The 94980-nt window shown below is 38.4% G+C and carries 83 protein-coding genes, 8 tRNA genes and 1 pseudogene; 58 read left to right on the forward strand and 34 right to left on the reverse strand.

From position 1 onward, the window contains the following. Positions 1-105: pseudogene (locus ACFI4Z_RS15195) on the forward strand (signal peptidase I); the annotation flags it as partial. Positions 106-222: 117 nt separating this feature from the next. On the opposite strand, the gene ACFI4Z_RS15200 reads toward ACFI4Z_RS15195, so the two are convergent. Next, complete coding sequence (locus tag ACFI4Z_RS15200) at positions 223-393, reverse strand: DUF6435 family protein (protein WP_135475185.1); 171 nt, start codon at positions 391-393, stop codon at positions 223-225. Positions 394-565: 172 nt separating this feature from the next. Then, a complete protein-coding gene (gene metG / locus ACFI4Z_RS15205) occupies positions 566-2587 on the reverse strand; it encodes a methionine--tRNA ligase (RefSeq protein WP_462671320.1) in 2022 nt (673 codons plus the stop codon). A 176-nt stretch (positions 2588-2763) separates the two neighbouring features. Between metG and apbC the strand changes: the two genes are divergently transcribed. The 3 genes from apbC (at position 2764) to ACFI4Z_RS15220 (ending at position 7054) form a co-directional block, all read left to right on the forward strand. After that, on the forward strand, positions 2764-3843 hold the full coding sequence (gene apbC / locus ACFI4Z_RS15210) for an iron-sulfur cluster carrier protein ApbC (RefSeq protein WP_462671321.1): 1080 nt from the start codon (positions 2764-2766) through the stop codon (positions 3841-3843). Between the two features lie 3 nt (positions 3844-3846). Continuing rightward, positions 3847-4437, forward strand: coding sequence for a dCTP deaminase (dcd, locus tag ACFI4Z_RS15215; protein ID WP_462671322.1), 591 nt, complete (start codon positions 3847-3849; stop codon positions 4435-4437). A 151-nt stretch (positions 4438-4588) separates the two neighbouring features. After that, the gene (locus ACFI4Z_RS15220) at positions 4589-7054 is read left to right on the forward strand and encodes an EAL domain-containing protein (RefSeq protein WP_462671323.1); all 2466 of its coding nucleotides are present in this window, start codon (positions 4589-4591) and stop codon (positions 7052-7054) included. 191 nt (positions 7055-7245) lie between these two features. On the opposite strand, the gene ACFI4Z_RS15225 is transcribed toward ACFI4Z_RS15220, so the two are convergent. Then, positions 7246-8022 carry a CLCA_X family protein gene (locus ACFI4Z_RS15225; protein WP_462671388.1) on the reverse strand — a complete coding sequence of 259 codons (777 nt, stop codon included), beginning with the start codon at positions 8020-8022 and terminating at the stop codon, positions 7246-7248. Beyond that, positions 8016-8621, reverse strand: a complete 606-nt coding sequence (locus ACFI4Z_RS15230; protein WP_462671324.1) for a tRNA-uridine aminocarboxypropyltransferase — start codon at positions 8619-8621, stop codon at positions 8016-8018. The genes ACFI4Z_RS15225 and ACFI4Z_RS15230 overlap by 7 nt, the downstream gene beginning before the upstream one ends. A 152-nt stretch (positions 8622-8773) precedes the next feature. Here ACFI4Z_RS15230 and ACFI4Z_RS15235 point away from each other — a divergent pair, with 152 nt between their 5' ends. Together ACFI4Z_RS15235 and ACFI4Z_RS15240 are read left to right on the forward strand one after the other, a co-directional pair. Further along, a complete protein-coding gene (locus ACFI4Z_RS15235) occupies positions 8774-9118 on the forward strand; it encodes an Hpt domain-containing protein (protein ID WP_099295647.1) in 345 nt (114 codons plus the stop codon). 108 nt (positions 9119-9226) lie between these two features. Next, entirely contained in the window at positions 9227-10444 is a 1218-nt protein-coding gene (locus ACFI4Z_RS15240; protein WP_462671325.1) for a pyridoxal phosphate-dependent aminotransferase, read from the forward strand. A 61-nt stretch (positions 10445-10505) separates the two neighbouring features. On the opposite strand, the gene ACFI4Z_RS15245 is transcribed toward ACFI4Z_RS15240, so the two are convergent. The 4 genes from ACFI4Z_RS15245 to ACFI4Z_RS15260 are packed head-to-tail and all read right to left on the reverse strand — an operon-like array spanning position 10506 to position 13434. After that, positions 10506-10973, reverse strand: a complete 468-nt coding sequence (locus ACFI4Z_RS15245; RefSeq protein ID WP_462671326.1) for an outer membrane lipoprotein — start codon at positions 10971-10973, stop codon at positions 10506-10508. A gap of 17 nt (positions 10974-10990) precedes the next feature. Next, entirely contained in the window at positions 10991-11620 is a 630-nt protein-coding gene (lpoB, locus tag ACFI4Z_RS15250) for a penicillin-binding protein activator LpoB (protein WP_099295644.1), read from the reverse strand. Between the two features lie 9 nt (positions 11621-11629). Then, the gene (locus ACFI4Z_RS15255; RefSeq protein ID WP_462671327.1) at positions 11630-12052 is read right to left on the reverse strand and encodes a YcfL family protein; all 423 of its coding nucleotides are present in this window, start codon (positions 12050-12052) and stop codon (positions 11630-11632) included. Positions 12053-12060: 8 nt separating this feature from the next. Continuing rightward, the gene (locus tag ACFI4Z_RS15260; RefSeq protein ID WP_462671328.1) at positions 12061-13434 is read right to left on the reverse strand and encodes a COG3014 family protein; all 1374 of its coding nucleotides are present in this window, start codon (positions 13432-13434) and stop codon (positions 12061-12063) included. Between the two features lie 218 nt (positions 13435-13652). Between ACFI4Z_RS15260 and ACFI4Z_RS15265 the strand changes: the two genes are divergently transcribed. After that, the gene (locus ACFI4Z_RS15265; protein ID WP_462671329.1) at positions 13653-14522 is read left to right on the forward strand and encodes a DMT family transporter; all 870 of its coding nucleotides are present in this window, start codon (positions 13653-13655) and stop codon (positions 14520-14522) included. On the opposite strand, the gene ACFI4Z_RS15270 is transcribed toward ACFI4Z_RS15265, so the two are convergent. From ACFI4Z_RS15270 to ACFI4Z_RS15300, 7 genes are all read right to left on the reverse strand, one after another. After that, the gene (locus tag ACFI4Z_RS15270; protein WP_462671389.1) at positions 14497-15189 is read right to left on the reverse strand and encodes a M15 family metallopeptidase; all 693 of its coding nucleotides are present in this window, start codon (positions 15187-15189) and stop codon (positions 14497-14499) included. The genes ACFI4Z_RS15265 and ACFI4Z_RS15270 overlap by 26 nt on opposite strands. Positions 15190-15194: 5 nt before the next feature. Continuing rightward, positions 15195-16325: a succinyl-diaminopimelate desuccinylase gene (dapE, locus tag ACFI4Z_RS15275; protein ID WP_462671330.1), complete on the reverse strand. Its 1131-nt coding sequence runs from the start codon at positions 16323-16325 to the stop codon at positions 15195-15197. Then, positions 16322-16669: an ArsC family reductase gene (locus tag ACFI4Z_RS15280; RefSeq protein ID WP_462671331.1), complete on the reverse strand. Its 348-nt coding sequence runs from the start codon at positions 16667-16669 to the stop codon at positions 16322-16324. The genes dapE and ACFI4Z_RS15280 overlap by 4 nt, the downstream gene beginning before the upstream one ends. A gap of 1 nt (position 16670) precedes the next feature. Next, a complete protein-coding gene (locus ACFI4Z_RS15285; protein ID WP_462671332.1) occupies positions 16671-17168 on the reverse strand; it encodes a PTS glucose transporter subunit IIA in 498 nt (165 codons plus the stop codon). Positions 17169-17170: 2 nt separating this feature from the next. Next, positions 17171-17563 carry an ACT domain-containing protein gene (locus ACFI4Z_RS15290; RefSeq protein ID WP_462671333.1) on the reverse strand — a complete coding sequence of 131 codons (393 nt, stop codon included), beginning with the start codon at positions 17561-17563 and terminating at the stop codon, positions 17171-17173. 219 nt (positions 17564-17782) lie between these two features. Next, positions 17783-19936, reverse strand: coding sequence for a phosphate acetyltransferase (pta, locus tag ACFI4Z_RS15295; protein ID WP_462671334.1), 2154 nt, complete (start codon positions 19934-19936; stop codon positions 17783-17785). 1 nt (position 19937) lies between these two features. Beyond that, complete coding sequence (locus ACFI4Z_RS15300; RefSeq protein ID WP_462671335.1) at positions 19938-21152, reverse strand: acetate kinase; 1215 nt, start codon at positions 21150-21152, stop codon at positions 19938-19940. 309 nt (positions 21153-21461) lie between these two features. On the opposite strand from ACFI4Z_RS15300, the gene yfbV reads away from it, so the two are divergent. Then, a complete protein-coding gene (gene yfbV / locus ACFI4Z_RS15305) occupies positions 21462-21908 on the forward strand; it encodes a terminus macrodomain insulation protein YfbV (RefSeq protein ID WP_099296012.1) in 447 nt (148 codons plus the stop codon). On the opposite strand, the gene rlmA is transcribed toward yfbV, so the two are convergent. Genes rlmA through xthA form a run of 3 tightly spaced genes read right to left on the reverse strand, consistent with a single transcriptional unit; the run spans position 21905 to position 24189 of the window. Beyond that, positions 21905-22705 carry a 23S rRNA (guanine(745)-N(1))-methyltransferase gene (gene rlmA / locus ACFI4Z_RS15310; protein WP_462671336.1) on the reverse strand — a complete coding sequence of 267 codons (801 nt, stop codon included), beginning with the start codon at positions 22703-22705 and terminating at the stop codon, positions 21905-21907. The two genes, yfbV and rlmA, sit on opposite strands and share 4 nt — an antisense overlap. After that, on the reverse strand, positions 22702-23379 hold the full coding sequence (locus ACFI4Z_RS15315; RefSeq protein WP_462671337.1) for an energy-coupling factor ABC transporter permease: 678 nt from the start codon (positions 23377-23379) through the stop codon (positions 22702-22704). The genes rlmA and ACFI4Z_RS15315 overlap by 4 nt, the downstream gene beginning before the upstream one ends. 3 nt (positions 23380-23382) lie before the next feature. After that, a complete protein-coding gene (gene xthA / locus ACFI4Z_RS15320; RefSeq protein WP_462671338.1) occupies positions 23383-24189 on the reverse strand; it encodes an exodeoxyribonuclease III in 807 nt (268 codons plus the stop codon). A 236-nt stretch (positions 24190-24425) separates the two neighbouring features. Between xthA and ACFI4Z_RS15325 the strand changes: the two genes are divergently transcribed. The 4 genes from ACFI4Z_RS15325 (at position 24426) to rluB (ending at position 27183) form a co-directional block, all read left to right on the forward strand. Further along, complete coding sequence (locus tag ACFI4Z_RS15325) at positions 24426-24857, forward strand: exonuclease III (protein WP_099296009.1); 432 nt, start codon at positions 24426-24428, stop codon at positions 24855-24857. A gap of 198 nt (positions 24858-25055) precedes the next feature. After that, entirely contained in the window at positions 25056-25577 is a 522-nt protein-coding gene (locus tag ACFI4Z_RS15330; RefSeq protein ID WP_462671339.1) for an EF-hand domain-containing protein, read from the forward strand. Positions 25578-25726: 149 nt separating this feature from the next. Next, on the forward strand, positions 25727-26317 hold the full coding sequence (gene scpB / locus ACFI4Z_RS15335; protein WP_099296007.1) for an SMC-Scp complex subunit ScpB: 591 nt from the start codon (positions 25727-25729) through the stop codon (positions 26315-26317). Next, on the forward strand, positions 26314-27183 hold the full coding sequence (gene rluB, locus ACFI4Z_RS15340; RefSeq protein WP_087534338.1) for a 23S rRNA pseudouridine(2605) synthase RluB: 870 nt from the start codon (positions 26314-26316) through the stop codon (positions 27181-27183). The genes scpB and rluB overlap by 4 nt, the downstream gene beginning before the upstream one ends. Before the next feature lie 50 nt (positions 27184-27233). Here rluB and ACFI4Z_RS15345 read toward each other — a convergent pair whose 3' ends face one another. Then, positions 27234-27986: a YciK family oxidoreductase gene (locus tag ACFI4Z_RS15345; protein WP_462671340.1), complete on the reverse strand. Its 753-nt coding sequence runs from the start codon at positions 27984-27986 to the stop codon at positions 27234-27236. Positions 27987-28239: 253 nt separating this feature from the next. On the opposite strand from ACFI4Z_RS15345, the gene ACFI4Z_RS15350 reads away from it, so the two are divergent. Both ACFI4Z_RS15350 and sohB read left to right on the forward strand, forming a co-directional pair. Continuing rightward, positions 28240-30696: a VolA/Pla-1 family phospholipase gene (locus tag ACFI4Z_RS15350; protein ID WP_462671341.1), complete on the forward strand. Its 2457-nt coding sequence runs from the start codon at positions 28240-28242 to the stop codon at positions 30694-30696. Between the two features lie 118 nt (positions 30697-30814). Then, on the forward strand, positions 30815-31831 hold the full coding sequence (gene sohB, locus ACFI4Z_RS15355; RefSeq protein ID WP_462671342.1) for a protease SohB: 1017 nt from the start codon (positions 30815-30817) through the stop codon (positions 31829-31831). 59 nt (positions 31832-31890) lie between these two features. Here the strand turns inward: sohB and ACFI4Z_RS15360 are convergent, their stop codons facing one another. Then, positions 31891-33225 (reverse strand): dicarboxylate/amino acid:cation symporter, encoded by a 1335-nt coding sequence (locus tag ACFI4Z_RS15360; protein WP_462671343.1) that lies wholly within the window; start codon positions 33223-33225, stop codon positions 31891-31893. Positions 33226-33431: 206 nt separating this feature from the next. On the opposite strand from ACFI4Z_RS15360, the gene ACFI4Z_RS15365 reads away from it, so the two are divergent. Both ACFI4Z_RS15365 and topA read left to right on the forward strand, forming a co-directional pair. Then, positions 33432-37169, forward strand: a complete 3738-nt coding sequence (locus ACFI4Z_RS15365) for an Ig-like domain-containing protein (RefSeq protein ID WP_462671344.1) — start codon at positions 33432-33434, stop codon at positions 37167-37169. A 258-nt stretch (positions 37170-37427) separates the two neighbouring features. Beyond that, on the forward strand, positions 37428-40148 hold the full coding sequence (gene topA / locus ACFI4Z_RS15370; protein WP_462671345.1) for a type I DNA topoisomerase: 2721 nt from the start codon (positions 37428-37430) through the stop codon (positions 40146-40148). 107 nt (positions 40149-40255) lie between these two features. Here the strand turns inward: topA and ACFI4Z_RS15375 are convergent, their stop codons facing one another. Beyond that, complete coding sequence (locus ACFI4Z_RS15375) at positions 40256-40498, reverse strand: hypothetical protein (protein WP_462671346.1); 243 nt, start codon at positions 40496-40498, stop codon at positions 40256-40258. 189 nt (positions 40499-40687) lie between these two features. On the opposite strand from ACFI4Z_RS15375, the gene ACFI4Z_RS15380 reads away from it, so the two are divergent. Next, positions 40688-41242, forward strand: coding sequence for a TIGR00645 family protein (locus ACFI4Z_RS15380; protein ID WP_462671390.1), 555 nt, complete (start codon positions 40688-40690; stop codon positions 41240-41242). A gap of 49 nt (positions 41243-41291) precedes the next feature. Here ACFI4Z_RS15380 and ACFI4Z_RS15385 read toward each other — a convergent pair whose 3' ends face one another. Both ACFI4Z_RS15385 and ACFI4Z_RS15390 read right to left on the reverse strand, forming a co-directional pair. Continuing rightward, complete coding sequence (locus tag ACFI4Z_RS15385) at positions 41292-42488, reverse strand: ABC transporter permease (protein WP_462671347.1); 1197 nt, start codon at positions 42486-42488, stop codon at positions 41292-41294. Then, positions 42478-43422 carry an ABC transporter ATP-binding protein gene (locus ACFI4Z_RS15390; protein WP_462671348.1) on the reverse strand — a complete coding sequence of 315 codons (945 nt, stop codon included), beginning with the start codon at positions 43420-43422 and terminating at the stop codon, positions 42478-42480. The genes ACFI4Z_RS15385 and ACFI4Z_RS15390 overlap by 11 nt, the downstream gene beginning before the upstream one ends. 131 nt (positions 43423-43553) lie before the next feature. On the opposite strand from ACFI4Z_RS15390, the gene ACFI4Z_RS15395 reads away from it, so the two are divergent. Both ACFI4Z_RS15395 and ccoG read left to right on the forward strand, forming a co-directional pair. Next, entirely contained in the window at positions 43554-44966 is a 1413-nt protein-coding gene (locus tag ACFI4Z_RS15395; RefSeq protein ID WP_462671349.1) for a sigma-54 interaction domain-containing protein, read from the forward strand. A 167-nt stretch (positions 44967-45133) separates the two neighbouring features. Continuing rightward, positions 45134-46516, forward strand: coding sequence for a cytochrome c oxidase accessory protein CcoG (ccoG, locus tag ACFI4Z_RS15400; protein ID WP_462671350.1), 1383 nt, complete (start codon positions 45134-45136; stop codon positions 46514-46516). 10 nt (positions 46517-46526) lie between these two features. Here the strand turns inward: ccoG and ACFI4Z_RS15405 are convergent, their stop codons facing one another. From ACFI4Z_RS15405 to ACFI4Z_RS15415, 3 genes are all read right to left on the reverse strand, one after another. Then, on the reverse strand, positions 46527-46937 hold the full coding sequence (locus ACFI4Z_RS15405) for a hypothetical protein (protein WP_462671351.1): 411 nt from the start codon (positions 46935-46937) through the stop codon (positions 46527-46529). 207 nt (positions 46938-47144) lie between these two features. Continuing rightward, complete coding sequence (locus tag ACFI4Z_RS15410; RefSeq protein ID WP_462671352.1) at positions 47145-48059, reverse strand: M14 family metallopeptidase; 915 nt, start codon at positions 48057-48059, stop codon at positions 47145-47147. A gap of 59 nt (positions 48060-48118) precedes the next feature. After that, positions 48119-48694, reverse strand: a complete 576-nt coding sequence (locus ACFI4Z_RS15415) for a hypothetical protein (protein ID WP_462671353.1) — start codon at positions 48692-48694, stop codon at positions 48119-48121. Between the two features lie 304 nt (positions 48695-48998). Between ACFI4Z_RS15415 and ACFI4Z_RS15420 the strand changes: the two genes are divergently transcribed. The 4 genes from ACFI4Z_RS15420 to ACFI4Z_RS15435 all read left to right on the forward strand — a co-directional run bounded on the left by ACFI4Z_RS15420 (position 48999) and on the right by ACFI4Z_RS15435 (position 55363). Then, a complete protein-coding gene (locus ACFI4Z_RS15420; protein ID WP_462671354.1) occupies positions 48999-49544 on the forward strand; it encodes a methyltransferase in 546 nt (181 codons plus the stop codon). A gap of 225 nt (positions 49545-49769) precedes the next feature. Next, entirely contained in the window at positions 49770-51422 is a 1653-nt protein-coding gene (locus ACFI4Z_RS15425; protein ID WP_462671355.1) for a sensor domain-containing diguanylate cyclase, read from the forward strand. A 542-nt stretch (positions 51423-51964) separates the two neighbouring features. After that, positions 51965-53221: a tyrosine-type recombinase/integrase gene (locus ACFI4Z_RS15430; RefSeq protein WP_462671356.1), complete on the forward strand. Its 1257-nt coding sequence runs from the start codon at positions 51965-51967 to the stop codon at positions 53219-53221. A 144-nt stretch (positions 53222-53365) separates the two neighbouring features. After that, positions 53366-55363 (forward strand): Shedu immune nuclease family protein, encoded by a 1998-nt coding sequence (locus ACFI4Z_RS15435; protein ID WP_462671357.1) that lies wholly within the window; start codon positions 53366-53368, stop codon positions 55361-55363. Between the two features lie 62 nt (positions 55364-55425). On the opposite strand, the gene ACFI4Z_RS15440 is transcribed toward ACFI4Z_RS15435, so the two are convergent. From ACFI4Z_RS15440 to ACFI4Z_RS15465, 6 genes are all read right to left on the reverse strand, one after another. After that, entirely contained in the window at positions 55426-56616 is a 1191-nt protein-coding gene (locus ACFI4Z_RS15440) for a hypothetical protein (protein WP_462671358.1), read from the reverse strand. Beyond that, on the reverse strand, positions 56603-58291 hold the full coding sequence (locus ACFI4Z_RS15445; RefSeq protein WP_462671359.1) for an AAA family ATPase: 1689 nt from the start codon (positions 58289-58291) through the stop codon (positions 56603-56605). The genes ACFI4Z_RS15440 and ACFI4Z_RS15445 overlap by 14 nt, the downstream gene beginning before the upstream one ends. A 149-nt stretch (positions 58292-58440) precedes the next feature. After that, positions 58441-59322: a site-specific integrase gene (locus tag ACFI4Z_RS15450; RefSeq protein ID WP_462671360.1), complete on the reverse strand. Its 882-nt coding sequence runs from the start codon at positions 59320-59322 to the stop codon at positions 58441-58443. Next, entirely contained in the window at positions 59315-59536 is a 222-nt protein-coding gene (locus ACFI4Z_RS15455; protein ID WP_008136222.1) for a hypothetical protein, read from the reverse strand. The genes ACFI4Z_RS15450 and ACFI4Z_RS15455 overlap by 8 nt, the downstream gene beginning before the upstream one ends. Before the next feature lie 457 nt (positions 59537-59993). Continuing rightward, entirely contained in the window at positions 59994-61859 is a 1866-nt protein-coding gene (locus ACFI4Z_RS15460; protein WP_462671361.1) for an endonuclease NucS domain-containing protein, read from the reverse strand. Between the two features lie 19 nt (positions 61860-61878). Beyond that, entirely contained in the window at positions 61879-62145 is a 267-nt protein-coding gene (locus ACFI4Z_RS15465; protein ID WP_462671362.1) for a helix-turn-helix domain-containing protein, read from the reverse strand. A 92-nt stretch (positions 62146-62237) separates the two neighbouring features. Between ACFI4Z_RS15465 and ACFI4Z_RS15470 the strand changes: the two genes are divergently transcribed. The 5 genes from ACFI4Z_RS15470 (at position 62238) to ACFI4Z_RS15490 (ending at position 65044) form a co-directional block, all read left to right on the forward strand. Continuing rightward, on the forward strand, positions 62238-62429 hold the full coding sequence (locus ACFI4Z_RS15470) for a hypothetical protein (protein ID WP_008137063.1): 192 nt from the start codon (positions 62238-62240) through the stop codon (positions 62427-62429). A gap of 88 nt (positions 62430-62517) precedes the next feature. Next, positions 62518-62886 (forward strand): hypothetical protein, encoded by a 369-nt coding sequence (locus tag ACFI4Z_RS15475; protein WP_462671363.1) that lies wholly within the window; start codon positions 62518-62520, stop codon positions 62884-62886. 31 nt (positions 62887-62917) lie between these two features. Beyond that, positions 62918-63397 carry a dual specificity protein phosphatase family protein gene (locus ACFI4Z_RS15480; protein WP_462671364.1) on the forward strand — a complete coding sequence of 160 codons (480 nt, stop codon included), beginning with the start codon at positions 62918-62920 and terminating at the stop codon, positions 63395-63397. A 287-nt stretch (positions 63398-63684) separates the two neighbouring features. Then, positions 63685-63903: a helix-turn-helix domain-containing protein gene (locus ACFI4Z_RS15485; RefSeq protein ID WP_008137059.1), complete on the forward strand. Its 219-nt coding sequence runs from the start codon at positions 63685-63687 to the stop codon at positions 63901-63903. 76 nt (positions 63904-63979) lie between these two features. After that, positions 63980-65044: a replication initiation protein gene (locus ACFI4Z_RS15490; RefSeq protein ID WP_462671365.1), complete on the forward strand. Its 1065-nt coding sequence runs from the start codon at positions 63980-63982 to the stop codon at positions 65042-65044. Positions 65045-65252: 208 nt separating this feature from the next. Here the strand turns inward: ACFI4Z_RS15490 and ACFI4Z_RS15495 are convergent. Then, a tRNA-Pro gene (locus ACFI4Z_RS15495) sits at positions 65253-65329 on the reverse strand. A 99-nt stretch (positions 65330-65428) separates the two neighbouring features. After that, positions 65429-66049 (reverse strand): arylesterase, encoded by a 621-nt coding sequence (locus ACFI4Z_RS15500; protein ID WP_462671366.1) that lies wholly within the window; start codon positions 66047-66049, stop codon positions 65429-65431. Here ACFI4Z_RS15500 and ACFI4Z_RS15505 point away from each other — a divergent pair, their 5' ends adjacent. The 30 genes from ACFI4Z_RS15505 (at position 66050) to ACFI4Z_RS15650 (ending at position 94753) form a co-directional block, all read left to right on the forward strand. Then, positions 66050-66763: an ABC transporter ATP-binding protein gene (locus tag ACFI4Z_RS15505; protein ID WP_462671367.1), complete on the forward strand. Its 714-nt coding sequence runs from the start codon at positions 66050-66052 to the stop codon at positions 66761-66763. Further along, complete coding sequence (locus ACFI4Z_RS15510; RefSeq protein ID WP_462671368.1) at positions 66753-69254, forward strand: ABC transporter permease; 2502 nt, start codon at positions 66753-66755, stop codon at positions 69252-69254. Before ACFI4Z_RS15505 ends, ACFI4Z_RS15510 begins: the two co-directional genes overlap by 11 nt. Positions 69255-69413: 159 nt before the next feature. Next, positions 69414-69938, forward strand: a complete 525-nt coding sequence (gene ruvC / locus ACFI4Z_RS15515; RefSeq protein WP_462671369.1) for a crossover junction endodeoxyribonuclease RuvC — start codon at positions 69414-69416, stop codon at positions 69936-69938. 1 nt (position 69939) lies between these two features. Continuing rightward, entirely contained in the window at positions 69940-70560 is a 621-nt protein-coding gene (gene ruvA, locus ACFI4Z_RS15520) for a Holliday junction branch migration protein RuvA (protein ID WP_099295976.1), read from the forward strand. A 7-nt stretch (positions 70561-70567) separates the two neighbouring features. Beyond that, entirely contained in the window at positions 70568-71575 is a 1008-nt protein-coding gene (ruvB, locus tag ACFI4Z_RS15525) for a Holliday junction branch migration DNA helicase RuvB (protein WP_394190621.1), read from the forward strand. A gap of 892 nt (positions 71576-72467) precedes the next feature. After that, complete coding sequence (gene tolQ, locus ACFI4Z_RS15530; protein WP_462671370.1) at positions 72468-73169, forward strand: protein TolQ; 702 nt, start codon at positions 72468-72470, stop codon at positions 73167-73169. Next, positions 73156-73590 carry a protein TolR gene (gene tolR, locus ACFI4Z_RS15535; RefSeq protein ID WP_462671371.1) on the forward strand — a complete coding sequence of 145 codons (435 nt, stop codon included), beginning with the start codon at positions 73156-73158 and terminating at the stop codon, positions 73588-73590. The genes tolQ and tolR overlap by 14 nt, the downstream gene beginning before the upstream one ends. Before the next feature lies 1 nt (position 73591). Beyond that, a complete protein-coding gene (tolA, locus tag ACFI4Z_RS15540; RefSeq protein ID WP_462671372.1) occupies positions 73592-74521 on the forward strand; it encodes a cell envelope integrity protein TolA in 930 nt (309 codons plus the stop codon). A 9-nt stretch (positions 74522-74530) separates the two neighbouring features. Continuing rightward, positions 74531-75889 carry a Tol-Pal system beta propeller repeat protein TolB gene (gene tolB / locus ACFI4Z_RS15545; RefSeq protein ID WP_462671373.1) on the forward strand — a complete coding sequence of 453 codons (1359 nt, stop codon included), beginning with the start codon at positions 74531-74533 and terminating at the stop codon, positions 75887-75889. 36 nt (positions 75890-75925) lie between these two features. Then, entirely contained in the window at positions 75926-76468 is a 543-nt protein-coding gene (gene pal / locus ACFI4Z_RS15550) for a peptidoglycan-associated lipoprotein Pal (RefSeq protein WP_462671374.1), read from the forward strand. A gap of 13 nt (positions 76469-76481) precedes the next feature. Further along, a complete protein-coding gene (gene ybgF, locus ACFI4Z_RS15555) occupies positions 76482-77234 on the forward strand; it encodes a tol-pal system protein YbgF (protein WP_462671375.1) in 753 nt (250 codons plus the stop codon). A 168-nt stretch (positions 77235-77402) separates the two neighbouring features. Continuing rightward, positions 77403-77478: transfer RNA gene (locus ACFI4Z_RS15560), tRNA-Lys, on the forward strand. 89 nt (positions 77479-77567) lie between these two features. Further along, a tRNA-Lys gene (locus ACFI4Z_RS15565) sits at positions 77568-77643 on the forward strand. Between the two features lie 76 nt (positions 77644-77719). Further along, positions 77720-77795, forward strand: a tRNA-Lys gene (locus tag ACFI4Z_RS15570). A 77-nt stretch (positions 77796-77872) separates the two neighbouring features. Then, positions 77873-77948, forward strand: a tRNA-Lys gene (locus ACFI4Z_RS15575). Between the two features lie 79 nt (positions 77949-78027). Beyond that, positions 78028-78103, forward strand: a tRNA-Lys gene (locus ACFI4Z_RS15580). A 71-nt stretch (positions 78104-78174) separates the two neighbouring features. After that, positions 78175-78250 (forward strand) — tRNA-Lys (locus tag ACFI4Z_RS15585). A gap of 121 nt (positions 78251-78371) precedes the next feature. Further along, positions 78372-79412, forward strand: a complete 1041-nt coding sequence (gene nadA, locus ACFI4Z_RS15590; protein ID WP_462671376.1) for a quinolinate synthase NadA — start codon at positions 78372-78374, stop codon at positions 79410-79412. A 152-nt stretch (positions 79413-79564) separates the two neighbouring features. Continuing rightward, positions 79565-79654 (forward strand) — tRNA-Ser (locus ACFI4Z_RS15595). A gap of 147 nt (positions 79655-79801) precedes the next feature. Further along, positions 79802-80938 (forward strand): CRISPR-associated ring nuclease Csm6, encoded by a 1137-nt coding sequence (gene csm6 / locus ACFI4Z_RS15600; protein WP_462671377.1) that lies wholly within the window; start codon positions 79802-79804, stop codon positions 80936-80938. A gap of 70 nt (positions 80939-81008) precedes the next feature. Beyond that, a complete protein-coding gene (locus tag ACFI4Z_RS15605; RefSeq protein WP_462671378.1) occupies positions 81009-84452 on the forward strand; it encodes a type I restriction endonuclease subunit R in 3444 nt (1147 codons plus the stop codon). Continuing rightward, the gene (rhuM, locus tag ACFI4Z_RS15610) at positions 84453-85304 is read left to right on the forward strand and encodes a RhuM family protein (RefSeq protein ID WP_462671379.1); all 852 of its coding nucleotides are present in this window, start codon (positions 84453-84455) and stop codon (positions 85302-85304) included. Next, positions 85285-85446 carry a hypothetical protein gene (locus ACFI4Z_RS15615; RefSeq protein ID WP_462671380.1) on the forward strand — a complete coding sequence of 54 codons (162 nt, stop codon included), beginning with the start codon at positions 85285-85287 and terminating at the stop codon, positions 85444-85446. The genes rhuM and ACFI4Z_RS15615 overlap by 20 nt, the downstream gene beginning before the upstream one ends. A gap of 104 nt (positions 85447-85550) precedes the next feature. Next, the gene (locus ACFI4Z_RS15620; RefSeq protein ID WP_462671381.1) at positions 85551-87131 is read left to right on the forward strand and encodes a type I restriction-modification system subunit M; all 1581 of its coding nucleotides are present in this window, start codon (positions 85551-85553) and stop codon (positions 87129-87131) included. Next, positions 87128-88297, forward strand: coding sequence for a restriction endonuclease subunit S (locus ACFI4Z_RS15625; RefSeq protein ID WP_462671382.1), 1170 nt, complete (start codon positions 87128-87130; stop codon positions 88295-88297). The genes ACFI4Z_RS15620 and ACFI4Z_RS15625 overlap by 4 nt, the downstream gene beginning before the upstream one ends. Before the next feature lie 121 nt (positions 88298-88418). After that, positions 88419-89090, forward strand: coding sequence for a hypothetical protein (locus ACFI4Z_RS15630; RefSeq protein ID WP_462671383.1), 672 nt, complete (start codon positions 88419-88421; stop codon positions 89088-89090). A gap of 116 nt (positions 89091-89206) precedes the next feature. Next, entirely contained in the window at positions 89207-91417 is a 2211-nt protein-coding gene (locus ACFI4Z_RS15635) for a hypothetical protein (RefSeq protein ID WP_462671384.1), read from the forward strand. A gap of 85 nt (positions 91418-91502) precedes the next feature. Further along, entirely contained in the window at positions 91503-93371 is a 1869-nt protein-coding gene (locus ACFI4Z_RS15640) for a dynamin family protein (RefSeq protein WP_462671385.1), read from the forward strand. Beyond that, entirely contained in the window at positions 93368-94036 is a 669-nt protein-coding gene (locus tag ACFI4Z_RS15645; protein ID WP_462671386.1) for a coiled-coil domain-containing protein, read from the forward strand. The genes ACFI4Z_RS15640 and ACFI4Z_RS15645 overlap by 4 nt, the downstream gene beginning before the upstream one ends. Before the next feature lie 24 nt (positions 94037-94060). Beyond that, positions 94061-94753, forward strand: coding sequence for an amino acid adenylation (locus ACFI4Z_RS15650; protein WP_462671387.1), 693 nt, complete (start codon positions 94061-94063; stop codon positions 94751-94753). Positions 94754-94980 lie beyond the last annotated feature (227 nt).

Genomic DNA, 94980 nt, shown 5'->3' on the forward strand with positions numbered 1-94980 from the left:
CCACATACAGAGTTATTAGGAAAAGCAACGAGAGTCATCATTTCGTTAGATTATGAAGATTATTATTTACCTCGGAAAAATAGATACCTTACTAAGCTATTGTGATCGGTGCTCGCCCCACCTGCTGAATTTGGATTGCTACGACGTTGTTCACCGGTAAAGACCATTAACGATGGGTAACGCGTTTATAATGCTTAAAGAGGTTATATTAGTTAATTTGGTTTATTTTTTTTCCAATACTTCTATTTCTTTTAAAATTTGCTCAGCTTCATGAGTGAGCATTGAGTAACTCTTAATATCACCATTTCGCTGAGCATGCATAGCTTGTTCTAGCTTTGCGCTGTAGTCTTTATTTAATTTCTTAAGAGGGTCTTTTTTGAAAAGCGAAAACATGCTTATTCCTTATGTTACGAAAAGTGTTAGAAAGTATGCATAAATTTTATATGCTAGTTTCTTATCTATACGTTTGGTAAATCTAATTCGATTAGTTTTTAATAAATGTAATTGCGTGCTGGGCATAAAAAAACCGCTGAGCGCAGCGGTTTTTGTTTTCGAATAAGGCTAATTACATAACACGCATACCTGGCTCTGAGCCATCGTCTGGGTTAAGAATATAGATTTCTTTACCACCAGGGCCTGCTGCTAACACCATACCTTCTGACATACCAAAACGCATTTTACGTGGCTTAAGGTTGGCTACCATCACGGTGAGTTTGCCTTCGATGTCTTCAGGTGCATAAGCTGACTTAATACCTGCGAAAACTTGGCGAGTTTCGCCACCTAAGTCGAGTGTTAGTTTTAATAGTTTATCAGCGCCTTTGACGTGTTCTGCTTTGGCAATTTTAGCTACGCGCAGATCTACTTTGGCAAAGTCATCGAATTCGATTTCGTCTGCAATTGGTTCTTTCGCCAGTGGGCTATTAGGGTCAATAGTAACCTTTGGCTCTAGGCTTTCTTTTGATTCTTCAACCATTTTATTTACTTTGTCCATCTCTACACGTTGCATCAGTGGCTTAAATTTATTTATAGGGTGGTTTACTAATGCGTTCTGAATGCCATCCCACGCTAATTCATCATTTAAAAATGCTGCTACATTTTCAGCCATTTCTGGTAACACAGGTTTTAAGTAAGTAATTAATACGCGGAACAAATTAAGACCAAGCGAGCAGACTTCATGCGCTTCTTGCTGTTTTGTTTCGTCTTTAATTAATACCCAAGGAGCAGCGCCATCAATAAATTGGTTGGCTTTATCGGCAAGGGCCATAATTTCACGAATTGCGCGGCTATATTCACGGTTTTCATAATGGGCAGTAATACTAGGCGCGGCTGCTTGGAACTCAGCTAAAAGTTCAGGCTGCATAATCGTGCTGCTTAACTTACCATCGAACTTTTTAGTAATAAAGCCGGCACATCGGCTTGCAATGTTTACGACTTTGCCTACTAGGTCTGAGTTTACACGTTGGGCAAAATCTTCAAGGTTTAAATCAAGATCAATAATACCGCTGTTTAATTTAGCCGCATAGTAATAACGAAGGTATTCAGGGTTTAGGTTATCTAAGTACGTACGCGCTTTAATAAACGTGCCTTTAGATTTAGACATTTTCTCGCCGTTTACCGTTACAAAACCGTGCGCAAATACATTGGTTGGCTTTCTAAAGTTTGCGCCTTCAAGCATAGCTGGCCAAAATAGGCTGTGGAAATAGATGATATCTTTACCAATGAAATGATAAAGCTCAGCATCTGAGCCTTCAGCCCAAAACGCATCAAAATCAATGCCTTTTGTATCGCATAGATTTTTAAAGCTGGCCATATAGCCAATTGGTGCGTCTAGCCATACATAAAAGTATTTACCCGGTGCGTTTGGTATTTCAAAACCAAAATAAGGAGCATCGCGGCTAATATCCCATTGTTGTAGGCCATCGGTAAACCATTCATCTAGCTTGTTAGCCATTTCTTGTTGAATAGTGCCTGAGTGTAGCCACTCTTTTAGCATGCCTTCAAACGCTGGTAAGTCAAAAAAGTAATGCTCTGAGTCTTTTAATATTGGCTCTGCACCAGACATCACTGAGCGCGGGTTAATAAGCTCTGTTGGGCTATACGTTGCACCACATGCGTCACAGCTGTCACCATTTTGGTCTTCTGATTTACATGTAGGGCACGTACCTGTAACGAAGCGGTCTGGTAAGAAAATACCTTTTTCAGGATCGAACAGCTGGGAAATAGTGTGCTTTTTTATGTGTCCAGCTGCATTTAAGCGGTTGTAGATTAATTCGCTGAACTCTTTATTTTCTTGGCTGTGGGTACTGTGGTAATTATCAAATTTGATATTGAAATCAGCAAAGTCACGTTGACGTTCAATACTGACGTTTTTTACCATTTCTTCAGGCGTGATCCCTTGCTTTTGCGCATTGAGCATAATTGGCGTGCCGTGAGCATCATCGGCGCAAACGTAATATGTTTCGTGGCCCTGTAGTTTTTGAAAACGTGACCAAATATCAGTTTGAATGTATTCCAATAAATGGCCAAGATGAGTTGGGCCATTGGCATAAGGTAATGCGCTGGTAATAAGGATCTTTCGCTGTGCCATAATCATTCCGAATTGACGGTTCCGGCTAAGGAACGGATGAAAATCATAATTTTATCAGCAAACCGGTAGCAAAGCTGTGACTGGTTGGCTGATTTTCATTAATTGACTGGTGTTAATGCCGTGAATGTTACATAATTCCGAGGCAATTTTCATCAAAGAAACGCTATTTTATTGCTATGTTTGGACTGTCGAAATTATTCTCTTCTAAATCGGTGCAAAAACAACCGATAATTGCCGCTTTAGCCGCTTATCGAAGTGCTGCATTTGCAGTAGGTATTGATGAGCTTTTTATTAAAACTATTCAATCTAACGATGATAAATCCCTTTTAATTGAGCTTACTCTGCCTTTTGCAGCATGCTCAGAAATGCCTGCTGTGGCTAAGTTTGTCAGTGAACAAATTAATAAGGTTGTCGACATTCGCGCCACAGTAAAGCTTCCTCCTGATTATAAATTTAAAAAAATAAAGCATATTGTTTTAATTGCATCCGGTAAAGGTGGAGTTGGTAAATCGACAACTGCGGTTAATTTAGCGGGCGCTTTAAAACAAGAGGGCGCAAAAGTAGGTATTCTAGACGCGGATATTTATGGTCCATCAATTCCTATGCTGCTAGGCCTCGTAGGGGCTAAACCCACGGCCAAAGATGACAAACAACTATACCCATTTGATGCAAATGGTTTAAAAGCACAGTCCATTGGATTTCTAGTGCCCAGTGATGATGCCACTGTTTGGCGTGGGCCTATGGCCTCTGGTGCATTAACGCAGTTGTTAAATGAAACCATTTGGGGTGAACTTGATTACTTAATTGTTGATATGCCTCCAGGTACTGGTGACATTCAATTAACTATGAGCCAAAAAGTACCTTCAAGCGGTACAGTTATCGTTACTACTCCACAGGATTTAGCACTTGCTGATGCGCAAAAAGGTATTGCTATGTTTAACAAGGTAAATGTGCCTGTGCTAGGTCTAATTGAGAATATGAGCCACTTTATTTGTACTCATTGTGGTGAGCCTAATCACGTATTTGGCAAAGACGGGGCTATTAAGCTCGCACAGCGTCATGGTGTGCCCGTACTTTCACACATTCCACTGGCGATAGATATTCGAGAATATTCAGAACAAGGCAAATTAATAGCCAATGACACCGAGGCGGCAATCAGCAGTACCTATGCCAGTGCAGCGCGCTTAATTGCAAGCCAACTTTATTATCAACAACCCCATCATAATCCGTTAGAGATTGTGATTACGGACGATTAAAAAATGAGATTATCAGATACCCATATTAAAGAATATATTGCTCAGCAACGTATTGTCATAGAGCCAAGCCCAAGCGATGAGATGATTTCTGGCGTGACAGTTGACTTGCGCTTAGGAAATAAATTTCGTGTTTTTCAGGATCACACCGCGGCCTATGTTGATTTAAGTGGCCCTAAAGATCAGCTTAATAAAGCGATGGAATCTATAATGAGTGACGAAATTGTGCTTGACCAAGAACAAGCATTCTTTTTACACCCAGGTGAGCTTGCTTTGGCTATCACTCACGAAAAAGTAACTTTACCTTCGGATGTAGTTGGGTGGCTTGACGGGCGTTCATCACTAGCGCGTTTAGGGTTGATGGTACATGTTACCGCACACCGTATAGACCCAGGTTGGTCGGGCAATATTGTCTTAGAGTTTTATAATTCGGGGAAACTGCCGCTTGCGCTTCGTCCAATGATGAAAATTGGTGCTATGAGTTTTGAAACGATGTCAGGGCCAGCAGCAAATCCATATAACATGCGAAAAGATGCTAAATATAAAGATCAAAATAGCGCTGTAGCAAGCCGTATTAGTGATGATAAGAACGAATAAGTAAACTTATATAATCATGCAATTAGGGCCTTAAACAGGCCCTTTTTACTTTTTAATGTAATCATTTTCGGGATTTACTGGCATTTATTTGTATACCTTCCATACTTTAATACGTTGATTTGTTTTATGCGTTCAAGTAAAGGGAGTTCAAGTGGGAAGTAGTGGTCCTTTATTTCGTGCTTTTTTGTTTGCACTGCTTTTTTGTAGTGTTGAACTTTATGCTGTATCAAATAAAGCAATAGTCCTACCTGTATCAGATTCTCAAAGTGTATCCGCGCAGCTTTATAAAGAAGCATTAAAAGAAAACAATTTAGCAGAAATTTCTTCATTAACATTAGATAGGGGACGTGGGTATTGGTTACTCTTTAATGTTAACTCAACTGTAAAATCCGAAAATCACATTCTTTATATTAAAAATACGCTCGTTGATGAGATTAAGTTTGAGTTACTAGACAGTGACTTTGATACTATACAATTTAAAAAACATGAACATGGTGCATATTTCGATTCAATTATTCCTCATTTAAGTATCAAAGCGAGGGCAGGCATCGCTTGGGCGGCTGTTTACTTAAGTAATAACGCAACGGTTACAATTGAGCCAACACTAATACCTGAAGATGAGTTTTATAATAGTGTTGAAGAGCATGTCATTACCACAGCTGTCATCTCGGTGATTTTAGTCATTGGGCTTGCAATTAGTGCCGCATTCTACTTCTTATCTAGGCAAGTAAAGTTTGTTTCTTTAATGGGTTATCTCATATGTATGTTTGTGGGTTTTTTATCTAGGAAAGGTGTTTTTTTATTATTTAGTGACCCACTTTTCAGTCAATACTCAAATGGGATGAGCGCGTGGTTTAATTTATTGGCCATATCGTTTGCATGTTTGTTTTTTATGCAATCACGTTATGAAAATAAACAGGTAGTAATTGCTAAAACTCCACTTACATCTGTGTTGTTTATTCTTTGCGGTACCACGCTCGTAGCTAGTATATTGATTGATACTTTTTCGATGTACTTTTTTGTGGTTAGTTATACGATTTTAATAATGCTGGTTGGGTATTTATTTTTGCAATGCAAAGAAACCAAGGCAAATTTTACGAAACTATCTATGCTTGCTTGGTGTACATTGTTAATACAATCTTTTGTTTGGTTAAGTACGGTCTATACAGCACGCAGTTTGCATATTTTAAATGATGCTTTAATTGTGTTCAATATAGGTGTTTTTTTGGCGACTTTGCTAATACAAGATAGATTAAGAGTCTTGCAATACGATGAAAGTTTAACCCATGATGATGAAACGGGCTTACCAAATAAACAAAAGCTACTTGATTGTTTGCAGCTCAAAGTAACTGAATCTGAAGCGCATTCGCTTGTTTTGTTTCGCCCTGTAGTTTTGTTGGATGCCCGCGCAAATTTTGGCTATGAATACGCTAATGTACAAATCAAACGCACCATGGCTAATTTCGCTCAGCAATTAAGCACTATGAATTCATTAAAAATAGAAGCAAATGAGCTGAAATGTCATTATATTTCGCGCCTTGATGATAGTACTTACGCTTATGTTGTTAATGGTCAACTCGAATTAAGTCAAATTGAGCAGTTTGTATGTGTTACAACCGCTGTTTTTAGTGAAGGGATAAGTCATAACAGCAGTCAGCTGGTCAATGGTGTTGATATCGGCGTTGCAAATTACCCACTTCATGCCTCAAATGCATCGCAATTAATCCAACGTAGCTTACAAGCTTTAAGTACAAAAGCGCTGCACGGCGAACGTTGGCATATGTTTGATGCTGAAAACTCAAATTTAGCCCAACACCGTCTTGAAGTTGCATCTTATTTAAAAGAAGCAATTGAGCATAATCAGCTTAGTTTATTTTTCCAACCTCAAATCTGTTTAGATACGGGGCATATTCACGGTGCAGAGGCTCTCTTACGCTGGCACCATCCGATTTTAGGGCAAGTACCACCTGACGAGTTTATACCAATAGCAGAGTCTACGGGGCTCATATTTGAACTTACAGAGTGGGTTGTTGAAAAATCACTACTGTATCAAAAAGAAATTATAGAAATTTATCCTGAGCATATAATTTCCATTAATATTTCAGCAAAAGATTTATTGCGAAAAGAATTACCCGTTTTATTTTTAACCTTGCTTAATGAATATCAGCTCAAGGCATCAAATGTTATGTTGGAATTAACGGAATCAGCCACATTGAGTGATGGGGTTAATATTAAAACAGCTTTAAATGACTATCGGTTGATTGGACTCAAGATTGCCATTGATGATTTTGGTACAGGTTATTCATCATTAGCTTATTTGAGCAAAATGGGGTTTGACGAAATTAAAATAGATAAACAATTTGTAATGAACTTAGAGTACTCAAAGAACGATCGCACAATTTGTCGTGCAACGTGTGATATAGCCAAAAGCTTAGGCTCGTTTGTTGTAGGTGAAGGGATTGAAGATATACAGAGCTTACAAATATTGAAAGGTTATGGTTGCGAAATTGGCCAAGGTTATTATTTTTCAAGGCCGCTGGCGTTTAAAGATTATCTAAATTGGTTAGAGCAGAACTTACAAACAACGATTGATATTGATGTTTATCACATGAACTAATTGAGTCTTATATATTCAGGCTACTTCAAAATGCAGAATTTAGCGTTTCACAAGCACTTAGTCTCATCGTTGTTATTTTTTAAAAGCAATATAGACTACTTTAACCATTATTACTTGCAATCAATGCCTTGCCTAAATCGCTTTTAGTTCCAACGACGCTCGCGCCTTGAGATGGCTTGAATAAATGTAATTTAATTAGATAAAAGCAGACCTAAATTATGGAAATAGTGCTCAAGCGCACCTCGACTAGTCTGAAGATGATCATCATCAGGGTAAATAAGTGTTGAGTGTTGTAAACCAGAGACTAAAAATGTGTTTTTAATGTGTTTGTGCTTGGCTATACAGGCCTCAAAACATCGTGCAGCAAGTTCTTCCGGCATGCTCATGTAAAATTGACCGTGTTGTTTATCTGCCAACATTGATTGCGCAACATAGTGGTTAGCATGCTGCCCATCACGTTTTAAAAACACACTTTTATAAAAACTATCTAATGCAAGATTTAGAGGGTGATTGCTATTAATTGAATGCTCAAGCCATAATTTCGAAGCAAAAAAATAAGCGCTATGGTCTGGGAACAAGTGCCTTGAGATATGATGGTCAAAAGCGTGAAACCATTCGTGCGCTAGCGCTCCGCCTCCAGCATTTTTCGCTAGAGCAAGTGTTTGTGTAGCGCTGTTGTAGTGAGCTTGCACATGTTGTTGGCCTCCATGTCCAAAAGCAAAGTTTAATTTTCCTCTGAGACCCAGTGCTATTGGGGGAAGTTGCAGTATTTGGGCAAGATCAGCCAACGCATCATAAATCAAATTAGCGCTGATGAAACGCTCTTCTTTAGTCACCCATTTACCTACTGTCATAGTTCTAAAGCCAAATGTTTCTTTTATATCTGTAAAATCAACTTGATCATCAAAACGGTAATTAGGGCCTTGTCGGTAGAAACCCCGCTTTAATCGATTGGTGTAGGTCATGATTTGTTATATCGCGCTTTCACATGAGCAGGCATAAACTGTGTTTGCTTATGATTTAAGGCATCTAATACGGTGTATAGCGGGGTGGGATCTTGTTGTTCAACCAACATAAGACTGAAGGCAACGGCCTCAAGCGTAGACAAACTGTCAATTCTTGGTGCTTTACGTATATGGTAGCGATTAGGTGGAATAGAGTTAAAACTTACACTAACAAAATCATTTAATTTGGGGGTAAGTTGCATAATTTTAAACGCTTTTTTCCAGGTGCCATCAAGAACAATTAAATGAGTTAACAGTGTTTTAAGCTCGTTGACTTTTTCATCTTTGGTATCTAATAAAATAGCATCGTCATTGGGGTACAGTAATGCGGTAGTTTTAGTTGGCAAGTCAGTTAAAAATTGAAAATCTTCTTGTGATTCACCCTGCATTATAGTGCATTGACTGAGACATAAATTAAGTAATTTTGCCGTGTTTTTTGTTACTTTAGCTTCACTTGGATGCTGCAAAACAATTATTTTCAGCTTATTGTTGACTGCTACTAAGTCATCACACAGACAAGTAACCGGGCTGAACTGACAATTAGGGCATAAAGCACGAGACATATAATAATCTATTCTGTTTACAATGGATTTTAAAGCAATACTATTATACGCTTAATATAACTATTAAGTGGATTTTTTTCTTAAGAAAGTTAAAGTAAAAGTATGTATACCCAAACCAACAAGAAAACTGGGATTACCAAAAAGGATATAAAATGAACGATGTTGTTATTGATGAAAGTGCGCTAGAGAGTATGGAGTCTTTATTAGGAGAACAGTTTAGCGATACTTTAACATTTTGTTGTGCTGAGTTTGAACGTTTAGCCAGTGAGTTCTTTTCTGCATTTGGTAATGACTTAGAAGCATCTATTCGTCACGCACACAGTTTAAAATCAAATGCATCGCAGTTTGGTGCGACAAGCCTGTCAGAAGTAGCAAGAGAAATTGAACATAGCTTGAACAATAACGAGCATGACAAAGCCGAAGCCGCTTCACGACTGCTTAATGAACAAGTATCTAAGACTCAACTAGAATTAACTGCTTGGTTGGCTGCAAGGTAATTTAAAGCTAATTAGTACGTGAATATATTTCAGTATTAAGCTTATGAAATACTCTAGTATTTTAACCCTTTACTAGGTTAATCTATCTTTTCACTAGTAGAGGTAGCAATGTCAGATATTAAAAAGAGTCACAAATTAGAGGGTGTCTGTTATGACATCCGAGGGCCTGTCTTAGTACAAGCCAAAAAAATGGAAGATGAAGGGCAAAAAGTTCTTAAATTAAATATTGGTAACCCTGCAGCATTTGGTTTTGATATGCCTGAAGATATGCACCGGGATATTATTCGTAATTTATATTCTGCCCAAGGCTATTGTGACTCAAAAGGCCTCTACTCAGCCCGAGTGGCAATATATCAACATTATCAACAACGTGGCTTGAGTAACCTAGATGTTGATAGCATCTATATTGGTAATGGGGTCAGTGAGCTTATTCAAATGACCACGCAAGCGCTGTTAAATAATGACGATGAAGTGCTAATTCCAGCTCCAGACTATCCACTGTGGACTGCATCAGTTAAGCTCGCGGGTGGTAATCCAGTTCACTATCTGTGTGACGAAGAACAAGATTGGTTTCCTGATATAGCTGACATACGCAATAAAATAACGTCTAAAACGAAGGCGTTAGTGCTTATAAACCCAAATAACCCTACCGGTGCCGTATACAGCGATGATTTGTTGCAGCAACTTATCGATATTGCAAGAGAGCATAAGTTACTGCTGCTGAGTGACGAGATTTATGAAAAAATCTTGTACGATGATGTGACTCATAGCTCTATAGGTGCGTTGTGTGATGACGTTCCGATCATCACGTTTAATGGTTTAGCAAAAACGTATCGTGCTGCTGGGCTACGCATGGGCTGGATGGTTTTAAGTGGCCGAACAGATTTACTTGATGATCTACAAAAAGGACTCGATATTTTAGCGTCAATGCGCTTGTGTGCTAATGTACCAGCGCAATATGCTATTCAGCAAGCATTGGGCGGTGTGCAATCAATAGATAACCTTATAAATCCAGGTGGTCGTTTGTACGAGCAGCGCGATATTGCGTGGCGCGGGTTAAATGCGATTGATGGTATCTCTTGCTCTAAACCAAAAGGTGCTTTATACGCATTCGCAAAAGTGGATACCGAGCGGTTTAATATTAAAAGTGATGAAAAAATGATTTTGGACTTGCTCAAAGCAGAAAAAATACTGCTTGTGCATGGCAGGGCATTTAATTGGCCAAACCCAGATCATTTTAGATTGGTTTTTTTGCCCAATAAAGACGATCTAACGACTGCAATGTCTAAAATGCAGCGGTTTTTTAATCATTACAGACAAATCTAATCGTGCATCTTTAAAAGCTGCGAGATGAATGTTGATTCATCTCGCAGCTATGTTTAAGCTTTTAGTAAGCTTTATCTACTCTTACAGAATTATCAGATAGGTATACTAGCCGTACTCGATCGCCTCTAGCAAATAACATGCGATTATCTTTATCTTGTACTACCATGAACTGCTTACCGCTTTCGACTTTTACCATCATCTCAACTAATTCATATTGGGTGTAATAGCTACTTTTTTGTTGGTTGTGAGCAATGTTACCACCAATAACGGAACCCAAAATTGTTGCAGCAGTTCGCCCACTACCACCACCAAATTGATTACCAATGACTCCTCCTAATAAGGCTCCGCCAAAGGTTTTCCAGCCATTGGTTTGATCTTTAACCAGCTCACGCTCAGTGATAGTGCGAACGGATTGTACTTTACCAAATAATACTTGTTGTACTGGCACTGCTTTGTTCCGTTCATATGCACCTAAAGCTTGGCTCGGTATTAACAGTAAGGCAAATAATAAGAAAATAAATTGCTTCATGCTATGCTCCCAGGCTGTTACCAGCCAAAGGTTGATTTTTCACGCGTTTTACGGATTTCTGTTTCATCAGCCCATTCTACAAGGCCACTTTTTAAATCCATTAACCGCATGGTAAATTTATAATATACATCGGCTTTATCAGCGTTTGATTTAACAATACTTGATAAATTGCCGTATAACATATATTGCGCTCCCACCTGCTGGCCAAAGGCCACAGCCGTTGCAGGGTTTACCAAGGCGTCTTCATTTTGGAATGTAAGCTGCTCACGCGCCGCTTCTACACGACTCATATCAACAAAGCGAAACTTTCCACTGCGTAATAGCTGAGTCGAAATTGAGTCAGTGATAGATTCAGTATCAATATGCTCACTGGTCTTATTTTTAATTCGTTCTACGAAAACGATAGGGCGAGTATTAGCGGTCATAGTTCCAATAACAGGAGAACTAAGTAAAGAGTCGGTCATCTGACTCGCTACTTTTTGAAGATCGGTAGAGCCAAAGTTGATATCTGTTGTTTCTACTGCTTGTGCGTCACCGTAACTAACGACCGCTTTATTAGCGCAGCCGCTTAAAACTAGCGCACTCAGACCAACCAGAGCAAGCCCTGTGAGTTTGGTGAATGAAGTCGTTCTATTTAATGTATTCATTTATATTCCTTAATCTTCAAATTCTTGAGCTTTTGTTGAAACTTCTCTAACTGCTAATGAAAACGTCACTGCATCTGATGTAGGTGCAAGAGCGGGTAATTGAATATTAGCAAAGCCAAACAAAGTAAGGGCCTGCCAAGGGGAGTGGTTTCCTTTGATTACAAACCCATCTTTGTCAAACCATGTGAATTTGTACTGCAAATATTGTGATTTTTTATACTGGCTTGAAAGCGTAACAACAATGTCTGTTAATTGGTTAGTTTGACGTGTCTTAACATTCGTTATGGCTAGTTTTTTTCCTAACTTAGGGTTGTTTACCTTTAGTTGTTGCTGGTAGTTGGCATGTTGTTCAACAGATATACCTGATGTAACAGGCCTGCTTGAACAGGCTGCGAGTAAACATACCGATAATAGGGGTATTAAAATTTTCATAGCAGCTCCTAAAGTTGCACTACATGAGAGTTAAAGTAGTTATTAATTGAGGTTAGATAGATCAAAGTTAACCCCTGCTTACTAACCGTAAAATTTATACTTGGTTGGTTATTTCCTATTTTTAGCGTGTGTTTACCCGGTGAAATATTTCGCCTTGCAATACTTATTTGATTAGGCAACGTAGACCAACTTCGGGTATCTGCTTGCTCTGACGCTAAGTTATATATATTTGCTAAAATATTTCCAACGTCACCACCGCTTCGAGCAAGTTCAGCTCGTACCTTCTCTTTGGCAATCAATCTAAGAACTTGACGTGTCATTCTTGCCGGGGCTTGTGATTCTAGCGTTTTTGCAGCTAACGCCTCAATTCGTACAAGCGGCTCAATTGGCATTGATTCGTTTGCAATATTGAGGTGGCTTATTGTCGGAATATACGCACCACCTTTATACACCGGTACCGCTAAACTATAAAATCGAGCATCACCTTTAGAGGTGTATACTGGTAATTGCAACACAAACTCATCTTTGTTCGGCACAAGTCCTTGCTCTATAAATACAATAACTTCGCTAGTTTCTTTTGGTTGCTCTAGCTTTCCAAATTGTTTAACGTACTTTGCAAAGTCCTGCTCAAATCCTTGTTTTTTAGCTAAACGCATAACATCTTTTTGCAGGTAAACATTATTTGGGTTTATTTCTAAGGCTTTTTTATAGTCAATATATGCATCATCAAACTGATTGTTACTTTGATAAAGCAGTGCAGATAAATAAAATGTATACGCATTTTGATAGCCGTTTTTTACATTTTGTGTGATCTCAGACATGCTCGGATAATGCTTTTGCGCTTCTTTAATTTCAGAGTCAATGTCTTGTTCATTCTCATTTAATGCATCTAGCTGAACTTTGTTCGCGCGACGTACTTCAACTAAAGCACTCTCTAGATCATTTTGATAAAGATAGTTAAGTGCTTTATAACTGTGCAGCATACTCATTTCATAAGGGGCTGGTATGTACGAAATAACAGAATCATTTGTTAGTAATGCATTGCTTTGTTCTAGGGAGCTTGAAACTTTTATTTTTGCCGCTTGACGAACTTTTTGCATTCGTAAGTAAATCGTTTCGTAGTTAGTTTGCGCGTGTGTATTTTGATTATTTAAGTCGTTAAGGCGTGCATTTTCTAACTGGTTTAATAAATAATTGCTATGCGATAGGCCATTATTAGGCATAAGCTGTTGTGCTTGGTTAACGTTATTTGCTTTTATTGCCTGGCGCACAGGCGTAACTTGTGTTGCGTAATCTGTAAATAAGTCAGTAAGACCTATTGTACTGCACCCACTTAATACACTCAGTAATAAAGTTAAACATAATACTACACTGCGACGCACTTTTTGCTCCTCAATTAATTAACTACACATTAGCATAAACTCATTAACCTACGATGATAAACAATGTAAAAAATCGTACAAACGAGGATTATGAAATTTATATTTGTATATAGAGGTCTTATTAAAACTGTGAGGGTTTTTAGTGTATTCTAAAAATACAGTTATAGTAATTTGTCGTCGCGATTTTTTGAGCCAACACTCTTATTATGGGAAATAAATTGAAAGTAACGTTTTACACACTCTTCGCACTGATTGCATTTGCTGCTAATTCTTTACTGTGCCGTTTAGCGCTTGTAAATGGTCATATAGATGCGTGGAATTTTACTGGCTTGCGCTTATTAAGTGGTGCAATGTGCTTAGGTTTTATTTTATTTATTACGACTAATAAAAAAGTTATCCCAAATAAAGGCGCTCATGACGAACGAGGGAGCTGGCGAAGTAGTTTAAGTTTGGTGGTGTATGCGCTTTGTTTTTCAATTGCTTATGTCGAGCTTGATACTGGGACTGGTGCATTAATTCTATTTTCTGCTGTACAGCTAACAATGATCAGTTGGGGAGTATTTTCAAAAGAGCGGCTGTCAAACGTGCAATGGTTAGCATTTCTCACTGCTTTAGCTGGTTTTGTATATTTAATGATGCCTTCAGCAAAAACACCTTCATTGATACCGGGTTTATTAATGATGCTCAGTGGTATTGCGTGGGGGGTATATAGTATTCGCGGTAAAGCATGCAGGGCGCCACTTAAAGCAACGGCCTATAACTTTGTAAGAAGCCTATTTATTGTTCCCTTGATTCTTTTTATTGGCATTAGTGCATTATCAAACAGCAGTTGGGAGGGAATTCTATTGGCAGTACTCTCTGGAGGTCTTGCATCAGGACTAGGTTACAGCCTGTGGTATGTTGCGTTACCATTATTAAAAAGCAGTCAAGCCGCTGTCGTTCAATTGTTAGTGCCAATTATTGCTGCTGTTGCCGGTGTCGTCTTTTTAAATGAAAACGTTACATTGCATTTTATAATTGCAAGCGCCGTAATTCTTGGCGCTGTACTGGTTTTTTTGAAGGCTAAATCGGTACCGGCGCAACATTAGTCACATAGCGACTAAATAGACTGGGCAAATGCTCTACTATAGTGTCTTTACCCAATATATCGCTGCACCTTATTTGGTTTTCAATTGCCTCTAAGGTAACGTGATTGCACATAATTTGAGATTGCTTTATGTGGCTAATGTGCCAAGGCTCTGGAGATACTCCACCAAGATCATGTTGGTAAGGACGATAAAAACCGTACTTAGTTAAGTTATTATCGAGCCACGTTGTCAGTCGAGCAAACGGACCTGTGTCGCAATACTCGTCTGGACTTAGTTGCAGTTCGTAATCTGTTGCTATAGCGGCTTCATCATATATGTCCAGGTCAGTTCCTAAGTGATGGCGACTGGCGCCAGGCAGAGCGCTGTAAAGTAAAATGGCGTGGCATTTATCAATGTCGGTTAATGTCGATAAATCAACAGCGACCTGTTCCTTATTATAAACAGGCCTTTGTCCAGAAAATTTAGCATTCCAAATAGCGCTTTGCCTATTAAAGCCTCTAAAGCTTGATGCAATTGCCAACGATAGCCCTGCTTTTTCAGCAGCCTGTTGTAATGATTTAAAATCATCAGCAATTTGTGCATGTACACGGTGAGGACCAATATTAACTAAGTGATCATCACTGTATCCAGTTGCACATGCAACTAACTGTGAGGGAGTAAGATCCATTTTTGTCATGTTAGGAGCTGTTCTAAAATTTGTTCGTAAACCTCACTTAATTCAATAAGGTCATCGGTACTAACACACTCATCTACTTTATGAATAGTTTCATTGCGCGGCCCAAGCTCTATTACTTTAGCGCCTGTTTGTGCAATAAAACGTCCATCTGAAGTGCCGCCTGATGTTTCGAGCACTGTATCACGGCCTGTGACGCTTTTAATTGCAGCTACAGTGGCCTCAATTAATGGGCCACCTTCAGTGATAAAGGGTTGTCCATTCACAATCCACTTTAACTCGTAATCAAAATCGTGTTGTTGCAGTATTTTATTTACTTGCTTTTGTAACTGTTGATGTGTGACTTCGGTACTGAAACGAAAGTTAAATTGAATTTCAAGCTCACCTGGAATCACATTACCGGCACCAGTTCCACCGTTAATGTTTGAGACTTGAAAGCTAGTTGCAGGAAAGAACTCGTTACCCGTATCCCATTGCGTTTGGCTCAATTGCGACAGTGCAGGGGCGGCTAAGTGAATTGGGTTCTTAGCTAGGTGGGGGTAGGCAACATGGCCTTGTATTCCTTTTACTGTTAAAAACCCGGTTAATGAACCGCGGCGTCCATTTTTAACTACATCGCCAAGTGCATCTCTAGATGAGGGCTCGCCCACAAGACACATATCAATCTTCTCGTTGCGTTCTTCTAATGTATCAATAACACGCGTTGTGCCATTAATGAATGGGCCTTCTTCGTCAGATGTTATAAGAAAAGAGATAGAGCCTTTGTGATTAGGATGCTTTGCAACAAAACGCTCAGTTGCAACAATCATAGCGGCTAAAGACCCTTTCATATCTGCAGCACCGCGACCGTGCAACATACCCTCTTCAATCAGGCCTGAAAACGGAGGATGTTGCCAGTTTTCTTCTGGACCAGTTGGCACGACATCAGTATGACCTGCAAAACAAAAATGTGGGGAAGTAGTGCCTTTTCGAGCCCAAGTATTCAGCGTGTCTGTAAAAAACATTGACTCGATGTTAAAGCCGATGGCTTCGAGGCGTTTATTCATCATTGCCTGACAATCAGCATCCTCAGGTGTCACTGAACGACGTTGTATTAATGCTTGTGCTAATTCAATAACAGGGTTCTTCATGCTGCAAAAATCTCATCATATTGTTGGGCTTTAAAGCCTAAATAATAAGAGCCTGCATGTATTAACACCGGGCGTTTGATCATCGCAGGGTGCTCTACTAATAAATCAAGTGCTTTATCTTTATCGAGTGTTTGCTTTTGCTCTTCAGATAGTTGACGATAAGTCGTGCCTCGTTTATTAAGAAGATCTTGCCAGTCAATGTGTTGTGAAAATGTGGTAACCATTTCTTTTGAAATGCCGTCTTTACGATAATCATGAAATGAAAATTCGATATTCTTATCAGTTAAATATTTTTTAGCTTTTTTAATTGTGTCGCAATTACTAATGCCGTAAAGGGTCGTCATATTATTTCTTCTTAGTTAACGTTAATAAAGTGTCTATCCCTGCGCTTACGTGGGACAAAGAGTAATAAATGGGTGTCAATTGGTGCCCATTCAGTAAAATAAGAGTTGCTAATAAAGGTGTATTTAGATTACGTAGATCAAAATAGGCAAGCCTTTGTCCTTTAAAAATTTTACTCCCATTTAATTGGGCTATATGGGTATGTAGCATATCGATTTGTTGTTCAATATGTAAGTTTATGAGTAGTTTAAGGCCGTTTTTTGCTTGCAGTATAAACTCAGTACCTGCATTTTTTACTTGTATTAAAATGCCATCGAAAGGTGCTAATACTTTGTGACTCGTTAATTCTACGATGATGCCAGGACCCAATGTGCCAAATTTGAAAAAGGGCTCGGGGTGATCACTCAGAGGTCTCACTTTACCAGTAAATGGGCTAGTAATGTGTAAACTAGCGCCATCAGTTTGTGCTTGAGGTGAAAAGGAAATATCAATATGTTTCATTATTAGATAGGCTCTTCGAGCACAGTGTATCCATCTTTTTTTAATGTTTTGATGGCATCATCAATACGCTGCTTTTTGACTAATACATAATCTGTGTCGTAGGTAGATAATGCAAAAATAGAAATACTGGCACTGGCTAATACCCCGGATATGTTTGCCATAATACCGGTAAGTGAAAAACCTAAGGGGCCGACTACTTCCAAAGCAAGCCAATTATGTTCGGCATCCAAACTATCAATATTAAAACTACTTGGGCAAACAATAGACAACTCGTCATAAGTTTTAGAGATGAAAAAAATACTTTGTTTAAATAAATCGCTTGGAATAGGGCTGTCAACATCAAGGCTATGTATACTAAATACAGTACTATGAAGTTGTAATGTTTGCTTTGACATTATAGACCCTTATTAAAGTTGGACTTTTGTTTACTGAATAGTATAGCTAAAAAGCACTGAATAAAAGTGTAATCTTGTCCACAGTTTCTGTGGATAACAATGGGGTTAGTTAGGTATAACCACTGTAAGTTATTAATTAATAGATTTATATTTCATTGGGTAGATAAACAACGAAGCAAGTGTAAAGTAAGCCAGAGGCTTACTTTACACACATACTAACTACTTGAGATTAGCAACTTGTTCGGCTTGGATTGCTGTCAGTGCAATGGTGTAGACGATATCATCCACCAATGCGCCTCGGCTTAAATCATTAACAGGCTTACGCATACCTTGTAACATGGGCCCTATACTTATTAAGTCTGCACTTCGTTGAACGGCTTTATAGGTTGTATTACCTGTGTTCAAGTCTGGGAAAATAAACACTGTAGCTTTACCTGCAACGGGGCTATTAGGTGCTTTTTTCATTGCTACATTTTCCATAATTGCTGCATCGTATTGAAGTGGGCCATCAATGATAAGATCAGGACGTTTTTGTTGTGCTAATTTGGTTGCCTCACGCACTTTTTCAACATCAGCTCCAGTACCTGAAGTGCCTGTACTGTAACTTATCATTGCAACACGCGGCTCAATACCAAATGCTGCTGCAGAGTCTGCTGATTGAATAGCAATATCCGCGAGTTGCTCTGCTGAAGGGTCTGGGTTAATAGCGCAATCACCGTACACAAGTACTTGATCTGGTAACAGCATGAAAAATACAGAAGACACTAATGAAGAGCCTGGTGCTGTTTTAATGAGTTGTAGTGGTGGCCTGATGGTATTTGCCGTGGTATTTACAGCACCAGAAACTAACCCATCAACAACACCTTGTTCGAGCATCATAGTACCAAGTACAACGTTATCTTGAAGTTGCTCTAGCGCAACAACCTCAGTTAACCCTTTGGTTTTTCTAATTTCAACCATGGGAGCAACATAGTCTTGAAGTACCTGTTGTGGTTCAACAATCGTTACGTTTTCATTTAGTTCAACACCTTGTTGCACTGCGATACGGAGTATTTCTTCTCTATCACCTAAAAGCACTGTTTTAGCGATACCACGCATGCCGCAAATAGCCGCTGCTTTGATAGTGCGGGGTTCATTACCTTCAGGTAAAACAACTGTTTTATTAGCGTGACGTGCTTTATCTGTGAGTAAATACCTAAAAGCAGGCGGGGACATTTTACGTGTTTTCCCCACACTTTTTGCTAGCGTATCTAACCAATCAGAGTCAATGAAGCTAGCATTATGATATTTCACTTTATCAATGCGTTGAATGTCATCACAGGGAACTTCCATATTGAAGTTATGCAGTAACAAAGAGGTGCGCCAGGTATCGGCTTCAGTGCACAAAATTGGCAAGCCTGTTGCCATTGCCTGTTCACATAAAGTCATTATCCGTGGCTCTGGTTTAAATCCGCCCGTTAGTAAAATAGCCCCAATTTTTGTGCCGTTCATTGCTGATAAACAAGCGGCAACAAGCACATCAGAACGATCACCAGGTGTGACAAGTAATGCACCAGGAGTGAAGTGGTTAAGTATATTAGATACTGTGCGTGCACAAAAAGTAACGCGGCGTAGTCGCCTATGGACCATGTCACCTTCGTTCAATACCTCTGCTTTTAAATACGCACTTAAATCTTTTACCCTAGGTGCAACCAACTCAAAATCCCACGGTATTGAGCCAAGTAACATAAACGGATGTTTTCTAAACAAAGGCAGCGACGCTAAACGGTTTACTTCGTTCTCTAAAGCATCTGGGTTATGGGAGTCAACTAAATCTGCGCGAGCTCGTCCTTCTTCATCAAGTGGGGCGTTTACTTTGTTAAATATACAACCTAAAACACGTGCATGACCAACACCACCATAATAACCTGCGGCTATTTCTAGTTTATCTTCAATTTGGTCGTTGCTGTCATTCCCAGGGGTAAGGATAAAGACTATTTCTGCCCCCAAGGTTTGTGCAATCTCACGATTAACTCGCCCAGCATAAGGTTGACGACGGGTTGGTACCATCCCTTCAATGATGGCTACTTCATCATTACTTATGGTGCTTTCAAACCGCTCAACAATTTCTTCTAACAGATCATCGCCTTTACCATCGCCAATCATTTGCTCTGCATAATCAAGTGCGAATGGGGTAGGCGGGTTGATTGGAGAGCCCTGAGTCACAATTTGTGTTGATTTTTCAGGACCTGTTTCTCCTGAGCGAGGTTGAGCAATAGGTTTAAAAAAATTAACTTTTACTGCTTTTTGCTCAAGCGCACGGACTAATCCTACAGACACAGATGTTAAACCAACACCTGTTGAGATAGGTACTAACATTATTCTACGCGCCATACTATTGCTCCTGTGCGATGTTTGCTGCATCTTGGGCTATTACCCACTCTTCATTAGTAGGCATAACAACGGCTGTTGTATTGGCATGTTCAGAACTGATGATACCTTGAGTACCAAAACGGGCATCTAAGTTTGCTTGTGTATCGCAATCAAGACCTAAAAAGCTGAGTTGCTTAATTACCTTGCTGCGGATTACATCTGAGTTTTCGCCAATTCCTCCGGTAAAGATTAGTGCGTCTAGTCTTTGTATAGGTACCATAAATGAAGCTATTTGTTTTGCAAGTCGATAGCAAAACATGTCTAGTGCAAGAATCGCTCTTTCATTCCCAGCAAGGGCTGCTTCTTCAATTGTACGGCAATCGTTGGAGAGCTCACTAATGCCCAATAGGCCACTTTCTTTATTAAGCAAATCATCTATTTGAGTAGCTGTGTAATCTAATTGTGATGTTAAAAAATTAAATAAGCCTGGGTCAATATCACCACTGCGAGTCCCCATCATCAAACCTTCCAGTGGAGTTAAACCCATGCTGGTGTCAACACTTTTACCATTTTTTATTGCACATACCGAACAGCCATTACCCAAGTGAGCACTAATAAAATTACTATGCTCTAACGGTTTTTTCAGTAATTTTGCAGTTTGACTTACAACATAATAATGGCTGGTGCCATGAAAGCCATAGCGTCTCACTCCGTAATCGGTATACAGCTTGTAAGGGAGAGCATATAAATACGCAACTTTTTCCATCGTTTGGTGGAACGCAGTATCAAACACGGCTATCTGTGGTAGCCCTTCAAAAGATGCCTGCGCAGCAGCTATACCTAATAAATTAGCGTGGCCATGCAATGGGGCCAGGGTAGCCGCCTTAGTAATACCCTCAATAACCGATTCATCAATAAGCACTGACTTGGTAAAGTGTTCTCCACCGTGTACAACGCGGTGTCCAACAGAAATGAGGTTATCTGCTAAGCTGTGATCGTTTATAAGTTTAACTAGCGTATCAATGGCATGAGCGTGGGCTTGGCCTTTTGTCAGTTCAACCACGTTTTTTTTGCCTTGGAACTTATATCTTATAGAGGGAGTATCAGAGCCTAAGCGCTCAGCGAGGCCTGAAATCACTTCGTTTGAAGAATGTGCATCTATAATTGCAAATTTAAGGCTTGAACTGCCACAATTAAGCACTAGTACATGGTGGAGAGAATCGGGTTGCAATGGCATAAATAGGTCTCATTTTGGCTATAACAGTAAGTGTGCATTAATCTAGCGCAGGTTATAAATACGACAGCGCATACCAAATAACTAAAGATAAATAGTAATTTGCCGATTACTAGCTATGATTAAACTAAAGTCTAGTTGATTTAATGCATATTATTTTAACGCATTCATATATAAAACGTTAGCCATAACATTGATTAAACTCAAGGTTATATAGGTTTTGTTAGCAATTAGATTTTACAAAGGAATGTCGTTTTGAGTATGGTACACTCGAAGAGAAAACCGTTAAACCAGCGACACCGAGGAGTCATGATGCAAAACAGTGTGATGTCACAAGTCCAAACAGGTCGAGAATACGCAAAAAAGTGGCCAATGCGAAAAGAGCTTGCGCCTTTATTTGCTGAGTTTAAGGTTATAAAAGCCACCGAGCATGCGATTACAGTTATGCCGATACTGGCAATGCTTACATTATTTATGCAAATTAATTATCTCGGTAGTGATTTTTTACCTCAAGCGATCGCAGTAGCGTTGTTCTTTTTATCATTGCCGTTACAAGGTCTTCTATGGTTAGGTAAGCGTGCAGAGACAACACTTGAGCCTGCCATGGAACATTGGTTCAAAGAGTTACACACTAAAATGGTGGCAAATGGTTACCAAGGATCTTTGGGGAAAAATAAACCACGTTATGCAGATCTGGCCCATTTACTTAATGATATGTTTGATAAAATGGACCGTGCTTTTACCAGAGAAAACCTTTAATCGACTTTTCTAAAATGACTTATATAAAACGATAAGGTGACAGTTTGCTCACCTTGTTTTTCTAATTCCTGCCAATGTTCAGGCCTAAACTTCCATGCAAACGGCGTCATAGTAATCAGGTTTTTAACGTCTTCAAAACCGAGTTTTACTTGCTGTTCAATCAAGTTTTGCTGGATTAATGTAAAGTTCTGCGGTGCAGAAATTGGTGTATGGGCGTTTACTTCTCGATAAATTTTTTGTTTTAGCTCTTTTAAGTGCCAAGGGCCAGGGCTTGCTACAATTAATGAACCATTTTTGCTTAATAAACGGGTAAGCTCTTTCTCAAATAAAGGGGCAAAAATACTAATAAGTACGTCACTTTGGTAATCAGAAAATGGAGCCTGGCTTATCGAAGCAACACTAAATTGGCAGTTTTCATAGCGTTTGGCGGCATATTTTATCGCAGACTTAGATATATCAACTCCATACATCTTACCTTGGCATTTGTTCGCAATTGCATGTGTGTAAAAGCCTTCTCCACATCCTAAATCAATTACATTTATTGGCGATAGTTCAGCAACCAGTGTCGCGATTGCTTGTTGCAAAAACTGATAGTGCCCGGTACTTAAAAATGCACGTCGAGCTTGCACCATATCAAGGTTATCGCCAGGTTGCTTTGAGTTTTTATTTTGCACAGGCAAAAGGTTTACATAGCCTTCTTTAGCATAATCGAAAGTATGGTTATTATCACATCGCAGTGATTTTTCAATTAACTGCAAAGGCGATTGGCACAATGGGCATTGATATGCGAGACTCATGAGTCTAGATAATCCTTGTCATAAAATGTTTTCACCCAGTGTGGGCGATAAGTAATAAGTATTGAAATTGCCATGCCATTTAGCATTGCTTCAGGAAACCAAATAATGGCGCACAAATATAAGTAATTTTCGCTTAATTCGTACCAATTATAGTTGCCTGAAAAATAATAAAAGGCACTTACTGTGACTATTTTAACGCAACTGACTATCCCTGCGCATAAAAAACTGCATATAAAGATATAAATAAAGAAATGACGAGGTAATAGGTTGTAACAAATGATAAATACACAATAGCTAAAGAGTATAGGGATAAATGCTGTTAATAGTAAATGTAAGGGTAACTGTGCCAAGCTAAGTTGACCAAAGACTAGAAGCAGCACACTTGCAAATATTGCACTTAAAATAGCAAAGCGCCAACCAAGTACTAAAGTGATAGCGGTGATACCTAATATGTGTAGTTCAAGGCCAGGTAAAATACCCGCTTTAATCTGCCACAAAACACAAAATACGATTGCACAGGAAAATACGCCAGTTTGACGTGCAGGTGTTTTAATAAGGCTTTTATAAAGTGCCTTATCAAAACTACACCAAACAATAACCCCAACCACAAGCCATAAAACTAACTGCGTATTCGTGCTAATAAGCGCTGTGAGTTCAGGGTTATTAAACATCATAAATTAACTAAAAGTTGACCAAATAGGTGCATGATCAGACGGTTTTTCTATGCCTCTTAATTCGTAGTCAATACCTGCATCAGTACAGCGCGCAGCTAATGCAGGGGTTGCAAGTACCACATCAATGCGTAAGCCTCGATTGTCATCGAACCCTTTAGAGCGGTAATCAAACCAAGAATATTGCTCACCTGTGTCAGGGTAAAGCTCACGGTAGGTATCTTTAAAGCCCCAATTCATTAATGTGGCTAGCCACTCACGTTCTATTGGTTGAAAAGAGCATTTGCCGGTTTTTAACCAACGTTTACGGTTTGGCTCGCCAATTCCAATGTCTAAATCGGTCGGAGAGATATTTATATCACCCATGACGATGACATCTTCCTCAGCGCTATGATTAGTATTAAGGTGATTCATAAGATCAGTGTAAAACTGGCGCTTATAAGGAAACTTAGTCTCGTGATTGATGTTGTCACCTTGAGGAAAGTATCCATTCATAACAGTTAGGTCGCGACCATTTTCTTGTGTGACGGTTACACTGATCATACGTTTTTGTGACTCTTCAGTGTCTGTAGCAAAACCTTTAAATACGGACTTAGGTTCATTTTTACACAGCATAGCCACACCGTAATGTGCTTTTTGACCATGGAAATAAACGTGATACCCCATTTTTTGAACATCTTCTAAAGGAAAAGCTTCATCATGCACTTTAATTTCTTGTAAGCCGATAATATCAGGTTGATGTTTATCAATGATTGCTTGTAGTTGATGCAAACGAGCACGAAGCCCGTTGATGTTAAAAGAAATGACTTTCATATGTTTGGCCTGAAAGAGTATGTGTTTTACTAAATTCTATCATCAAAATGAGCTTGATACATGTGCTTATTCATTACGTAAAGTTGGTTTAATGTTGTTCAAATGATGATTATTTATTAAACATTGTTAACCTTCCATTAAATAAAAAATTAAATGAATTATTCAATTGATTTGTGCTTTTCTGTATATATAATGCGCGAAACAAACCCGTTCAAACCATTTTATACAGGTCAGTCATGAAAAAACAACTTTTAGCTATTTTCGTTGCAACAGTATCATTCTCACAGGTTACTCAAGCAGCTGAATATTTTAGTGCAGATAAAAAAATTGAATCAAAGTTATGTTCAATCAGTGCAAATGAAGGTTTCTCTGCGGCCCGCAAAGTAGCTTCTAAGCACGGTATTTTTTTATCGCGCTATTCGCAAAGCATTTTGTGTAATGGTGAAGATATTCGTTCAATTGCTAAAAAAGTTGAGATGAAAAACCGCGACGTAAAAATGATTCAAGTATTTGCTGAAAATGACCAAACTGAAACGCAATTGTGTATTACAGCTGTTAAAAAAGGCCTTGAGCCAGTTAGGGCAAAAATCGGTAACTTAAACTCACTGCGTTGTAATGGTGAAGTGGTGACTGATTTTGTTAAGCGTTACCAAAACGCTGCTATCTAATAGCAAAATTTGATTAAGAAAGCGCTTATACAGCGCTTTTTTTGTGTGTGAAACTTTTACAGAAAAGCTGAAAAGTTTTTATGGTTTCTTCAGGTTTAAATTTCATTTTGTTTTATCTTGTTGATTTTTAAAAGTAAAGATTGTGGCTTGGTACTTGTATTAAATTAAGTGAATTTAATTTATTACAAGGAATCTCTTATGAAAAAGTTAACACTTGCATCTACTATTTTGGCTGCTCTTACCCTGAGTGCGTGTTCATCAAATGCATCAATGGACAAAATCAGTAGTGATTTTGGTAGTCTAGATAATGACAACGATGGATATATTTCAAAAGTAGAAGCCGACGATGATGATATTTGGTCACATTTCTCTAATATTGATACCAATATGGATGAGCAAATTAGTCGTGAGGAGTTCTCAACTTATACTCAGCTAAATACAGGTAAAGTAGCCACCGATAGTGAAGTGAGTGAATCAGCTTTCAAAGCAGAGATAGCAAAATTTGACCCAATTGAAAGTAATTTTTCATCATTAGATAACGACAGCAATGGCTTTATTTCTGTGGTTGAAGCAAATGACGATGACATCGCCAACCACTTTGGTTATATAGATGCAAATAAAGATAAGCGTGTGAGCAAAAGTGAGTTTATGAGCTACATTAGGGCACACGGTAGTGAAGTGGCTGAAGATGAAGCGCTTGAGATGTTGAAAAACAGTTAATTAAAATTTTTTTAATAAAACATAAAAATGCCAGCATAGTTGCTGGCATTTTTTTTGGGTTTTTAGATAATAATTTTTCCAACAATCGGTGTATTCTGTCATAATAAGTGGTTAATCAGTTCCGCGAACATTAATTAATGGTTTTATAGATGGCAACAAAACGAGTAAGTGATGAGCAGCTCATTGAGATCATTGAAGCAGCGATTTTTGTTGCGCCAAAACCATTAAATAAACGATACATTAAAGACACCGTATTAATTGATTTGAGTGTGTCTATGGCACGCGTAAATCAAGCAATAGAGCATATTCAAATACATTACCAAACACGTGGTATCCGTTTGGTTGAAGTCGCAAGTGGTTATCGTTTTCAAGCTTGTGAAAGTCTTGCACCTTGGTTAAGTAACTTATTCCAAGAGCGTGCTCCAAAATATTCACGTGCCTTATTAGAAACGCTGTCATTGATAGCTTATCGCCAGCCAATTACCCGTGGTGAGATAGAGCAAGTACGGGGTGTCGCTGTGGGTTCTGGTATAATGAAATCCCTGCTTGAAAGAGAGTGGGTACACGTCGTTGGTTATAAAGAAGTCCCAGGGAAACCAGCTCTTTATGCAACGACAAAACAATTTTTAGATTATTTTTCGTTAACTGGTCTTGATAACTTACCTGAACTGCCAAAGCAGCAAATAAGTAAGATTGATCAGTTATTGAGTGATCCTTCTGTGAGAGAACTATCCGAATGAGTATACAAGGTGAAAAGCTACAAAAAGTCCTCGCGAGAGCCGGTGTTGGTTCGCGTCGTGAAATGGAAAAGTACATTGACGCTAACCGTGTAAGTGTAAACGGTAAAGTGGCAAAGTTAGGCGATCGTGTTGAGGAAACAGATCAAATTCGTGTGGATGGTCACACTGTAAAAATAGAAGAGAAAGCAGAGCGTATTTGCCGCGTAATTATGTATAACAAACCTGAAGGGGAGTTGTGTACGCGTAAAGACCCAGAAGGTCGCCGTACTGTATTTGATCGCTTGCCGCGTATTGATGGTGAACGCTGGATAGCGGTTGGACGATTAGACATCAATACAGCTGGTTTAATGTTATTTACCAATGATGGCGAATTAGCTAACCGATTAATGCACCCAAGTTATGAAGTTGAACGTGAATATTCTGCCCGCGTATTTGGTGAAGTGACTAACGAGACTATTAAGAACCTCACTAAAGGTGTTGAGCTTGAAGATGGCATGGCTAAGTTTTTAAACATTAAACCACTGGGCGGTGAAGGTATTAACCGTTGGTATAATGTGACACTTACAGAGGGACGTAATCGTGAAGTGCGCCGTTTGTGGCAATCTCAAGAGGTTGAAGTGTCAAGATTGATACGTATTCGTTACGGTAAACTAGAGCTGGATAAACGCTTGCCACAGGGTGGCTGGAGTGAGTTAGATTTAGAGACCGTGAATTATTTGCGCAAGACAGTTAAGTTAGGCCGCGAGACACAAACTAAGCTCTCAGTTATGCCTGAAAAACGCAAAGATAAACGCGCGAAGATAAATCAGATTCGTAAGGCTGTTAAAAAACATAACAACCGAGTTAAGCAAACTAAACGTCGTTAATTGATTGCGTTTAAAGAAAGCCGCACATTGCGGCTTTTTTAGTTTTTACCTTATGCCGGTTTTTTTGTTTGGGCGTCTAATGACTGTCCATTTACCGCATTAGAATCGTCACTCATTAAATATAAGTATGTAGGCATTAAGTCTTCAGGTGTAGCAAGTTTATCTCTGTCCTCACCTGGGTAGGCCGTTGCACGCATTGAAGTACGAGTTGCGCCTGGGTTGATACAATTGATTCGGATATTTGTTTTACCGACTTCTGCAGCCCACGTTTGCATCATACCTTCTACTGCAAATTTCGAAATTGCATATGCACCCCAGAACTCTCTTCCTTCTCTTCCCACACCCGAAGAGGTAAATATAATTGAAGCACTGGGTGATTTGCGAAGAACAGGGAACATATATTTAGTAATCATTGCTTGTGCGGTTACATTCACTTTCATGATGTTATCAAATGTTGATGCACAAAAATGTTCAAGTGGACCAAGTGCCCCTATAATGCCTGCATTATTAAGCAGGCCATCTAATTTGCCAAATTGCTGCTCAATGGTTGCACCTAAATCACGGTAGTTTTGTTTTGTAGCGCCTTTTAAGTCCATAGGAACAATTGCAGGTTTTGGATAACCAAGTGCGACAATTTCATCGTATACACATTCAAGCTTTTGCGTGGTTTTTCCAAGAAGAATTACAGTTGCACCGTGTTTAGCATAAGTTATAGCTGCTACTCGGCCTATACCGTCGCCGGCACCAGTGATAAGAATTACTTTGTCTTGCAGTGCGTTATCTGCTGCATTATAAGTTTGCATAATAGGGTACCCAAAGAATCAATTTTTGTGATTTTAACATAGCAAAACACCAAGTTATCGAATTTATTGTAAAATTAGGTGGCGAAAGTCGAAACTTTACGTTAACTTTAACTGGTCTAATGTCTCATTAATAAACTTATTACAATATTTTAACCATTATATGACTGTAACTTTGGCATTATATTTGAAACATTAACTACACTAATACAACTGAACACACAATAAAAATAAGATTATGCGCGGAGCAAATCATATGAAAAAAATGCTACTCTCACTCTCAATTACCGCTGTACTTACTGGTTGTGGCGGCGGTGAAACGTTAGAAGATGTTAAAAACGACGCACCACCGATTATCCCTACTGCAACAGTAAGCTTTGATCCATCAAACGGCGTTATCTCTGTACCAAATGATTTATTAATGAGCGGTACTCAAGACGGTACTTTAAATATTCCTGGGGAGCTTGATGATGACGGTGTATCAATTCCTCGAGCTGAATATGCAGATCCGTCCTTTGCCTTAGGGGCTCTTGACGGATGGTCTAGCCAAGTACCGTACAAAATTGACTTAGTTATGCCATCGTTTATGAGTGACGATGTTCCAGATGGTGTTAGCTTAGATGCAGCGTCCGCTGGTGCACCGGGTTCAGTACGAATTTTTGAAGTTATTATGGGTGCCAGTTTAACAGATGCAGAATGTTCTCAAGCACCAGCAGGCGCTGCATGTAAACTTGTAGGTGAGCTTACTTTCGGCGAAGATTTCATTACCCAAGCAAGTGGTGATGGTGTTGCAGTAATCCCTCTTAAGCCTTTTAAGGCGGGTAGTTCATACATCAACGTTGTTACGACTAATTTAAAAGACTCACTCGGGCGTTCTATTGAGCCATCTTCAACGTATGGTCTAGTTAAACAAGAAGCTCCGCTTGTCACTGAGTCGCAGCTTGCATTACAAGGGGCCGTTAATAGCTATGAAAATGTAGTTGTTTCAGGTGGCAGTATTGCAAAGGATGAAATTATTTTCTCTGCTGCAATGACCATTCAGTCAGCAGGACCGGTCCTAAGCACAATTAAGTCATTACTAGCAGCTAGTTTATCTGAGCAAAGTTTACCGACTCCTGCAGTTCAAGTACCTGAACAGCCAATGCTTACTGTTACTCAAGTTTTTGCTTCTCAAAACATTACCGGTCTATCACCGGTATTTTCGGGTGTTCAGTATCAAAAAGGTAATGTGATGTTACCTATGTATTTGTCTACACCAACAGGTAAAGACATCTCAGACTTAGCTGCTACATATTGGCAAGGTATGTGTGATAACGCTGTAGCAGTGATGGGTTATAAAGCAGCTGCTGGCGAAGCATTCCCAAGTGACCCAATCTCGATAAATGATGCAACGTGCGCTGCGTTAAGTGAGGGACGTTTACGTGACTTAGGGCTAGACAGCACCAAACATTTAACAAAGTATAACTCTATTCCTAAAGTACAAAGCATGGCAAATGTACCAGTGCAAATCACTAAACCTATTTTGCCTGTTTTAAACGGCATACGTGCCCAAATAGGTATGGATGAGTTAATGATGCCTGAGGGTGGTTGGCCTGTTGTGATTATGCAACATGGTATTACATCGAAAAAAGAAGACATGCTTGCACTAACAGCTGCTTTGTCGATGCAAGGTTTTGCAACAGTTGCAATAGATCACCCAGTTCACGGTGAACGTGGGATTGATGTTGACGGTGACGGAACTGATGATTTTAATGCAAGTACAGGATCTGTTCTTGCGTATATGAACCTTCAATCACTGCTTGTTGCACGAGATAATTTAAGGCAGTCTTCAGCTGACCTATTGGGCTTACGTCTTGGTCTTAATTTCATTAATGATACATCTTTAAATACAATGGATGTTTCATTTATTGGTCACTCATTGGGCTCGGTTGTGGCACCGGCCTTTATTAGTCAAGCAAATAACCCGCTTGCAGAGCAAGTTGACCCGTTATTCAATGTAAAATCTGTTGCACTGGCGAGCGGTGGTGGTGGTTTAGCAAGCTTCTTGCTGGAATCAGCAAGCTTTGGGCCATTTGTACAAGGTTCTGTTTTAGCGTCTGCAGGTACAGCAGAGTCAGCTGAATTTATTAGCTATATGTCGAATGAAGCTGTTTCTAACTGTGGAGCGTTAGCTGCAAACCAACAAGACTTTATAAGTTGCGCGTACAATGAATATGTCACCTCATTGACAGTGGGTGGCGAGACTTCAAAACTTGCTAACATTCAAGGTGTAATGACCCAGTTTGCGTTTGCCTCTCAAACTGCATTAGACAGTGGTGATCCAACCAACTACGCAGCAGCCGTTAATGCCCTTGGCACGCCTGTATATATGAATGTGGTTGTAGGTGATGGCGAAGGTAATAAGAAAGACCAAGTAATACCGCCAACAACATCGATAAACCCGATTGCAGGTTCATTGCCTTTAGCTAAAATGATGGGCTTAATGACAGTGGCTCAGTCGCAAGCACCGACCGAAGACGGTATGAGTTATCTAGTACAGTTTACCAAAGGTCATCATGGCTCAGTCCTTACTCCAGCGCCTGCTGAAGGGTCAGGGGCTACAGTTGAAGGTAGCGCGGCTGCAAACACAGAGATGCAATTACAAATAGCAAGCTATTTAGCAACTCGTGGTAAAGCATTATTAATTACCAACACTGATGTTGTAACGAATTAAATCCAGTTTAATCCAATCCAACCAATAAAAAGCCACTGAAAAGTGGCTTTTTTGTGTTTGATTGGCATGTTAGTTTAAGTTCAGTTAAATTAGAGCAAATTTATTTTGGAGATGGGCGTTGGAATTTCTTTACGAGTACGGTTTATTTTTAGCAAAAACAGTTACCTTTGTAATTGCGATAGGTGTTATCGCAATTATTATTGTTGGTTCAGCAGTAAAACCTAAGGCAAAAAAAGGTGAAATAGATATTGAAGATGTGTCAGAACAACTTGATGATTTAAAATCAAGCTTTCTTGAAAACACACTCTCTAAGAAAGCGCTTAAAGCGCACCATAAAGCACAGAAGTCACAAGCTAAAGAGCAAAGTGATGATGCAGTAAAACCACGGTTATACGTAATTGATTTTAACGGTAGTATCGATGCGCATGAAGTTGATAGCTTAAGAGAAGAAGTCACTGCTATTATTTCAATTGCTGATCCTAAGCAAGATAAAGTGCTCGTTAGACTTGAAAGTGGTGGCGGTGTTGTACACGGCTATGGTTTAGCTGCATCACAATTACAGCGCTTAAAAAGCAAAGGTATCCACTTAACTGTTGCGATAGATAAAGTTGCTGCAAGTGGTGGATATATGATGGCTTGTGTTGCTGATGAAATAGTGGCAGCGCCATTTGCTATTGTGGGATCTATTGGTGTAATTGCGCAAATCCCTAATTTTCACAAAATACTGAAAAAGAATGACGTAGATTTTGAACAAATAACGGCTGGTGATTACAAGCGCACATTGACGTTATTTGGTGAAAACACCGATAAAGGACGTGCAAAGTTTAAAGAAGAAATAGAGCAAACTCATGGTTTATTTAAACAATTTGTAACTGCACAACGCCCTAGCTTAAACATTGACACTGTAGCTACAGGAGAGCATTGGTTCGCTACTCAAGCAATTGAAAAAGGACTTGTTGATAAAATAGAAACAAGTGACGACACGCTTTTAGGGCATCAGCAATTAAGTCAAATTTATAAAGTACAGTATAAAATCAAAAAGTCACTCAGTGACAAGTTCGCGGTGGGTTTGAGCAATACTATGAACAAAACAGGTGTTTCGTTACTTTCTCGGTTTAAAAGTATGAACCCTTAAATTCCTTTAGATAATAAAAAACCCGCATCACAGCGGGTTTTTTCATTATCTAAACTATATTATGAATCAGTAGGCTTTCGATAATCTTCTAACTCTTTTGCAGCATTAGGGTCATTAAATACCGTTTCATCTAATTGGCCTTCTGACTTTGCAACAACACAAGTGACCATACAATCACCGGTTACATTAACGGCTGTACGAGTCATATCGAGTAAACGGTCAACACCGATAATAATTGCAATGCCTTCAACAGGTAAACCTACTTGATTAAGCACCATTGCCAGCATGATCAAACCAACGCCTGGGACACCAGCAGTACCTACAGAAGCTAAGGTTGCCGTTAAAATAACCATCAAATAATCAGACAGGGTTAAATCAACACTAAATACTTGCGCTATAAACACAGTTGCAACACCCTGCATAATAGCTGTGCCGTCCATGTTTATGGTCGCGCCTAAAGGAACTGTAAATGAAGCAACAGAGTTATTAGCACCAAGCTTTTTAGTTGCAGTCTCTAATGTGATAGGCATAGTGGCACTGGAGCTTGAAGTACTAAAAGCGAATAAACACGCATGGCGCATTTTCTTTAAGAAAGTAAAAGGGTTCAAGCCTGTTAGTAGCTTAAATAAAATCGAATAATTAACTAACGCATGAATAAACAATGCAACAACGACAACACCAAAATATTTGGCCAAGCTAACAATAAGGCTTAATTCTATGGTTGTGAATAATTTTGCCATTAAACAAAACACACCATAAGGAGCGACATTCATCAATAACGTAACTAGCTTTAAAATAACGGCGTTTAAATCTTCAAACATCACAGCTACACGTTTACCGGTGTCTCCACTGAGTGCCATCGCTATACCGAAAAGTAAGGCAAAAACGATCACTTGAAGCATATTGCCACTAGCCATTGCATCAATTGGATTGGTAGGGAACATACCTATGATAACTTGAGCAAGTGTTGGTGCTTCTTTAGCGCTATAAGCAGCCTCGGATGGTAAGTTAATACCTTCGCCGGGATTAACTAATAGCGCAAGTGTCATAGCTACTGTGATTGCAATTGCAGTTGTAATTAAATATAAACCAATTGATTTCCCCCCTAAACGGCCCAATTTTTTTGGATCGCTCAAACTGCATGTTCCGCATACAAGGGAAACAAAAACTAAAGGCACTACCAACATTTTCAAACTGGCGATAAATATTTGTCCGCCAATATGAAATAAACCATCAACAAAAAAGCTTTTAATTGGCAAAGAGAATAATCCAAGTGAAATTAGATAATCGTCTTCGCCAGCTAAAATTGCTTGGAATATAAAGCCTACAGCCACACCTAAGGCCATACCAATCATTATACGTGTTGTTAAACTCATTGAACGGATTTTCGACATAGTTACAATCTATTTTTATAAATTTGCCATAGCCTACCAGTCTGCAGATTTTTATACAGAAAAAATTGATAAATATGTAAAAAAAAGTCTGATAAAAAAAACAACGAATAAAGTCTTAAAAAGTTGTGATTTTCGTGCCAGATTTAGGTTAATATTGGGTAAATATATTATTTCTATAATTAATAACAAACGCTAGGGAGAGGTCAATGCCTTTTATGCGATGGCTAAGTGTTGTGCTATTCAGTTTTTTACTTACTGCATGTGGCGGTGGTGGAACCATTGAAAAAGAGGGGGGGACGACACCGGTTTATACCCTTGCTGTAAAAGGGTTTTCCTCATCAACGGGTGAAGAGTCCAATGAAGTAACTCGTAACACTTCATTACAAATTTTAGCGCAACTAAGGAATAATAATAATCCTGTTGCAGGTGAGCGAATAAGTTTTAGCTTAGCTGATGGCGTGGGCATTTTAGATCCTATCTCTGGCACTGCGGTAACTGATAGTGATGGTATAGCACGAATTAATATTACAGCTGGTACGGTAGAAGGGGCGGGTGAAGTTTCTGCTTCAATAAGTATTGGTGGTTCTTCCTACTCTGATTCATTTGCATTTAGCTCGAGCGGTGACCAAAATCAAGCGACTGAAGAAACCTTCACCCTCACTTTACAAGGGTTTACAGAAGGTGGGTCACAGTTATCAAACAATGTATCTAGTGATGCCCCTCTTGATATTAGAGCAACGCTCAAACAAGGCGACACAGCGGTTACAGGCCAACGAATTACATTTTCTTTGATTGATGATATAGGTTCACTAACACCAAGCTCAGGTACAGCTTTAACAGGCAATGATGGCATTGCTCATATGCTGCTTACAGCAGGCTCAGTTGCGGGTGCTGGTGAAATAACAGCCCGTTTTACTTTCAATGGTATTGCTTATTCAAGTTCTTTTGCATTTACTTCAGCAGGAGATGCAACGGGTAACGGCACTATTTCTCTTGCTCTTAACATTGTGGACCAATCAGGCGCTGCCTTTACTGATCAAAATCCAGTAAGCAAAGATAACAAAGGGATAGTAACTGCCACATTAACGCAAAGCGGTGTTCCTTTAGTTGGGGAGCTAGTGCGGTTTGAGTCTAACTTTACGGGTAAAATTACACCAGAATTAGGCACGGCTCTAACAAATGAAAACGGTCAGGCAAAAGTAACCCTTAGCAGTGGTCTACTAAAAGGTGCAGGCCAAGTAGTTGCTTCTTACACATCAAAAGAAAATGTGGCTATAACACAAACAATCGGTTTTATATCAAGTGGTGATGATGCGTCAGTTGAAACAGCTGTAGCAAGTGTAGACGTGAAGCTGTTGCAAGGATGTAATGAAGGATGGGATAGTAACCGCAACACGGTTTCCCTTGAGTCTACTTATTTAACCTCTGGGTGTACTGAAGTAAACCAATTTTCTTCTGAAGAGCTTATCGACGTATTAGTCAAAGTAACTGACACCAGTTCAGGTGACGGTTTTGCAGGTATTATAAGTGAAACAACAACCGACTTAGGTAGTTTATTACCAGAATCAGGCAAAGCATTGACAGATAACTTTGGTTTTGCGCTATTAAAGCTCCAGCCTGGTGCAAATAGTGGGGCAGGTCAAATAACAGCTACATCTAAATCAGCATCGAATCAAAAAGCATTTGAAATTGCGACTGCTGATTTAACCGTTACCATTGATAATGGCCTTTACAATCAGCTAGATGCTGACGGTAACATCATCGAAGGTGAGTTTATTCCATTGGGTGCGGGCGCAACGACTGTTATTACAGTGAAGATATTTGATACTGCTGGTAATCTTGTTGTATCACCGCTTGATGTTGAATTTACTTCAGGCTGCGTACAAAACAATACCTCTATTATGGATACTACAACCACTAGTGTGAGTGGAGTCGCAACAGCAACTTATCGCACAGATGGTTGTAATGCAGCGCAAGGTGACACTGTTAGGGCAAGTGTGTTAACGGGTGGAACACCTGTTATAGCGACAGTTAATATTCCAGTATCAACAGCCCCTATTGAATCAATTGAATTTATAGACGCAAGCGAACCAGTCATTGCCCTAAAGGGAACTGGTGGGCAAGGGCGTTCGGAAACATCTCAAATCACATTCAAACTGAAAGACAAAATAGGAAAAGAAGTTCAAAGTAATAGAATGGACTTTCGCTTGAGCTCAACCAACGGGGGTATTAGTTTATCTCACTCAAGTGTTTTCACCGATGCTGAAGGGTTAGCCCGTGTTCAAGTAAACGCTGGTTTTGTCCCTATGGCTGTTCGGGTACAAGCTTGCTATATTCCCGAAGATCAAATACCTGCAGAACAAACAAATAACGTGACGTGTTGGCAAGACCTTTACCTTGAGTGTTTAAAAGATGAAGGTGAAAGAGCACCAAATACCACATGTCCAACTGGCGATTTATCACTCGTTGCACTTGATGAGCAAGTAACAACAGTATCGGACCTAGTGTCAATTAGCTCAGGTTTACCTGATGGTAATAGTTTTACTGCAGGCTCAGCTATTATTAATATTGAAGCGCTTGATTATATTGGCGATTTAAATGAGATTTCCGTTTATTTAGCCGATCACTTCAACAACCCAGTACCAGATGGTACCGCTGTGTATTTAACAACCGAAGGTGGCGCGGTAGGTACTATTGACGGGACAGCATTTAATCCACAACTTGAATGTAGAACAGTGGATGGGGAATGTAATGCTCAGTGGCGAAGCCAAAACCCTAAACCATTTACAGAGCCTAAATGGGGCAACCAAATTAGTTCAATAAACCCTAAGACCAACAGTATTAACTGTGATTTATACTTTAATAGCGCAGCACCTTGTATGGCAGGTATTCTAAATGCAGCGACATTCGAAAATGGAGTTCCATTGGGTGGGCGCGCAACAGTATTGGTAACCGCAAAGGGGCAAGAGTCGTTTATTGATATTAATGGTAATGGCCGTTTTGATACTAACGAATATTACAGCGGATATGACTTAGCTGAAGCGTTTGTAGATCACAATGAAAATGGTGTATATGACGGTTTAGCTGCAATTTATAACCCTATAACTGCAGAAGTTGAACAAGATGCCCGCTTTTGTCAGGAAGGGGATGCAAATGATCCATGTAGCCCAGAAAATACCAATGCAGGTCAATTCGAGGAAAATTTTGATATAGACCTCAATAGCATGCATACATTGGCTGACGGTAAATATAATGGCCTTCTGTGCACTGAAGCGGCCACATCGCCATCACCAGGTGATACGTTTGAATCATTGTGCACTAAAGATGTTGTTGATGTTCGTGAATCATTTGAAATTATTATGTCTGGCAGTCAAGTATATAGTCGGTTTGTGGTATCAAAAGTTGAATTGCAAAATCAATTTGCAACTCGTCTAGCTGAAATAGAGCTCGATGATGAGAATAATCCGATACTGGATGGCAATGGAAATACTATTTTAACTCCTAATGCGGTTCAATTAGGGGTGGATATTGAAAGTTGTAACTCTATTTATCGTATTGCAGGTGATGCCAGCACAGACCTTGTTGTCGCTTTAGAGCCAACAGCACAACTTGATTTTTGTGACTTAGGAACGATTGATTTAACACCAAGTGAAAATGAGAATCAGCTAGCAGCATTATCATTTGCTCTTTATTACTCAGACCGTTATAACAACCCAATCCCGTCAGGTACCGCGGTTGCTATCAGCACTGATAATGGCAAATACAGTGGTTCAACAGGCTTTGCAATGTTGGAAAGTGCAGCAACAACTGCGCATGGTATTGCGTTATCAATCAGCCGTGAAGCTGAGCCAAACAAGAGCACAAGTGGGTTTTTATCTATTGTGTTTACAACGCCAAAAGAAGTAGAAACGACTGCGCAATTAGCAATTAGAGATGCTGGTTAGGCGAATAGTAGCCTATCCTTTTGATAAAATGCCAACCTTTCGGTTGGCATTTTTGTTTCTATTCTATATATTCCTCTGCAAATACTAAAAAACATCCTTTTGTCTAAATTAAGCACAATAATTGTTTAATTAATCATTAAAAGTAGAAAAGTTTCTATTAAAAGCTTGTAACAATTGGTGTTTGTAGATATACCTATAAATATTCGCGCCCAAAATGGGCTAAACACATTTAAAATACTTGGTTAGAAATAGGCAACTATGGGCAAATCGCTAGTAATTGTAGAGTCTCCTGCTAAGGCTAAAACAATTAATAAATATTTAGGAAACGATTTTATCGTCAAGTCCTCTATTGGGCATGTACGAGATCTTCCTACCTCAGGTTCTGGCAAAACCAAAACAGCGCCGACTAAAACACCAGCTGAAGTGCGCAAAATGTCTCCTGAAGATAAAGCTGCTTATAAAAAGCAGCGTGATTACACTAACCTAGTTGCTCGGATGGGGATCGATCCTGAAAAAGGTTGGGAGCCCCATTATGAAGTGTTACCAGGTAAAGAAAAAGTAGTCCAAGAATTAAAAAAACTCGCTGAAAATGCTGACCAAATCTACCTTGCGACGGATTTGGATAGGGAAGGGGAAGCCATTGCATGGCACCTCGAACAGATTATTGGTGGCGAGCCAGAAAAATATAAGCGCGTTGTATTTAACGAAATCACTAAAAATGCGATTCAACAAGCGTTTGAAACACCCGGTGAACTAAACACTGATATGGTTTACGCACAACAAGCACGTCGTTTCTTAGACCGCGTTGTGGGCTTTATGGTATCACCACTATTATGGGCTAAAGTAGCTCGTGGCTTATCAGCAGGGCGCGTACAATCAGTTGCCGTACGTCTATTAGTTGAGCGTGAACGTGAAATAAAAGCATTTACTCCAGAAGAGTTCTGGGATATTCACGCAGATGTAAAAAATGCAGAGTCTAATTTACGTCTTGAAGTTGCCAAGCAGGGTGATAAACCATTTAAGCCTGTAAATGAAGCGCAAACGATGGCTGCGGTGGCATCATTAGAAAACGCTGAATATAAAGTTATTAGTGTTGATGAAAAACCGAGTAAAAGCAGACCAAGTGCGCCATTTATAACCTCTACAATGCAACAAGCAGCGAGTACACGCTTAGGCTATGGTGTTAAAAAGACCATGATGCTCGCTCAACGCTTGTATGAGGCCGGTTACATCACTTATATGCGTACTGACTCGACTAACTTGTCAAAAGACGCTGTAGGCATGTGCCGTGATTATGTGGTTGAACAATACGGTGCTAAATATTTACCAGAAAACCCTATAAACTACAGCTCAAAAGGCAACGCGCAAGAAGCGCATGAGGCTATTCGCCCATCTAGCGTAACAGTATTGTCTGGTCACCTTGAAGGTGTAGACCCTGATGCGAAAAAACTGTACGAACTAATTTGGCGCCAATTTGTGGCGTGCCAAATGGTGCCTGCAGAATACGATTTGACGACGCTTACTGTTGCAGCGAATGATTTCCATCTCAAGGCCAAAGGGCGAGTACTTCGCTTTGATGGTTGGACACGTGTGCAACCTGCAGTTCGTAAAAAGAATGAGGAAGATCAATCATTACCTGCGGTTAAAGAAGGTGAGATACTTACGTTAATTGAACTTGATCCTAAGCAACACTTTACGAAGCCGCCTGCGCGTTTCAGTGAAGCTAGCTTAGTTAAAGAGCTTGAAAAGCGTGGAATTGGCCGCCCATCTACTTACGCGTCTATCATTTCAACAATACAAGATCGCGGCTACGTTCGTGTTGAGAACCGCCGCTTCTTTGCTGAAAAAATGGGTGAAATAGTTACCGACCGTCTAGTTGAAAACTTTACCGATTTAATGAACTTCGATTTTACTGCAAAAATGGAAGGACGTTTAGATGATATCGCTGAAGGTGAGCGTGTTTGGACCCAAGTTTTAGATAAGTTTTACGCCGATTTTTCTACCCAACTATCTATCGCCAGCGGCGAAGAAGATGACGGTGGTATGCGTAAAAATGAAATGGTTGAAACAGACATTGATTGCCCAACATGTGCACGCAAAATGGGTATTCGCACAGCCTCTACAGGCGTGTTCTTAGGCTGTACAGGTTACAACCTGCCACCAAAAGAGCGCTGTACCACTACTATGAACCTAGTATCAGGTGATGAAGCGGTTGCTGCTGATGTAGAAGATGTTGAAACTGAAACGTTAATGCAGATGAAACGTTGCCCAATTTGTGAAACGGCAATGGATTCATACTTGATTGATGAAACGCGTAAATTACATGTCTGTGGTAATAATCCAGGTTGTAAAGGTTATGTAATTGAGCAAGGAACCTTCAAAATAAAAGGGTATGATGGGCCTATTATCGAGTGCGATAAATGTGGCTCTGATATGCAGCTTAAATCTGGCCGTTTTGGTAAATACTTTGGTTGTAGTAATGATGAGTGTAAAAACACACGTAAATTATTGCGTAACGGTGAGGCTGCGCCGCCAAAAGAAGACCCAGTTCAACTACCTGAGCTAGAATGTGAAAAATCAGATGCTCATTTTGTATTGCGCGATGGGGCAGCAGGTATTTTCTTAGCTGCAAATACATTCCCTAAATCACGTGAAACGCGAGCACCAAAGGTCGAAGAACTTCATCGTTTTCGTGATCGTATTTCACCTAAGTTCTACTACTTGGCCGATGCACCTGCAAAAGATCCTGACGGAAATCTAGCGATTGTTCGCTACAGCCGTAAGAATAAAGAGCAGTACGTAATGACAGAGGTTGAAGGTAAAGCAACGGGCTGGACTGCGCATTATAATGCTGGAAAGTGGGTTGAAGAGGCGAAGAAAAAGGCCGCACCTAAAAAGAAAGCAGCCGCTAAAAAGGCACCAGCCAAAAAAGCAGCGCCAAAAAAGGCCGCTACAAAAGCCAAAAAAGCTGCTGAGTAGTGATATATGAGCACGTAATGTGCTCTTTATTATTAAATGCGAGCAATAAAAAAACCGAGATTCACACCCTTGTGCAATCTCGGTTTTTTACAATCAAGCTAATTTAATTAAATTTTTACGTCAGTCACTTTTTTATAGCCTTCAGCTGTTAATTCATCATTAACGCACTTTAAAACGTATGGTTTAAGCTGTGCATCGCCGATGCCATCATCTTTAGCCCAATCTATACACATTTCTGTGAATTCTTGGATGATTTCTTCAGGCGCATCAACGGCGTCTTCTGCGACAGCAAATGCTGCAACAACGCTAAAAAGTGACGCAATAGTAAGGGTCAGCATTGTTTTGTTCATGTGTTCATTCCTAATAGTAGTTGTTAGCCAAAGAGAAATGCTCTGTGGGTGATTTAATTTTTAATCGAAACACCTTCAAAGGGAAACGAAATATTTTTATCGTTAAGATGAAATTTATACCGAAAAGAAAAACACTTCAGTGTTTGTATCAAATAACAAACTCAGTTAAAGTCAGCGTTTTATAAAATGATGAGCAAAATGGACAATCAACCCCCTTCAAAACCCAAACGACAAGCAGGCAAAGCAGAGCTCGTACTAGAAACATTTATATTTCGCGGCCGCTGGTTACTTGCTCCATTTTTTGTTGGGCTATTATTTGCCGTTATTTTATTGCTGATCAAATTCTTTAAACAGCTATACCTAATGGGAATTGCTACGTTTACAGCCACGAATGAAGAGCTGTTAGTAGGGATCTTAACGTTAGTGGATACGGCGCTACTCGGTGGGTTATTACTTATAATTATTTTTAGTGGTTATGAAAACTTTGTATCGAAACTTAATATCGATAATCATGAAGATAGACCCGCTTGGATGGGAAAGGTTGGTTTTTCAGGCCTGAAAATGAAACTTATAAGCGCTATTGTTGCTATATCTGCTGTAGAATTATTGAAAGTATTTATTAGCGCATCATCTTATTCGAGTGAAGAACTTATTTTGAAAGTCGCTATTCATATCACATTTGTCGTTTCTGGTGTGTTGTTTGCGCTCACAGATTATATTAATAGCAAAACAATTAACCACTGATTAAATTTTTCAGGTAGGCTAACGCCATAGCCTACCTCGACACTTCATACTACTTAAAAATAGCTAGCCACATCGCTTTAAGGCTTGGCTCCTTACCATACATATTCATCCCCATTTTAAATATGCGCGCTGCAAATATGCGTAAGTAATAAAAACAGCCAGCACTAAGTAGTAACGATAAAAGCGGCTGCCAAAAAGGTAAATCAACAAGAGACATCCTTACAGGCATTACTGCAAAGGCGGTGATAGGCAGGTAACTTAACACAATACTAATGAGGCCATTTGGCGTGTCCATAATGAAAAATGCAATGGCAATAGGCGCTATTGGCAACATCATTAATGCACTTTTACTACTGTGGTTTGGATCATCAATTCCTGCCGCAATGGCTGCCATAAAGGCTGCACAAATAGCGAGGCCGAATACCGCAAACGCGATAAACCACGGTAGCATTGACCAATTAACAAAACTTAAGCTCAGGGGTTGGTGTTTTATTATTACAGTAAAAAACAGCATGGAAAGCACAATTGATATAAGTGTGCCCAGCATTGTTTTTACTGCAAGTAATATCTGTCCCGCCAGTTTGCCATCAATCCAAGTTTGCGGTGTCATAGTAGCCATTAGTTGCTCTGTAACGCGGTTTTGCTTTTCGCCAGTAATACTGACAAACAGTTGACCAAATACGCCAAACATAGCAACAAACAATAAGATTAATACCCCAAAGGCTGTGTAAGTTTGTCCTTTGTCAGCCTGATTTTTTAATAGGTCATCAAGTACTTTATGTTCAATATTAATGTTCTTGGTCAAACTATCCTGTTGCTGTTGAGTCAAATTCAACGCGTTGAATCGTTGTTGTTGTAAAGCTGCGCTAATATTTGAGGTTAAAGACGTTTGCCATGCTTCTTTTTCGTTGGTTATTAATGTGAATGTGTTAGCAATGGCATCATATTTAATTGCTCCATCAAATTCACTTTGCTCTAAGTCTTTAGCGACTAAATTAATATCTTCAACGTATTTAAACTTGAATTTTGAGTTTAACTGGTTGAAAAGTTGTTGATCTGTATTAGTCGCTAGGGTGTAGTGCCTATTTAGGTCAGTTCCACTTGCAGCAAAAAAATAAATAATAGCTGCGATTAGCAACATAATGAGTTTAGAAATAATTTCTTGCTTTAATTTAAAAAAGTGCATGAACTCCCATTTAGCCACAGTCCAAACTTGCTGGGGTGTTGATACGTTTTTATTTTTCATAATTTTGCTCCTGGTGAGCGTGCGTATTATGTTCGGCAACGGCCTGAAGATAAATAGCATGTAATGATTGTGATTGATTTTTAAACTCAGTAATATCGCCCAACTTAAGCAGCTGTGGCAATACCTCATTCAGTGATTGTTGCTCAGTTAACGTAATAGTAAATCGCGTTGCAGAGAGCTGCTTGATTGAGCTGGTAAGAGTAAGTTCTTCAAGCTGTGTTTTATCGATATCTTTGCTAAAGCTTACATCAATCATATTGTTATTGTATTGAGCAAAGATCTCACTTAGCTTACCGTACAACACGCTTTGGCCTTTATTAAGTAGTAACACTCTGTCAGCTAGCTTTTCTACCATAGCCATTTGGTGGGCACTCAGTATCACAGTCATATCTTGTTGTTTGAGCTCAGCTAAAAACTCCACCACCAATTCTTGGTTAATGGGATCCAAGCCAGAAAAAGGCTCATCGAGTATTACCCATTTAGGTTCATGCAATACGGCTGTAATAAGCTGAACTTTTTGCTGGTTTCCTTTTGATAAAGACTTCAACGGATCGTTTAAACGATCGTATAGGCTAAATTTCTTTAACCAGTGTTGGCACCGCTGTTCAAATTCTTGGTCCGACACGCCATGTAATAGCGCAAAAAACTGTAAATTCTGTTTTAATGTTTTTTCAGGGTACAGCCCTCGCTCTTCAGGTAAGTAGCCTAATAATTGGGAAGGGATTGACGAATAATGTTGGTTTTCATCAACCAGCTTAATTTCACCAGCATCTGGATAAGTAAAACCAACCAACATTTTAACCAATGATGACTTACCAGCTCCATTTGGTCCAAGCAGAGCAAATACTTCCCCTCGCTGAACTTCAAAAGACAGGTTGTCTACTGCATTTATAGCAGAATAATGTTTTTCTAAGTGAGAAATGGTTAATGACATAGTAATCCTACTTTATTGTTTTCTTTATCATAATGGGTACGCCCAGTGAATAAAAATATATTTTGTAAGTAAAAGTGTAAATAAAGAGTAGAAATGCTAAGGTTTCGTGATATATCGCGAGAGGAGGTTTTATGATCAAACAATTTTTGAATGACCCAACTTTATTACTGAATGCTGTGGGGGAGGGGATCTACGGTTTTGATCTATCCGGGAACGCGGTTTTTATAAACCCAGCAGCAGAGCGCATGACTGGCTGGCAAGCAAGTGAGCTACTAGGAAAAAAAATTCATCAATACCATCACCATAGCCATGCAGATGGAACGCCTTATCCAGCAGATGAATGCCAAATTTATTGCACTATGTTTGATGGCGTACACAGGCACGTGAAAGATGAAGTGTTTTGGCGAAAAGACGGCACGCAATTTCCTGTTGAATACACATCAACACCAGTCTATAAAAACGGGCAGTTAATTGGTGCTGTCGCTATATTTCGCGATGTTTCAAAGCAGCATGAAACGGAGCAAGCATTACGCGATGCTCTTAAACAAGTAAGTGCCTTGAGTGAACAATTAAAAGACGAAAATACGTACCTTACAGCGCAGTTAAATGAGGATTGGCAGGATTCAGGTTTAGTAGGCAAAAGCCATGTATTTCAAGCAATGTTAGAGCAAATTAAATTAGTTAGCCCAACAGACAGCACAGTACTGATCCTCGGTGAAAATGGCACAGGTAAAGAGCTAGTAGCGCGTAATCTTCATCGTTTAAGTAACCGGTCTACACAGTCATTTATAAAAGTTAACTGCGCAGCGTTTACACCCAGTTTATTAGAGTCCGAATTATTTGGTCACGAAAAAGGAGCGTTTACAGGTGCAAATGAGCGTCGTAAAGGGCGCTTTGAGCTGGCGGATAATGGCACACTGTTTTTAGATGAAATCGCAGAGTTACCACTAGAGTCACAAAGTAAGTTATTACGCGTTTTGCAAGAACGTGAGTTTGAGCGCGTTGGTGGAAGTACCACGCTTACTGTAGATATTCGAATTATTGCAGCGACTAATCGTGATTTATGGCAAATGGTTGAACAAGGACGTTTTAGAATCGACCTTTATTACCGTTTAAATGTATTTCCAATTCGTGTGCCTGCATTAAAAGAGCGAAAGGAAGACATCCCACTTTTAAGTGTTAACCTTGTTCAACAACTAAATAAACGTCTAGGTAAACAATTAAAAGGTTTAAGTAATAAGGCCATAAATCAGCTTCAAGCATATGATTGGCCTGGAAATATTCGAGAGTTACAAAATGTATTAGAACGAGAAGCTATTTTATCTAAACATGCTGTCATTAATTTAACCCAGCCATTGGATAGGCTGACTAATCCAAATGCTAACCCATCACTTTCACTTAATAGTGTCGTTAAACAGCATATAGAAACAGTGCTTGAGATCTCAAATGGTAAAGTATCTGGATCAGAGGGAGCCGCGAGTATACTTGGCATGCCAGAAAGCACATTACGATCGAAAATGAAAAAGCTAAAAATAACAAAGTGACGATATATCACGAGTTACGCGATATATCACGAGTTACGCGATATATCACGAAATTGAAAGTTTGAAATAATCATAAAGCATTGTTTTTTATCATTAAAATCTAATTTTCAGCTTGGTCTGAAAGTTGCAAATACTTACTCAGAAACCGTCACAATGAAGTAAGTATTATGAAATTTGATATTAAAGAAGAAGACATGATTATTAAGCCCTATAAGAACGAGGGGCCAATTTATATTCGCGAGCAAAAAGGTTTTTTTCAGCGAATACGTCGTAATTTAGGGTGGCTACTCATGTTTATGTTTGTTGCTATTCCTTGGGTTCAGTACAACGGGCAACAAGCTGTTTTATTTGATGTTGGTACTCAGACATTCACGATTTTTAGTCTAACGCTTTTACCCCAAGACTTTGTGATTTTAGCATTACTATTTATGCTTGGGGCATTTGCGCTATTTTTTGTAACCAATTGGCTTGGCAGAGTATGGTGTGGGTATACTTGTCCACAAACAATCTGGATGCTTATGTTTTCCTGGGTTGAACAACGAATAGAGGGTACACGTAATCAGCGCATCAAGTTAGATAAATCACCTTGGTCAGTCGTTAAATGGCGTAAAAAAATGACCAAACACAGCGCATGGCTTGTTATTTCTTTATTTACCGCCACGTCGTTTATGGCTTATTTTATACCTGTTAAATCACTTTATAGCGATATGGTAATGTTTGATTGGTCAGGCATAACCAGCTTTTGGGTGTTCTTATTCGCTTTTTGCACTTACGGTAATGCAGGTTTTTTGCGTGAAAAAATGTGCACCGTTGCCTGCCCATACTCTCGTTTTCAGTCTGTTATGTTTGATAAAGATACACTCCTTGTCACCTACGACAGTGAACGCGGTGAAAATCGTGGACCACGAAAACGCAAAGCCGATCCCAAGTTGTTAGATTTAGGTGACTGTGTAGATTGCAACTTGTGTGTGGAAGTATGCCCTGCTGGAATCGATATTCGAAATGGACTGCAATATGAGTGTATAAACTGCGGCTTATGTATTGATGCATGCGATGACACCATGGACAAATTTGGCTATCAAAAAGGACTTATAAAGTACGCAAGTGAAAAACAAATGGCGGGGGGGACTACCAATCCATTTAGGCTAAAGCTTTTGGGCTACGGCGGGTTAACTGTTTTATTCTCTGTAATGATGGTGGTGTGGCTGGCACAAAGAACACCAATTGAAGTATCAGTCCTGCGTGATAGAAACGCACTTTACAGAGTTAATTACGAAGGGCTCGTAGAAAATCCATACACGCTAACCATTATAAATAAGACCCAAGAGCCATTGCATTATAGTGTGTCTCTAAACGGTTTTGACAAAGGAATATTGAAAAGTCCGCAGAATACTCGCGTCGAGCCCGGTGTCATGAAAAAAGTCCCAGTCACTATTGTTGCTGATGGATATGAAGTTGATAAAAAAGTCACCAAACTTGAATTTGTTGTGACAGCGCATGAGGATAAAACGATAACTCAAACACAACAAAGTTTATTTTATAGAAATTAAATTCTTTAACTTAGATTGTAGGCTCTGTTATTTTTTGTTCTATAAATGACTTAGCCTCTTCTAAGTTAGAAAAAAGCATATTACGAATATTAAAATCAAGCCCTGCATTTTTAAAAACGTGCTGCATTTGATTAATAATTAAAGACGAATCAAATATAAAAGCACTTGCTATACAACCATCTTTAATCATATTTTTCGTTAACACGACAAAGCTTGCTTCAGCCTCAGGTGTTGCAGCTTGTAGATTTTTTGAGTTGCTGATATATCCCCAAGGAGCACCAGCAAACGATTTGGCACGATGTAACATAGCGTTACTGAGTTGAACCACCAAACGCTCGTTTATGTAGCCAGTAAAACTTGCGATTAGAATGTTGCTCTCATGATGTAACTTTATATGACCATACTGGTTTTTGAATTCCAATTTTTATCCTTGCTAAAAATAAAGAGCGCGAATTTTATACAAAAATTGGTGTAAGTCTAGGCGTTTAAAGGGAATAATTATAATTTGCATATTCTATTTTAAATGCGGTGCAAAGTGGTTGTGTTGAGCCTTTTTTGCGACCAAATTAAATAATTTATTTGCAATGAGCTTGTATATAAACATATGTAATTTGGTCTTAAGTGTTAATTAGTTTGCGATAATGTAATCTAAAGCGCCTGTAATTGCAGCCACTTGAGCGAGTATGCATTCTTCATCGGTTGCCGTTGAACTATCTGGGTAAACTTCTGTTGTAGTAACATATTTTGCATCGGTAAAGCCCATGCACAAACCCAATTCTCGAGCGCTGTAATTAATCACACCAAACTGCTCTTGCGCAACACCAATTAGCTGGTTGTTTTCATCGCTAGGTGCAATATGCGTTACTTTAGACACAGTATTAATTATGGCTGTTTGAAAAGCATGTTCTGGTTTTACTGAATCTGCAACGAGGTAAAAACCATCAGGGATATTCCAGTTTTTATTAACACTACCTTGGCGCGCAGCCAGTGCAGGCCTAAATTCACTGTTGTCAGTATCTGTTGTTTCATGTAAGTCAATGTGCGCAATTGGCTGGATAGTGTTGTTGTGCATATACGCCATGATTGCTGCTGACTCAGGAGCAGGACTATCATTATAAAATGACCTGTTAGGATCCACTGCTTTTGGATTCCAGCGATTAATTGTTTCATATCCCCATGGACTAATACATGGCGCGATGATCAAGTTAAATTGTTCACTGTATGAGGTTGCATGTGTTTTAGCAAAACGCACCGCACCAAGAACACCACTTGTTTCATAGCCATGTACACCACCAGTTACCAATACGGTTGGCTTGTCAGCATGCCAATCTTTAGACTTGAGTAGAAAAAGGGGATATCGCTCAATATCATAATCAAGCGCACCATATTGCTCAACGTCAAAGTAAGGGGTTAATTCATCGATTAACGCAACAACATCTTGTTGGTAACTTCGCTTAATCGTTTGTTCGTTAAACCATTGTTGTTTATCTTCACTTGTCCAAGGTAAACCAGGTGTGCCGATATGGTAATTATTTTCGCTCATAAAACCTTCATTGTTCGCAATAAAGGAGATAGCTTATCTATGCGTTGACATCTGTGCAACTAACTAGGAGGGATCGCATTATATAAATTAGCATATTGACGTTTATGAACACTAAATAAATAGGCACGGAGTTGCTCTTTTCCCTCATGTATATCAATAATTTTAGCTGCAATACCGCCTTTGCATTGCCTAACTGGTTCTATACTCATGGTAATGTGTTTTTTATTGGGTAAATCAAATTGCATAATTTGATTTTCAGTAAAGACAACGTGTTCTCCTTGCGGTTTTAAAAAGATGCCTGTACTTGAAATCGACTCAATACAGTATCCCTCACTTTTTATATTCAAATTATCCCATCGCCAACTACGTTGGTTACCCTTTGTATCAATTACCTCAGGTGCACTAAGGGCGGGTGTAAACGTGCCTGACGAGTCAACCTCAAACTCCAGCGGGAACCAAAGTTGATAGTGTCCTACTTCAGCAAGTAACGTTAAATTTGCATTTTGAAACAAGCGAGCTATGTTAGCAGGAATATCACTTTGCACAGTCAATGTTTGGTCTTTTGGGAGACGAGGTGGAGTTGGTGCTTTAAATAAACTCGATAAAAATAGTAATTCATCGTTTGAAAAACCCATGAAGTACCTCCTGTACAAAGTATTTATTGTTTTAATGTTTATTTAATAACGGCAGGAGTGGTTGATTCTTGAGCGCATTAAAGAAATATAGTTCATGGATCAGCGCAAATGTTTTCTTACTGAGTTTGTTCATGCTTAATCGTATTAGCGAGTCGGTACACAATCCTGTTAGACTTAGGTTCGTATTACTAAGAGCAGGCAAACGTTGCTTATTACAAATTTGAACATAAGGCTACGCTAGCATTTGAAAAATCAGCGCTAAGGTAAATTATGAATATTCAGCTGTCATTAGGTATTAGTTAGCATGGACTTTATTGCTATCATGCTTTTTTTTATTATTCTTCTAATCGCTTTATCTATTGTTTGGAGTACCTTAAAAACGGGTATTTCGCCGATGATGAGCTCAAGTAGAGCGTGCCAAACTATGTTGGCTGAAATAAGTACAGATGAAAAAGGCACTTTAATCGATTTAGGGTCTGGTTGGGGAACGCTCGTAATAGCGGTTGCGAAAAAATATCCAAACAAACAGGTTGTTGGCTATGAGGTATCTTGGTTTCCATGGCTTGTTTCAATTATTTTTAAATATAGCATGGGTTTAAACAACCTTCGTTTATATCGTAAAGACTTCAAAAATGCAGAACTCAGTGGTGCTGCTACTTTAGTATGTTACCTTTTCCCTGGTGCAATGGTGGCACTTGAAGATAAGTTAAAACATGCCATGATTAAAAACATTACTATTGTGAGTAACACTTTCGCCTTGCCTTCCTATAAACCAGTTAAGGTTATTAAACTTAAAGACTTTTATCAAACGCCCATTTATGTGTACCACTGGCAACCTAAAAAACTTTGATTAACTAAAAAGTAATGCTAAAGGAATTTTTAGTAAAACTTTATAACTAACTCAACATTTATTATCGCACCATTTTAATGAAGATGTTTCAGAAGTGTTTTTATAGTTAGAGTCTGTTTATCTATCCTAATTAGCAATTATTCAAATATTAATCCGTATTATTCAAAGTGATTATTCTCTATTTTGAACTAGTATTAGAATAATGAATAAATTAGGGGGTAGGTTGTGAAGCTCAAGCATCTATTAATTGTTGTCTTTGTTATAATTTCGGGGCTTCCATTATTTATTGGGCTGCAATATCTCAATAGTCAGGCCGCTGATTATTCGCGAGCACAATTTGCTGAACATTTATCGGCTATGTCATTAATTGCCAAAAAAAGAACGATCACAGCAATAGATCGTTTAAAAGACAATACCGCATTAATCTCTAGTCGCACCCAAATGCGTCTATCATTATCAAATTGGAATTTGACTGCTGATAGTGCGCATCAAGAAAAAATAAATAATATTATCCATGATGCTAAGCATGGCTTGACTCACTTAAAAAGTATTAGTGTATTTGATAAAAATGGACAATTGGTCACCACCACCTCTTCGCAGACATTTAAGTCAAAAATTGACCTAGCAAAGGCAGAAAAGGCTTTTATAAAACTAGAGCCTGAATCGGACCAAGTTATAGCTATCATAAATAAACCATTACTATTACAGCATAAGACAATCGGTTATATCCAGATCAGATATTTCACTGATTTTATTACTGATTTAATAAGAGATCGCACTGGGTTGGGAGAAACCGGAGAGTGGCTATTTGCTGTTCGAAATGAAAACGGGGATGCGGTTTTCGCAGTACCTCTTAAATACGATCACAAAGCAGCATTTAAGCGTACAGTACCTAAAGATCGCTTAGATGTACCTATTACACAAGCCATGTTAGGAAATGAACTAATATTACACAATGCGCCAGATTATTTAGAACAACCTGTACTTGCGTCAACTCGTTATATTAGTGAAATGGACTGGGGTTTAGTCGCAAAAATAAATGAAAGTGAAGTAAACAACTTAGTTAAAAAGAATAATAAAATTATCTTTATTGCTGAAGTTGTTATTCTGGTTTTAGCTATTCTAATTGGTATTGGGCTAGCTTTTGTTATTGCTAGGCCCGTAGAAATGTTAAGCCGGCATACAGCTAGAGTTAAAAGTGGTAGATTTGATGAGCCGCCTATTGCTGGAGGTTGGACCGAAGTCAAAGATTTAACAAAGCATTTTGCTGAAATGATTTCTTCGTTGCGTGAATTTAACATTGATTTACAACGTAGGGTTGAAGAACGTACCTTGGCTCTTGATATTGCGAATAAAAAACTCGAAAAACAAGCAAGCGAAGACCCTCTCACAGGATTGTACAACCGACGAGCCTTTGATACTTACTATAAACATGAGTTTGATAGAGCTAAACGATATAGCAATAAGCTGGTTGTTGTAGTGTTGGATCTAGATCATTTTAAACAGATAAATGACTCGTATGGACATGCAGTAGGCGATATAGTTTTAAAAGATATAGCAGCATATTTAAAGTCCGCAATGCGAGATTCTGACTTAGTTGCAAGATTAGGTGGAGAGGAGTTTTGTTTAGTACTACCTGAAACTAATTTAGAGTCTGCTTCGCAACTTATAGAACGGGTTCGAAGTGAAATCGCGAAAATGAAATTTACTTCAGAAGATAAGCAGTTCAGTGTAACTTGTAGTTTTGGTTTAGCAGAGTTCATCGAAGGTATGTTAAATAAAGAAACTCTTGTTGAGCAGGCTGATGATGCTCTATACCAAGCTAAAAAAAGTGGCCGTAATTGCGCCATACAATTTTCAGTGAGTGCTAAGGAATAATAAAGTACATATCGGAAATAAATTGGAGATATAATTTAGTTTTGTAAAGCGAATGCAAGTAATAATATAAGCTAAAGCATAGACCAATGGCTCAAATATTAACTTCAGATATTAAAATTGTTCAATTATTACCTATGGCTGCATATCAATAAATTCAACAGATACGCGAATAATCAATAGACTTAGACAAAAATATACTTATTTAAAAGTTATCACTAAGTTTACGGGATTTTGATTATTTCTAAATTAATTTGGAATAGCGATCAATAGCTTTTTGTAATAAATGGAGGTTTGAAAGGATTAATTGGTCGGTATGGAGAGATTCGAACTCTCGACCCCTGCCACCCCATAAAAGTTACGATTAGATTCAAGTAGAAGTAAGTAGCTATAAGTAGAACTTATTTTTAATTTAACTATATGTTATGTATAGTTTAAATTTAATTTGTTAGTGTGGGTTAGCTCTAAGTAGAATTAAGTAGTTGAATACAGTTGATGCTACATATATGCTGCATGTACTTTATTTTTAATATTTGGTGCTACATATGTCTGTCGTGAAAATGTTATTAACTGATTCGTTATTAAGCTCAGTCCCTGAACCTATTAAACGGATAAATGACACAAAGTTAAGTGGATTTCATGCACGTGTAGGTAAAACACAAAGTGATAAAAAGTGTAAAATTGCACTTTACTTAAATTATCGTTTTGGTGGCATCAAAGGTAAACAGCGTAATTACCATTTGGGGTACTTTGGTGAGTGTGATTTAAAAGATGTTCGCAAGGAAGTTGAAAGCTTAAAAGGGCGAGTTGCTTTAGGTGAAGACGTATACGAAACAAAGCAGATATCACTAAAGCAGCAGTTTATCGAAGATACATCACCAACCGTTGATGAGCTTGCTAAAGAGTTTATTGAAAGAGACATTAAAGTTAATCGAAAGGACGTAGATCCTGTAATTAGAATGTTCAAAAAAGACATTTTGCCCTTTATAGGCAACTATAAGCTCAAAGAGATAACTCGGCGTGACATTCTTAATAAGGTACTTGATCCAATAAAAGATCGGGGCTCAAATACCCAAGCAAATAAAACACTCTCTATTTTAAAACAAATGTTCGACTTCGGTGTTGAGCGAGACCTTATGCAGGGCAATCCTGTTAGTACGGTTAAAAAGAAAAGCGTAGGCGGCCTTGAAAAGTCGAGAATCAGAGCGCTTGAGTTTGAAGAGGTTATACAAGTATTTGACCGCCTACCAAAGCTAGGTATTAGCCAGCAAGTTATTTATGCATTAAAGTGCATAACGTTAACCGGTTGCCGGCCAATAGAGGTTACAGGAGCACAGTGGCAAGAATTTGATTTTGATAAGATGATATGGACAATCCCAGCTGAGCGCGTAAAGCAAAACAAAGATGGCGAAAGAACTCATAAAGTACCGATTACTCAAAATATGGTTATTTTGCTTGATGAGCTACGTGCAGCATTCGGCTATCTCAATTCTAAATATGTATTCCCGAGTACAACAACTAATAAATCAGGCCCAGGTGAACAACCGATTGACAGGCACTCACTTTCACGCTCCATAAGTCGAAAGTTAGAGCAATTGGGAGTCCCTAAATTTGTGCCTCATGACTTACGGAGGACAGTCGCTACTCGCTTAGGTGATACTGATATTGGAACAGATCCAATAGTGATTGAAAAAATACTAAACCATCAACTGCAAGGAGTGCAGGGGGTATATAATATGCAGACGTATATGGACAAGCGTCGCAAAGCTTTGGAAGAGTGGGGAAGAAAACTCATAGTATAAATGCATTTATGCTTTCAAATTAAAAAATAGCCGTTTGTGCATAAATACTTTTTCTATCTCAGTTTCAATGAATTGATAGTTGATTTTGTGTATTATTAGACACTAGTAATTGTTGATTAGAACTTTTAATAGGGAAGATTTAAAGTGCAAATAGATGTTAAAGGTAAGGTACAAAATCTTACACTATCCCCAAATGATCGCCTTGTTCCTCTATTCGAGGCTATCGTTAACTCCATCCAAGCCACGAATGAAGGCGATAAGGCAGATTTAATTGTTAAAGCCTTTCGTCAAACAACCCAAGAAGTTTTGAATGGCGAAGACCTTGGATTTCAGCAGATAGAATCGTTTGATATTCTTGATAATGGGGCTGGGTTTAATGAGGACAATTATCTTTCATTTAAGACGGCTGAATCGACATACAAATCTAGCTTAGGTTGTAAAGGAGTTGGCCGTTTCACATGGCTCAAAGCCTTTGAATCAGTTGAAGTTGAGAGTACTTATGTAACAAATTCAGCAATAAAAAAACTGACTTTTAATTTTTCTGTTGATGATGTTGATTTTGAAAATGAAAAGTTAATCGATGCTGATGCATCAGATAAGTTAAGAACTAAGGTTTCCCTTCTAAGAATTCAAGAACCTTATAGAGGACGATTACCTAAAGATTTAAATAATTTAGCTTCAGAAATTATAGAACATTGTTTGATCTATTTTTTGGAAAAAAAAGTTAAGTCGTTTAAATTAATAGATGATTGCGGGGGGCAGATTGATTTACTTCTTCTTTTTGAGACTACATATTCTAAAGAGATAGAGCAGAATTTTTTTTCTATCGGTGCTAATGATTTCAAAGCTTATTTCTTTAAAAATATTAGAATAAATAAACAAAAAAATCATAAAGTTTTTTTATGTGCTGACTCACGTTCTGTAAGAGGTTATACATTAAAAGAATACGAAGAGAATATACCGCCCAGCTTTGAAGATATAGATGGTAATAAGTTTAATTTTTCTATTTATTTAACATCGGGCTACCTTGATCAATACGTTAATCAAGAACGAACAGGTTTTATGATCGCCGAAAAATCAGACATGTGTGATGATGAGGAGCTGCCTTCTATAAGTACAATTATCATTGAGTTGATGGTTTATGGAAGAACAGTATTTCAACCTTTCTTAGAGCCCATGTTTGTAAAACATCGGAAAATGATTGAACAATACGTTAATCATGGCGGTTATGAATACAGACATATAATTAAAAACCGCCCATCTTGGCTAAATAAAATCCCTTTTGACCTGTCCGATGAGAAGCTTGATCTTGAGTTGCACAAACTGAACCGAAACTATGAAATTGAGTTAAAAGAAAAAGCATTGAGCCTTAAAGATGAAATAAAGCAAAGTAAGATAAAAGACTATTCGGCCTATAAGGATTCTTTGAAAAAATATACTGCTGATTTAAACGAGATTGGTAAGTCAAACCTTGCTAAATATATCGTGCATCGCAAAGCAGTAATAGATGCGCTTGAATTTAGCTTAGAGTTTCAGGATGATGATAAATATGCTTTAGAGGATACTGTTCATGACATCATTATGGCTATTCGCTCTACTAGCGATGATGTACAAGAGCATAATTTATGGCTAATTGACGAGCGTATGGCTTATCATAAACACCTTGCATCGGATAAGTCTTTTAAATCAGTAACGGATATCGATTCTAAGGATCGACCAGACTTATTAGTTTTCAATAATCCTGTTGTCTATGGAGATGATAAACGTGAAACGTCTACTGCTATTATTGTAGAATTTAAACGGCCAATGCGTAACAACTATAAAGATTCTGATAATCCAATTGATCAAGTTACTGGTTATGTCCTTAAACTAAGAAAGCCTAATCAAATTAAAGATGATAAAGGTCGAGAAATTTATTTAGATAAGCAAATACCAATTTACTGTTATGTTATTTGTGATTTAACTTCTTCAATTCGCGATATTCTTGAGGTTAGAAATTTTAAGCCACTTTTGGATAATCAGGGCTATATTTTTTATAACGATAACCTTAATACTGTAATCGAAGTAATTTCGTTTGATAAGCTCTTAATCGATGCGAAGAAGAGAAATAAAATTTTATTCAAAAAACTGAATTTAGAATAATTTAGAGAGGTAGTTATAGCCATATAAGCTGTCATTACCTTTGTTCTCTTGTATTCATAACATCAATCCGCTATATAATAACTGCGACCAGTTAAAAAATTAAGGGCGTCTATTTTAAGCTTCTGATATTGTTCTTTAGTTGGAGATTTATCAAGGTCAACATCAAAACGTAGACGAATCAAATCCTTACTATTTAGTATTTCTTCAGCATTTTCATTACTCGTATTTAATAATAGTTGGTAGCGCTCATCTAGTTTTATAAACCAATCTTTTACGTTATTTTTATTATGATTCGCTCGAATTTTAAATAATTCTAAGTTTTTATCTAAATCATTATTAAGCTTATTAACCGTAATATCTAAGGCATCTTTACTCCGGCCTTCATCAAACATAAAGTTAAAATTAAAAAGTATCTCTTGAGTTATTCCACTTATATATGGATGAACGTAGCCCAACATTGAAGCGTCTCTTTTGTACCTTTGATTACAACGCCCACCTGCTGGAATTAAATTTGATAGTGTTAGCGCTAGAAATGGAAACTTCGATTTTGGAAAGAAATGGTCCAAATCTGGTCTTGTTTCTGCTCCTTTCTCATTTATCGTTTCTATATCCTCATTGTTGCAATATGGGCATATATCCAGATTCAAACCATTAGTAATTTCATGCCCAAAAAATTTTGATATAGCTTCATAATTAAAAACTTTCACAAATTCATTTACCCAATCAGGATATAGCGCCTTAATTTCATCGCTCAAAGTATGATTACCAATTTTCATTGAGTTTAATGATGTTAACTGCGCTTTAATATCTGAAGCTAATACTGCACTTTCCATTTTACGAATAATTAATGGTAGGTATATTGACTGTCGCTCATTTGATAGCAATCGAAGTTTGATAAGAACTTTTTTGTTGATAGCTTTTATTATTTCTTTTTCTGCTTTTTTACGAATTGGCATCGATGAAACTGACGGATCTAAATCAACATCTTTTAAGTAATACTCTAAACAGTATCTCTCTGAGAGTTCATGTAACTTGTCGTAAATGATAAATATTTTTTCATATAGTTCATTGGCATCACATAAGACCAAATCTTTGATAAATTGGTCAGTAAATAATGCTGATATGCGCTGCTTATCTATTTTTGATGCTTTCAAGGACATAGCAGAAAATGCAGGAATTAACCCTTCAGTAACTACTTTCTGTTCATAGCGTTTAAGAAAGTTTTCGCTAGGGTAATAATTAACTTTTATCATCGTGACCTAATATCATTTGTTGTATATTTTTGCTTTTTATTTTTTTGATGAGATTGATATCTTGTAAAGACAGCGCATTTTTATTAGAACGATTTAGTAATAGATTGATTGCTTTTTTAGAATGTTCACCGAAAGTGGAGTTTAGGTGCATTCCCTCTAAATAGAGATCAGTAATATTGGAGGCAAAACCATAGGACTCTACTACTTTAGTTTTGTTTTCTTTTCTTTCAAGAGAAACGATGTCTTCCGGTAGAAAGTCACTTATTATTATAGGTGAATGTGTACTTAAAATTAGTTGAACGGTATTATCTGGAAACTCAATTTTAATAAATTCAAGTAATTCAGAAAAAAAGCTTCTCTGCCAGTCTGGATGCAGATACAAATCCACTTCATCCATCACGATTAGATGATTAGACGTAGAGTGATTTTTTTGGTCATGTATATAATTGTATAGCTCAGAAAAAATATTTAGTTTTGCAAATTCACCAGTACTAAACCCATTCCAACCATAAAGAAAGTTATTTAAAAAAAGTGAAGGTAGTGTTGAAATACAATTAGTTAATTCAATTATAAGGTCTGTATTAAATGTTGATAGCTTGTTGTTTTCTTCTATATCAGTTTCAGTTATGTACATGGTAATGTAATGTGATATTTTTCCAAGAATGTTGAGTATTTCTTGATACTTTAAAAGTATTATAGGTGCATCTAATTTTACAATATCGTATGAGCTATCAATACTTGATATCCCGTGCTTACTTCTTACTTCTGATAGTATTTTAGCTATTTCCTCTCTAGTAAACTTATCATTTAATACACTAATCAGTAATTTAATAAAAAATTCATCTCTATAGGCCTTGCCAATAATGCTAAGTTTAGATAAATAATTGCAAATTGATAAAAGGTTGGCTCTTAGTAGTTGATAACCTACAGTTTGATACTCTGACAAATAAATATGACTTAAATTATTGTCTAGTTGATGCTTGAGTAACTGTAAATCTGTATTTGATGTGATATTTTTAGAGATAAAATCTTTATTATTTAGTAATGATTTTAAGTATGAAGTTGAAGATGCATTGAATTGAAAGGTAAATTTTACTTTTGTGCTTTTAGATTTGTTAAAAGATGTACTTAGCTTAAAATACTCAATTAAACGATTTGTCCGTTGAGTAATAACCTTTTTACTCCCTTTCACGTACTGGGATAGGGACATATCATAAATAAAAGGATTAGATTTCCTTCTCGCTGAAAAATCATTAGTTTCTACACCTGTCAAATTATTAGCTTTAATGAGCCTGATCTTATAACGCTTAACTAGCTTTGATAAGCTTTCTTCTACAACAAAATCTTTGTTACTTACAATTAAATTCTCATCAAGGTGAATGTTAATAGTACATATATGGTATTTTTCATTTGCATCATCAAACCATACAATAATTCCGCTAGATTCAGTTCCTTGATAAGCAACCTCTATAAAATCAAGAATAGTACTCTTACCGACACCATTTTTACCAATTATTGCACTGCAATCTAAGCCTTGGTAGTAATCAAGTTCACTTGGGGAGGACTGAAGAGTTAACTTTCCTTTGAAATAGTTACAATTGTGAGAACTATTGATCCGTATATCAATATTTTCTAGTGCTTTATGGTTTTCAATGTAGAGAAAAGCTAACTTCATTCAATTATCACTAAAAGGCTATTTTAAACAATATTTTAACTCTAACAAAATGTAGTTTGCTAGTGAAGAAGGTATAAATTAATTTTGTCTTTATTTAAATAAGTAACAAAGAAAATGCTTAGGGCGTTCGATGTTCTCTTATTCCTTAGTTACCTTAAATATACCTCAGTGATTTCTGGCCTAAAATGCCCCATCTCTTGTGAAACGGTCTCTAATGCTATTTGATATGGATATTGGTTAAGTATCAGTTCTAATAGTCTTTCTTGTGCGTAGCTATGCCTGAGTCCATGTGCGCCATTGGAAAATGAAAGCGTACGGTTTGATGCTTTATTAAATGAATCCGACCACTTTTTTCCACCTCCAATATCGTAGCGCTGCAAGTAGTTTATTTTTCTATCAACAACAGTGGTAGGTTGTTTAAATTTACGAAGTTCTAATTTAGCTGATAAATCGTGAGGTATTAGTACTTCGCGTGTTAAGCCTCCTTTGCCTGTCACGGTATATAGCACACCGTTTCTACCAGACCATTTTGAATCAAAAGCTGGTCGTTTATCTGCTTTGCGTTCTTCAACTTTGGCTATGGTCAACAATTCATGTGCACGAAGCCCCGCAGAGAGTGCTATTTGTGTTGATAATGAATATTTAGACGTTTGGTGCTTACTTATTATTTGTGCTTGCTCTGTGGTGTAGGAACGTGATTTAAGAATTTGCTGATTAATTGATTTAATAACAGGGAGTGTTTGCTTATCTTTAAGTTTGCCGTTTAGCCTCATCATTGCTTGTATAGCTTGGCGCTCCATATCCAGTGACTTTTGACCCACTATTTCTTTACGGTAATCTAAATAATTGAGTGCTTGATCGATGGTCATTGCCTGAATACCGTTTATGCCAATATCTTTAGCCCAAGAGGCAACGGTGTTAAGTGATTGCTCGTAGTTTCTGGCAGTTCCAAGAGACTTTATAAGCTTACTTTTTGTAAGCCCTTTTATGACATTGTGTGCTTGAGTTTTTGGTTTCGCAAATTTAGCCATGTTTTTTAATCCATCTTTGAATTGTTGACCAATGAGCATTGATACCTTTACGCTTTAGCCAGCGCTGAAGCTCGACAATGTTTGATCCTTGCTTGTAAATTTCTATTAGCTCGAATTTATGTTTATCAAGCTTAGATGTTTTTTTACGGCTTCCTGCGATTAACTTACTTTCAAATTTTAGTTTTTGGACTTCGATTAGGGCATCGAATTTCATGGTATGACTCCAGTCGTATTAAGGTTGTAAGATTGACTGGCAATAAAGCTCAGCGGCACTTAAGCCTATTCGCCCCTGTTTTTCGCATATGCGAAAGGCTCGGACTGATCTCGCCTGATTATTAACCTCATTTCTACGTGTTGTCAGCAGCTGGAGTGCGCCGTTTTTGATTGGTTACTACCTTTGAAAAGATAGTATTTACCTCGTTACTACGTGTTGAAGGCAGCAGAATAGCGCCTGTTTTTTCTGGCTCGTTAGAGCTTCAGTAGCAATAAGATTACCACTTTAGAAATATTTTTCAATCTGCAAATAAAACCTGCGTATAAGAGTATGAGTGTGTTGTCCCCCGCTATGTGTAAGCCGATTTCCGGCTTCGACATAGCGGGGGACAGGGGCGAAGCCCCAATGTTTAAAGAGAGGCTATTGCTCATGATGCCTCTATTTAATAAAAAAAGTTTTAGTTGCTTTTGGGTTTTAGTTGCACCCACGATTTTCCTTGCTTTCTAAACACACTTGCCTTTTCAGTACGCCAACCACTTGTAACAAAGCAGTCTAAACAAAACATTGTAAAATATGATGAATCTTTTAGTGGGCCATCAATTATATACTCTTCTTCTGTTAAAGGGCATGTACAAATATCACACTGTGATTTAAAAATATGTAAATCATAGTCACTACTTGCCTTGGTTTCCAAATTAAATATTTCTCTAATTTTTCTTAGTGGGTCTGGTTCTGGTATTATAACTGCACCTAGGTGATACGGAGTTATTCGCTTAATTATTTGCATAACAAGTGATTCGTTTACTTCAAAATAGTCTATTAAACTATTATATGGACTTGTTAAATCTGCTTTTACCCACCTTGAGTTATCCATCACCATTATCGGTTTGTTACTTTCAACTTTGAAAACTTTATAGCTCAATCCAAGATCAAATAAAATATCAACGTGTCGATCATCTGTATAGTCACTAGTCATCAAATTCAATAAATTAGATATATTGCCATCGTAATATTTATTTAGTATGTACCTTAAGCTGTGAACTTTTTTGTCAGATGCTAGGAAACCGACATATGCTAACTCTTCATTATTTTGAACTTCGATAGAAAAACTTGGCAAGTACTCTAAAGAACAGTCTTTAAGGAAGAATAAATAAATCGCTAATACTCCTGAAGATGAGTTACACATATTTATTTTAATGGAACTATTTTTTGGTAACTCGTCTAAAATGCTGAGAATTTGAGTTCGCCAAGGTTGATTATTAGCTAGAGATCTTTTTAATGATTTTCTAAGGTGCTCGACCTCCGAACTGTTGCTTAAATTTACATTTTTTTCAAATGCCGCTGAGAAACGACTGCTTTCTTCAACTTCGCGTGCTATTTCCTTATCAGTAAGGAGCTCATTATTTTTGAATGTTCCAAACCTTAAGGTTTTTAATATTTCAAACTCATATTTTTGAATTATATCTGAAAACTTTTGAGCATTACCAATTGAAAAATGACCTTCAGAGGAAGGTTGCCAAATTGCATTGCAAAAGCGATCGTAATTTTCGTCAATAGAGTCATTTTTAATCTCCTCAAAATCTAACTCTAACTCCGAAGCGCAACTTTTAACTTTTTCAAGATAAAATGTATGAGGTTGTAACTGGTGGACAACATAAACAGCGAATTCATAAACAGGTATACTAGGTAAGGTTTGGGGCATTGTCCCTGTAGCCTCATATAAAGTACTTGCCACTGATGCAAGCTCATGTTCAGAATAAGACTTGGGTACTTTCATTACAAATAATACATAATCTTCTAAATTCCCTCTTGTGAGACGTTCTTTAATTTCTTTAATTCCAGTATCTAAAGATTCAGAATCATCATAGAGGTATATTTCGTGCCAAGGTGCAATCATCCTACCTTGCGAATAATCTAATAGATTTATTGGAGAGGCGCTTATTGTGGTTGAGTTATCTATAGCTAATTGGATACCTAATGCCTCAATTGAGCTATCATGGACAAACCTCGAAAATGGAACTAATAACTCACCCCATTCAGTAGAGGCAACAATAACTCTGATTTCGTCATCCCTCACATTTAGTTTATTTTTAACTCCCTCTACATACTTATATATTTCGTGAATAGCTTCGCGCGATGACGCCTTAGATTTTTTTAGCTCTATTAAAACGTGCTTATTATTTTTATCTTTTGCATATAAGTCTATAAATCCTCGAGTGCCAAGTGAATGAGGAATATATTTCTCTTTATCAATCAAATGTAGACCGTCTTCTAAAGTAGCAATATTTTTACTCAAAAGTTGCTGAATATCTTTTTCCTTCAATTTAATCTCCTTTTCTTATTCAATTACCGGTGAAAGCTAAAATTATTTTTGATAAATCTTCTTCTTCACAATAAAAAAATGCTGTTGGTACTTCTAAGACTTTAGCCAGTGCCCGCACTGTTTGAAAGTCGGGTGAATGCACGCCTTTTTCGTACTGATTCATTCTAGGCGAAGCCGCAAACTGATCCATTCCCGCCAGTATTCCTAGTTTTTTTTGCGAAAGTCCTTTTGCTAGTCTTGCCTCTTTTAGCCGTTTTGGAAACGGTGAACCATCATTCGTTTTCATTATATTTAATTCTTAACTTGAAAACTAAGAGTTTCTTAGCTTTAATGTGTTCACGATACTAAGGAATACTTAGATAGAAGCGAGTGAAGCAAATGTTGTGGAAAGCAGTTAAGTTTTTAGGAGCCGTTACGGTTGATATTTTGCTGGATGTTGATGATAAGTCTGAGCAAGATAAGTTCATTGATGAATACAATGATGGAACTGGAAATGTCGATCATTGTGGTGATAGCTACACAGAGCAAGAAGCGCGAGACGCGCATAGCCGTGGTGAGTTCTACAAATAGTTTTGACAGTTGCTCTGTTAGGTGCAATTGTTAGGTGGGTTTTTACACAAAATATAGGCTACGCAGTTGAAAAGCTGCGTAGTTTTTTATGATTAATTTTAACGTTTATGCATTTTTACCCGCGATTGATTTTTTATATATCAAGTTGCAAGGCCAAGATAATAGTCGGGATAAGTTATTATCAATCAGGGATAACTTAAGTAAGCTTAATGAAGCACAAGTACTTAGTGAGCTACTTACCTTAGACTTCATGTTTTACGATTATAGTAACGAGCAATCAGAGGTTTGGAATATACAACTAGAGTCTTTTTCATCGTTTTATAATCGTTCAGAAAAAGTGAAGAAGTTTGATAATTACTACCCTGAGGCGCATGTTCAATCAGTGTTTAAGTGGATGCTTATGCTTTGTGATGATTGTAGTGATAGTTTGAAAACCCATCGTTCAGTAATTCATTAAACGGCACAAACAAAATTTAAAGGGATTTATTATGAAAAGAATTGGCGATTTAGAAATTTATGTAGGTACTAAAGAAGAATATGAGCTTGCCAAATCAAAGGGTATGAAAATTGTTTGTGCTTTAAATAGAGCAAATGGCTATGTAACCCACCAATCTGTTGTTGGTTGGAGTGGCAAGGGATGCAACAAAGATAACCCTTACTACTTATTCAAAGAAACGGAGGAAGCGATTTATTTAAATATGATTGATGGTGATAACCCTGCATATGTAAGTAATGAAATGATCGATCCTGCGTTAGGCTTTATAAAAAGAGCTTTAGACAATGAAGAAAAAGTATTTATCTATTGCAGCTTAGGTGAATCTCGAAGCCCATCTATTGCTTTAATGTATTTACTTGAAAACGGTTTAATAGATAGGGAAGACGCGGATAAAGTATTTCGTGAAAACTACTACAGTGAATATAAGCCTAAATTTGGAAACTTGGGCTACATTCAAAAACGGTGGTTATAAATAGAGTGTTATAAAGCCCAATACCCGTTAGAGACTAAACTCCTTGATTTATACTCCTAAGTGATTTAAATTTATAAATAAGCATATGTTATATGCTTATTTATAACGCGAAGAAATTTCACTATTTAATTAAGTTCAGAACATTCTACCTATCACTTTCACAGTGAAAAAACAGGCGCTTACGAGCTGCCTTCAATACGTAACGAGGTACATACACGTATGTGTATGCAATTAAGCCATATCTATGTGGCGCATTTCTTCGCTTCTTTAACGTATTGGAGATTGTTATGCCTGGATATATTACCGCTCAACAAGCAGCTGCTTATTTAAGCTGTTCTACTCAACATATTTATAATATTCGTAATAAAAGTAAAGCCGCTTTAAAAGCGGGGGATCAGCAGTTGGCTAAAAAACTTTCGCCTGAAAGTATTAAGTTAGGTAACAAACTACTATTTGAAAAGTCGACTTTAGATACTTGGCTTCGAAAGTATGGTGACCGCACATAGCTTGCTAATATGGCAGGCATAAAAATTACACTTCTTGCCTGCCATGTTGATTACTTTTGACATAGGTATTTTTATTATGAATTCAGCATTACAGCCATTAGTGGTTGAGAATAAGTGTGCTCAGTTGCTTTTAACACAAAGATTATTTCAAACCACACCACCTAGAACACTTAGTGCAGATATAAAACATGAAGCACGTTATCGGTATGGTGATTTAGCGTTAAAAACTCATAAATATATTCAGATAAACCCTAAAAACATCGTGTTTTGGTTGGTTTTTGACATTGATGATGAAAACACTTTCAGCTGGGATGATAAGTTATTACCGCCACCGAATATAATTGTAAGTGGTTTAGACCGAGCTGATAGCTCTAAAGTAGTTGGTGGCGCGCATCTATTTTATGCAGTTCAATTTGTACCTTCATCAAATGCATCGCGTGAAAAACCAGTCAGGTTTTTAGATGATGTAAAAAAGGGGATGACATTGCAATTAGGCGCTGATGCAGACTATTACGGCCCTTTGAGTAAAAATCCTTTAAATTCGAGTTGGAATACATCTTTCCTTCATGCACATGAATACAGTCTAAATGAATTAAATAATTATTTAACTAAGGTGACAAAAAAACGCCGATATGACTTTGATTGGTCTTTGGTCGCTGAGTCGCGAAACTGTATGGTATTTCATGAACTCAGATTCATAGCATATGAACGCATTAATTATGCGAAAGAAAATTGGACATATGAGCAATGGGAAAGTCATTTATTTAATATTGCTCAGTCGTGTAATGAGTTCAGTTCGTCAGACCTTCCTAAAATCCACCCATTAAACCACTCCGAATTGAAAGGGATTGTTAAGAGTGTGGCTAATTTCACTTGGTTTAAATATAGCTCGTCAAATAACCGTGGGAGAGCCGGATTATTTTTACTGCATATTAAGATCGTAACTAAAAAACTTGCTCAACAGCAGGGGGCTAAGTTTACACACAAAGCACGTAGAACAAACACAGAGGAAAAAATTACTAGAGCAATAACGAAGATACAAAGTGAAGGGAAAAAGCCTTCACAGGTACTTATAGCCAACGAAATAGGAATGACTCGACAAGCTGTTGCTAAATATAAACATCTACTAGAAATATGTTAATTATGCTGCACATCAGGGTATTAGGAAATAAGATAGGGCATGATGTTACATATTAAAGTTATTTATCTAATAACTACATATGAACGAGCTGAATTAGCTGTAAGTAGTGAAGCTACATATATGCTACATGTATTAATAATATTTAGTGTGCGTGTAGCAATATGTATTTTATTTAAATTATAAGTACTTAATATTTAAATAAATTAATTGGTCGGTATGGAGAGATTCGAACTCTCGACCCCTGCCACCCCATGACAGTGCGCTACCAAGCTGCGCCACATACCGACTATGCGAGCAATATACGTATTTTTTTCGAAAAATCAATACGCTTTTGTTTGTTTGCACATTTATTAAACGAGCTGGGCAAAATAGTGCCCAGCAAACTCAATTAGCTAACCAATTATTGATCGATTTATACATTACGTCTCGTAGAATGGGTTGAGCATCTTTATTTGGGTGAATATTGTCGCTTAGCATTAGGCTGCTATCAGTGGCAACGTTAAGGACAAAAAACTCCATTAAATAGCTGTTGGTTTGTTCGGCTATTAATTTAAAGCTTTCGGTAAACATTTGTGTGTAGCGTTGCCCGTAGTTAGGTGGAATATAAATTTCCATTATGGCTACTTGCGCGCCACTTTGCTTGCTTTTATCAACTAGTGAAGTGAGGTTATCTTGGAGTTTTGTTGTAGGAAAACCACGTAACCCATCATTGCCGCCTAGTTCAATAAGCACATGACTTGGTTGGAATTCATCAAGTAGGCCTGCTAAACGTCGCAGAGCACCGCCTGTGGTTTCACCACTAATGCTGGCATTGATAAGTTGTATGTCTGTTTGTTCAGCGTCGTATTTATCTTGTAACAATTTAACCCAGCCTTGCTCTTGTTTTAAGCCATAGGCGGCACTTAAACTGTCACCTAATATTAAAATTGTGTTGTCAGCTGCTGCAGTAAGTGGTTTGATTACTAACAGTAAAACAAATAAAAAACGTAGGATTGAATGCATCATATGTCAGCGCTATCTCAATTAAATATAATTCAAGTTAAAGGTCTTTCTAAAACGGTAACTACCCTCGAAGGGGATTTACCCATCCTCAGCGACATCACGTTTAATGTCAAGTCTGGAGACTCAGTAGCAGTTGTAGGCACTTCTGGCTCAGGTAAATCTACGTTGCTAAGTTTATTGGCTGGTCTTGATCAATCAAGCAAAGGCGAAATTTATTTAGACGGTGCCCCTTTACATACCTTAGATGAAGAATCACGCGCTGCATTAAGGGCTGAGAAAGTAGGTTTTGTGTTTCAGTCTTTTATGCTAGTACAAAGCTTAACCGCACTTGAAAATGTGATGTTGCCAGCTGAACTTGCTGGCGATCATAATGCCAAGCAACAGGCTCTTGAGCTGCTTGAAAAAGTAGGTTTGAGCCATCGGGTTGAGCATTATCCGTCACAGTTATCTGGCGGTGAGCAGCAACGTGTTGCCATTGCTCGCGCGTTTATTGGCACGCCTAAGATTTTATTTGCTGATGAGCCCTCGGCCAATCTAGATAGCAAAAATGGTAAGTTGATTGAATCCTTATTGTTTGAACTCAATCAGTCACATGGTACTACGCTGGTTTTAGTGACACATGACGAAACACTCGCACAGAAGTGCCAGCATATTTTGCAAATAGAAGCAGGGCAGTTGGTAAAAGATACGAGTGAGGTTATTGCGAATGTGGGCTAAATTAGCATTAAAATTATTTAGTCGGGAGTTTCGCCGAGGCGAGTTAACGGTTATATGTGCCGCAATTGCATTAGCAGTTTTAACAGTTTTAACTTTATCCATGGTGACCGACCGCATAGGCCAAAGCATTGCACAAAAAAGCAGTGCTTTTATTGCTGCAGACCGAGTACTTGCAAGTAGTCATGCTATTCCTGCAGATTATTTGACTAAAGCACAAGAATATAACTTACAAACAGCCAAGCTTACATACTTCGATACCATGCTTTTTGCGAACGAAGAAATGCAATTAAGCTCAGTAAAAGCTGTGTCACCTGGCTATCCTTTAAAAGGTGAGTTAAAAGTTAAATCCAGCTTAACTGGCACAGTAGAAGTAGCCAATCAAGGCCCCAGTGTGGGGCACGTCTGGTTTAGTGAATCAGTTTTTTACGCTTTAAAAGTTGAAGTAGGCGATATTGTTGAACTAGGCGCTGCGCAATTTGTGATTGAAAAAGTATTAGTCGAGGAGCCGGATGCGCCGTTTAATATTTTTTCAAGTAGTCGTCGCGTGCTTTTAAATGAGGCGGATATTTCTGCTACACAAGTTATCCAGCCAGGTAGCCGCGTGTTTTATCGTCAACTTTACGCGGGCGATGAAGACGACATTAGCAACTTTTACGCTTGGCTAAAGCCTAAAATGAAGGAAAACCAGCAATGGTACGGCGTGAAAGACAGGCAGTCGCCTATTGCTAATAGCTTAAATCGTGCTGAAAGCTTCTTATTGCTGGCAGGTTTACTAGGAATAATTTTAGCAGCCGTGGCAATTGCGGTTTCAGCAAAACGTTATTGTGAGCGCCAGTACGATCCAGTCGCAATGATGAAAACCCTTGGCGGTAGCCGAACAACAATTCGTAAAATATATTTATTACACCTTTCAATGGTGTGTTTTTTGTCTGTGTTGGTGGGACTATTGATTGGCTACGGCTTACAAGAAATAGCGACTGGTTATCTTGCAAAATCGATGAACAATTCATTACCTGCTGCGAGTGCCAAACCTTGGTTAGTTGCTATTAGTACTGGTGTTATTTGTGCGGTGATGTTTTCGATAAAGCCACTTCTTGATCTATTTGATATACCGCCACTGCGCGTTTTACGCCGAAACCTAGGTGATAAACTACTGGTTAGTAAAGTTCATTTGGGTATGTCAGCTCTAACAGTATTTTTACTGATGTGGTTATTTAGTAATAACCTTAAAATAACGGCAATCTTGTTTATTTCTACATTAATTTTAATAGCGCTGTTATTTGGCCTTTCGCGACTGATATTTGGTGGCGGTCGTAAACTAGGCCTGCGCCCAGGAAGTAGCTGGTCGCTTGCGATTGCATCAATCCAAAAACGGGCTAATGCAAACGCGGTGCAATTAATTAGTTTCTCACTTGCGATTAAGTTGCTTTTGTTTTTAGTGGTATTAAAAAATGACATGATTTCAGATTGGGAATCTCAGTTACCCAGTGATGCACCTAATGCGTTTTTGGTGAATATAACGCAGTCAGAGTTACCAGAGGTAAATAGCTATTTAGCGCAGAAGAACATTCAAGTGTCAGAGTTCTACCCAACAATACGTGGCCGAGTTAATGCGGTAAATGGCGAGTTGGTAGCACGGGAAGTGTCACTGGAAGATAATGAGAAAAAAGACGAAGAGGCGCGTTCGGGTATTGGGCGTGAGCTAAATCTTACATGGCTTGCTGATGCACCTAGCCATAACGAGATTATTGATGGCCAATGGTTCAGTGACGGTGCCGTTGCGGAGGCATCTTTAGAGGAATCAATGTTAGCTAGGCTCGATGTAAAGATGGGCGATACACTTACATTTTTGATCGGTGCTCAGTCTTTTGATGCCAAAATTACCAGTGTACGCAAAGTTAATTGGGCAACCTTAAAGCCTAACTTCTTTATTATATTAAGCCCTGATGTTTTAGCTGATTTTCCTGCTACGTATATTTCTTCAGTTCGTATTGAAGGTGAGCAAAAGCGTGATTTCAGTGAGTTACTTCGTACTTACCCAACAATAAATGCCATTGACGTAGATAGTTTTGTTAAACAAATCCGCTCTACTATTTCACAAGTGTCCCTGGCCATAGGCTTTGTATTGTCAATTGTTGTATTGTGTGGTGCGTTAGTGCTTATCTCGCAAGTGCAAGCAAGTTTGGGTGAACGTATGCAAGAAATTGTTATTTTGCGAACGTTAGGCGCTAAGGGCAGGCTGATAAAAAATGCAACACTCTACGAGTTTTTACTGTTAGGGGCATCCGCTGGCTTTGTAGCTGCACTAATTAGTGATTTGGCTTTACTAGTAGTACAAAAGGAAATGTTTGAACTAGCAGGTAAGTTACATCCTCATATTTGGGTGTTAGGCCCATTGGCTGGTGGCATATTTGTGTCTGTATTGGGCTATATGATGATTGCTAGAACCATGCGTAAAAATACGCAAGGTCTACTTCGATCTCTCGCGTAATAAAGTAATTAAAGAATAGAAAACACCCGCAGTTGCGGGTGTTTTTGTATCTAAGGTTTAAAAACAAACAACGCTTGAGTCAAAATAATATGTTTACTGGTAATTTATACAGTGCTCTGGCATTATTGCGTTATTACCCTTTAAGTAACAGGTTTATAGTTGGCTATAATTTTAGGAATCGATCCTGGCTCTCGGTTAACAGGTTATGGTGTAATCGAGCACCACGGGGCAAAATTCAACTATTTGGGCAGTGGCTGTATTAAGTTAGCAGAGCATGAGTTTCCTATTCGTTTGAAAATGATTTATCAAGGTGTTAGCCAGTTAATAGAGCAGTTTTCTCCAACCACCTTTGCGATTGAAAAAGTGTTTATGGCACATAACCCTGACTCAGCACTTAAGCTTGGTCAAGCACGTGGCGCTGCAATTGTGGGGGCATCAATGGCGGAGCTTCCAGTGTTTGAGTATTCAGCTCGGCAAATAAAGCAAGCGGTAGTAGGCCATGGCGGGGCAGATAAAACACAAGTTCAACAAATGGTAAAAAACATTTTAAAATTACCTGGAACCCCCCAGGCTGATGCTGCTGACGCATTGGCTATTGCTATTTGCCACGCTCACTCAGAACAAAATTTAATAAAACTAGCGGGCAGTGCATCTAAAACCGTTAGAGGAAGATTAAGGAAATAATATGATAGGTCGTTTAAATGGCGTGTTAGTAGAAAAGCAGCCACCAGAGATTCTCATTGAGGTAAGTGGTGTTGGCTATGAAGTAAACATGCCAATGACATGTTTTTATGATTTACCCAATGTGGGTGAGTCGGCAATAATTTACACCCACTTTGTGGTAAGAGAAGACGCTCAGTTATTATTTGGTTTTAATAATAAAGTTGAACGTGCGTTATTTCGTGAACTCTTAAAAGCAAATGGCGTTGGGCCCAAACTTGGACTTGCGATTTTATCAGGTATGTCGGCGCAACAGTTTGTTAGTTGCGTTAATAATGAAGATGCAACTAGCTTGGTTAAATTGCCTGGCGTTGGTAAGAAAACAGCTGAGCGTTTAGTGCTCGAGATGAAAGATAGACTAAAAGATTGGGGTAATGACTTATTTACACCATTTAGCGATAATGCAGTGATTGAACCGGTTGCAAACGATACGTTGGTTGCAAATAATGCATCAGATGATGCCGTATCAGCATTAGTCTCTTTAGGCTATAAACTAGCTCAAGCACAAAAAACAGTTAAAGCTGTAAGTAAGCCGGGTATGTCTACAGAGAATCTAATAAAAGAATCTCTAAAATCAATGTTGTGAGTAAACCATGATTGAAGCGGATCGTCTTATAGACGCAAGCGAGCAAAGTAACGAAGACGTTGTTGATCGCGCCATTAGGCCAAAGTTGCTGGCTGATTACACTGGGCAGCCCCATGTAAAACAGCAAATGGAAATATTTATTGAAGCTGCACGCACGCGTGCTGAGGCACTTGATCATTTATTGATCTTTGGGCCACCGGGGCTTGGTAAAACAACGTTAGCTAATATTGTTGCCAACGAGCTTAAGGTAAATATTAAAACCACATCAGGCCCTGTACTTGAAAAAGCTGGGGATTTAGCGGCGCTTTTGACTAACCTTGAAGAAGGCGATGTGTTGTTCATTGATGAAATTCACAGACTAAGCCCGCAGGTTGAAGAAATCCTTTACCCAGCAATGGAAGACTACCAGCTTGATCTTATGATTGGTGAAGGCCCCGCAGCGCGCTCTATTAAGCTAGATTTACCTGCTTTCACCTTAATTGGCGCAACAACTCGTGCAGGCTCACTAACATCACCACTTCGCGACCGTTTTGGTATTGTGCAACGTTTAGAGTTTTATTCAGTTGCTGATTTATCAACTATTGTAGGCCGTTCAGCACATTATCTAGATTTAGAAATGTGTGAAGATGGCGCAATAGAAATTGCTAAACGCTCCCGTGGTACTCCTCGTATTGCCAACAGACTATTGCGCCGAGTGCGTGACTACACGCAAGTTAAATCAGACGGCACTGTAAACGCTGATGTTGCAGAGCTTGCACTTAACATGATTGATGTAGATAAAAGTGGCTTTGATTATATGGACCGCAAATACTTGCTCGCCATTATTGAAAAGTTTATGGGTGGCCCTGTCGGTTTAGATAACTTGGCTGCGGCTATTGGCGAAGAAAAAGAAACGATTGAAGATGTGATAGAACCATTCTTAATTCAACAAGGGTTTATTCAGCGAACGCCAAGAGGGCGTCTTGTCTCAGAGATAGCTTATGAACACTTTGGTTTATTGCCAAAGAAAGATTAAGTTTTGCAGATTGCATTAATTATACTTTCAACACCGAGTAGACTAATTAATGCGATTGACCCCATTAATGCATCTAGTTAGCTTATAAATCATCCTATTGCTCTGCTATGTTTAATCCGCTTGATTTAGTTCACATACTGTTAAGCAAGCAGCCCTTATCGTGTGTGCCAAAAGGAAATAAAAATTTTAGGCAAAAAAAAACCCGCATAAGGATGCGGGTAAACAACAAGTTGAAGGAAGTAATCCAGGGTATACAGCTTAAATTAACCATGTTTTATCATGGTGCTTTTAAGCAATGCAATACGAAAAATCAGAATCATATTGCTAAGAACAGTGCTTAATAACGTTTGTTATTACTGCGCCAGCTCGGTATGGAAGAATAATACGCAAAAGGTGCTTTTTGTTCAAACTAGAAAAATTTCTTTTTGGGATTAAAAAAACTAATGCGACAAAAAAAATCATTGGATCATTTTTAAACGTTATATCTTCTATGGGCTTGTATGGTGTTGTAATATATTGATTTATTATTAATAGATAAAACTGTTAATGATTAGTTTATTTTTGCAGCATGAATGGTTAACTGTTGTTTTGAGTGTTTATGCACTAAATATGAATAAAGCGTGTGTTTTAGCTGTTTTTTATATATAAATAAGCGCATTTAGAGCGAGCTTAAAGTTCAATGCGCTTAAAATACACTGGTTAATTTAGAATCAGATATACATTATTAAAGTGCAAGTTTGGGTTTTCACCGTTTTTTGCTGCTAATTCGTAGCAACATCGTTGTCAGTGAACAACACAGTGGATAAACTAGCGTGAACTATTGACTGAATTGATGGTCATACTCGCACATTATAAATGCGTACTTAACAAGAAATCGAATTGGGAGTTTATTGTGGGATCAGGAATTAATTTTGTAGATTTAATCCTCGAAGCAAGTGTATTGGTACAGTTAGTGATGTTGTCACTAGTGGGTATGTCAATTATGTCATGGGCCATAATTTTTCAGCGTAAAAAAGCAATTTCAGATGCATTAGTAGATGCAAAGCGTTTTGAACAAAAGTTTTGGTCAGGCATTGATTTAAGTAAGCTTTATAATGAAATTTCATCTCGTAGCCGAGTGACAGGAGTTGAAGCATTATTTATCGCAGGTTTTAAAGAATTTGCACGCCATAAAAAAACATCATTTCAAAGTGCAAGCATTGTAATGGAAGGCACACATCGTTCGATGCGAGTGGCACTTTCACGTGAAATTGAGAAGCTTGAATCTAGCTTATCATTTTTAGCGACAGTTGGTTCAATCAGTCCTTATATCGGTTTATTTGGAACTGTTTGGGGCATCATGAATGCATTTATTGCACTGGGTGAAGTGAAACAAGCAACATTGCAAATGGTTGCACCAGGTATCGCTGAGGCACTTATTGCTACGGCTATGGGTCTATTTGCGGCTATCCCAGCTGTTATTGCTTACAATCGTTTTTCTAATAAAGTAGAAAAGCTTGAATCAAATTACATTAACTTTATGGAAGAGTTTGCAAATATTTTACACCGTCAAGCAGCTACACAAATAGAGGCAAAAGCGAATGTATCAGCGTAAAAAGCGTCGACCTGTTGCTGAGATAAACGTAGTACCCTACATAGATGTAATGCTGGTATTACTAATCATATTTATGGCAACCGCACCATTAATTACTCACGGCGTGAAAGTTGACTTACCAAAGATGGAAGAGTCGGATTTGGTTGATACTAAAGATACACCGCCGATTATTGCTTCTATAGATGCACAAGGTAAGTATTATGTTAGTGTAGGCACCAACCCAGAAGAGCCTATGGAAGCGCTCGATGTTGCTGCTGTCATTAAATTACAATTAATGAAGAATCCTGAGACTCCAGTGATGATTAAAGGATCTGGTAAAGTATCTTACCAAGAGGTTTTATTATTGATGGATTTCTTAAAAAATGCAGGTGTTCCTTCGGTTGGTCTAATGACAGAGTCATTTGAAGGAAGTAAAAGCTAATATGGGTGCTTCAGTATTAAAATCAGTGTTGTTACACTTGCTTATTATTGGCGGGATTATAGGCTCGGCAAGTTTCCATATGCCTAGCCCACAAGTGTTAGAAGTTACACTTAACTCAGAGTCTATGCCTGAGGCCGATAATGCGGTTGCTGCGGTGACAATTGATCAAAAAATGGTTGAGCAAAAAATAGCTGAGCTAAAGCGTAAAGAAGATGCACAAAAACGTGCAGAAGATAAACGCATACGTGATCTTGAACGCCGTGCTAATAATGCCCGCAAACAACGCGAAGAAGAAGCAAGGCGTATTAAAAAGTTAGAGAACGAACGAAGAGCCAAAGAAAAAGAAACCGCTCAAGCGCAAGCACAAGCTAAAAAAGCGCGTGAAATTGAACAAAAAGAGCGTGCTAAAGCCCTGCAAGCTGAAAAGCAAAAGGAAGAAGCAGAGCAAGCAGCAAAAGCAGCAGCTGATAAACGTAAAGCTGAAGAAGAGGCTTTGAAAAAAGCAGAAGAACAGCGAGCGCGTGAAGAGCAAGAAGCAAAAGAACGTGCAGAAGCTGCAGAAGAAGCTCGCTTAAAAGCGTTACAAGAGCAAATGCTACAAGACCAGCTAGCACAAGAGCAGGCGGCGCGTAACAAGATTCGTCAACAGCAAGTGGTTGGTGAAGTGGAAAAATTTAAAGCTTTAATAATGGCGCGTATACAACAAAACTTTTTAAAAGACGTAAAGATGAAAGGCAAAGAGTGTCGTCTTAATATTCGTCTAGGGTTTAATGGCCTTGTGACACAAGTAAAATCATTGGGCGGAGATACATTAGTTTGCGAAGCTGCAATGCGTGCGGTACGAATGGCGGATACTCTGCCGGTATCTAAAGACCGTGATGTATTTGAGCAATTAAAGAATATTAACTTAACTATAGCGCCTCAATTTTAAAGGATTGATATGTTTAACCAGATAAAAACGGCTTGTTTTATTGTACTACTGGGATTTCATGGCATTGCCAGTGCAGCATTAGAGATCGTAATAACAGACGGTATAGATGGTGCACGACCCATTGCAATTGTTCCATTTAAGTACAATGGCATAGAGCCAATTCCCCAAAAGTTGAGCGATGTGATTGCTCAAGATTTAATGCGCAGTGGTAAATTTAAACCAATTAGTGTTAATGATATGCCACAGTTACCAAGTAAGGATGGTGATATTGATTACGCAGCTTGGGTTAACTTGGGCGTTGAGGCTATTTTAGTTGGCAACGTAGATCAGCAACCCGATGGTCGTTATCTAGTAAGCTATGAATTGATTGATGTGATCCGCGCCCAAATCACTGGCGGTGAAACGCAAATGATGAGTAATGGCAAACTTGTTAAAAGCCAAGACCATATTCAAGAAGCGCGTGAAAGTATTATTCCTGAAAACGGCTTTAGACGTTATGCACACAGAATAAGTGATGTTGTCTATGAAAAGTTAACGGGTGAACGAGGTGCTTTTTTAACAAAAATTGCATACGTTATAGTGCGTGATGAAGAACCAATGCCATATCAACTTGTTGTTGCTGATTACGATGGCTTTAATGAACAAGTTCTATTGCGTTCAAAAGAGCCACTAATGTCGCCAGCATGGTCACCAGATGGCACTAAGCTCGCGTATGTGACGTTTGAAAACCGCCAAAGCCAGATTTACATGCAAGACCTTTACACAGGTAAGCGTGAATTGATTACCAGCCATAAAGGGATTAATGGTGCGCCTCAGTTTTCACCAGACGGTACAAAGCTATTACTTGTGTTGTCTAAAGACAGAAACGGTGCCACCGAAGTGTACATGCGTGACTTAGGTACAGGCAAAGAAACACGCCTAACAAATCACCGCAGTATAGATACCGAACCATCTTGGCATCCAAATGGCCAAGATATTGTGTTTACCTCTGAAAGGGGTGGTAATGCTCAGATTTATAAGTTAAATTTACAAACTGGCAGAGCGCAAAGAATGACGTTCGACGGTGATATGAACCTCGCCGGTTCTATTACGCCAGACGGAAAAGAATTAGTGATGGTTAACCGTACACAAGGTCAGTACCATCTCGCTAAGAAAGAGTTGGCGAGTGGCGCTTTTCAGGTGTTAACTCGTACGCGTTTAGATGAATCTCCAAGTATTGCACCAAATGGTTCAATGATCATCTATAGCACGCTCCATAATAATAAACAGGTGCTAGCGCTAGTATCAATGGATGGTCGCTTTAAAGCACGCTTGCCTGTACTAAATGGAGAAGTAAAGGCTCCAGCTTGGTCGCCTTACTTACAGTAATAAATTGCTAGTTTATATAATATAGGAATCTACTCAATGCAACTTAATAAAATACTCAAAGGTCTGTTAATCGCAGTACCTGTAATGACTTTAGCAGCTTGTAGCTCATCATCAGATATTGATGAAGGTGCTGCAAACCAATCAAATCAAGGTACAACTGAGCAAACAGTGCAAAATGACACGGTTGAAGTGTCTACAATTTCGCCTGAACAACAAGCACAAGAAGAGCTTCGTCAAAAATACGAGTCACTACGTCAAGAGCAAGTTATTTACTTTGATTTTGATAAAGCAACAATTGAAGGCAAATATGCTGAGTTGTTACGTGCACATGCTGAGTTTTTAGTGCAAAATCCATCTGTTAAGATACTTATTGAAGGCCATGCAGATGAGCGCGGTACACCAGAGTACAATATTGCACTGGGTGAACATCGTGGTCAATCAGTTGAAAAATACCTACAAAGTTTAGGTGTTTCTGCTAGCCAAATGTCAGTTGTGAGCTATGGTGAAGAGAAGCCAATGGTTAAGTCTCGCACTGAATCAGCTTTCGCAAAAAACCGCCGTGCGGTATTAGTTTACTAAGATTAGAGACATTATGAAGCCGAAAATTATTTTGGCAGCAATGATCTTAAGCGGGAGCACCCAATTATGGGCTGCTCCCGCTCCTGTTTCAGATGCTGCAAACTCGCAATCAAGCGTTGAGAAGCGTTTAGCTGCTCTTGAAAAAATGATGCAATCACGCAATTTGTTGCAGGTAGAATTACAACAGCAACTCAATATTTTGCAAGATGAAGTCAGTCAAGTGCGTGGTATTACAGAAGAGCAAAGCTATAAATTAGAAAAAGTTCTTCAGCGCCAACGCGAACTTTATCAAGAAATTGAAAATCGTGTTAGCCAAGCATATTCACAACCAGCACAAACGCCGCAAGCAGACTACAGTGAGCCTTTAGCTACACAAACAATAAGTACTGATTTGTCAGAGAATGAAGCTTACGATCGTGCTGTGGCGTTAATAATGAAAGATAAACGCTACGATCAAGCCATACCAGAGTTTCAAGCTTTTTTAACTACTTATCCAGATTCTGTATATACCTCTAATGCACATTATTGGTTAGGGCAGCTGTTGTCGATTAAAAATGATTCAGCGCAAGCTTCAGAACATTTTAAAGTAGTCGTAAATGAATTTCCAAATTCAAATAAACGTCCTGATGCAATGTTAAAGCTAGGTACTTTGCTTAATGAACAAGGTTTAACAGAATCTGCGTTAAAAACTTTAAATGAATTGATCAACCAGTACCCAAGCACGACTGCTGCAAAATTGGCCGCAGAACGCTTAGCAAAAATGTAGAATGAGCTTGATTAGACTGCTTTTTGTCATAAGCGGTCTAAAATTGGTCAACTAGACATAAAAACTTAAAAAAAGAGACATTTTCTGTTGCACTCATTTTTTAAATAAGTATTATAAGCGCCCGCAGCAGAGGAATGGTTCAACCACTCAAATTGCGGCAAAAAGAGCGGGTCATTAGCTCAGTTGGTAGAGCAGTGGACTTTTAATCCATTGGTCGATGGTTCAAGTCCATCATGACCCACCATCTACTATTAATATATAAATAATAGATTGGTCTTTTATCGGCGGATTTACGTATTAGCGTTTAGTTACATTAACTTGTAGCATTAGAGCGGGTCATTAGCTCAGTTGGTAGAGCAGTGGACTTTTAATCCATTGGTCGATGGTTCAAGTCCATCATGACCCACCATTCATTATTTGGCTTCATGCTAGGTGTTGAATGGTTCAATCGGCGGATTCACGCAGTGCTTATGCACAACCAGAGCGGGTCATTAGCTCAGTTGGTAGAGCAGTGGACTTTTAATCCATTGGTCGATGGTTCAAGTCCATCATGACCCACCATTCTTTATTTGGCTTCATGCTAGGTGTTGAATGGTTCAATCGGCGGATTCACGCAGTGCAGATTGCACAACCAGAGCGGGTCATTAGCTCAGTTGGTAGAGCAGTGGACTTTTAATCCATTGGTCGATGGTTCAAGTCCATCATGACCCACCATTCTTTATTTGGCTTTATGTTAAGCCTTGAATGGGTATCAATCGGCGGATATACGCAGTGCAGAATGCACAACCAGAGCGGGTCATTAGCTCAGTTGGTAGAGCAGTGGACTTTTAATCCATTGGTCGATGGTTCAAGTCCATCATGACCCACCATTCTTTATGCTAGTAATGAATGGTTCAATCGGCGGATTCACGCAGCAACTACTTCAAAGTAGATCAAGAGCGGGTCATTAGCTCAGTTGGTAGAGCAGTGGACTTTTAATCCATTGGTCGATGGTTCAAGTCCATCATGACCCACCATTCTTGATATCATATCTCCTTATATTTAATTCTCACAGACTCTTTAACCCTACTGTTATTTAGAACTAGATTCTCGTATAATTCGCCCCATAATTGCACTGTAAACTTAAGTGGTCGAGAAATGAGTCTAGCTCAAACTATAATGCCTGAAGGATATATCTTTCCTCCTAAGCCAGCTCCATTGAATGTTGATGAGCAAGCGCAGTATAAGGCAAGAATAAAACAGTTATTAATAGATAAAAATGCGGTACTTGTAGCCCATTATTATACAGATCCAGAAATTCAGGCCCTTGCAGAAGAAACGGGTGGCTGTGTTGCTGATTCTTTAGAAATGGCGCGCTTTGGCGCAAAACATGATGCAGATATGATCATCGTAGCTGGTGTACGTTTTATGGGTGAAACAGCTAAAATTTTAACGCCAAACAAAACCGTTGTAATGCCAACACTTGAAGCAACATGCTCGCTTGATATTGGCTGCCCAATTGATGAATTCTCAGCGTTTTGTGATCAGCACCCTGATCGTAAAGTGGTGGTATACGCCAATACTTCAACAGCAGTTAAAGCACGTGCTGATTGGATTGTTACCTCATCATGCGCGCTTGAAATAGTTGAACACCTAGATGAAATGGGTGAAAAGATTATTTGGGGCCCTGATAAGCATCTTGGTGCTTATATTCAGAAGAACACCGGCGCTGATATGATCTTGTGGGATGGCGCCTGTATTGTACATGACGAGTTTAAAACCAAAGCGCTTAAAGATATGAAAGCACTGTATCCTGATGCTGGCGTATTGGTTCACCCTGAGTCACCCGCTGAAATTGTTGCTTTAGCTGATGCGGTAGGCTCAACCAGTCAGTTGATCAAAGCGGCGCAAACAATGGATAACCAAAAGTTTATTGTGGCCACTGATCGCGGCATTTTTTATAAAATGCAGCAGCTATGCCCTGATAAAGAATTTGTTGCAGCCCCAACGGCTGGCGAAGGCGCAACCTGTAAAAGCTGTGCACATTGTCCGTGGATGGCAATGAACGGCCTCAAAGCCATTGAGGAAGCTTTAATAGATGTAAACGGTAAAGAAGTGTTTGTTGATATGGGTCTTCGTGAAGGAGCACTCAAATCGCTTAACCGTATGCTTGATTTTTCAGCATCATTAAAGCGTTAATATCGTAAGCGTTTTTGCAAAAGGCCGTTAATTTAAAGATTAACGGCCTTTTTTGTTTATATACTAAGCAATTGAAATGCAATGCTGAAAAACACCTTGCACGAGTGTGCGCTATTTCATACTATTGCAACGCGTTAGAGAATAACGCATGTGGTGAGGTGGCTGAGTGGCTGAAGGCGCACGCCTGGAAAGTGTGTTTAGGTTAATCCCTAACGAGGGTTCGAATCCCTCCCTCACCGCCATTATTCAATATCAGGACGTCTCATGACGTCCTTTTTTGTGTCTGTTCAAATACCTCTAAAGCATCAATGTAATCCATTGAACTCAAACAAGTTCCATTCAGTTCCAAATTTGGCTATGATGCTGAATATTCAACAAAAGGATCCTTGATGAAATATATATTGCTAATAGTCACCGGTGCCAGCCCACAAGTATTAACCGAAACGCTTTTTGCGCTTTATCAGCAGGGTAAGCCTATGCCTGAAGAGGTGTTTGTTATAACTACAAAAAGCACAAAGTCTATGCTCACCGATGGATTATTTGAGCAAGGTCACTTAGCTAAACTAATAGCAGACTACCAACTTCCTGACATTAAACTCCCCGATGAAAACATATGGCTTATAGAAGACGATAAAGGTCAACCTATTAATGATGCTAAATCTGAAATAGAACAGACCTACATGGCCGACTTTATTACTCGTAAAGTGTTTGAGCTTACCAATAAAAACGATATTAGCATTCATGCATCTATTGCAGGTGGCCGTAAAACAATGGCATTTTATTTAGGCTATGCCATGTCTTTATTGGGGCGTGAGCAAGACTCGCTTAGTCATGTATTTGTTAATGATGAATTTGAATTTGTTAGAGACTTTTACTACCCAACACCTTACGACCACATTATTGATGGTAAAAATGGCACGCAAGTAAACTGTATTAATGCAAAGGTAACCCTTGCCGAAATACCCTTTGTACGAATGCGCCAATCTATCGACGAAACCCTAATTGCCAACATGCAAAGTGCATCGTTTAGCCAAACAGTGGCAAGCCTAAACTCAGCGCATAAAAAAGATTTAACCCTAGAGGTAAACTCAAAAGCAAAAACACTCACCTTTGCAGGTATCGAAATTAAACTTACCGCAAAAGAAACCGCCTTTTATTTATGGTTAAACCAATACAGCCAAAGTGAACATAAACAGTTAGTAGTAAGTCGTGATTTTGAAGAGTCTTTGCGTTACAGCAAAGAATACCTCATGCTTTTACAGCAAAATAGCAGTGATTTACGTATATTCCGTGATACGTTTGGCGTTGAGCCCGAAGATTTTAGAGACGGTTTACATAGTAATTTAAAGGTAATGGAAAAAACCTTTGTGCAGCAAACGCGTAGTCGCATAAATAGTAAAATAAATAAGGTGTTACCCAACGAGCTTGCTAAAAAAATAGCGATTGAGTCTAGTAACCAAAGCTTTGAAACAATCTACTGGTTAAGTGCAGTAATACACAATATAAAAATAAATATAACGGCTTAATATTCGCAAGCTTGCAAACGCATACAAATAATAACGCAAGGTAAATTAGTTGATAAGGAAGTAATCAGGAATGAAGCAATCAATGAACTTTGAACATATTCAATCTAAGTGGCCAGAGCTACACCAGTTAGCCGCTTTTGCAGAAGACTATGCGATTACCGATCCACAAAGCTCACTGGTTAAGCTGCGTTGCTTTGCAGAAAAAGTAGTAGGCTACTTATACAAAGAACTTAGTTTACCTGTTTTACCCACTTCTAATATTTTTGATAAACTCACCGCAGACGACTTTACCAGTGCCGTCCCGCGTTTAATAACCGATAAGCTCCACGCCATACGTAAAAGCGGCAACCAAGCGGCCCACGAAGGCAAAGTAGATCAACAACAAGCTATTTGGATATTAAAAGAAAGCTACTTTGTAGCCTCTTATTTGTTTATGGCGTATGCCAATGGCACGCAACAAGAATGCCCAGAGTTTAAAGCGCCTGAGCAAACACAGCCCACTAACCAAAGTGATGCTCAGTTTGCTAAAAAGAACAAGCAACTCACTCAGCAGCTAGCCGAAAATCAAGCCCGTTTAAAACGCGCACTTGACGAACTAGAAGCCGCAGAGCTTGCACAAAAACAAGCGCAGCAGCAAGCAGCAAAACTAAAACAAACGATTGATGCTGAAAAACTGACGCAAGTTAAAACCCGAAATGAGCAAATTGTTAACTCAGGTTTTAACTTTAACGAAGACGAAACCCGTAAACGTATTATCGATTTAGACTTACGCAATGCAGGTTGGAATGTAGCACTTGACGACGAATCAACAGAAGACGTTGGCAAAGAAGTAAAAGTAACCGACCAACCTACAACAACAGGCGTAGGCTATGTTGACTACGTATTATGGGATGACGACGGTAAACCACTTGCGGTAATAGAGGCAAAACGCACCCGCGAAAATATCGAAAAAGGTCGCCAGCAAGCAACGCTTTATGCCAACGCGCTCGAAAAGCAATATGGACAACGCCCCGTTATTTTTTATTCAAACGGCTGGGATATAAAAATTCTAGACGACGCGCAAGGTTATAACAGCCGAGGTTTATACGGTTACTATTCAAAAGATTCCCTGCAGTATTTAATAAAGCAGCGCACACTAAAAAAAGACTTAAATAAAACGCCGATAGATACTGCGGTGGCAGGGCGTTTGTATCAAATGGAAACCATAACCCGTGTATGTGAGCGTTTTAGTGATAAACACCGCAAAGCGCTTATTGTGCAAGCAACCGGCACAGGTAAAACACGCGTATCTATTGCCCTTGCAAAACGGCTGCTCGATGCTGGTTGGGCTAAGCGCGTACTGTTTTTATGTGACCGAAAAGAGCTACGTAAACAAGCGGGTAATGCCTTTACCGAACACACCAAAGAGCCCGTACACATTGTAGGCAAAAGCGCTAAAAACACCGCAGCCAGTGCCCGTGTATTTATAGCAACCTACCCAGGCATGCTACGTATAATGAATAAGTACGACGTAGGCCATTTTGACTTAATAGTAGCCGATGAATCACACCGCTCAATTTACAATATTTATGGTGATATTTTTAAATACTTTGACGCGCTAGAAGTAGGTTTAACCGCCACACCGGTTGAAATGGTATCGCGCTCAACCTGTGATTTGTTTGGTTGCGATTACAAACTACCCACAGCCAATTACCCGCTTGAAGATGCCATAGAGCAAGGCAATTTAGTCCCTTACAAAATTGTAAGTTACACCACACAATTTTTACGCGAAGGCATTAAAAAAGACAACCTAACCGATGAGCAAATAGCCCAACTAGAAGAACAAGGCATTGATCCTAACGAGCTCGACTTTGATGCAAAACAAATAGATGAAGCCATTAAAAATAAAGACACCAACAGACTAATACTACGTAACCTAATGGAAAAAGGCTTGCGCGATAAAGACGGCCAGCTCCCTGGTAAAACAATTATATTTGCCCGTAACATTGCCCACGCCGAGCTAATGGCACAATTGTTTAGCGAGCTTTACCCGCAACACGGTGCTAATTTTTGCCGCGTTATTCACTCAAAGTACGAACGCGCCGAAGAGCTAATAGACGACTTTAAATCAAGCGACGAAAACAGTATGCGTATAGCGGTATCGGTCGATATGCTCGACACCGGCATAGACGTACCTGAATGCGTAAACCTTGTTTTTGCAAAACCCATAAAATCAAAAGTAAAGTTTTGGCAAATGATTGGCCGTGGCACACGCCTATGCGAAAACCTATATGGCCCAGGGCAGCACAAAACGCACTTTTTAATATTCGACCACTGGGCAAACTTTGAATACTTTGACGAAAACCCAGAAGAAGAAGATGTAAAACAATCTAAATCGTTATTGCAAAAGCTATTTGAAGCCCGTGTAACCCTTGCACAAACCGCCCTCAAAAAAGCCAATTTGGATGTGTTTGACCAAACCATTAAATTAATTCACGACGATATTTGTTTTTTGCCAATGGAATCAATATCAGTGCGCGACAACTGGCAAATTGTCGAAACTTACAAAGATTTTAAACGTCTTAATCAATTTGCACCGCAAGCAGTAAGCGACTTACTCGAGAAAGTAGCACCGCTTATGCAATGGCGTAACATAATGGGGCAAAGCGAAGCGTATAAACTAGATTTAGAGCTAACAGTTATCCAAACACTGCTATTAACTGATGCAAACCAAATTGATCTAGCTAAACAAAGTGTAATGAACAAAGTTGAATCGCTACAAATGCACTTAAACGAAGTGCGTAGCAAAGCACCTGTAATAGAAGAAATACAAACCGAGCAATATTGGCAGTATTTAACCCATGCAGCGCTTGAGCAAAGCCGCATTAATTTACGCAGTATTATACACCTGCGTAATAAAAGCGTAACACCGCCAAAAAGTGACTTTGTGCTTGATATAAAAGAAGACACAAACCAAATTAAAGAGGCCAACAGGCTTACAAAAATAGTCTCTATTGATTATCAAATATATCGCCAAGAGGTTGAAAAAACACTCACCCCGTTATTTGAAACCGACAGCGTACTTAAAAAAATTCGCAACGGCGAACAAGTAACCGAAGCCGACTTAGCGCAATTAAGCTCGTTAGTGCATACGCAAAACCCAAGTGTTGATTTAAATACATTAAAAGAGTTTTTTCCCGAATCAACCGCGACGCTCGACAAAATATTGCGTACCATAGTCGGTATGGATAAAAACGCCATAGAGCAGAGCTTTACTACCTTTGTGCAGCAAATACACACCCATGTAAATGCCAAGCAACAGCGCTTTATTGGTATGTTAAAAAACCACCTGATTCGCCACGGCGCAATTGAAATAGCCCAGCTTTACGATGCACCTTTCACTCAAATACACGATATGGGGCTTGATGGCGTATTTAGCGAGCAACAAGCCGACGTAATAGAGCAATTTATTAAGCAGTTTGATGTAAAACTAGGCGACAAAAATCAATCTGTTGAAAAAGAGGTGAGGCTGTAAATGGCTAATAAAGGTATTGTTATATACCAAACTCCGGATGGTTCATTATCTTTTGATATTCAATTTAAAGATGAATCACTTTGGATGTCTCAAGCACAAATGGCTGATTTATTTGGAACGAAGCGACCAGCGATTACAAAGCACTTGTCTAATATTTTTAAGACAGGTGAGCTGGAGCAAGAAGTGGTTAGTTCCATTTTGGAACAAACCACTGAACACGGTGCAATAGCTGGAAAAACACAAAAATCAAAAACTAAATTTTACAATCTTGATGCTATTATTTCCGTGGGTTACCGTGTTAATTCTACTCAAGCAACGCGCTTTCGCCAATGGGCGACTAAAACGTTAAAGCAGCATTTATTAAAAGGCTATACCTTAAATCAAGAGCGATTAGCACAAAACGCAACAGAGTTAGATAACGCATTACAACTCGTTAAACGTATTGCTGTTCTGCCACAAAACAGTGAGTTTGGTGCAGGGCTAGTAGATATAATTGCCAGTTACACGCAAACCTTTTTATGGCTACAACAGTATGATGAAGGACTACTTAATTCACCAAAAGGTGAGTTAGGCGGTGCACTTACACCACTCAATGATGCAAAAGCCGCAATTACTCAGCTTAAGCAAAACCTTATAACCAAAGGTGAAGCCACTAAGCTATTTGCACAAGAGCGTGACAACGGCCTAAATGCAATTTGGGGCGCGTTAAATCAAACCGTATTTGGTGAGCCTGCCTACCCAAGTATAGAAAGTAAAGCGGCTCATTTATTATATTTTATTGTAAAAAACCACCCGTTTAGTGATGGTAATAAACGCACCGCAGCATTTTTATTTGTCGATTTTAAATCGTAATCAACGCCTGTTAAATGAAAATTATCAACCCGTAATAAACGATACAGGGTTAGCGGCTATTACTTTATTAGTCGCAGAGTCAAACCCAAAAGAAAAAGACACCATAATCCGCTTAGTCGAAAATTTATTAAGCCAAAATTAAATAGCACAAAACGTAGGTCGGATAAGCAAAGCGCCATCCAACAATGAGATATAAAAAATTAATTAACATAATGAGCGTTATAAAGCGCTCACACTAGGAAAACTATGATCACCGGACCTTTAAAAAGTAAAATCGACAAACTATGGGAAGAATTTTGGACAGGCGGCATCACTAACCCGCTGACCGTAGTAGAGCAAATTACTTTTTTAATGTACGCCCGCATGCTCGACATGAACGAGCAAGCCGACGAAAAACGCAGCGCACGTACTAAGCAGCCATTTAACCGCCGCTTTAGAGACGCAGAGCAACATATTCGTTGGCAAAACCTGCGCCATTTAGGCGCAGAAGAGTTATACAAACTAGTTAAAGATGAGCTGTTTCCGTACTTTTCAAAAACCTCAGACGACGTATCGCCAGAAGGCGCGATATTTAACGAGTTTATGAAAGACGCGCAATTAATGATTCAAAAGCAAAGCTTGTTGGTAAAAGCCGTTGAAATGGTTAACGACCTACCACTTGAAAACGCCGACACCAAAGGCGATTTATACGAATACTTGCTTAGCAAACTCACCACCGCAGGCATTAACGGCCAATTTAGAACGCCGCGCCATATTATACGTGCCATGGTTGAAATGATGGACCCCGATGTAACCAGCCAAATTTGTGACCCATCAACCGGCACGGGTGGCTTTTTATCGGTAAGTTACGAATACCTGTTACAAAAGTACACATCAGCCGAGGGCATAGAGCGCGAACCAGTACTTGACGTAAATGGCAACGTGCAACTTGATGACAGCGGCAAACCGCTTGAAAACGTGCTCTACTCAGGTGATTTAATTACCCCAGAGCAGCGCACCCACATAGATGCTCACATGTTCAACGGCTTTGACTTTGACGCCACCATGCTACGCGTAGCCGCCATGAACTTAGTAATGCACGGCATTAAACAACCGGGCATACATTATCAAGATACTCTAAGCCAAAACTTTAAAGAGCACTACCCGCAAAAGGCAAAAGAAGGGTACGACATAATACTCGCCAACCCGCCATTTAAAGGCAGCCTAGACGAAGAAGACGTATGCCCTGAGTTACTACGTAAAGTAAAAACGAAGAAAACCGAACTGCTGTTTGTTGCCCTTATTGAGCGCATGTTAAAAGTAGGCGGACAGTCGGCCACTATCGTACCTGATGGCGTACTCTTTGGCTCATCAAAAGCGCACGTACAACTGCGCCAAATGCTGGTAGATAACAACCAGCTAGAAGCCGTAATTTCACTGCCAAGTGGCGTGTTTAAACCTTACGCTGGTGTATCAACGGCAATACTTATATTCACCAAAGGTGGCAGCACCGACCACGTATGGTTTTATGATGTACAAGCCGATGGTTTTAGCCTCGACGATAAACGCACACCAATAAAAGGCAACGACTTACCAAGTTTAATTAGCGAATTTAAAGTGCGTGATAAATCACAAGCGACAAGTGATAGCAATGATAAAACTCAAAAGGCGTTTTGGGTCAGTAAAGATGAAATAGCCAGCAATAAATACGACCTATCAATCAACCGCTACAAAGAAGTAGTATACGAGGAAGAAAGTTACGATCCGCCAAAAGAAATATTAGGTAAATTAGTGAGCTTAGAAAATGAAATACTGACTGATTTGAAAGAATTGGAGGGCATGCTGTGAGTTGGCCTTTAGTATCGATTAAAAGTGTTTCAAAAGTTACTACGGGTAAGACACCTTCTAAAAAAGTGGAAGAGTATTTTGGTGGAGATATTCCTTTTATCTCACCCTCTGAGTTAGGTGATGCTCCCTTTGTATTAAATTCAAAGCAAACTTTGACAGAAAGTGGTGCTTCTAAAATAAAACTTGTACCTAAAAATTCTGTTCTTGTCTGTTGTATAGGTTCTCTAGGAAAGCTGGCAATTGCTGATCGAGAATTGGGGACAAATCAGCAGATTAATTCAGTTACATTTGATGAAAGTAAAATTGATTATAAATATGGTTATTATGCTTTAAGTAGGCTAAAGCCAATTTTAGAATCAATGGCTCCTGCAACTACCGTTGCAATTGTTAACAAATCTAAGTTTGAAGAGTTAGAAATCCCATTACCCCCATTAGACGAGCAAAAGCGCATTGCCGCGATTTTAGATAAAGCCGACGCCATCCGCCGCAAACGCCAACAAGCCATCCAACTCGCCGACGACTTCCTTCGCAGTGTATTCCTAGATATGTTCGGTGATCCCGTCACCAATCCAAAGGGGTGGGAGGAAAAAATATTAAAGGATATTGCTGATATTCGCTCAGGTGTTACCAAAGGCAAAAAGGTAAAGCCCGAAGACTCTATCACTTTACCTTATATGAGAGTAGCCAATGTTCAAGATGGTTATCTCTGTTTAGATGAAGTAAAAGATATTACTGTTTCAAATAGAGATGCTGAAAAGTGTCAACTTCGAACTGGAGATATACTGCTTACAGAAGGCGGTGATATAGATAAGCTTGGGAGGGGGTACGTTTGGAATGGTGAAATAGAAAATTGTATACATCAAAACCATATTTTTTCGGTAAGAGTAAATAATAAAGAAGTTGTAAGGCCTGAGTTTTTGAGTGTATTAATATCTTCTCAAAGAGGGAAAAGATATTTTTTGAAAGTAGGCAAGCAAACAACAGGCATTGCCACTATAAATAAAACAGTGTTAAGTGAATTTGTGCCGTTTATTCCTCCAATAGAGTTGCAGGATAAATATCTTAAAGTTCACAATAAAATTAAAAGCTTATTCATAGGATGGGGCGGGAATTGTTCACTTGCATTTAACTCACTAAGCCAAAAAGCCTTTGCTGGCGAACTATAACGTGATTTATAAGAATAATAACAAGGATGTTAAATGACCCAGCGTGAATTAAATAACAACATAATCAACGTAGAGTTTACAAAACAAGCTGATTATTTGGCGTGGAGAGGATAACTAAAAAATGCAGACGCAAGTAAAACGCATGAACGAAGTGGGCGATACGGTATTTTTAACACCCACGCCACTACTCAGCTACGAGGCATTGGTGTTAAAAAGCTTAGGCTCGAATACCTATCGCGGCTTTCATCGTAAAAGTAACAATTGCTTAGGCGCATCACATACCTTTAAAGATGTGTTAACTAAAAAAAAGGATTATTTAATACACGCACTCAATAATCTCACCTCTGAAATAGAGTTAAACACGCTTGCAAACGAGTTATGTAGTGAGCTAAAAAGTGAACTGAGTAAAAACATTAAACCTTCGCAGTTGCAGTCGTTTAATAAAGTGCGAAAGCCCGTTGATATTGTATTCGAGCACTTTGTAGCAATGGGGGAGGACTTTGCACCAGCAAGAAAAACCGCCACACCATGGCTATTTTTACCCCTTGATAGCCAAAATTTTAAATCAGAATTTATATTTACCACTGAAGAAGCAAAGGCTCTAGGCATCAAGCGCCGCTTTACCTATAAAGACATTGAAACAGCCCAGCACTACGCAGAAATACAAAGCTTTTTAAAAGATAAAGCGGCAAAAATAGGTTTAAACCACCGTATTTATTTTGATTTGGTTTGGAACAAACGCTATGAAAGCAACGGCACCAACTTATTTTTAACCAATCCAAGCAGAAAATGATAAACAGTTAGACAGATGAAATTATGTTGTTAATACACCGTGGTTTAACAGTATAGTTTAAGTTTTTATGACTTAATTAAAAACATATACATATTTATAAAATTAGGATTGTGGACATGGAATCACCAGAGGTTTTTTTAAAAGAGCTTAATAGTGCTTTACGCAGATTACGTGGTGCATGCAATGTACTAGCTAATGATGAAATAGATAAAAAATTATTAGCTGTGATGCGACGCTTACTTTTAGCAGAAATATTAGGCAATGAGTGGATAATTGCAGTTGGTGGCTCGCAAGGGGCAGGCAAAACAACTTTAATGTCTAAAATTTATGACTGTGGAGATTGGCTACAAGGCAACGAAGGGCGCGGTGAAAAATTACCCGTTATGATTATTGAAACTAATGAAGTAACTGCACCGCAGGGCTATGTAAGACGTTTACAAAAAAGTGATATTGGAGATCAGCTATTAATAAAAGATGTACTTATAAATGTTGAAAACTTTAATCAAGTTATAACAGACCCTTCAGCAGAAGATTTACTACCAGTTTTAAAAGTACCAAAGCATTATTTTAAAAGGGGAAATCAGGCTTGGCTACTTTTACCTGGCTATGAAAAACAAGATCGAGATAATAAAGATTGGCAAGAGTTAATGCGTCAAGCAATGATTGCTGCAGGCGGTTGCATTGTTGTTACAGATGAAACAAGAATGGCAAATCAACAACAACTTGATATTACAAAAGATATGCTTTCAAATGAATTAAAGCATTGCGAGCCCTGTGTCGTTATTTCTAAAACTGAGTCATATAAAAACGACTTAGAGCGCCAAAACCAATTAAAAAATAGTGCGATGAACACTTTCAAAATAGATGAGAACCGAATTGATAAGCTGATCATATTAACGGGTACAGATGATTCGGATTACTTTGAAGAGTGGATGCCAAAATTACAAAGTATGATTGATGAACTTAATTATACAGGACAATCGAATCGTGTTTTTCAAATTAATAACCTAGCACAGTTAATTGGTCGAGATTTAACTAAAGTGCTAACTAGTATTAGATCTAAGGCCAGACTTATCTTCAAGAGTTCTGAAGCAACAGAGAGTGCATTAATATGTGGAGATCTTCTAGGTGAATTTGATGACTCTGTTACATTATTGAGAGAAGAGCATAAAAAAATTGCAAAAGCGCATGTTGATCTGAACCGAATAAATGCGGCTAAGAAATTAGACGAAAAATTATCTTTAGAACATGAAGGCTTCAAAAATTTTATTACTAGTTCGTTTGACAGCACGACTGAAAAAAAGACAAAAATAAAGCAAACTGTAGAAGATGCTTGGCAACAAGAAGGAAACAACTTTCTTTCTGATTATGCTAATCAATTAACGGGCTTAACTATAGAAAAATTAGGGCCTGTGTACGATTCTGATTCAGAGCTAAGTAAAAATGAAAACCCTAAACTATCGAACACTAAAAAACTTATTGAACTTGGTTATGCTGGGAGATCAGGTAAACCAATTCAGTTTAAAGTATTAAGTGAAAAAATAAAGAACGACATCAAAATAGTACTAAGCCATAACTCTAATACCAGTAGCGAAACAAGTAAAAAACTAGCTGAAAGTGTAAGATTGATACCTATTATATCCCTTGAATATGCGAGGTTGTCATACTCTGTGCCTAAGTTGTTAGCTGATGAACTTAAATTAAAAATGAATGATAATGGTGAGTTAATAGAGCAGAGTGTGGAGGCAATTAATAAAGGCGCAAATGAAGGTAGAAATGCTCTCAAAGCTGTCGCTGCTTTATTAGCTGTAGACGTGATTAGTGATGGTGATTCAGACATACTAGGTACACTTTTTGGTCATACCAAAGATAAAGAATCTGAAACTAGTTCGAATGATTTTGCAAGCGAAGAATCAACCAATGAGCCTGGAGGTGGCAGTGTTCCCCCTGTTATGCTTCACCCTGCTGCCACTGCTGTTACTGCCGTTGTTGCTGCTTGCTATGTAACAACCAAAGCTGTATCAGGGCTCAGGAAACAAGAGCAAGAATTAAGTATTCAAGCACACTCTTTGCTTAATGCAATTTCCGATTCTCATTATGAAAACTTTTGTAGTAGTTTTGATGAAGTAATGCGCTCAGCAAGATCTAGATTAGAAATTACCTTACGACAACGCTTTCATTTAGATGAAAACTTAATGCGTAAGGAAAGATTAGCAAAGGCTTTAGCTGATGTAATTGTTTTATCAAATGATCTTAAAGCTGAAATTGATTCTTCAGCAAGTGGCTTAAATCCATTATTAGTTGGACACACAGCTGAGTATGATTAATGATTGGCTAACTGAATACTGGTCTGAGTTATATCTATCAAATTTGGGCTGGGCGTTTGATGCATACGAGCGATTAATAAGCTCTATGAGTCACGATATTAAAAAAACATTATCAATGAAAGGAAAGCAGGTAGAGCCTTTTGTAGTTGTTTTCGGCAAGACTCAAGTAGGAAAAACGACACTGCTTCTTGATTTACTCGGTATTCATTCAGATCAAATAAGTGTGGTTTCCTATGTGCTAAGGGGTGGAAGAGAGGCTGGGAAGTCAGCCACTGCAACAACTATGGAATACTGTCGTTCTACAAGTGAAAATTGGGCTTTGACAATCAACTCTAAAAAAGAGTTCTATGCTGCTGAGTCCGATATGATAATAGCTCTAAGTGATTTAAGAGATAGTATGGAGAGTGCAACTCAGTCTTTTAATTCTCCGTGTATTGTAGATATACCAACACGTTTCTTTTCTATCGCTGCTAAAAAATGCGCTAATATACGTATTTTAGATTTACCTGGTGATAATCCTGCGAATGCTACAGAGCAAAAGCATGTTTATGCTATGGCAAAAGCTTATCTTCCTTTTGCTGATTTAATTTTATTAGTTGGAAGGGGAGATGATTTAAGTTTTCTAAACTCAGAGGCTATGAGTCTTCCGGGGCTAGAGAATTGGCAAGCTATGCTTGGACGTTTTCGTATAGTAACGACATTTTCTTATTCAGCTCAATCAATAAGAGACATAATTCGTAAGAGAGAAGAGGTTAATATCAGTGATATTAGAGCGAGACTGATTGAGCAAATTCAGCGCTTTGGTGAGCTAAGTAATGAAGGTAAAAATCAGAACCTATTTTTCCCACTTGAATTTGGAAATAGCTGGCAGAATCTAGAAAAGCAGGAACCTGTACTTTACAGTAAGTTAAAACCATTAATTAATGGGCTTCGAGCAACATTAATTGATGAAATACATGCTTCTGTATCGCCAGTCAGTCGTCTTCGAAATATGCTCGATAGTCATACAAGAATCGAATATATTTATAAAAAGAAATTAGAGGGGTTGAAACAGGTCGAAAAAAATATCATCAGAGAGATTCAAGCTATTGATGATGATATTCAAAACTATACCAAAATAAATGAACGAGAGCTTGAACAGTTAAATAAACTAAAGAAGTTAATCGAATACGGTAAAGATGAAAATATAAAAAGCAATATTAATAGCTTGATAGCTGATTATAAAAGTAATATTCCCTCAGAAACTGATGAAAAACTAGAAGATGAAAGTGTTACTTTTCTCAAAAGGTTAATAGGTGATTATCAATATAAATTGAAGAAAGTTGAATTAAATTTAAGCCAATTATTAATTGCTAATAATAGACCATATTGGAGAGCGGTTGAGAAAGCCTTTATTGAGCCAAATTATAGAGTGATTTTCAATGAGGTTCGAACGAGATTTGAGCAGATTGAAAAAGATTTAGATAAATACTTTATAAAAAAATACTTATCAAGGAAAAACTATCGCCATGATAAAAATAAAATAGAAGCGGCTAGGAATAAATCAGAAGAGTTTATTCTTTCACAGTGGAGAAATTCTTGGATTAAAGCAGTTGAAACATTGAACAGTAAACTTAATATTAAAAAAAGCCAACTTGAGACGAGCGTCTTGATAAACAAAGATGAACAAAGAAAGCTGCAGAAAGAATCTCATGTAAAAAATAATTTATTAAGCAAGTTGAAAATAAGAGTTATCAATACTGAAAAATTAATGAAGGAAGATATAACAAAGTTTGAAACTTTTATTAATATATTGAAGCAAGAGTATCATGCATCAATAACAAAAAAAATTGATGCATTTTTAGATGAAGATGATGAATGTGATGCATTTATGCAGTTAATCTCATTTTGTGAATTAAGTGCTCAGGGAGATACGTTAGAGCTTTTACATGGAAAAAAAGTGATTAAAATATGATTACAAATAGTGAGATTAATAAAGAAAGACAATTAACTGATTTAATGGGGAGAATCGTTAAGCAACCACTTGCTCCTATTATCAATGACTTGGAAAGACTAAAAAATGATATTTTATCTGTAGGGGATGCGCTAGAAGAGGCCAATGAAAAGCTTGACTTGGTGAGTGCAGATAAAGATGAGTTATTAAAACAATTAACAAAAAAAATTTCACGTTTAGAAGAGCGTGTTTTAAACGATATAGCTAAAAATAGCGCAGAAATTATTAGTGACAATAAAGATTTAGTCGAACAACAGCTGTTAGTTTTTAATAAGTCTATTGAAAGTGCGATTTCTGAAATAATATGTTCAAGTCATACCGTTAAAGGTATGTTGGTTTCTTTTAGTAACAAGATAGATGAGCGTCATAAAGAACTGTTAGATAGGAATAGTTGCTTAGATTCTAAGGTTGATGCATTAGTGCATGTATTAGAAGATACTAATAATAAAATAGCTAAAATTATTGAAGAACAAGAGAAAACAATATTGGAATTGACTAGTAAAAATGATGAAATTAAAGGCCTAATATTTAAAGTTAACAAAAAGATTAATTTATTTTCACTCGTTTTATTAGTATCAGCTTTAATTGCTACCTCTTATTATTGTTTACGAACACTTAGCAATTAAGGGATCAGAAAACACATATTGAATATGAAACTACAATTCAGCGCCTCAAACGCACTCAACAAATACCTAGAAGCTGATTTTCCTCGCTTGCCATATGAACAAGGTAAACAAGGGGGGGTAAACACCCTCATTAGCGATAGTGATTGTTTTAACTGGCAATTGCAGATTATTGATAACAGCTATAAATCTCGTGAGAAAACAATCATTGTTTGTGAGGCGAATAGCCGCTTTACGTTTTTTATACCGGTGAGTTTAAAGCTATCGCAAGAGGAGCTAACTCAGCGCTTAGCGTATGAATGGCAATTTATATTGGCTCAAACGCTTGAGGTGTATCAGCTAATACCACGCAGCGATATAGCGGTGCTGTTAAGTGAACTAGCTAAAATAGAATTTACTCCGCACTGGGTTAAAAACACCGATTTGAGCATAAGCGGGCATATTAGCGACGCTGCACTTTGGGTTACTCAAACACTAAAGGAAGAAGGACTCCATAATTTACCAAGCTCTCTTGCTATTGAGTTAGCAGTATATTTAAACACCCAGCCTAAGCGTATCACCAATAAAGCAACACGTCGCAAAGAGAAGTTTATACCCATAGAGCGTTTATTAACTTATTGCCAATCGCTTGTCATTTATCAACAACATGATGATGACCCATCAAAAGAAATAATTGACAACAGTAATATCATTAATTTTAGTGATTACAAAAAAGGCTAAAACCAACTCAATTAAATTTTCACAAGCTTGTGAAATTATATTTTTATAAATTTTTGTATAGCATTACAAAAAATAAAGCAGTACTAACAAATACCTAATTGTTGGTTAAATATTTAAGGAAGAAAATGACCCTATCATTACAAAATTTTAATAAAGCCCTATCTGAAGCAGAGCAACTATTAGCATGCTTTGAAACGCTAAATAACCATCCAGAATTATGCTCTTAT

Source organism: Pseudoalteromonas sp. RWi3, assembly GCF_054960735.1.

Excerpts from the sequence above, each read along its gene's own strand:
- ACFI4Z_RS15200 (WP_135475185.1), bottom strand. The coding sequence starts at position 393 with ATGTTTTCGCTTTTCAAAAAAGACCCTCTTAAGAAATTAAATAAAGAC.
- metG (WP_462671320.1), bottom strand. The coding sequence starts at position 2,587 with ATGGCACAGCGAAAGATCCTTATTACCAGCGCATTACCTTATGCCAAT.
- apbC (WP_462671321.1), top strand. The coding sequence starts at position 2,764 with ATGTTTGGACTGTCGAAATTATTCTCTTCTAAATCGGTGCAAAAACAA.
- dcd (WP_462671322.1), top strand. The coding sequence starts at position 3,847 with ATGAGATTATCAGATACCCATATTAAAGAATATATTGCTCAGCAACGT.
- ACFI4Z_RS15230 (WP_462671324.1), bottom strand. The coding sequence starts at position 8,621 with ATGTCTCGTGCTTTATGCCCTAATTGTCAGTTCAGCCCGGTTACTTGT.
- ACFI4Z_RS15235 (WP_099295647.1), top strand. The coding sequence starts at position 8,774 with ATGAACGATGTTGTTATTGATGAAAGTGCGCTAGAGAGTATGGAGTCT.
- ACFI4Z_RS15240 (WP_462671325.1), top strand. The coding sequence starts at position 9,227 with ATGTCAGATATTAAAAAGAGTCACAAATTAGAGGGTGTCTGTTATGAC.
- ACFI4Z_RS15245 (WP_462671326.1), bottom strand. The coding sequence starts at position 10,973 with ATGAAGCAATTTATTTTCTTATTATTTGCCTTACTGTTAATACCGAGC.
- lpoB (WP_099295644.1), bottom strand. The coding sequence starts at position 11,620 with ATGAATACATTAAATAGAACGACTTCATTCACCAAACTCACAGGGCTT.
- ACFI4Z_RS15255 (WP_462671327.1), bottom strand. The coding sequence starts at position 12,052 with ATGAAAATTTTAATACCCCTATTATCGGTATGTTTACTCGCAGCCTGT.
- ACFI4Z_RS15270 (WP_462671389.1), bottom strand. The coding sequence starts at position 15,189 with ATGGATCTTACTCCCTCACAGTTAGTTGCATGTGCAACTGGATACAGT.
- dapE (WP_462671330.1), bottom strand. The coding sequence starts at position 16,325 with ATGAAGAACCCTGTTATTGAATTAGCACAAGCATTAATACAACGTCGT.
- ACFI4Z_RS15280 (WP_462671331.1), bottom strand. The coding sequence starts at position 16,669 with ATGACGACCCTTTACGGCATTAGTAATTGCGACACAATTAAAAAAGCT.
- ACFI4Z_RS15285 (WP_462671332.1), bottom strand. The coding sequence starts at position 17,168 with ATGAAACATATTGATATTTCCTTTTCACCTCAAGCACAAACTGATGGC.
- ACFI4Z_RS15290 (WP_462671333.1), bottom strand. The coding sequence starts at position 17,563 with ATGTCAAAGCAAACATTACAACTTCATAGTACTGTATTTAGTATACAT.
- pta (WP_462671334.1), bottom strand. The coding sequence starts at position 19,936 with ATGGCGCGTAGAATAATGTTAGTACCTATCTCAACAGGTGTTGGTTTA.
- ACFI4Z_RS15300 (WP_462671335.1), bottom strand. The coding sequence starts at position 21,152 with ATGCCATTGCAACCCGATTCTCTCCACCATGTACTAGTGCTTAATTGT.
- yfbV (WP_099296012.1), top strand. The coding sequence starts at position 21,462 with ATGCAAAACAGTGTGATGTCACAAGTCCAAACAGGTCGAGAATACGCA.
- rlmA (WP_462671336.1), bottom strand. The coding sequence starts at position 22,705 with ATGAGTCTCGCATATCAATGCCCATTGTGCCAATCGCCTTTGCAGTTA.
- ACFI4Z_RS15315 (WP_462671337.1), bottom strand. The coding sequence starts at position 23,379 with ATGATGTTTAATAACCCTGAACTCACAGCGCTTATTAGCACGAATACG.
- xthA (WP_462671338.1), bottom strand. The coding sequence starts at position 24,189 with ATGAAAGTCATTTCTTTTAACATCAACGGGCTTCGTGCTCGTTTGCAT.
- ACFI4Z_RS15325 (WP_099296009.1), top strand. The coding sequence starts at position 24,426 with ATGAAAAAACAACTTTTAGCTATTTTCGTTGCAACAGTATCATTCTCA.
- ACFI4Z_RS15330 (WP_462671339.1), top strand. The coding sequence starts at position 25,056 with ATGAAAAAGTTAACACTTGCATCTACTATTTTGGCTGCTCTTACCCTG.
- scpB (WP_099296007.1), top strand. The coding sequence starts at position 25,727 with ATGGCAACAAAACGAGTAAGTGATGAGCAGCTCATTGAGATCATTGAA.
- rluB (WP_087534338.1), top strand. The coding sequence starts at position 26,314 with ATGAGTATACAAGGTGAAAAGCTACAAAAAGTCCTCGCGAGAGCCGGT.
- ACFI4Z_RS15345 (WP_462671340.1), bottom strand. The coding sequence starts at position 27,986 with ATGCAAACTTATAATGCAGCAGATAACGCACTGCAAGACAAAGTAATT.
- ACFI4Z_RS15350 (WP_462671341.1), top strand. The coding sequence starts at position 28,240 with ATGAAAAAAATGCTACTCTCACTCTCAATTACCGCTGTACTTACTGGT.
- ACFI4Z_RS15360 (WP_462671343.1), bottom strand. The coding sequence starts at position 33,225 with ATGTCGAAAATCCGTTCAATGAGTTTAACAACACGTATAATGATTGGT.
- ACFI4Z_RS15365 (WP_462671344.1), top strand. The coding sequence starts at position 33,432 with ATGCCTTTTATGCGATGGCTAAGTGTTGTGCTATTCAGTTTTTTACTT.
- topA (WP_462671345.1), top strand. The coding sequence starts at position 37,428 with ATGGGCAAATCGCTAGTAATTGTAGAGTCTCCTGCTAAGGCTAAAACA.
- ACFI4Z_RS15375 (WP_462671346.1), bottom strand. The coding sequence starts at position 40,498 with ATGAACAAAACAATGCTGACCCTTACTATTGCGTCACTTTTTAGCGTT.
- ACFI4Z_RS15380 (WP_462671390.1), top strand. The coding sequence starts at position 40,688 with ATGAGCAAAATGGACAATCAACCCCCTTCAAAACCCAAACGACAAGCA.
- ACFI4Z_RS15385 (WP_462671347.1), bottom strand. The coding sequence starts at position 42,488 with ATGAAAAATAAAAACGTATCAACACCCCAGCAAGTTTGGACTGTGGCT.
- ACFI4Z_RS15390 (WP_462671348.1), bottom strand. The coding sequence starts at position 43,422 with ATGTCATTAACCATTTCTCACTTAGAAAAACATTATTCTGCTATAAAT.
- ACFI4Z_RS15395 (WP_462671349.1), top strand. The coding sequence starts at position 43,554 with ATGATCAAACAATTTTTGAATGACCCAACTTTATTACTGAATGCTGTG.
- ccoG (WP_462671350.1), top strand. The coding sequence starts at position 45,134 with ATGAAATTTGATATTAAAGAAGAAGACATGATTATTAAGCCCTATAAG.
- ACFI4Z_RS15410 (WP_462671352.1), bottom strand. The coding sequence starts at position 48,059 with ATGAGCGAAAATAATTACCATATCGGCACACCTGGTTTACCTTGGACA.
- ACFI4Z_RS15415 (WP_462671353.1), bottom strand. The coding sequence starts at position 48,694 with ATGGGTTTTTCAAACGATGAATTACTATTTTTATCGAGTTTATTTAAA.
- ACFI4Z_RS15420 (WP_462671354.1), top strand. The coding sequence starts at position 48,999 with ATGGACTTTATTGCTATCATGCTTTTTTTTATTATTCTTCTAATCGCT.
- ACFI4Z_RS15430 (WP_462671356.1), top strand. The coding sequence starts at position 51,965 with ATGTCTGTCGTGAAAATGTTATTAACTGATTCGTTATTAAGCTCAGTC.
- ACFI4Z_RS15440 (WP_462671358.1), bottom strand. The coding sequence starts at position 56,616 with ATGATAAAAGTTAATTATTACCCTAGCGAAAACTTTCTTAAACGCTAT.
- ACFI4Z_RS15445 (WP_462671359.1), bottom strand. The coding sequence starts at position 58,291 with ATGAAGTTAGCTTTTCTCTACATTGAAAACCATAAAGCACTAGAAAAT.
- ACFI4Z_RS15450 (WP_462671360.1), bottom strand. The coding sequence starts at position 59,322 with ATGGCTAAATTTGCGAAACCAAAAACTCAAGCACACAATGTCATAAAA.
- ACFI4Z_RS15455 (WP_008136222.1), bottom strand. The coding sequence starts at position 59,536 with ATGAAATTCGATGCCCTAATCGAAGTCCAAAAACTAAAATTTGAAAGT.
- ACFI4Z_RS15465 (WP_462671362.1), bottom strand. The coding sequence starts at position 62,145 with ATGAAAACGAATGATGGTTCACCGTTTCCAAAACGGCTAAAAGAGGCA.
- ACFI4Z_RS15470 (WP_008137063.1), top strand. The coding sequence starts at position 62,238 with ATGTTGTGGAAAGCAGTTAAGTTTTTAGGAGCCGTTACGGTTGATATT.
- ACFI4Z_RS15475 (WP_462671363.1), top strand. The coding sequence starts at position 62,518 with ATGATTAATTTTAACGTTTATGCATTTTTACCCGCGATTGATTTTTTA.
- ACFI4Z_RS15480 (WP_462671364.1), top strand. The coding sequence starts at position 62,918 with ATGAAAAGAATTGGCGATTTAGAAATTTATGTAGGTACTAAAGAAGAA.
- ACFI4Z_RS15485 (WP_008137059.1), top strand. The coding sequence starts at position 63,685 with ATGCCTGGATATATTACCGCTCAACAAGCAGCTGCTTATTTAAGCTGT.
- ACFI4Z_RS15490 (WP_462671365.1), top strand. The coding sequence starts at position 63,980 with ATGAATTCAGCATTACAGCCATTAGTGGTTGAGAATAAGTGTGCTCAG.
- ACFI4Z_RS15500 (WP_462671366.1), bottom strand. The coding sequence starts at position 66,049 with ATGATGCATTCAATCCTACGTTTTTTATTTGTTTTACTGTTAGTAATC.
- ACFI4Z_RS15505 (WP_462671367.1), top strand. The coding sequence starts at position 66,050 with ATGTCAGCGCTATCTCAATTAAATATAATTCAAGTTAAAGGTCTTTCT.
- ACFI4Z_RS15510 (WP_462671368.1), top strand. The coding sequence starts at position 66,753 with ATGTGGGCTAAATTAGCATTAAAATTATTTAGTCGGGAGTTTCGCCGA.
- ruvA (WP_099295976.1), top strand. The coding sequence starts at position 69,940 with ATGATAGGTCGTTTAAATGGCGTGTTAGTAGAAAAGCAGCCACCAGAG.
- ruvB (WP_394190621.1), top strand. The coding sequence starts at position 70,568 with ATGATTGAAGCGGATCGTCTTATAGACGCAAGCGAGCAAAGTAACGAA.
- tolR (WP_462671371.1), top strand. The coding sequence starts at position 73,156 with ATGTATCAGCGTAAAAAGCGTCGACCTGTTGCTGAGATAAACGTAGTA.
- tolA (WP_462671372.1), top strand. The coding sequence starts at position 73,592 with ATGGGTGCTTCAGTATTAAAATCAGTGTTGTTACACTTGCTTATTATT.
- tolB (WP_462671373.1), top strand. The coding sequence starts at position 74,531 with ATGTTTAACCAGATAAAAACGGCTTGTTTTATTGTACTACTGGGATTT.
- pal (WP_462671374.1), top strand. The coding sequence starts at position 75,926 with ATGCAACTTAATAAAATACTCAAAGGTCTGTTAATCGCAGTACCTGTA.
- ybgF (WP_462671375.1), top strand. The coding sequence starts at position 76,482 with ATGAAGCCGAAAATTATTTTGGCAGCAATGATCTTAAGCGGGAGCACC.
- nadA (WP_462671376.1), top strand. The coding sequence starts at position 78,372 with ATGAGTCTAGCTCAAACTATAATGCCTGAAGGATATATCTTTCCTCCT.
- csm6 (WP_462671377.1), top strand. The coding sequence starts at position 79,802 with ATGAAATATATATTGCTAATAGTCACCGGTGCCAGCCCACAAGTATTA.
- ACFI4Z_RS15605 (WP_462671378.1), top strand. The coding sequence starts at position 81,009 with ATGAAGCAATCAATGAACTTTGAACATATTCAATCTAAGTGGCCAGAG.
- rhuM (WP_462671379.1), top strand. The coding sequence starts at position 84,453 with ATGGCTAATAAAGGTATTGTTATATACCAAACTCCGGATGGTTCATTA.
- ACFI4Z_RS15620 (WP_462671381.1), top strand. The coding sequence starts at position 85,551 with ATGATCACCGGACCTTTAAAAAGTAAAATCGACAAACTATGGGAAGAA.
- ACFI4Z_RS15630 (WP_462671383.1), top strand. The coding sequence starts at position 88,419 with ATGCAGACGCAAGTAAAACGCATGAACGAAGTGGGCGATACGGTATTT.
- ACFI4Z_RS15635 (WP_462671384.1), top strand. The coding sequence starts at position 89,207 with ATGGAATCACCAGAGGTTTTTTTAAAAGAGCTTAATAGTGCTTTACGC.
- ACFI4Z_RS15640 (WP_462671385.1), top strand. The coding sequence starts at position 91,503 with ATGAGTCACGATATTAAAAAAACATTATCAATGAAAGGAAAGCAGGTA.
- ACFI4Z_RS15645 (WP_462671386.1), top strand. The coding sequence starts at position 93,368 with ATGATTACAAATAGTGAGATTAATAAAGAAAGACAATTAACTGATTTA.
- ACFI4Z_RS15650 (WP_462671387.1), top strand. The coding sequence starts at position 94,061 with ATGAAACTACAATTCAGCGCCTCAAACGCACTCAACAAATACCTAGAA.